Origin of the sequence: Shewanella canadensis, from assembly GCF_003966225.1 — a bacterium.
Lineage (GTDB): Bacteria > Pseudomonadota > Gammaproteobacteria > Enterobacterales > Shewanellaceae > Shewanella > Shewanella canadensis.
This window is the reverse complement of sequence record NZ_RXNU01000005.1, coordinates 115,344-230,686: the sequence shown is the minus strand read 5'-3', so window position 1 is coordinate 230,686 and position 115,343 is coordinate 115,344. Positions and strand designations below refer to the sequence as shown.

The window sequence follows — 115,343 nt, the reverse complement described above, 5'->3', positions numbered from 1 at the left end:
CTGAGTGGTGTGGCTACTTGTGGGTTAAAGATGATAAAACCCAAGTCGTCGAAGAGGATGATCCATATGCCGATTATGTCATTCCAGATGATTTGATGTGGTAAAGGCTAAGACGGCGGTCGTTGGCCTGTAAAGGCTAAGATGACGGCCAGTGGCCTGTAAGGGCTAAGACGATGGTCGTGGACCTGTAAAGGCTGAGACGATGGTCGTTGACCTGTTAAGGCTGAGACGACGGTCGTTGGCCTGTAAAGGCTAAGATGACGGTCGTTGGCCTGTTAAGGCTAAGACGACGGACGTTGACCTGTTAAGGCTGAGATGACGGTCGTTGACCTGTAAGGGCTAAGACGATGGCCGTTGGCCTGTTAAGGCTATGACGATGGCCGTTGGCCTGTTAAGGCTATGACGATGGCCGTTGGCCTGTTAAGGCTATGACGATGGCCGTTGGCCTGTTAAGGCTATGACGATGGCCGTTGGCCTGTTAAGGCTATGACGACGGCCGTTGACCTGTTAAGGCTATGACGACGGCCGTTGACCTGTTAAGACTAAGACGATGGTCGTTGACCTGTTAACTCACGAAGTGAGTGTCGTCTCAGCTCTACTACCGTTTCAGCTTCTCCAGCGTAGCGTCGAACAGTTCGTTTGCGAACGTCGTTCCAGCTTGACTACCGTCTCAGCTTCTCCAGCGTAGCGTCGATTAGTTCGTTTGCGAACGTCGTTCCAGCTTGATTACCGTTTCAGCTTCTCCAGCGTAGCGTCGAACAGTTCGTTTGCGAACGTCGTTCCAGCTTGATTACCGTCTCAGTTTCTCCAGCGTAGCATCGATTTGTTCGCCTGCGAACGTCGTCCCAGTTCGATTACCGTCTCCGCTTCTCCAGCGCAGCATCGAATAGAGCAAAGCCCGTCCATCAGTTCACGCAGTGAACGTCATCTTAGCCTAAATTCTATCTTTTCCTTTGTTTAACACTAAAAATCGCTTTCTTTTCCTACGGTATCTGGTATAAATTAAAACAACTGTTTAAATCCATTGTTTGAGAGTCGATCATGAATCCGTACCAAGCACCGTTAGCCGAAATGAAGTTTATGTTAGATAAGGTCTTTGATGCGCCAAATACATGGGCGTCATTACCAGCCATAGCCGAAAATGTCGATATGGACACCGCGGTTGCGATAATGGATGAAGCAGACAAGATAAGTCGTGAACTGATACATCCTATTAACCGTAGCGGTGATGAGCAAGGTGTAAGGCATGAAGATGATAAGGTGATCACACCTGACGGCTTTAAAGCTGTTTATGACCAATATGCTGAAGGTGGCTGGGTCGGTCTGTGTGGCGATCCCGAACAGGGTGGCATGGGTATGCCGAAGATGTTGGGTGTGCTGGTCGATGAGATGTCTTACAGTGCCTGTAACTCTTTTACCCTTTATGGTTCACTGACCGCGGGTGCAGCCTTGTGTATTAATGCACATGGCAGTGACGAGATTAAAGAGAAATACCTGCCTATGCTGTATAGCGGCGAATGGGCTGGTGCGATGGATATGACCGAACCTCAGGCGGGTTCAGATCTGCGAAATATCCGCACTAAAGCGGTCCCTAACGATGATGGCAGCTATAACATCACGGGTAGTAAAATTTTTATCACCGGCGGTGAACATGATCTGACTGAAAATATCATCCACCTGGTATTGGCAAAACTCCCCGATTCGAATGGCATCTCTCTATTCTTAGTACCAAAAATCAAAGTGGATGATTCAGGCACTCTCGGTGAGTCAAATGGCGTCACAGTCGGTTCAATCGAGCATAAAATGGGGCTGAAAGCCTCTGCAACATGTGTGATGAATTATGATGATGCTCAAGGTTATCTGATTGGTAGGCCAAATCGCGGACTCATCTGCATGTTTACTATGATGAACTATGAGCGTTTAGCCATTGGCATTCAGGGGTTAGGTACGTCACAGGCGGCATATCAGATGGCATCCGATTATGCTAAAGAGCGTGTTCAGGGGGTGGCTGCAGGCGGTTCGCCAACGGGTGCAAGCAGCGATCCAATCTTGGTTCATGGTGATGTTCGTCGTATGCTTCTCAATATCAGAACCTTGACCGATGCGGGTAGAGCCCTGTCTATATTGACGGGTAAGCAGCTTGATATTGCAAAATATGGTGAGGGAGAGGAGAAGGCTAAAGCGGCGCGTTATGTCGGCTTGTTAACACCCGTAGCTAAGGCATTTCTCAGTGACCGTGGCCTCGATGCCGCTATCATGGCGCAACAAGTCTTTGGCGGTCATGGCTATATTCGAGAAACAGGTATCGAACAACTGGTACGTGATACACGAATCGCTCAGATATATGAGGGGACAAACGGTATTCAGGCAATAGATTTCTTAGGCAGAAAGGTGACAGGGGATAATTTAGCGGCATTGACTGAGTTTGTTACCGAGTGTAATGAGAAGCTATCTCAAATGAGCCATGTAGACGAGGCTCATAAGGAGAAAGTGGCAGGATTGTTCAATCAGTTACTGGCTGTTGCAGACAAAGTGAATGACAACAAGACGAAAACACCGGCTCTCATTAACAGTTGTGCCGTCGATTTTCTCGATGCATTTGGCCATATTCTTTACGGTTATTTCTGGTTGCTAATGGCCGACACTGCAGTAGTTCATGAAGATGAAAAGTTTGCGTCGCAAAAGCGTCACTTAAGCGACTTCTATATCAATAAGGTGCTACCTAAGGCTGAATATCATCTTGCACAGGTCAGTGCCGGAGATGCTTGTGTTATGAATATCCCTGAAGAGATGTTCTGATCACTTTTAGCTTATTTTGAGCTTACAAACTAGCTTACTTTAGGTGTAGAGTCTTGCGTCTCGATACCCGGGTTAACAATAAACCGGGCTTTAAAAAAGGGAATACTTTCTAAGTATTCCCTTTTTTATTGGCTGTGTTCAAGACAACAGCCATCAATATACGCTGCTAATTGGCGGTCACAGACTGAGCCGTTGCATTGAGCTGTGTCGGCGCTGCGGTGTGGTCCATTAAGGTCTGCAAGAAAAGGGCACTGAATGGTGCAAGTTGCTGCTCCTTTTCTATTGGGCTCTGTCCATTTTCTAAAATGACAAACAGCGTATCGTCTGTCTTGGGCTTCTTGATAAATCCAGCCAGGTTATCAACGCCCTGCATTGAACCTGTCTTTGCCCAAACATATTTTCGAAGTGGGGCGCTGGTAAATGATGGCTTGTACTTGAGGGTGCCACTGACGCCTGCGACAGGCAGCGATTCCATGAGGCTTTTAAATCTCGGGTCCGTATAGATTAACATCAATACTTGACTGAGCTGTCTGGCGCTGAGTAAGTTATAACGCGATAGTCCCGAACCATCCACGACTCGGGCGTGGGTCAGATCGACACCTTCTTCAGTTAAAATCTGAACCATCGCCTTGCTGCCATTACTAAAGGTTCCTGGACGGTTATATTGCTTGTGTCCTATCTGTTTCAATAAGCTATCCGCGATCAGATTATCAGATTTGACTAACATGGTATTGAGCAGCTCAGGCAGCTCTTTTGACTGATGGCTGGCAATGAGGCTGTGATTTTGTGGCAGGGTGCCTTTCAGTAGTACCTTACCTGTAACCTTAATTTTACTACTCTTCGCAATCTGAGCCACGGTATCTTTTGCAAACAGGGCCGGCTCAGTTATGGCTATGGCGAGTTTTAAGGGACGATTCCCCGAGTGACAGCCTGTTAGGTTAAAGTGATTATTGGGTAGGCGCTGTAGACTCAAATTACAAAATTCAAGGGTACTGCTTTTATCAAAAATGGCACTATTATCGATAATCACCGGAAGATAACTGGGGAATTGAAGTTGGCTGGTATTATTAGCAAGTGTTGGTTTTAGTTGTCCATGTACACAGTTTTTATTGATAATAAAACTGGATACGGGAGCGGCAAAACAGATCCCCAAGTCGTCCCAAACCCAACCGGGTGCTTGTAACTCTTCATTATTTTCGCCGACGAGATAGAGATCCCCCTCTATTTGGAAGAGCCCCTGATCCGTTAGTTGCTTAAACAGTTCTCTTAGCTCAAGACTAGTCAGTGTCGGATCGCCACTAAATTTAATAAAAACATCACCCTTAATCTTACCGTTTCGGATCGGAAAATGAGAAAAAATTTCAGTCTTATAATGAAACTGATCTCCAAGAGCCGCAGTTGCCGCAACCGCGGTGAGTAACTTTTGGGTACTCGCCGGTAACTGTAAAATGTCGGCATTCTCTTCATAGATCGACGTACCTTGTGTCAGGTTTGTCGCGATTATAGAGGTGTGAGAATGAGGTGGTTTAATAAGAGATAGAATATTACTGAAATACTCATCGCTAAAGGCGGGTGATGAGGTAAAAAATGAAACCAACAGGGCAAGGGTTAACTTTTTCATAAAACGTTTAAACTCAGTTTTGGTGAAAGGGGTAGATAAAACTAAAAAAGCGCATTAAGACGAAAGCATGATAAATACATTGGTATAAGCATAACCTAAGGCAGGGATTATGCTTACTCACTGACCATATCTATCAGGCAAAAACTAAGTTCATGATGCCGAGCTTAGTCGGCAGATGAAATTTGATTATTCATCCTCAGGGGCATCCTTCTCCATTAAACGATAGAGTCTCAGAGTGACAAAGGATACCAAGGCAATGAAGATGGGTAATATAAACAGCCCAAGCTGAGCTTTAAAATGAAAAACTGCCCAAGCGAGTACCAGGGCGATAGCTAAGGTTATTAAGATCTTCAGGTTCATGTAACGTGGTCACGGTAATAGTAGATAAACGCTATATTATCAAAACGATTCAATTTATGTTGTCATATCGACTCAATAGCCGATGTAAATCGACTTCATCTCTATTCAGAACATATGTTCAACATGGGATTAATATTATCAGGAATAAGTTGCCCTTTTTTTACAACAAAATAGCCCTAAACTGAAAACAGTTTGTACTCATATTTGAACAGTTTATCGCTATTTTTTGGGGGTGATGGGATTTTGATTCAATTTAGTACAAAAGTTAATGTGTTAACACGCAATTTTGCAGAAAAACCTTGCTCAAAAGCCCTTAAATCGGTAATTTCTATCCCCTTATGAATTTGGTAAGGGATCGATATGCCTCATATTCGTATGCGGGGGTTACCAGAAGCTGCTGTGGCTGAGTTAAGCAGGACGTTACTCCAGCAATTAGCCGATATTTGTAAAGTTAATTCGCAAGGATTCACTTTAGATTGGATTCCAAGCATAGGTTACCGTAATGGCTGTGTTGACCAGAGTTTCACACAAGTTGAGATGCTCTGGTTTCCTAAAGATCCCGAAACTCACCACTTGGTAGAGAAAGTTATCCGTGAAGCCGTTCAGAAGGCTTATCCGGAGTCACAGCATATTGTTGTGATGTTCAGGCAACTAGAACCTGAAACTTACTACCGAGATGGCCAGCATTTTTAAAGGAGATATCCTTGCTCAATAAGCTTGGCGGAATACCTGTCCAACCTGACGCCGTACGTTGGTTGTTGACACCTAAAGGCCTCAAGGCCGAATTATTAGAACGTATTGCCTCTGCAGAGCACTCGATTTACATCTCTGCCCTCTATCTTGAAGATGATGAGGCTGGGCGTGAGATATTAGCCGCTTTAATGTCTGCCAAGCAGCGCTCTCCCTCCATGGATATTAAGGTTTTAGTCGATTTCCATCGAGCCAGGCGTGGTCTTATCGGTCATAAAGGTGACAGTGGCAATTATCAGATGTACCGCAAGGTCATGGCTGAGGCCGAACACCCCATCGAGATCTTGGGAGTCCCCGTTAAGTCTCGTGAATTCATGGGCGTCCTGCACCTTAAAGGCTTTATTGTCGACGATACTGTCATCTACAGCGGTGCCAGTATCAATAATATCTATCTGCATCAACAAGAGAAGTATCGGTTCGACAGGTATCATGTCATCGATTCTCCCGAGCTTGCCCGTTCTATGCGTCAGATGATCCAGACCTATCTTGTCGAAGATATTGCCGTCTGTTCTCTGACTCAAGATAAAGAATGTGAGCTATTGCCAGAGAAAAATGATGTTCGTAGCCTGAAGAATCGCCTGAGTAAGGCGCATTATGAGTTTACGAAGGTTAACCATGGTAACCGGATAACACCGCTTGTAGGGCTGGGTCGTAAGAAGAACAGGTTAAATAAGCTGGTCGTTGATATGGTGGCTCAGTCCAAAGAGTCACTCTTTATCTGTACGCCATACTTTAACCCGCCTTATATTCTCGCCAGAGCGATGGCAAAACATCTTAAGGATGGGAAACGAATCGATATTGTTGTCGGTGATAAGACGGCTAATGATTTCTATATCCCACCTGAAGAGGAGTTCTCCACCATTGGTGCATTGCCATACATGTATGAGCAATCGTTACGGAAATTCGCTAAGAGACAGCAGTGGGCCATAGAATCAGGTCAGTTAAACATACATCTTTGGAAAGATGGTGTTAACAGCTACCACCTTAAAGGCATCAGTGCCGATGATAAGTGCCACCTGATCACCGGCAGCAATTTAAATCCTCGTGCTTGGGCCTTGGATCTTGAAAATGGTTTGCTGTTGCAGGATGAGTCCGGAGCCTGGAAAGAGAAGTTTGAAGTAGAACAAGCGCACATTCTTAAACATACTGAGCGTTTGTATCATTACAGTCAGATAGAGACATTAAATAACTATCCAGCGCCAGTACGTAAGATCATGACGCGTATCAGACGCCTTAAGGCTGACTTCCTGTTAAGAAGAATTCTTTAAAAGTATCAGGGCTTTCATGCCCTGAAATAGGTTGTCGACTTTGTTGTGCCAGTTGGAGCTCCCAACTGGCTTTTCTTTGTCCAATTTTAAATCTGGTCGCCAGAATTACTAGCTCCCTCGATTCCTCTTATTTACAACACCGCCACATCACTCTTATCCAGATCGGTACCAGATCTGGCATAGTTCAGAGCCAGTATCACTAACATCACCATCAAGGCACACAATCCCCCGATGCTAAGTTGTCCGTGCATTGGCACTAATGACATGACTAGTGCTGCCACACCCGCACCAAAATTTTGCAGGCCTCCCAGCAGAGCGCCCGCCACACCGGCATGACGTGGGAAGGGTTCTAATGCCGCCGATGTTAATACCGGGAACAGTATTCCGGCTCCGGTAAAAAACAACACCGAGCCCACGAGTAAGCTCCAGTTAATAACAAGGTTGGACAGGCCAGGGATAAGCATGAAGAGTGCGCCCGAACCCAGTAAGGCAACGCTTCGATAAGTACTCTTATTATTATCTTTTAATTTCGCCGCATAATAGGCGCCGGCAAGATAACCGGGGATCGGAGCAACAAAGTATATGCTGACCCAAAAAGGAGAGAGCGCTAATACCTGACCGTAGAGCACGCCGGCAACGGCCTCAAACGCCGCAATACCTGAAAATGTGGCCACGAGACAAAGCAGATAACTTTTAAACTTTCTATGGGCTAACACGAACCGGTATGAGGCCATGATTGACTCAGGCTTGCGTTTATCCGCTGGAAGCGACTCCTTAAGTCTGAATATAACCAAAAGCAGAACCAGGGCACCGAAGCCTGCCAACAGAGAGTACACAGACTGCCAGCCAAAGTAATGTGTCATCATACTGCCTGCAAAGGGCGCAAGAAGAGGCGAAAATATGACGGCCATCGAGATATAACTGTTTAGTGATACCAGTGGTTCACCAAAATAGTGGTCCCTTGGAATGCTCCTGCATAATGCGCCAGCACTGGCCGTCCCCATACCCTGAAGCAGGGTGGCGGCAATAAGCTCGTTATAACTTGTTGCAACGCTAGCAAGTAAAGCGCCAATGACAAACAGTGCCAAGCCAAAGATTAGCAGTGGTTTTCGACCCAATCGGTCTGATGCAGGTCCATAGATAAACTGGAGCAGGCCATAGGAGAGTAAGTAGCAGGCCATGATCGCTTGCAGCTGTCCCGCAGTCACAGTGAAACTGTCTGCGATTGCCGGCAGGGCGGGTACAAATATCGTCTGTGCCATTTGACCACAGGCAACCATCATCACAATCAGAAAGATAAGTGAGGAAAAACCCGGGTTATTCTGGCTTGGGTTTGACTTCATCAAAGGGCCGCTCATTCTTACTCCAAAACTGCATAAATAGTACTTTAATAAGGATGGCGCATCATACTGAGTATTTTGACAATTACAATCCATTAGGCCTAATAAATTCAGGCATTTATTTTAAAACTTTTGATAAGTTTTTCTAAGGTGTAAGTGCTGTAAACGCAAGCTTACACCTTGTATTGATGGCGTTACAGGTGCGTTGGGCTCAAAAATTGATTAATGGGCACTAATTCGAGTGGTCTCTAATGCGCAGGCCTGATTCCATTATAGCGTTTCATGGGTAATTCCCTGACTTTTTCCCGGCTAAAGCCGCTCCTACATGTAGGAGCGTGCTTTAGCCGCGAACAATACTTGTGAGACATTGAGGTTAAGCGTAATATGCCCAGCCTTAATCCTCCTCTCGTTATGCCAGAGTGTGTTTGTGATTAGCCAGCCGGGTTCATCAGCAATTGTTGAAACAGGTATTCGCGTTGGCTTGCTAAGAGCTTGGGTAATATTTTGCTATCAAATTTTTTAACGGTAATCATCTAGAATATGAGTTTTCACCAGCACGCAGTACATAGACTTTATCAATATCGTAAGGCTATCTCCACCAAACCCTATGGAGCACGGGGGAAAAACTTGGTTCGTTGTGAACAATGTCTACTTGCCGAGGTGTATTGCACCTGTGAATCTCGCACACAGCTTGAATCGAATAATGCTTTCTTATTGATAATGTACGATGATGAAGTGTTAAAACCCAGTAATAGCGGGCGTTTAATTGCCGATCTTATTCCCGATACCCATGCCTATATCTGGTCGCGTACTTATGCTAACAGGAAAATGTTGGCCTTGATCCAGAGCCCTGAATATCAGCCCTTCGTGATTTTCCCTGGTGAATATGCTTATGATAATCAGTCCATAGTCGACAAGGTTACCCCTTCGTCTATCGGCGAGGGTAAGAAGCCCCTGTTTATCATGCTCGATGGTAGTTGGCGTGAAGCGATAAGAATGTTTCGCAAGAGTCCCTATCTTCACAAATTGCCACTGCTGTCTTTTACGCCGGATACGGCTGCTAAGTATGGTTTACGAAAAGGCAGTCGCGATTTTCAATTGGGGACGGCAGAGGTTGCGGCTCTGGCACTGGGGGTATCGGGTGAGCAAGCAAATGCCGAATCACTCAATGCCTGGTTTGAACTCTTTATCGAGTCTTCTATTTTTAGTCGAAGCCGTAAAAGCACCTCAGATTTAAGCCCCTTGGTGGAGCTTACTCAAGCATTTAAAGCTAGCCTCAAATAACGTTCTCTCAACTCAATTTAGTCGCACCTATATATTCACAAGTGCGAGTACAGCCCAAAAGAGCTTATAAGGTCATCACTTCAGGTTGGTCTTATAATCAAACTCTCAGTCATTGAAGAGGCTATTCGCCAGACTGCTTAGAGACATAAAAACCAGGATTTACATCGCCTGGCGGAGGCAAAAAGATTCAGCCCTCATTTCTCATCATTTCATTAACCATCTTCTTTCTTTTTCTTGATGTATGCAACGCTAAGTCATTACAATGTGTGCAATTGTGTTTATCGTAATGGCTTGTGTTGTCACTATTATCATTATAAAGCCAGTCTCAAATCTTTAATCGGCAATAAAGTAACCGATCACCAAAATTAAATCATGGATGGAACTATGCCTCATTTTCCACAGAGCGCTCAGATTAACCCACTCGCGAAATTTATAATCACTAGCTTCAAGCGCCCCTCAATAGGGTTCGCTATCTTACTTGGATCCTTGGCAGGCATTAGCGGATGTGAAGAAGTGGCGCCGACAATCATTCCTAAAGCCGTCGTAGTCGAGCAGGTGTCAACGGCCACAGTCCCTCTGTATGGCAATTACATTGGCGTGACTAAAGCGTCATTGGATGTTGAGGTGAGGGCGCGGGTAAACGGTTTTGTCGAAGATAAGAGTTTCATCGAAGGAAGTGGAGTAAAAGAGGGTTCGGTTCTCTATCGAATCGACGATCGCCCCTATGTTGCCGTGGTTAACCGTTTGAAGGCAAATGTGGAGTCTCAGCAATCGGTATTGGATAAGGCTCAGCGCGATGTTGCGCGTTTAAAGCCACTCTATGAACAAGATGCAGCCAGTCAACTAGATTTCGATAATGCCCTGTCGGTATTATCGCAAGCTAAATCAAGCTTAGCCGCGAGCAAAGCGGAGCTGGAAGAGGCACAACTCGAACTAAGCTATACCATGATACGTTCACCTATTAGTGGCTTAGTCAGCCGCTCCGAGGTCGATATCGGGGCCTTGGTTGGAAGCAGTGGCCAGTCATTGTTAACCCGGGTTAAGCAGGTAGCTCCCATCTACGTGACCTTCAATATGTCGGCACTCGATTATCTGAACGCAAGACGACGTATGACGAGTTATTCAGAGAAAAAGGAGGCCGAGTCAGAGGGGAAGGCAGTCGAAGGATTTGTTACCATCACGCTCCCCGATAACAGTGAGTATCGATATTTGGGTGATGTACGCTTTACCGACCCGTCAGTCAATCCAGAAACGGGCACCTTTCAGGTTCGCGCCGAACTACCTAACCCGGATAAAGAGCTGCTTCCCGGTCAATACACTAATGTGCGCATCAAGCTCAATGAGGTGCATAATGCCATCGTCATTCCTCAAAAAGCCACTCAGGTAGAGCAGGGCGGTGTGTATGTGATGGTTGTTTTACCGGATAACAAGGTAGAAAGACGTTTCATCGTCATCGATCATCAGGGGCTTATGGGGGTCGTGGTACAAAGTGGGTTAAAGGCCGGAGAGTTAGTCATAGTCGAAGGCATGCATAGAGTCAGGCACGGCCAAATTGCCGAGCCGCTAACGGCAGAGCAATATCATAAGAAAGAAGATTCAAAAGAGAAACAGCAGGCGCTGAAGCAACAAGAATTAGAGCAGATACAGGAGCAAGAATAATGGCTCAGTATTTTGTTAATCGCCCTGTTTTTGCCAGCGTGATATCCATCGTTATCGTGCTCCTTGGCGTTATTGCCATGTTCCAGCTGCCGATAGATCAATACCCCTATATGACGCCACCACAGGTTAAGGTCTCGGCATCCTATCCGGGGGCAACCTCCACAACGGCCGCCGAATCGGTTGCAACGCCGCTTGAGCAAGAGTTAAACGGTGTCCCCAACATGATCTATATGAGCTCGAAAAGTACCAACTCGGGCAGCGCTAACGTGACTATCACCTTCGATGTGGGCACCAATCCCGATCTGGCAGCCGTCGATGTTCAAAACTCGACCCAACAGGCGACGGGTAGCTTGCCAATCGATGTACAAACAGAAGGCGTATCGGTATCCAAAGAAGCTTCGGTTGAGTTACTCAAACTTGCACTGACCTCGAGTGACGAGCGTTATGATGAGATCTATCTCAGTAACTACGCCACCATTAATATCCAGTCGGCTCTGAAGCGCATTCCCGGTGTGGGCCGGGTACGTAATACCGGCTCCCGTAGTTACTCGATGCGAGTCTGGCTTAAGCCTGACATGATGGCAGGCTACGGCTTGACGACCAGTGATGTTATCGGTGCCATCAAGGCGCAAAATAAGGAGTCACCAGCTGGCTCTATCGGCTCTCAGCCAAATACTGACTCGCTCAGCATGACATTGCCCATTACCGCCGCGGGGCGTATGAGCAGTGTGCCACAATTTAATGAGATCATAGTGCGGGCGAACACAGATGGTTCATTGATCCGCTTGCGTGACATCGCCAGTATAGAACTGGGCTCCTCCGCCTACACACTGCAGTCTCAATTAAACGGCGCTAACGCCACTATCTTGCAGGTCTACCTGTTGCCGGGGGCCAATGCCTTAGAGGTGACAAAAAAGGTCAAGGAAGAGATGGCCGCCTTAGGTCAAAAATTCCCACAGGGGATGGAGTGGCAGGTCTTCTTCGATGCCTCGATATTTATCCAGAACTCGATAGACGAAGTAGTAAAGACACTCATCGAAGCATTGGTGTTAGTTATCCTAGTTGTCTATCTATTCCTGCAGAACTGGCGGGCAACCTTGATTCCGGCTATTGCCGTACCCGTCTCCTTGATTGGTACCTTAGCCGCTATGCTCGCCTTTGGCTTCACCATCAATACCGTCAGCTTACTCGCCCTGGTGTTAGCCATCGGTATTGTGGTCGATGATGCCATCGTGGTGGTTGAAAATGTCGAGCGTCTGATGCATGAGAATGGCCTTAGTCCAACAGAGGCGACCAAGGTGGCAATGAAGGAGCTATCCGGTGCATTAGTGGCGACCAGTTTGGTGCTGGCGGCCGTATTCGTCCCCGTCTCTTTCCTGTCAGGGATCACGGGCATCATGTACCGTGAGTTCGCGGTCGCGATCACCGTTGCCGTGCTTATCTCAACCGTGGTGGCGTTGACGCTTTCTCCGGCGCTATGTGCCTTGCTGTTAAGGCCGGGCGATCAGGCTACATCAGGTTTCTTTAAATGGCTAAACGACAAACTCGATATCAGTACGAGTAAGTATGTGGCGTTAGTGACGCTAACTAATAAGCATGCTAAACGCAGTTACCTGGCTTTTGCCGTGATGGTGGGTGGTGTGTATATCATTATGTCCGGCCTGCCATCGAGCTTTATGCCCGATGAAGATCAGGGACGTTTCTTTATCGATATGTCTCTGCCCAATGGCGCCACGGTTAACCGCTCACAGGCCGTACTCAAAAAAGCCGAAGCCAAGGTGCTTAATCATCCTGCCGTGGCCTACTCATTTACCTTGGCAGGTGAAAATCGCAGATCGGGCTCTAACCAAGCCAATGGCATGTTTGAGGTGATCTTAAAGCCTTGGTCAGTGCGCGCCGATGACAATGCCACCGTACAGCAGGTGATGAAAGAGATTAAGGTCTCCCTACAGGATATCTTAGAGGCCGAATTTAGTGTCTATCTGCCATCGGCCGTACCTGGTTTAGGTAATGGCTCGGGCGTCGAGATGGAGCTGCAAGATACATCCGGCACCAACTTTAAAGGCTTAATGGAAACGGCTGATGAACTGGTCGAGGCACTTAAACTACAACCCGAGATAACAACCGCCGGGTTATCGCTGCAGAGTGCCATACCTCAGTTGCACCTCAGTGTAGACGAAGCCAAGGCCATGGCTATCGGTGTTAATGTCTCTGATATCTACAGCACAATTAAAACCTTTACCGATTCATCGACCGTCAACGACTTTAACCTGTTTGGCCGCGTGTACCGGGTTAAGGTTCAAGCCGAAGACAGATATCGTCAGTTCCCTGAGCAGATAAAAGATTACTATGTTCGTTCATCCAGTGGCGCCATGGTGCCTATCGGTGTGTTAGCCGAATATGATTACTCTGTGGGTCCAGCCGCCGTGACGCACTATAATCTGTTTACCAGCGCGTCAATCAATGCATCCCCGGCTCAAGGCTACGCGTCGGGTGACGTGATCCGCGCCATCGAGCGTGTCGCCAAGCCTATGCTGCCAAACGAGTTCAGGTATGAGTGGACCGGGATCACGTATCAAGAGGTACAATCTGCAAACCAGACCGGCATAGCTGTAACCCTCGCCATGGTGTTTGTGTTCCTCTTCTTGTGCGCCCTATATGAGAGTTGGACACTTCCCATCGCTGTGTTACTTATCGCGCCTATCGCAATGTTGGGGGCGGCGTTAGGCACATTAGTCAGTGGCATGGAGAGTAACCTATTTTTCCAGGTCGCCTTTATCTCACTAATCGGTATGGCGGCAAAGAATTCGATTTTGATTGTCGAGTTTGCCAATCAGCTGCATAAACAGGGCAAGAGTCGTTTGGAGGCTGCTTTGGAAGCCGCAAATATGCGCTTCCGTCCTATCTTGATGACCTCAATGGCCTTCATCTTAGGGGTACTGCCCTTGGTGTTGTCGGTTGGGCCTGGCGCCGTGAGTCGACAATCGATCTCGATTCCCATCTTGTGTGGCATGATCTTCGCGACCACAATCGGCATAGTGATGGTGCCGCTCTTCTTTGTCACCACTGCGGGATGGCTCAAGTCCAAAACCGAGTCAAACAAGCAGAGCTGTGATAATGAGGCTAGTGCCTCAACGAGCGAACAGGGAGGGGCAGTTTAATGAAAAACTCTATGTTCAAAGGTCCTGCTTTAAAAGGTCAAGAGTTCAAACGTCGTCATAACCGCTTCGCATTCATCGCCCTCGTAGGCTGCACATCGATGCTAGCTGGGTGCGCCATGGGGCCTGATTATCAACAGCCACAGCTGGACCTTCCGAGCCAGTATCATAATGAATTGCTTCAAATCGAGGGCGAGAACATAGGTAAAACCCAGTGGCGGGATTTTTATCTGGACCCACAGCTACAACCATTAATTAGCCATGCTTTGGCGCAGAACCTGGATCTGGAAACTGTACGCTCTCGGCTTATTGCTGCAAGGCAGCGCATTATCGTTACCGGCGCGGCTTTGTATCCTAAAATCGGGATCGATGGCTATGGCGAACGATCACTCGATAGTGGACTGACCAGTACTGATCCTTCCAGTGAAAATGAGTTCAACTTATCTGGCGTCGTATCTTGGGAACTGGATATCTGGGGGGCAAATCGCAGGCGAAGCGAAGCTGAATATGCCAACTTCCTGTCAGCTCAGGAGTCATTGAACTTAGCGACAATTAGCTTAATAAGCGACGTCGCCAGCCGTTATTACGAATGGCTGGATATCGAGCAGAGATATCAGATCTCAGTCAATACTGTGGCCCTGCGTAAAAAGGAGCTGGATTTGGCGCGTCTTCGCAAAGAAAACGGCGTGATCTCCGGCTTAGAGGTAAGGCAAGCAGAGGTTGAATATCAGAGTGCCAAAGTCACCTTACCCGATCTCGACTTCGAAAGAGGGGAGAAGGCGAATCAATTGAGGATCTTACTCGGAGAGTTCGATTATCCACTGCAGCCACAGTCCGAAGAGGAGCTTAGAGCCGAAGGCGCACATTTCCCCACACAATTTAATGTCGGTGTCCCCTCTGAGATGTTATCTCAACGTCCCGATGTAAAGGCGGCCGAACAGGCCTTGATCGCGATGAATGCCAAAGTGGGGGTCGCCAAGACGGCTTTTTTCCCGAAGTTTACCATCAGTGGCAGTTTTGGGCGTGAATCCGATGAACTAAGTAACTTGCTCGATAGTGAGGGCGTGACCTGGTCGTTACTCGGAGGCATTACGGCGCCAATCTTCAATGCCGGGAGTATCTCTGCTCAGTATGAGATAGCCAAAGAGGAGTCCAGACAAGCAATGCTTGCCTATAGAGATACGGTGCTAACCGCTTACTTTGAAGTCAATGATGCCATGAATAGCTTCAGACGTTCTGAGCTTGCCATTCATGCGCAGCAGGAGCTGGTGGCAGCCTCAAGTGAGTATAACCGTCTGGCCGGACTGAGATACCGCAATGGAGTCGCCAGCTCGCTGGATCTTATGGATGCTCAACGTAAACTGTTTAGCGCCCAGCTCGCCTTGAGTCAGATAAAACGGGACAGACTCCTTTCCATGATAACGCTTTACCGCGCTCTGGGTGGTGGGATTCTTTCGCTACAAGATGCACCGCCAGTGATGGGTGCCGATATCGAAGGGGAATAGCTCAGAGCTAAAAAGAAGAGTTGGATAAGTCATGACATCAGGGATGCTGGGTTATAAGTTTTGCCAAATAGCCCAGACTTCCCTATATTGATAATAAGGCCAGTAACGCTATGGTCTGTGCCTAAGCTTTAACCCTTCAGTATATCTGTTGTGCCTTATCGCTTCGTAATCCCAACATGAGGAGTGATAGATGACCAAACGCCCCATCCATAAATTTCTCCTATTGTCCGTATGCTCAATAGCGACATATTTGAGTGTGAGTATGCTTGCAGATGTAGATAACTCAGCCTACCTTCATGCTTTTAAGCAGGAAACTAACCATAAAAGAGTACAACAAATCAGCTTCAATCGTTATCAAGTCGGGCATGTTTGTAAAGAGAGGGGCTGGGAGTTTTGCGAGTCCTGGTCAAGGTACTCCCGTACGCGCCTGGCCTAAATGAATTATTTCTCTGGCTACTATCTGTACTAAATAACTCTATCCAAGTTTTCGCGGCTAAAGCCGCTCCTACAACAAGAAGCCTCGCTCCTTATTCTTCACTCTTGGCCATCAGATAAGCCAGCTCCGCAGCGTTACTGACTTGCATCTTTTGCATCACTTTCTGCCTATGTAACTCTATGGTGCGCTGGGCAATGTTTAATTCGGCGGCAATGACTTTATTCTGCTTTCCTTCAAGCACCTTTAACATCACCTCGTGCTCTCTAGGGGTTAAGCTTGCGACTCTATGATCTATCTCTGTTTGCAGGCGAAGTTCATCAAAAGATTGTAAGCTTATCTCTTTTGCCCGCGCTAACAGTAAGCTAAGTTTATCGCCATCGACAGGCTTCTCCAAAAAGTCTATAGCCCCTTGTTGTATCGCTTGTACAGCCATAGTGATGGTTCCGTGGCCGGTAAGCATGATGACACTCAAAGGGCTGGCGGCAGCTTTGATATGGTGAAGTAACGCAATGCCGTCCATGTCTGGCATCTGAATGTCTAAGATAGCGATGCCAGGTCGAGTAATATCGACCGCACTCAAAAAGGTTGCGGCATTTAAAAAGCCCTGAGTTTTGAGTCCGAGACCATCGAGCATCCAACTCAAAGAATCTAATACATCCTGATCGTCATCAACGAGGTAGATATCACACATCTTGTTGCTCCTTTATGGGCAAAGAAACAGTAATTTTAAGACCTTTAATCAGATTAACGGCATGGATCTGACCGCCGTGTTCTTCAACGATTCGTTTACAAATCACCATACCGAGTCCGAGCCCTTTCTCTTTCGAGGTTTCAAAGGGAAAGAAGAGTCGACTCAGGGCCTCCTCTGATAACCCAATGCCACTATCTTCTATAATAATTACCGCATGCTTGTCTTCTTCAACTAGCTGGATCCCAAGCTGAGGCATATCATCAGATTCCATCGCATCGAGAGCATTTCGGATAAGGTTGACTAATACCTGTTGTATCAGGCTGATATCGGCAATGGTTGTAACTCGCTCCAGTGACAACTTGGGTGAGAGATGCATCCTTTTAAACTCTGGGGCCATCAGGTTCAGGGTCTCTTCAATTAGGTTCTTGAGATCGCATTTTTCATACACACTGGGTTGCTGGCAAAACTGCCTGAAACGTTTGATGGTGCTCTGGGCTCGATCTACTTGTTCAATAGCCTTATTCAATGCGCTATTTAATTCACCTTGTTCGGGTGTCAGGCGATACAGGCAGCCTTGGGTTAAATATCTGATCCCGGCGAGCGGCTGATTAAGCTCGTGGGCGATACCTGAGGCCATCTCTCCGGTTAGCAGTACTCGCTGCGCCTTGTAAAACTGTTTTTGTTGTTCAAATAATTCCTTTTGAGTTCGTTGATGTTGCTCCATCTCTGAAGATAGTGCGCGTGTACGCAGAACAACCAAACGCTTGACTCGCAGATGGTGCAGGTATCCGAGTAGTAAAAGGATCAAAGCCCCGATGACCCAAGGTACTGCACCTTTAAGTAAGAACTCCCAATTGGTGACAAACGGCCACCGGTTGAGTGTACGTAGTAATCTAAATACCTCACGGTCATTTACCGGTGCCGACCAGTATTGGTATCGCCCGGAAATGGCTTCTTTGTCTTTATTCGTAATTTTAAGTAAGGATTTAACGACTTGGGTGGCCAAAACATGATCGGTATGGCCGAGTTTAGAGAAGGCATATGAGGGATACAGAGAACTGGATACGGCACATTCATAGTTTGGCACCTCTTTTTGGAGCACCACTTTCAATGCCGTCTCGGGAACGAGCCCCTTTTTAATCGCCGATTCGAGCACACAAGAGGGCAAGATAGCGACATCGGCCTTTTTATCTAATACCAGGTTGAGCAACTTGTCTTGGGGAAATCCAACGAAGGTGAGTTTTTTGAAGTCTTTAAACGGGTTAATACTGTGAGATGCCAGTTCACCGGCCAGAATTTGAAAGCCACCAAAGGCATTGGGATCTGATGAGACGACTGACATGGTACTGAGTTGTCCAATATCTTCGATGTTGAGTGAAGAACGTGTGATCAAGGCAGAGCCTACAGCATGGTCCGGATCCGAGTGATAATTAGGGACTAGTGAAAGTAGGTTACTCACACCATAGTCTTTCTTAAATGTCACTGTGGTGAGTGCATTACCGATAATGAAGTCGAGCTTGTCATTTGCGACAAACTCTTGCAATTCACCTGGGGTTAATGGCAGAACTGAAAAAGTATGACCCGTATTCTCGGCAACCCGATCGAAGGTCGGTGCCCATCTCTGGTAAACGGTGTCGGGGGATGCGAAAGAGAGAACTCCGATCCTCAATGGCTCATTCCCATCTGCAGAAGCAAAGCAGGAGAGCAGTGAGGTTATCAATAGCAAGATTCGTTTCATAAAAGCGTAGTTCGGTGACCTATTGTCATTTTGTTTTAATTATCATCTATAATCTGAAATTATGATAGCGAGTCGCATAGAGCGAGGGAGCTGACACACAATAATGGCTTTATTGCGGGAAACCACTATATCACTATCATAATATCAGTTGGTATAATCAAGTTGCCATAAATTTTGTTAAGTATTAGTTGTATAAACTCAGTTAAATAATTTGGCCCACCAACTCACGCTCAATAAACTCACTTAAATAAATGACCTGCAAATATGACTTATTGTTTGCAAATTAGTTTTATACTAATTTCTTGGTTTAAATCTGTATTTGTCGAAGTTAGCCGAACTTACCTTATTTCCTTCATCATCTAAATACCAAACTGCTTCCAGATAATCTGAACGGTCTGTAAATTCGAGAGCCTGCTCGAGTGGCATTAAGAATAGTGTCGTAGATATGACATCGGCAAATATTTGTTGTCCGTCGAGAACGACAGACGTCGATATCCCTTTCGGTTTAGGTCGCAATGTCTTGGGATCGATAAGGTGGTGGTATTCCTGGTCTTTAACCCGGTAATAGCGCAAATAGTTACCGCTGGAGACTATGGTGAGATCGATACCATGAACGACTTCGTGGTATTGGCCTTCAAACTCCCTACACTTGGGGAGTTGATAATCATACTTCTTGCACAGAGGATCTTCGATGGCCGTATTAAACTCTCTACCATCGGGATGTAACCCGTAGTGACGTATATTCCCACCAGCATTGATCATAAACGAGCTAATCCCGTCAGATTTCAGCTGCTCATAAACTTTCTCGGCCATCCATCCCTTTGCGATCCCGCCAAGGTTAATGCTCATACCGGTTTTCATGCTGATTGTATTACCCGTGGTGTTTAGGTTGATCTCATCGATATTGATATATTTAGCGGCTTCATTTAATTCGCTAAGGCTTGGCGTGGTGCAGATGTTTTGTTCTTTAATCTCACCTTTACAGGCATTTCTGTGTTTACGCCAGACATCGATAACCGGTGACAGGGCGATGTTGAAATAGCCATCACTCTTCCTATACCATTCGAGCCCGGCTTCTATTAGCTCAGTTAACTTAGGGTCAATTTTGTGGTTATGACTCGGGTCATTATTGATACTTTTGATGTTTTCGACATGGGGATAAGTACTGTAATTTGATGCGAGGTAGTGATATTCCTGAACCACATTGAGCGCGTGACACAGTGCCGGACCTGCCGCTTCAGGCTTGCTGTCATACACATCGATAGTGATGGATGTGCCAAAATACTTAAGTGTATTCAGGGTCGACACTCCATCTGAATGACTAATGATCCCATTTCCCTCACATTGGTAAGGTTTAAATGTGTCCTGGATGGCAGGCTCACTATTTTGTTTTGCGATAGCCGTACTCGACACAGAGATCCCTAAAACAAGCAGAGTAGATAATAGTGATGGCCGGAATAGTCGATTCATAATAGATAGTCGATTCATAATAATTACCCAAATATGTCTTTTTATAAAAATAATGATGAACACTTATTAAATAAGTAGCATGTTAAAAAGTGCTAAAGGTAATTATTATTGCCAATGTGTTAACTGGATCAAATATTCTAAATAAACAACTATATCCTGCGGTTTTCCGCAATAGTTATTATTTTTGTGCTCGCTATTCTGTATGAAAACTTATGCAAATTCTATATCAAGTTATAAACCAAGTTAAAAGGCAGAGACGAGATGATAAAAAACAATACATTTAAAAGAAGTCTGATTTGTACGGCAGTCACCATAGCAAGCTTAGGGTTGGCTGGCTGCGCGACAACCTCTATTGAAGGTAAGTACGTTGACGGAGCTCATGAAGTCAGCGCCAAAGGTAAAAAAAGTAAAATCACGTTAAACGTTAATGTTAAAGACGGCAAAATTACCGATGTGACGACAAAATCACATAAAGAGACCGAGTCGCTGTTTCTTAACGCAGAACGCCTCCTGGCAAAAATCGTCGCTAATAATGGTCATGAAGGGATCGATGCCGTATCCGGTGCGACCTTCTCATCTAACGGGATCTTAAAAGCGATAAATAAACTCCCCAGAGTCGATGGAAGCACACCTGAATACGTGTCTGTCGGCTCGAAAGAGGAGTCTGGTAATGATGACTTTAAACTGAAATGGTCAATTCAACCCCAGCTTGGCATGGTCATCGGCGATTACTACTACCAGGAAGCCAGATTCCGTCAGGGCCATATGGGTAGCATGGCTATCGTTGTCGAGAGTCACGATGCGAAAGATGTGATCTTCGCGGAATTCAATGAGAGTGGCCGCCCAAACTATTACACCCGACTTTTCCAGGATGTCCCTAAGCGTACCTCAGAGTATAACTTCTCAATGGGTAAGAAGAAGGGCACGGCCTGGGTTCAGTCAGCATTAACCATGGAGAAATTGATAGTTGAGCAAGACAAGCTCACCTTCGATTTAAACCCGGATTATGACCCTAAGTTACGTAACAAGTTAAAGCAACCCAACCGCCTGAAGTATTCGGGGATTGACGTGGTAGCAGGGGCATCAAACAGTATCCAGCAGTCAATGGTACCACTAACGGCGAAAATTCATGCTCAGATCAATGGTGAAGGAAGCAAGCTTAAGTTCTATCAAAATGCTGAAAAGCAGTTAGATAAAAATGGTAAGTGGACTGGTATTACAACCGTATTGCGTTTGATCCTAGATACAGAGACAAAACAGATCACTAAGTCTTATTTTGATGAAGTTTTCGCAGACGAGAAGATTCAGATAAAAGACGCGCCTCTTAAGAAGCATTACCGTCAATCTAAATATGCCTCAATCAATTATGTTGAGCCGGCACGAATTGGTTTTAACGTGATGTTTGATGCACTAAACGTCCATCTTCAACAGGGTGGGTCTCTATTCGATATTAATGACCTGCCAGCCACCGGAGACTCCGGAAGCTATGCAGCAACCGGTTTCACCAAACGCTCCTCTTCATGGGAACTGTATCTCAAGCAGGCAGATGTTCTCTATAAACAGATGCGTATCGATGGCGTGATTGTTGAGCACAAACAACCCACTTCTAAGTAATACAAAATAAATCAAAAGAGACGATGATTATGAAAACATTTACACTTTCCTTGTTAGTAACCAGCATGCTGGTATCTCCTCAAATCTTGGCCGAAGACCTATACAAATTTTACGGCCGTATTGATTACTCTGTTACTAATTCTGACAGTGGCTCTGCAACTCATAATGGAAAGAGCGGCACCGTGCTTGAGAACAACTGGAGCCGATTAGGTATCAAAGGAAGCAGTGAAATCCTGGAAAATACCCAACTTTTCTATCAAATAGAAGTGGGCGTTAACGGCGCTTCACAAGATAAAGGAAAGAATCCTTTTTCATCAAGGCCCACCTTTATCGGTATTAAACACGCCTCGGCCGGCCAACTGGCTGCGGGTCGTATCGACCCGGTCTTTAAGATGGCTAAAGGCACTGCCGATGCGATGGACATGTATTCGATGAAACACGATCGACTGTTTGCCGGTGATAAGCGTTGGGGTGATTCGTTAGAATATAAAACGGTAAAATGGAACAAGTTACAACTTGGCGCCAGCTACATCATGGAGGATAACTATTATGGTGAGGATGATCTTCGTCGTGATAACGGCAACTATCAATTAGCGCTCACCTATGGTGATAAACATTTCAGAAGCAGTAACCTCTATTTAGCCGCTGCTTACACCGATGGCGTTGAAGATATCAAAGGTTACCGTGCGGTCGTGCAATACAAATATGGCAACCTTATGCTGGGCTCTATCTATCAAGCATCTGAGCTGGTAAATCCTTATAAGACCAACTGGGAACAGCGTGATGGCTCCGGCTTTATCGTAAGTGCCAAGTATCAAATCGATAAGCTTTTGCTTAAAGCCCAATACGGACAGGACGATTCGGGTACCGGTAGAATCGCAGCAAAAGTCTATGATAAATATGGTGAGTCAGTGACGCAGACCCCTGAAGTTTCGCAGTGGGCAGTCGGGGCTGAGTACCGAGTATCTAAATCAACCCGCCTTCATACCGAAATTGGCCAGTTTGATGTTGAGCAATTCGATGACTTCGATGACACTATCGTCAGTGTCGGTGTCCGCTACGACTTCTAAATACAGCTAAGTAGATAAAATTCAACCCCAAATCTGTGCTCCCTGCAGAACCGGCACAAGGATGTGCCAGTCCTCACATTAGCTGTTTGACGAATCCAGTAAGCCCCAATCCAAATAGCCAATCAGGTAATACATTCGCGGCTAAAGCCGCTCCTACAAATACTAAATCAAGGGTTACTCAAACTTATCAAACGCGATAGCGTTATCGGCGATGCTATGTGATTTTAACAACTCTATAGTCGATTCCATCATGGCCGCAGGGCCACAGAGATAAAACTCAGTTTTATCCAGCGCTTTTTCAAGCTCAGTGGCTAGCTCCTCTCCCAGATGGTCCTGCACGTATCCCGTGGCGCCATTCCAATCTTGCCCGGGTCTGGAGAGTACCGGCAGATAATGAAAGTTTGGGTAGCTGTCTGACAGTTGTTGAAAGTGCTCACTGTAGATAAGGTCTAGCTGACTGCGGGCACCAAAATAAAAATAGAGTTCCCGTGAACTGGTGTTTTTAATTAGCTGCTCTTCGATCAAGGCCTTTAACGGTGCCATCCCCGAACCCGCTCCAACCAATACCATAGGCTTACTGCTCGATGGCCGGGCATAAAACTCCTCGAATGGGCCGACCGCTTCGATTGTTTCCCCCGGGGCCAGGTTACAGATGTAGCTCGACCCGATACCGGGTTTAACCCTCTCGTTGGGAGATGTCTGAATCTTCACTGTAAACACCAGCTCATCGGTTTGACCATCGCCATTGGCGAGCGAGTAGTTGCGACTGCAGGCTAAGTGCTCATATTCCATGTGTATAACGTCTTGCCAATGATGCAGCAACTCTACGGGTAGATACGCCGGAATCGAGCTGCCTTTAGCGGCTGGGATAAAGAAACGCATAAATGCGCCGGCCCTGAACTCCACGCGCTCACCGCTCACAGATTTAAAGCGCAGCTGCTTGATATAAGGAGAGATAAACTCGCTACTGATTAGCTCCAATTCATGAGTCTCGGCCTCTGTCACATCGACTAAGGTTAATTGCTCAAGTTCATCGCTGTTGTGCTGGCAGGCTAAACGATACCCCGCTTGCAACTCCTGCTCGGTCAACTGGCTCCTATCAGCCGAGGTCATTTTTACAGCACTGTCGACCACTATCTTGCACCGCCCACATGTACCGCCTCCGCCACACGTCGAGGGTAGGGCAATATCGTGATTGAGCAAACTGTCGAGCAGGTTTTCATGGCTGGCCATGGCAAGCTGCCCTATGCTTTTTGAATGCTTGTCGAATACCTTCACTTTTTTGGTTTTGGCCAGTTTACGACCCAAGAGTAAGGCTGGCCTGTATTGGCCGTTGAACCCCAGCTCCACCGTCCAGATAAGGCCGGTAAAGGCAAAAAACAGGGTGAAAATAGCGAAAACGATGACCTGAACATTGTTAAAACTGCCCTCGCTGGCGTAATCCATAAAGTGGAGCATAAAGATAAAATCGACAAAGCGTTTATCATCGTTACTGTGGCCTATCAGCCGGCCAGATCCGGCATCGACATAGACACTGGTATTGAGGTCATCGTCGATGTTTACCTGCCACAAGCTGTTTTGCTCCTTGGGGAAATCATCACTCGGTCCAGTGAGTTTAACTGTGGCCGCGACAGTTGCCGTGCCCTTATAGGACTCAAGAGCAATCACTGTGGCTATGGTTTTAGTAATAACAAACGGCTTGCCGGTGACTGCATCGACCAGTGAGTAGCTATTCTTGAAATGACGGTATAACCCTTTCTCATGGATAAGAAGGTAATAGGGATGAGAGAGCAAGGTTATCAGACTCATAGATACGGTAGTATCGTACTCCCGTATCACGGTTTTAGGTTCTATAAGCCGCTGTAGATCAACGGCCGGGCTCTCGACCCTCTGCCTGTTTTGATTCCCCGAGGCTTTATCATGATCCATGACATTGAAATACAGACCTGTGCCCAGCCAGACCAACAGTTGCAGTCCCACAAGAAGAGATAGCCATTTATGAAATGTTTTAATCAGAGACATGGCTGGTCTCCTTGTTTTCAGAGACACTTTCATTTCCGTCATCGTTATCTTGGGCGTTTGCCTTAAAAAACCTGAAATAGGTTAAGACTAAACCTAATATTGCCGCCAACAGTGAAAATAGGATGAACCAGAACAGTAACCAGTTGCTGGCATCTTCATCTTCATAGTCCATCACATGTAAGCTAAACATAGTGTCGAATGTTCGCCAGAACTCGTGGCGCTTGGTGACTAACTTGCCGCTGCGTGCGGAGAGATAAATAGAAGGGCTTCCAAAGTCATCGAAGTTAACCCGCCAGGCCGGTAGGGCCCGCGAGCTCAGCTCGAAGGGAGGGTTATCGGTGATAAGCTCGACATCGGCAATATCCCCGGTGCCACTGTAATAATGCCGCGCGGCGGTAACTGCCAGCTCTTCACCGATTGGAGAGAGTAGATGACCAGTACTGGCATCGAGAAGGTATTGAGTACCATCCTGTCTGAACCGATACACTTCCTGATTGATAAACAGGCCGACTTCAATCTGTTCGGCACTCGGGTAGCGCTTAATTAACTCGAACAAGGAATAAGTGATTTTATCGGGATTTACTTTGGCCTGATGGTTAACAACCAGGGTATCTCCATGAATATAGTCGATATCGAATATGACCATATAGGCACCGGACACAGACCAGATCACAAACTGCACACCCAAGAAGAGCATCAACCATCGGTGATATTTTCGACTTATTTTTAATAAGTTCATTATTGTTGTTTTTCCTATGAAAATTATTAACTGAATATATTTGAATGTAGATCAACGATAACTGGCCTTTGCCCGTTAGTTCTAGATGTTTGAAGTTGGTTGCCAACAGTTATTTTCACAATCAAGTCAGACTTGTATGCTCAAACATGCATTCAAATTTTATTTATGTCCAGAACTGCTCGGTTAAAACAGTGCAACCCTGACGTGTTACGACATCTTTAATGGCAATGGGTGTCTCATGAAATCGGTATGTACGCCGCAAGTTCATGTAGTTTTAACTTGCCGAAGTTTATTGAAAACCGCTACTCTGCGTTTACGCATTAAAGGAATAGAACCATGGAAACCCGTTTAAGCCGATACATTCTTCTTTTGATATTGCTGGTTGCAATCGGCTTACTGGTGCATGAAGAGAAAAACAGTGGTAGCGGTTTAACTCCCAGTCAAAAAGCAGTAGAACTTTTTTTAGCTAATCGTTATAAAGCGGGGCTTTTCTGCCGCGAAAAAGGGTGGGACTTTTGTGAACAATGGGCGGATTACCCAAGGAGTCGATTTAGTCGTGTAAATGCTGCCTTGCCTCATGAGTCACGGGAGGTCAATTTAACCGATCTTCAGCCAAACGAAATAGTACAGGGGCACACTAGTTACAACGATAGCCAGGCACTGCCAATCGATATTGAACTGCACGGCTCGCCGGTGAATAGCTCAGCTGTTTGCAATAAGCCTATACCTAAAGCCGTTAAGCAAGATAAAGGTAAACAGCAGATCTACAGCTGGACAGATGAAAATGGTCAGGTACATTTTACCGATGATGCCAGACAGGGCGACGAACATGATCTTTCGCTGACAACATATCAGGATGCTGAATATTCATTTGAACTGGCGGTAAAGTCCACAGGTAGTAGGCTCCCCTTAGCATTTAAGGACAAGATCACCGCAGCCATTAAAAAGGTCAGTGAGATCTATGAAATGTATCTTCCTCCATCGGGTGTTGCCCCCGTGAGTGTCGACCTTACTCTCGCGACGACCAAAAGCAGTTATCAGAGTCTCCAAAGTCAATATGCATCGAGTCTTGGCCCGAGCCAAGGTTTTTACGTTGCCCAATATAATATGGCAGCAGTTTGGCACAGGAGCGACAAACAAGCCTATCAAACGTCGGTTCACGAATCAGTTCATGTGATCAATGCCGGGCTGTTTGGCCCAACGCCTAGGTGGTTTAACGAAGGTCTTGCGGAATATTTTGAGGGGATCCGGATGTCAGGTTATGCCGCAAAGATCCCACCAAGAGAGTGGAAACGGGTCTTCTCCGGAAAAAGCGTGAGTTTAGACACTCTGTTTAGGGCGAAGCAAGAAACCTGGGCGGGCAGTCAACAGACCCTGCTGTATTCACAATCCCATTCATTGGTCCATTTTTTAATGAGCACACCTAAAGGCAAGATAACCATGAAAGCCTTGCTCGCTAATTTGGTAGAGACTCGCTGTGCACCATCTGATTATGTTTCGGTACTCAACACTTATCCCGGTGGTTTAACACGGCTACAAGCCGATTGGGTAAGCTGGATGAATAGTGAACGTTATCGAACCCAGTCTTTTTAATCGCAATACACACCGACACAATAAACCGTTCATCTAAATGTAGGGCCGGCTTTAGCCTGGAATGGATCTCCATTGAAAAAATCTTCGCGGCTAAAGCCAGCTCCTACAGAGATTGGATGAAATTGGTTTATCTAAATGTAGGACCGGCTTTAGCCGGGAATGGATCTCCATTGAATTGTCTTCGCGGCTAAAGCACGCTCCTACAAAACGTCATCCCGCACGAGTTCTTTGAATTCGGTGAAGGTGCTGCATATAAACTAAGATCTGTTCTGGCTAAAAAGCATTCATAGTGGTTGATATTTCGATGCTTTTATGAGCATATAGACCTTATATAATATATGGTTAAACTATCCACAGAAGTAAGAGTTCCAACATCGAATTCATTTAAAGCCTTTGATCTTAAAAGCATGGTTTAGATACCTGGATTTAAAGACCTTGATTTAGAAACCCTGATTTAGAAACATAAATTTCTAGACTTAGTTTTAAAACAAAATCTCACAAAAATGTTAGACACAGATAATCGCTATTTGGCAGCGACCACTCCATGGACGGCTTGCCTACTTTGATCCCAAGTCATGGTTACAAATCATGATCACAAAGGAAATGGTATGAAATCACAGTCCCATGATATGACCAATCCACCGGATCTGCTGTTAAGTGACGGTACCGGACCCTCAACGCAACGCCAACCAATTTTTCAAGACTATCTGCCTCCCTGTAATCAGGGCTGCCCGGCAGGCGAAAATATTCAGGGCTGGTTATCACTGGCTCATGAACAGAAGTTCGAGCAGGCCTGGCAACTCTTGATCGCCGAAAATCCGATGCCGGCAGTCCATGGTCGAGTCTGTTATCACCCTTGTGAATCTGTGTGTAACCGGGCCAATGTCGATAGCTCTGTCAGCATCCACCAGGTGGAACGATTTCTTGGGGATATGGCTGTCGAGCAGGGGTGGAAACCCAGATTCGAGGCCAGACAAAGTGGCAAGAAGGTACTTATCGTCGGCGCGGGCCCAAGCGGCTTGTCGGCGGCGTACCATCTTGCGCGGCTTGGCCATGACGTCGAAGTCCGGGACGCGGGCCCTATTGCCGGCGGTATGATGCACTTCGGTATTCCAGCCTACCGTCTGCCTCGCACTATTCTGGCGGCCGAGATCAAACGCATCGAAGATATGGGGGTAAAATTTACTCTCGATCATAAAGTCGAAGATCTCAAACAGGAAAAATCGGACGGACAGTTCGATGCGGTATTTGTCGCCGTCGGGGCCCACATCAGCCGAAAAGTCGAGATCCCAGCCCGTGAAGCGGGCCATATCTTAGACGCGGTGAGCTATCTGCGTGACGTAGGCAAAGGTGAGGCGACCAAACTTGGACGCCGTGTGGCTATCTACGGCGGAGGTAACACCGCCATGGACGCGGCGCGAACGGCAAAACGCCTGGGCGCCGAAGAGACGCTGATCATCTATCGCCGTGATATGGAGCAGATGCCGGCCCATCAGTTTGAAGCGGAAGAAGCCCTGGAAGAGGGGGTGAAGATTAACTGGTTGAGGACCATCAAGGAGATCAATCTCGATCAGATCACCGTAGAGAAGATGACACTCGATGAGCATGGCAAACCCGTGCCTACTGGCGAGTTTGAGACGCTTGAAGCGGATGCGCTTATCTTAGCGCTTGGGCAGAATATCGATTCCGAGCTGATGGCCTGTTACCCCGAGATCACCTTTAAACCCGACGGTACGGTTATCGTCGATGAGCAGATGATGACGGCGCGCAATGGCATCTTCGCCGGTGGAGATATGGTGCCCTGTGACCGAACTGTCACCATAGCGACGGGGCATGGTAAGAAAGCGGCCCGCCACATCCATGCATTCCTCTCCGGTACCGTTCACCGCTCCAAGACCAAGCCTCCAGTAGCCGATTTTGAATCCCTCAACCTCTGGTATCTCACAGAAGCGGAGCAAACCCATCAGCCCACGCTCCCGGTTGATAAACGAGATCATTCATTTGCCGAGATCCTCGGCAGTCTCGATACCAAACAAGCCACGTTCGAGGCCAGCCGCTGTTATAGCTGTGGTAACTGTTTCGAATGTGATGGCTGTTATGGCGCCTGTCCCGAGCAGGCCATAATCAAACTCGGGGAAGGGCGCTTCTATCAGATCGACTACTCCCGCTGCACAGGTTGTACAGCCTGTACCTTACAGTGCCCCACCGGTGCCATACATATGGTCACGACGCGCTAACGGTAACGCTAACTCTAACGAAATTGCACAGGAGTCATGATATGGCCAAGCAGGTAACCATAGACGGCGGAGAAGCCACAGCCTACGTCGCTTATCGTACTAATGAAGTTTGCGCTATCTACCCAATCACGCCATCTTCGACCATGGCAGAGTTGGCCGATCAGTGGGCCAGTCAGAATATTGAAAATATCTGGCAACAGGTGCCGCTTGTCGCCGAGATGCAGAGTGAAGGTGGCGCGGCAGGAACCGTCCATGGCGCCCTGCAGACAGGCGCGCTGACCACCACCTTTACCGCCTCTCAGGGGTTGATGTTGATGATCCCTAACATGTTTAAGATTGCCGGTGAGCTAACACCGACCGTGTTTCATGTGGCAGCGAGGGCATTGTCGACCCAGGGCCTGTCGATCTTCGGTGATCATCAGGATGTGATGGCGGTGCGAATGACGGGGTTTGCTCAGCTGGTCTCCTCGTCGGTGCAGGAGTGTCATGATATGGCGTTGGTGGCACAGGCGGTGACACTCAATTGCCGCGTGCCTTTCATCCATTTCTTCGACGGATTTCGTACCTCCCATGAGGTGAGCAAGATTGACCTGCTCGAAGATAAACAGATCAAGGCGATGATCGATGATGAAATGGTCTTTGCCCATCGCTCGCGGGCACTCAATCCAGACAACCCCTTCATGCGTGGTAGTGCACAAAACCCCGACACCTATTTCCAGTCCAGAGAGTCTGCCAGTCGTTATTATAACGATGCCGTTGAGGCGGTAGACGTAGCACTGGAGAAGTTCTATCAAATTTCGGGTCGTCGTTATCAAAGCTTCGAATACTATGGCGACAAAGATGCCGAGCGGGTTATCGTCATAATGGGATCGGGTAGCGAGACGGCGATAACCACGGCAGAGCACTTAAACCAGCAGAGTAAAAAAGTTGGTGTGCTGCGGGTTCGCCTGTACCGGCCTTTTAGCTGCGAGCATCTGCTTAAGGCGTTACCGCAATCGGTAAAAAGTGTCGCCGTGTTAGACAGAACCAAGGAGCCCGGCAGCGATGGTGAGCCTTTGTATAAGGATGTCAGTAATGCCCTCTATCAGGCGGTAAGCAAGGGCGAACGTAAAACCATGCCAGTCATCATTGGCGGCCGCTATGGTTTAGCCAGTAAGGAGTTTACTCCGGCCATGGTGGCCAGGGTCTACCAGGAACTTACAACTAAGGCGCCCAAGAACGATTTCACTATCGGTATCATAGATGATGTCTGCCACACTAGCCTGGAGGTGAATGAAAGCCTGGATATCGAGTCTGACAAACTGGTGCAGGCGATGTTTTTCGGTCTTGGCTCCGACGGCACCGTCAGCGCCAACAAGAATAGCATCAAGATCATCGGTGGCGTCGAAGGATACTACGCCCAGGGGTATTTCGTTTATGACTCCAAGAAAGCCGGCTCACAGACCGTTTCTCATCTGCGTTTCGGCCCCGATCCCATTCGCGCGCCGTACCTTATTCAGTCGGCAAACTTTATCGCCTGCCATCAGTTTAGCTTTATCAAACACGTCGAGATGCTCGAACGGGCGAAGCAGGGCGCTACTTTCCTGTTGAATAGTCACTACGATGCCGAGCAGATCTGGGAGCAGCTTCCCTCATATGTCCAACAGCAACTCATCGATAAGCAGATAAAGTTCTATGTTATCGATGGCGATAAGGTGGCCCGTTCGGTCGGCATGGGTAAGCGTATCAATACCGTGATGCAAACCTGCTTCTTCGCGCTCTCTGGCGTGATGCCGAAAGAGGAGGCGATCGAGCGGATCAAGCAAGCAGCAGAAAAAACCTATGCTAAAAAAGGCGAAGAGGTGGTGAAACGCAACTTTGCGGCCATCGAACAGGCGCTGGCTCATCTGCAGCGTGTTAACTTGCCAGTCAAGGTGAGTAACATCAGCGGTAAAGAGACCGATGGACTATTTGAACGCGCTTCCGGGTTCGTGAAAGAGGTCACCGCCGAGATGTTTCATGGCCGTGGCGATCGTATTCCCGTGAGTATGTTACCCGATGACGGCACCTATCCCACCGGCACCAGCCAGTATGAGAAGCGTAGCATCGCCAGTGAGATCCCCATCTGGGACAGAGAGATCTGCATTCAGTGTGGTAACTGTGCCATAGTCTGCCCCCATGCGGCCATTCGGGCTAAGTTTTATAACAAACGCCGCCTGCAAGGGGCGCCAGCTTCATTCCCGTCGAGTAATGTCACCTCCCGAGGCTTCCCCGATGCCCGTTATACATTGCAGGTTTATGCCGATGACTGTACCGGTTGCGGCCTGTGCGTGAAGGCCTGTCCCGTCAACCATACGGCCGACGAACATCACCACGCAATCAACATGCAGAATAAAGAGAAGCATCTACAGGATGAACGCCAGAATCTGGAGTTTTTTGAGACCATCGCCTACAATCGGCGCACCCGGGTCGATTTTTCCAACGTTCGCGGCGTCCAGTTCCTACAGCCTCTGTTCGAATTTTCAGGTGCCTGTAGTGGCTGTGGAGAAACGCCGTATCTGAAACTACTCAGTCAGCTGTTTGGCGACCGCATGCTTGTGGCCAATGCAACCGGCTGCTCATCGATTTACGGTGGCAACTTGCCGACCACGCCATGGGCCAAGAACAGCGATAACAAGGGCCCAGCCTGGGCGAACTCGCTGTTTGAAGACAATGCCGAGTTTGGCTATGGATACCGACTCACCGCAGATAAGCACCTCGAGTTGGCTCAAGACAGGCTGTTGGCGTTAAAAGACCGACTCGACCCTGAGTTGGTCGATCAAACGGTTAATGCACCACAAGCCCACGAATCTGAAATACACGAGCAGCAGGATCGGGTAAAAGATCTGACAGAGCAATTACAAACATTGGACGATCCCAGAGCCAAAGAACTGCTGTCGGTTATCGACCATCTGGTGCGCCGCAGTATCTGGATCGTCGGCGGTGACGGCTGGGCCTACGATATCGGCTATGGCGGCGTCGATCATGTGCTGGCCAGCGGTCGTGACGTCAACATCCTGGTGATGGACACAGAGGTTTACTCCAATACCGGCGGCCAATCATCCAAGGCAACCCCCATCGGGGCGGTCGCCAAGTTTGCCGCCGGAGGTAAGGCGGTACCTAAGAAAGACTTGGCGCTGCAGGCTATCGCCTACGGTAACGTGTACGTGGCGCGCATCGCTCTCGGTGCCAGCCCGCAACAGACCCTGCAAGCCTTCCGTGAAGCCGAAGCCTATAACGGCCCGTCGCTCATCATCGCCTACAGCCACTGTATCGAACATGGGATCAATATGATCGATGGCATGCAGCAGCAAAGCCTGGCGGTAAAGGCGGGTTACTGGCCCCTGTATCGTTACAATCCGACGCTGCGAAGTGCAGGGCGTAACCCCTTTATGCTCGACTCACTGCGCCCCACCTTAAAACTGGAGGATTATGCCTATAATGAAAACAGGTACCGCAGCCTGCTGAAAACCGACCCGGATGAGGCCGCGCGTCTTATGAGCCTGGCTAAACAGATGGTTAATCAAAAGTGGGCCCTCTATGAGGAGATGGCCACCCGCAACGCGCACAAGTTTACCCCACATACCCGGAGTCGAACTTGATGGCTAACTTAATGCCTAGCTTGATACTGAGTTAGGCAGAAACAGATGACAAATTGGCTTCTTGAAGAGGAGAGTAGAGATTATGAAGGGTAGCATTACCAGTACATTAGCCACTCTTCTCTTTCTCTACTTGGGGATCTGCCTTCTGTTGTTTGTGTTGCAACGTAAACTCCTGTATTTCCCAACGCCGCCGCTGTTGCATTTTTCCCCGCCGATGGAAGCGACAGTGACAAGTTTTGAAAATGAGGGCGAGCGGTTAAGCGGCTGGGTGGTCAATGAGGGCCACCCGAAGGCATTACTTTACTATGGCGGCAACGCCGAGAACATCGAGAACAATATTCCTTTCTTCAGGGAGAACCTGCCGGACTATACCGTTTACTTGATAGCCTATCGGGGCTACGGTGACAGTTCGGGGGAGCCTACCGAAGCACATCTTTACAGCGATGCCCTTCAAATTTTTGACGAGGTCACTGCCGAACATACGACACTGTCCTTACTGGGCCGAAGTCTTGGCTCCGGAGTCGCCACATATGTGGCTGCCCATAGAGAAGTCGATAAGTTAATCCTTGTCACCCCGTTCGACAGTACCGCTAACGTCGCCAAGTCTGTCTACTGGATGTTTCCTGTCTCCCTGCTTATCACCGACAAATATGAATCGGCTAAACGAGCGTCGAATATAGATGCTAAAACTACGATCATCTACGCTGAAAATGACACCGTGATCCCAAGAGCCAGTACCGAGCGACTGATCGATGCGTTCTCAGGGCAACTTGAGGATACAATGCTAATCAGAGACGCCGATCATAACGATATCTCAGAGTATTCCGAATACGTTACCGGACTTAAACGTGCACTGGATTGATACTCTTATCAGAGCTAACTGGTATCAACAACAGCTATTAACTACAGCTCATCCATAGCTATCAACCATAGAAGATAGCTATCGGTCACATACACAGATCGGTTACCAATTCTTTTATCGCCTTTGGTGTGGTATGTTATTGATTAAAATGTATATCTATCCAGGTTAAGCAAAAGGAATCGCGTCAGTGACCAATGAGTTTTACAACGACAATGCTTCGCTATTAGCTCGTCAGTACCTTTCGACCTCTTTTGAAGAGGTACATGCTTCCTGGTTACCTCACCTTAATCAACTGTTCGACCATCACGTTTCAGGTTTATCCATATTAGATGTCGGTGCAGGAATTGGCCGCGATGCTGCGTACCTCGCGCAGCACTGCTCGTCTCAACATACGCCAGCAGAACAAAAGGTAGATGTGGTTGCCGTCGAACCCGCACATATCTTGGCGGACTTAGGGAAGAAGTACACCAAAGGGCAAAATGTCACTTGGATAGTTGATAGTTTGCCTCGTCTGAATCGCCTGACAATCTACCAAAATGGTTTCAACCTTATTCTGCTTAGCGCCGTCTGGATGCACATTCCACCGAATGAGCGCTGCGTCGCACTGCAAACCCTCGAAAATCTGCTTGCGCCCCATGGCAAGTTGGTTATCTCACTGCGTCACGGGCCAAATAATGACACCAGAGTCATGCATCCTGTGAGTGTCGATGAGCTGCAAACTATTGCGAAAAGGGCACATCTAACCGTTGTAGACTCGAGCGATAGAGATACCGATAAACTCGGTCGCACCCAAGTGTTTTGGGAAACAGTGGTGCTGCAACGTGCCAATGATCCTGTGGCTAATCCCATAGCAAATAGCCAAGTAGAAAGCGCCCCCCCAGTAAATGGCAGTCCTGAATGAATTCAGCAGCGTTTTCCCAAGTAGATGCCGCAAAGCAGGTCGAGTTCATCGCTTATCTGCAGCGCCTGCTGGTAGAGGGGGATTTTGTCGCCACCTATAAGTTTGCACTGCTACATGCATTAGCCGACATCTGTATCGAACGACCTCAGTTTGCAAGCAATGAACCTGAAAGCGGTGTCATCACCATAGATGAACTGGTTGAGAAGTTTATCGAGCTCTATTGGCAACATTCACTGCCTTATACTAGCGCGGCCAAAGTTGTAAGTACCAGTGGTATAGGTGGTACTGTCGACACGCCATTTATCCTGCTCCAAAATGCAGGAAAACAATCAGCATTGATTAAGAATCTCGCTGAATATCGCAATCAAGGTGTTAGAACCTTAGCTCAGCTGAAAATGCATCCTGATTGGAATAAGCTTCTCAGTAAGACCCGCAGCACCTTCAAGGAGGGACCGCTGTGGCGTTTGCAGTTATTGGCGGGCAGCGAAGAGTGCTTCTATTACCCACATGATAAAACACAAAAACATGTCGTGCTAAATCCAGGTATCGCTTTTTGTTTCAGGCGCTTTCACGATCTGGCTGTATCACTTGCCCGCAGTCACTGGACGCAGAAGGTGTGTGATTTCCCATTAAACCATGCCGTCATTGGCGGGCAGGGTAACTTGTCGGAATTTCTGTTTGGGAGTGACAGAAACTCCATCATTAAAGCAAGGCCTGTGCTGCACGATATTCAAAAGGGAAAATGCTTCTACTGCAACAAGCCGCTTAAAGAAACTGGCGAGGTGGATCACTTCATCCCTTGGGCTCGTTACCCTAACGATCTCGGCCATAACTTCGTGCTGGCACATAGCAAATGTAATAAGTCCAAAAGCGATCATTTAGCCGCAGAGCAGCACAAAGAACGCTGGTTTGAACAAAACATCATCCAGAATACAAAGACGCTCACCACAGAACTTGCCAATTACTTTGTCTGCGAGAGTGGCCGCTCTGAAGCCATAGCTACCTGGGCCTATCAGTTAGCCGTTCAGAACCAGTCGCCGCTTTGGTTGAAAGGCAAGAGCTTTGAGACGTATGGACAAACAGATAAAGGGCATTTTGTGTGAAGGTTATACCTTCATTGTTATCTATCGCTTCCCCGCGGGGGGATGTGCAGATACTTCTACGAGACGCTGGCTCTTGATTCCATAAGAAGTGTCCCTATACGCTCTGCGATTTCAAATAACCTCCATGTTTAAATGCCAGTTCGGTATCCCTACCTCTCGCTCAGTGAGTTTCACAATGTGAAACTTCGCCATGCAATCTAAGCTCGCAGCAGCATCTACACTTGGTTATTGTTTCTCTTCGATTAGGCTTTATTGCTAGGCTTCGTAACTCATTTCTGCCCTTTTACGATATAGCGGTTTCATTTATCGGTGCAGTAGTAATTCGGGTTCGCCATAGCTGAACTTATGCGAAATGCTTTAAATATAATCCCTGTAGGCTTTGCCAAAAAATCCCTTTTTGGAAGCTCGCAGCCACATCTGCACTCGCTAATTTACAAGAATAATCATTGTTCCACTTGAGCTTTATTACTTGCTTTTTATAACTCGTTTTAGACCCAAAATGATAGAAAGTTAGGAGGGATTTACCTTATTCGCTCTGACCCCTTTATCTTTTTCTGACTGACGAAGCTTTCTTTAGCAACAAACCCTGAAGCAAGCATGTGCCACAGTAGAAACGGTCATGATAATGCAGTAGCTGAATGCTTTTTTCATTGTTGAAGAAAGATAGAGTGAAGCGGAAAAGCGACAGAGGCAGGGACGAGTCACACTCTGAGACATTAGCTACTGCTACCCCCCTAGAACAGTAGTTAATTCATTGAATTCAGCCTATTATTTTTATACTAATTAGGTAAATTAATTTACAATAGTGATGTTTAAACAACAACATTAATGATGGCTATAATGACAAATGATAAACCGTGGTTAAAACAATATCCTGAGGATGTGCCCACAACAATAGATTCAAGTATGTATAACAATATCAATGATTTGTTTAAAGAGTCATTTAGTGCGCATGCTAAAAAAGCAGCATATATTAATATGGGACATAGCTTATCCTACCAAGATCTCGAAAGTAAAAGTAACGCTTTTGCTGCTTATCTACAATCTGAACTAAAAATGAAAAAAGGCGAAAGAATCGCCTTGATGATGCCTAATTTATTGCAATATCCCATAACTATTTTAGGTGCATTAAAAGCAGGACTCATTATTGTAAATGTTAATCCACTTTATACCCCTCGAGAGTTAAAACATCAATTACGAGACTCAGGGTCCAGTGCTATTGTTGCCGTAACAAATTTTGGTAACAACCTTCAGCAAATACTGCATGAGACTAACATCAAGCATGTTATTTTAACCAAAATCGGCGATGAGTTAGCTATTCATAAGCGTACATTGGTTAACTTTCTTATCAAACATGTCAAAAAAATAGTGCCTAAATATCATATTTCCGACGCTATTTCATTGCGTAGAGCGTTAACCGAAGGCAAGAAACTTCCCTTTATTGATCCCCAAATAACAGTAGATGATTTAGCATACCTCCAATATACAGGTGGAACGACGGGTCCTGCGAAAGGGGCAATGCTTACTCATAGTAATATTATTTCTAACGTTCTACAGGTTCATGCTCATTTTAGCCCAAGAACCTTATATGATAAGGAATATGCAGTAACCCCACTTCCGCTTTATCATATTTTTGCCAACTCAGTGAGTATGATGTTTATGCTCTTTCTCGGTGCAACGAATTTACTCATTACCAACCCAAGAGATGTCGATGGTTTCGTAGCAGATTTAAGTAAATATCCATTCACAATGGTTTTTGGTTTAAATACACTTTTTAATGGTCTAAACAATCATGCTGGTTTTCAAGAATTAGATTTTAGTCACGCTCGTTTTACTATTGCTGGTGGAATGCCGACGCAGAAAAATATTGCTGATCGTTGGCAAGAACTCACTGGAATGCCTGTCATAGAAGGTTATGGCTTAACTGAATGCTCCCCAGTGGTCGCAGCAGGTACTCATCAACAACAATCATTTATTTCTTCAATTGGTGTCCCTTTACCCAGCACTGAACTCCGTATCGTTAATGATGAAAATGAACCTTTAGGTCCCAACCAAATTGGTGAAATTCAAATTAGAGGGCCCCAAGTGATGAAAGGCTATTGGCAACAAGAAGCCGAAACCAATACTGTAATGCATGCAGGAGGTTGGTTAAGCTCTGGCGATATAGGAAGAATGGATGACGATGGGATTTTTTATATTGAAGACCGTAAAAAAGATATGATTCTAGTTTCGGGATTTAATGTTTTTCCAACTGAAATTGAAGAAGTTGCAACACTTCACCCGCACATCATCGAAGCTGCGGCCATTGGCATTCCTGATGACGCCACAGGAGAAAAAGTTAAATTATTTATTGTACGCAAAGGTAATGTGACCGTTGATGAAATAAAAAAACATTGTAGAAAATATCTTACCGGTTATAAAAACCCAAGGATAATCGAATTTAGAGATGAATTGCCAAAATCAAATGTTGGGAAGATCTTACGTCGAGAATTGCGAGATTCATAAGCGCTATTACTGACGTCCTATGTCATCAGCTTAAAAAAACGGTTTTATACGTAAAATTCGGAAAAAAGGAGCTGGTGGCTAGTTTGATTTTTGATTAAGGTTATTAGTTGGCTGATATGGGGCAGCGTGTTTATCAACACGTGTATGCAAACTATCAAGGTGCGGGAATGAGTACCTAATTGGCAAAAATAATGATATTTCCAAGCTGTTATTACCAGCGTTAGTACATATCAGACTGCCATACCTTGCCTAATGAAAAGTAACTTTAAGCGTTTTAACTCTAAAGTATTTTTGTCCCAAAGTGGGTTAGTGCTGTTAGTTAGTTAGTTAGTTAGTTAGTTAATTGCTTCTTTATTACTCGACATGTTGGTGGCTACAGATCTAAACACCACAGGGCTTTAGGCGGTATATAGACCCGCTGTCTGTCGAAATAAGCAGATACCCATGTTCATCTTCTATGACCTGACGTATACGTTCGTTAAACTCGGTCAGCAGTCGCAACTCTGATGTGGCACGTTCGCCGTCGAGCACTACTCGATTCAGGTGAGTCAGTTTCAGTGCGCCGCTGAGCAGATCACCTTGCCATTCGATGAAGGCGTGGCCGGAGTAGACTAACAAGCTCGAGGGGGCGATGGATGGGGTATAGACTTTTACCGGCGGCTCCATGCCTTCTTTAAATGTACCATCACCGACACTTATCGGCCCCCAATACTCTTTGCCAAATGAGACCACGGGCCAACCATAATTGCCTCCAGCTTTAATCAGGTTAATCTCATCGCCGCCTCTGGGCCCGTGTTCTATCGACCACAAACGTTGGCTTTTAACATCATATGTCAGACCTTGTGGATTACGATGCCCATAGCTGTAGATCTCGGGCAATGCATTTTCATTACTCTTATTAGTGGCAGAGGCGAAGGGATTATCTCGAGGCACACTGCCATCAAGATTTAGCCGCAAGATACTGCCGGCGTGAGTGGTCAAGTCTTGGCCGTTTGGACGGTGGCCGCGGTCACCGATTGAGAAATACAGGTGGCCCTTGTCATCGAAGGCGATGCGCGATCCAAAATGACGGCCGGTATCTGTTGCCGATTCGGTTACCAATAGATCTTGCCAGTTAACTAACTCTTTGCCTCGAAGCAGGGCTCTTGCAATTGTGGTTCGCCCCTGACCGTCGACAGGCTTTGCGTAGGTAATATAGAGCCATTGTTGTTTGCTGCTAGAACCAGAGTCGGTCTTAGGGCCCAATTGGATATCGAGCAGGCCGCCTTGTCCCTTGGCATATATGGGTGGTAGGCCTTTGATGTTTGTCTGCTTGCCGGTGGTGAGGTCAAGCTGTAACAGTTTACCACCTCGCTCGGTGACCAGGAGTTTATTGGGGCCGATTAAGGCCATGCCCCAGGGGATCCCGAGCCCTTCAGCGACTTGCTCGAGTTGATAGTTCTCACAGGCTTTTGCCTGGCAATCTATTGAGACCAGTGCAGCTAATAAGGTCAAGATTAGCGGTAAACTTTTCATTGTTCAGCCTCGGGAAGCGGTTAAGTGGGTTTAACTCTTTCTTAGTGCTAAAACTCGTTATATAAGAGAGTTATATCTATAACGCAGCTTTGGGTGAAAAACAATTGACTATGGTGATTGTTGATTTTTCATTGAGAAGCACGTGCTTGTTTCGGAGGAGTGAGCTCTACCATTACTTATAAATGTAAACTTACTAATGATGACTCAATCTATAGGTAAACCCGCTTCAACATAGGCTTTTACGCCGCCATCCATAAAGTAATAATTTTCTACACCCACTTTTTCAATTAAGTATTGTAACCAGGGAGTTTGCTTGCCTACTGCATCATAAAACAAGATAGTTTGCTGATTCTTTTTGGCCTTACGTAAAAGCCCGAGCACTTTATCTGATGATGCGACCCGTGTAACCCCCTCGAGAATAACCGGGTCTCTGTGATAATGCTCTCTGATATCGACAACCATCACCGACTTATCAATTTTAGCGACAAACTCAGCCGGTGATAAAAGGTGTAACTGATACTTTTCCTTAGTGATAAGTCTATCTTCCGGCACTGTCTCTTCGCCTAGAATAACAGCCGCATCAGGGAAAGCCTCAATCCAGCCAAATATCCCCAGATCCATGGTAGCAACATCTGTAATGCCATTTTCAATCGCTTTATCACTCGCCTTATAGGATTTGTCGCAGGTTATGCCATTACAGTAAAACACGATTGGCCGTGAGTCTTGCGCCCGTAATTTCTTAACCCTTGTAATAAAACCGGCATTTGAAATAGAAATATTGATCGCACCTTTGATGTGCAGCGTGTCGTATTCATGCTGGGATCGCACGTCGATGACTATGGTACTTTCCAACTGTTTATATAACGCATGATGAGCCATGATAGGAATATTTTGATAAACGGAGCGCAGTGGAAAGTTAGCGTCAGTTTGTGCCGCTTGGGGCTCTGTAGCCAATACTGGTGCGAATATGCAGCTCATCAATACCGAAAGCAATCCAATCCAATACCTTTGTAACTTCATCGTTGTACCCATTTACAAACAAACAGTGCCAGGGTGTTGCTAGCCAGCTCGGACATAAGCATCAATAGTAAGCATAGTTAAAAATGGCGGGAACCTTCTTATTGTTCAACTTCTGGTCGCGGGTGAGCATGAATGGTTATCATAGAAGGAGTGAAGAGTAGGGAGGTTTAGTATCGAGAGCGCTTGTTATGAGCAGAGTCTCGATACTAATTTAAATACTAAAAATAAGAGCTAGTTTTGAGTGGGCTTTCTCCGTGCTCGTTCTCGATACAATTTTTCGGCTCTTTTTCTCACTGATATTTGTTTGAACTAGATATGTTAAGCCTATTGTTTACTGGATGTGCTCATTACCAGTAGAACTGCAAAGAAAACGATTGCGCCTATCACTATGATTGTATTCATTGTTTGTTCCTCTTAAGTAGATGTTGGTAGATGAAGTAAGCCCCTATGGTGACAATGATGAAGGGGATGACAGTTATCGCTACGTTGAACATAAATTTGGTCACCGGAATGATGATAATGGTTGCCACAACCAGTACGGCTAGGGTGACCAAGGCGATAAGAGTGATCTGGTTCATGCAAATTCCTGAATGCTGTTTCATCTGATGTCGTACGAGTTAATAAACAACTGATCCAACATATAAAACAGCGGCTAACGATTGATATTCAATAATATTAGTATCGCAGCCTTACCTTATTCTTCCCTTAATTGAATTTTAAAGTGAAAGAAAAGGAGCGCTTTAAAGTCAAAGACGGCGCTTCGCTGTAAGTCAGAAATGACGCTGCGCTATTAAAGCTGAGACGACACTTCGCTAGAAGAGCTAAGATGGCACTTTGTTGGTTGAGCGGGGATGACACTTCGTTATTGGAGCTAAAACGACGCTACGCTGTAAGGGCTCAGACGATGCTCACAATGTGAGCTTGGTCGAAGGAATACGACGCTGCGCTGTAGGGGCTAAGACGATGCTTCGCTGGAATGACGTTCAAAGGTGGATACCGGAACAAGTCCGGTAGAACAGATTCGCGGCTAAAGCCGGCTCCTACAACACGATATTCTGAGCCGATTAATTTCGTGATTCTGACTTCACTTGAATTTCAGGTTTAGAATCTATGTCCTGCGTTAAGCCACAGATGGATTCCGGCCTTCGCCGGAAGGACTTTAGGTGGATCCCGGAACAAGTCCGGCATGACGGCAGTAGAAGTAGATTCGGGCCGCGCTTGCTGCTTCTGTTTTATGTCATTCTGAATTTATTTCAGAATCTAGCTTTATAGCTAGCCAAGAGGTGGATCCCGGAACAAGCCCGGGATGACAGCATAAAAGAATCGCTTCCTACCGTGGCGGTAAGATGACGGCTTCGCGGCTAAAGCCGGCTCCTACAATAATCATTACTTTGTAAATCCCGGTTAGAGTATTGAAATAGAGTTGGTTAATGATAACCTTTCTCAATTACAAGCTATTACTGAAAATTCAAAATGACAAAAATCTTAAAAACACTCCACAACTGGCTAGGCTTTTTTATCAGTTTAATAATGCTGATTGTATTAACGACCGGTATCTATTTAGGCGGTGCAGATCTGCTTAAACGTATGGACGATAAAGGTCAGGTGTATTCTGCGCTAAGCCATGAAGAAAAAGCTGTGATCGCGGCCGATGCGCTGGCGAACTATCCGGAGGCATCAGGTGTAAAACTACCAACCGAAATGGCGCCTTATGTCGAGGCCTATTCGAGACAAGAGTCCACTTATCTAACTACTGACCTTGAAGAGTTAAGCCATCAGGTAAAAAGTAAAGATTCTCTGCAAAGTTGGATGTTCTGGTTTCATCGTAACTTTCAGCTAAGCGACCCCGGTAAACATGCCAATGCTATCAGCGCCATATTGGCAACGGTCATCATCTTTATCGGACTCTATCTGTGGTGGTTAATAAGACGTGGCTTTAAGTGGAAGCATACACTGCCTAAAAATGGTAAAAACAGTGCCTTGATCAAGAGCCATATTCAGTTGGGGCTGATTTTCTCAATTCCATTGTTGATTATGTCGATCAGTGGTGCCTATATCACCTACGGTGCATGGGGTAGTTCGACGTTAGATGAGAATCGACAAAAGCCAGTACTTGCTCAAGCTGGTGACTGGGAGGCACAGATTGCTGCAGCCCAAAAAATATGGCCGGAGTCTGAACTGGTTTCTGTATCAAAGCCGCGTAAACCGGAAGAGGGGAGTTATATCTATTCACTGAGCTTTAATGGCGATAACGCCTTAGGTTTGATGCAGACTGATACCATAAACATCGATCTTCACACGGGCAAGTTAGATTCAGCGCAGACCTTTAGTGATAAGGGACTTGCCTATCAAGCTAAGTACAGTGCGCGTTTCTTACATGATGGCGCCAGAATGCCAACTTGGTATCTGCTCATGCTTATCATAAGCTCAGTCGTTGGGACGTTAATGGTGAGCTTTGTGTTGGTGACGTTTGTGCGAAAGGAGATCCTTGGTCGAATGAAAGCCAGAGCAGCACTTCGTTTGCAAAACCAAAACGTATAAAAAAGGATATTGAAGGAGTTTGGTTCGCGGCTGGTCGCTACAACAAAGGATCCGCATCTTTGAGGATAAAGCTTGGCGTTTACAGACAAGGGAACGAATGATGCTATATCAAATGTAGGACCGGCTTTAGCCGGGAATGGCTCCTCTGTTCAAAAGATTCGCGGCTGAAGCGCGCTCCTACAGTGGAGTTAAAGCCGGCTCCTACAAAAGATAGCTTCCGGCCTTCGCCGGGTCGATAAATGCTCCTGGCCTTATCGACATTGCTGCCATCCCTGGCAGTCAAATGACGTTTCAAGGTAGGAATTACATTCAAAGGTTAAATGACGGCAAAAAAAATGGAACCCTGTATGGGTTCCATTTTTAGGCGACAGATGCTCAAGCATTGTCGACATTTCTTACTATTATCAACATCAGTTATTCTGATTTTTTATGAGTGTAGGTGTCAGAGTCTATCTTTAGTAAGTCAGTAAAAATGGATCTTGGTTTAAGTCCAGGTTCCATTCTCAGCTAACTCGAATTATCTCAGGATCATCTGCTCACGTTCTGGGCCTACTGATACCATGCTGATTGTGACGCCCATTAGCGCTTCGATACGAAGTACATAGTGTTGCGCGGCTTCAGGTAGGCTTTCAAAAGTACGACAGCCTGTGATGTCTTCGCTCCAACCTTGCATCTGCTCATAGACAGGTGATAGGGCTGCGGTTTGTGGCCAGATTGGGTTTTGAGTATGCTCACCTTCGTAAGATACGCAGATTTTCAGATCTGTCATGCCAGTTAAACAGTCAATCTTAGTCAGTGCGATTTCGGTAGCGGCTTGCAGTTCGACACCATTACGCGTTGCGACAGCATCGAAGTAACCCATATCACGGGGACGGCCGGTGGTTGCGCCGTATTCATTAGATGTTTCACGGAAGTTATCCTGCTCTTCCATTGCGGTAACTAATGTTCCTGTACCGACAGACGAGCTGAATGATTTAGCCACGGCAATGATACGTTCCGGGCGTAGAGCCGGTAAACCACTACCAATGCCGGCATAAGCGGCGGTTACGTTTGAAGACGTTGTCCAAGGGTATTCGCCATAAACCAAGTCACGGCCTGCACCTAATTGGGCTTCAAACAGCAAGCTGGCATTATTGCTTTGCATGACTTTTAGTGGCTCAGTCACGTTGCAGATAAATTCACGCCAAGGCGCCGACACTTCTAATAACCATGCGGTCATCTCTTCAGCGCTTTGGCTAAAGTCACAGCTAGGGTATAGGGCTTTCAGTTGTGGCATCTTCCAATCGAGCATAAATTTAATACGCTCAAGTAGCACTTCAGGTTGCATTAACCAACCGACAAGAATGCCTTTTTTCATGACGCGATCGCCATATGCAGGTGCGATACCTTGTCTTGTTGAACCGTAAGCACCATCGCCTAAACGTTCCTCTTCAAGGGTATCTTCGAGTGCGTGTAGCGGCAGACATAGAGTGGCACGATCTGAAATGTGTAGCTTAACGCTTACGCCAGCGGCTTTAACTTCTGCAATCTCTTCAGTTAACGCTGCAGGGCTGATGACCATGCCTGGGCCAAGTACCGCAGTACAGTCCGGGTTGAATATGCCACTTGGAAGCTGGTGTAATTTAAAGGTACCAAAGTCATTGACGACAGTATGGCCCGCATTATTACCACCTTGAAAACGAATACTTGCAGATGCATCTGCCGCAAGAAAATCAACGATACGGCCTTTACCTTCATCGCCCCAATTAGCACCAACAACAACAATAGACGGCATAACTCACACTCCTGAATAATTAAGCGGCTATGCTAATCGAATAGTTCTGATATGAGAAATTAATTATTATTATCAGATTGATAAGGAATTCATATATCATAGGGGCGAAACTGCTTAAATAACCAGGTAAAGGGTATGCTTGATCTCAATTGGCTTAAAACGTTTGTCACCTTAGCGCAGCACCAACATTTCGGTAAAGCGGCAGCGGCGCTGCATATGACTCAGCCTAATGTCAGTCTACATATCAAACAGTTAGAGAGTACGACGCGGGTTAAGTTAATTGAGCGTAATCCATTTCATCTGACCGAAGCGGGCGTTCGATTACTGAAAACCAGCCAGAAAACCTTGATGGAGCTGCAGGTTTGCCAGGCGGATCTCAACGCGATTAACGATCTTAGCCAAGGGACGCTTACCATTGCAGCCAGTGACATCATCTCTCGCTTATTGTTGATCTCGCCATTTCAGTTGTTCAAAGCTGAATTCCCAGGCATCGATTTTTCACTGTTAAATACCACCTCATCGCAAGCATCAGCATTGGTGAAAAACGCTCAAGCGGATCTGGGCTTTGTGATCGCTCAAAAAGAGAGTCAGCCGCTGCATTTCACCCAGTTACAACAGATACGCTGGTGCGCGTTAGGGGATAATCTGGCGCTATGGCAACAAGCGAAGCTGCAGCCTGAGCTGGAACTAGAGAGTGAACCCACTTTAATCTTATTAGGCCATGATACCCGTACCCGAGACCTACTCGATCTAGCATTGCCATCTCTGAATCTGCCGAAGTACCGAATTATGGAGGTCGGCAGTGTCGACGCTCAAATCGATTGGGCAGAAGCGGGCTTCGGTGTGGCGATAGTGCCCGAGTTTTCAATTTATACTAAACGCAACCTCAAAACTCATCTCAAAACAAAGGTAACGCCGTTACCCGAGTTTCCGACCACCAGCCTGGGGTATATTGTGCGCCAGAACCAAATTTTATCGAAAGCCATCAAGCAGTTATTGAAATGGGTAGATGAGGAGATCATTCGCTCGCAGAAGTAGGTTTGACAAAGCAGAGATGACACTGCGCTGATATAGCTGAGATGATATAAAAAAGGGATCCATATCCTTCGAGGATAAAACCGCTGTTTACAAAGAAAGGAATGAACAGAGCTATATCTAAATGTAGGACCGGCTTTAGCCGGGAATGATCCACCCAAAAACCTTCGCGGCTGAAGCACGCTCCTACAAAGGAACTTACACCTTCGCGGCTAAAGCCAGCTCCTACAAAACGTCATTCTGAATTCATTCTGTGTTAAGAGTAGAATCCAATTTTAAGAGTAAGCCCTGAGATGGATCCCGGAACGAGTCCGGGATGACGGTTTTGATTTGGAATGATGCTTGTCTGTCTCTTTCTGTCATTCTGGCCTGTTTCGAAATCCAGGTTTCAGAATCCAGCTTGTGATTTTATTGATGGGAAAATGGATTCCTGCTTTCACCGGGTCGATACTGCCTCTTTTCGTCATTCTGACCCTGTTTCGAAATCTAGGTTTCAGAATCCAGCTTGTGGTCTTACTGACGGGGAAGTGAACTCGGGCTTCATCATTTTTCCTGTTTAATTCGTATATTATTGGCGCAGATCATGCTCATCTCAGCAATCAGATGTATCCTGACTATACTAGTAGGCACATGGTGACCTATTGTTAAAAAAGTAGTAATTTTGGGGTGTTAGGTATGGTTGAATCAGGAAGTTCTCAACAAGAAAGTAGCGAAAGCATGATTGATATGGATGCCATGGGTGATTTTTATGATGACTTCAAGACGGCCCATGAAATATGTGACTCTGTCTTAATCGATTTAGAGCTGGATCCCACTAACGCCACCCTCCTTAATTCCCTGTTCAGGTCTATTCATACCATCAAAGGCAATCTGGTCTATGTGGGTTTGAAAGATATCACGCCGCTGATCCAGAGCGTGGAAGACCTGCTGGACGCCATAAGAAAAAACCGTATCGAGTACGACAGTCTGTTATGTGATGTGGTGCTACTCACGCTCGATAAGACTGAGAATATGGTTCAGTCAAGAATAAATGATAGGCCATGCGCTTTGTCAGATGATGAGATCGATCGTTTGTGTATCAATATCAGCTGCATAGCCGATGTCGCACCGGAAGCTAGAATTGAATACATTAAAAACTGCCTATTTATTTTAGACCCGGATACTCACTTATATAACACCTATTCGAAAGAAGCGCTCGATGCGCAAGATACTCGCGATGATAGTCCACTGGTTACACCAAAAACGAAGCTAAGTAGCGACGGTTCCCGAGAGCCATTAGTTAATACTGATTATCTGGTCGATAATGAAGTCGTTGCTGATAAAAACATTAAAGATGTGCTTAAAAGCCATGGTATTGAACTTGATGAAGATATTAATTTCTTCGAAAGCTTGAGTACCCCATTAGAAAACCGTTCGTTTTATTGGAAGGGACGTACGGTACGTTTATTACTACTCGCGCTTGCGATGAATGAGAAATCACAGGGAAAAGTGGATCCGACTCAACTCGCCGTTGCCGTATTAATTCACGATATCGGAATGTCGTTCCTGCCGCGCTCTCTTCTTACCAAGAAAGGGGCCTTTACCGAAGGGGAGAGGCAAGCATTACATCGTCATCCCAATTCTGGTTGTCTGTTGCTCAGTGAATCAAACAGATGGGCACAGGCCGCTGAAATGGTTTTACAGCATCATGAACAGGTGGATGGTTCGGGTTATCCGAACCACTTGAAAGGAGATTATATTTGTCATGGCGCTAAAATTCTAGCCATTGCCGATACGTTCGATGCCAGATCTCATGAAAGAGCCCATCGGACGCTACTCAAGCGGCCGTTAGTACGAACCATGAATGAAATTAACAACTTTTCAGGCACACAGTTTGACCCATATTGGGTCGATATTTTTAATCAGGTTGTAGGTACGCCTGATGGCTAGTGTGTCACAGCGATAATGTTCTGTTTTGGTAGAGAGCTATTTATTCGTAATAGGTTATTGGTTACTCGCAATAAGGCATTTGCAATATGTTACTCATTAAATCTGACTGACGATAAGTTACCGGCTATGATTCACTGCTATTTTTTGCCTGCCATATAATGTGACTTCGAGAAAAGTTGCTATCCCTTTGTTTTGAGCTAAGATCTTAGCTGTACATTTAAAACCTCGCTTTAGTTTTAAAAGTATCACGGTCGACAAATTGCGTATAAGATTATTCAAGGAACGAATATGACTAATTCAGCTTTCTCAAGTAACGCGGCTCACTCTATTAGTTCTGCTATTTCTACCGATCCTGACACAATCAAGCCTGACACCTTTCATTTCATGCTTCCACCGAGTCAAAGACCCACCTTCATCCCCTTAAAAGAGGAGTTGCATCCAGCTTTCGGGTGGTTGACCAAGAACAGATCTCGTTCGCGCAGGCGTGATGTGTTTGAGTCCATCGATACTATCGTGATCCATGCTACTGCAGGTTATGCGACGAAACATGCGGTGGATACCTGGAAAGAGAGAAAGGCGAGTGCGCACTGGATAATACCCGATGAGAATGAAACCGAGCATGGTCACTTTATCTGGGCCACGGTGGCTGAGGCGAAAGCGGCCTATCATGTGGGTCATGTCGATTATGAGCCGATACTGGGTGAGGGGCCCAATGTTAATGACCGGAGTTTAGGTGTTGAGCTGGTTAATACTCAGAATGTTCAATATTTTCGAGATCCCTATTCCCAATGGCAGATAGAGATGTTGGCTCGCATCGTTCTATATGCCTGGGCCAAATATCCCAATCTCAGGCATGTCATCTCCCATGCCAAACTGGATCCGTCTCGGCGCTCCGATCCCGGTGAAAACTTTCCCTGGGAGGCGTTTAAACACAAGGTACTGACTCATTCTGTATTAGAAGAGCGCCACCCTCTGGTGCTCGAAGCAAATACCTCCACTGTGACGAGTGAGACCGATAGCTTAAATCTTGCGGTAACGAATAGGGCCGGCCATTGCTGTGAGCCTTAGGTGTACTGGAACGCTTCATACCATGGCGGTCAAATGACGGTTATAGTGTCGTAATCCTCATTTTCTATAATTTAAAATCATTCGCGGCTAAAGCACGCTCCTACAGAGGGTCACATCCTCGTGGGTGAGACACGCCCCTACAAAGAATATACATTTTAGAGGGTAAAGCAGCCGTTTACAAAGAAGGGAATGAACAGAGCTATATCTAAATGTAGGACCGGCTTTAGCCGGGAAAGATCCACCTTTGCAAAAACCTTCGCGGCTAAAGCCAGCTCCTACAAAGAATGTACCTCTTAGAGGATAAAGCTGGCGTTTTCAGAGGTGGGGACGAAAAGCCATATCTAAATGTAGGACCGGCTTTAGCCGGGAATGGTCCATCTTTACAAAAACCTTCGCGGCTAAAGCCAGCTCCTAAAGAATTAAAATCAGGTCATCCGGAAATCAGCAAATCGTCATTCTGAACTCATTCTTTGTAGAGAGTAGAATCCAGCTTTTTCACTGGAAGGAAGATGGACTCCGGCATTTGCCGGAGTGACGTAAGAGGATAGGATATTCTTGCGCATCATGTCATTCTGAATTCATTCTTTGTATAGTGTGGTTTCTAGTTTCTCTTCATTATTATCACTGCCTTATCGCTTGATTATTGCGCTGTCAGTTGCTGCTTTCATGACTCGTGTTCGGGTATCTTGTAAACTAAATTCATATCACATTCATGTACTTCTTAGCCTCGGCGTCATGCATTCTCATTTTAGCTAAGCTTTAGGATCCATCTTGTCTCGACTCAGTACTTCAAACCCGGTTATATCAGCAACACACTCATCTGATTCTTCAGCTGTTGCACTGTCTTCAAATACAGCGGCGTCTAGCAAAACGGCGTCAACTTCATTGTCGTCTAGTAAAGCGACTTCAAGTAGATCGTCGGCAGGAACATCATCAGGCATGACATCGGCCGGAGAGCCTTTATCCCCATTGGCCTCTTTAGTAGGAGTCGGGCTTTCGAGTGAAGAGCAAACAGTTAAGCAGATACCTTATAGTTGGTTTGGCCAATTTTTTAAGCAGTCTGAGTGTGCTGTTAAGTTCGATGCTGGTGGGCTCACCCTCACATCATTGAATCAAAATCGATTCTTTACAATTAATCCGGCCAGTACCAATCCCCACTCCGTTGGAAAAGCCGTTAAAAATACTGTTGAAAATAACGATAACGAGATTGATAACGACAGAGAGACGGCGCTTCAGTTTAACTGGCAGCAGCTGGATAGGCCCTCGGCTTTTCATTGGAGTTTCTTCGGTTATTTGTTGAACTTCAAGGCCGGTAAGCAAACTTACTGTGTGCCATTTTTGTCATACAGAGCCAAATCACAATTTAGTGATGATATGGCCGTTTTCTGGGCTAAGGCTAATCAAGATAGATTATGTAAACTCGTTAGTCGGATAGAACATGCGATATCCAGTGAGTATCCTCGTCAATCGAGAGTCAATCAGATCAATGCACGGGTCGCACGTGAATATGCGCGTTGGTTTCCCTGGAGCCGGGAGCGATCCCTTAACCTTTCGGAAGAACTTCGCGCTGCGTTAACGAAACTGAAACAGTTTAAGGCCTGGACAAGTCAAGATATTGCCAATACCTGCGAGCAGTATATTCAACGGCAGCTACTCCAATATAAGATATTTTTCGATAGCGTCGAATCGAATCCGTTAACCGATAAACAGCGCAGGGCCTGCGTTATCGATGATAATAACAATCTCTTGTTGGCAGGTGCCGGAACGGGAAAGACCAGTGTCATGGTTGGCCGGGCAGGGTATTTGATTAAAAGCGGACAGGCCATCGCCGATGATATTTTACTGCTCGCTTATGGAAAGGTTGCCGCCAAAGAGCTGGATGAACGTATTCAGCTTAAGTTAGGTCCGCTTTTAACCTCAAATAAAGATGACCAAGCGCTTGGAGCTACTGGAGTTCGCGATATCAGGGCAAGCACTTTTCATAGCTTAGGTATGCACATCATTACCGAGGTCGAAGGGGTTAGGCCTAAGTTGTCAGCTTGGGCGAATGACGAGAAAGCGAAAAACAATTGGGTTAACGATACGTTAGCATCACTTGTTAAAGATAAGCGTTACTGCAAGCGGCTATTAACCTTCTTTAGCGACCACTTTCACATAGAGATGAGTTCATTCTATTTTGAGAATGAAAAGGATCAGTCTGACTATCTCAGTGCCAATGAGATCCAAACGTATAATGGTGAGAAGGTAAAGCGATTCCCAGAGCGACAGATCGCCAATTGGCTCTACAGGCAGGGGATTGAGTATCGCTATGATGCCCTCTATCAGCATAAGCAAAGCGATAAGGGAACTCGACCCTACCTAAGTAATTTCTACCTGCCGCAATATGATCTTTATATCGATTACTTTGATATCGATGAAACCGGAGCTGTGCCTCTCTTTATCGATAATGACTCATATCATGATTCGATAGATAGGCGGCGAAAACTTCATCAAGATAATCAAACTCAATATGTTGAGCTGTATTACCATCAGCACAGTCAGGGACAGTTGCTCAAGCATCTTTCTAAGGCGCTGACGAAATGTAAGGTTAAACGCGCACCTGTGGATGATGAGGCGCTATTGGCCAAGTTACGTGAGCTGGGGGTTATTGATAAGCTAGTCAAATTATTCAGTCAGGCTATTTCGCTCTATAAAGGTTCATGCCTGGATGACAGCGCTTTGGCCGAACGTTTATCAATGTCTGCAAATCAGGTTCAAACCGATGCGGCATTTACGCTATTAAAGCCCATGATAAAAGCCTATCGAGCCCATTTAAAATCGAGTGGCGAGATAGATTTTGAAGATATGATTGCTAAAGCTATTCAATATCTCGATCAGGGCCGGTTTGTCTCACCCTGGCGCTATATCATGGTCGATGAATTTCAGGATATCTCAGAGCCGAGAGCCAGGTTGATTAGGGCATTACGAGATTCAACTTATCGAGTCTCAAAAGAGAAGCCCGCAGAAGATCAAAAGTCGGCTGGTAGCTCTAAAGACAAAACTAAAGCTACAAGCCCTGTAAAATCCACTCGTTCAGCTTCACTGTTTTGTGTCGGCGACGACTGGCAAGCTATCTATCGTTTTAGTGGCGCGGATGTCCAGTTAACGACCGAATTTGAACACTATTTTGGCCCCGTCACTAAGACTCATTTAGATCTTACGTTTCGTTTTAACTCACGTATTGGTGATGTGGCGACCCGGTTTGTCACGCAAAACCCAATGCAACTGAAAAAATCGGTCGAATCGTTTACTAAGGGGAATAAATCGTCTGTATCGATTGTTAAGGGGAAGAGTGCAAATAAACAAGCAGACGAAACGAACATAAATGAGAGTAAGAGAGAGAAAAGTGCACTCACCGATACATTAGATTCTATTGCGGGGTTGCTAACTAAGAGCAAGAGGGAAACCGACGTTAAACCTACGGTCTATCTATTGGCCAGATATTGGTTTTTGTTGCCAGACTCGCAGGCGCTATTAAAACTTAATCAGCACTATTCAAGTTTCACCATAGAGTGTCAGTCTTTTCATGCTGCTAAGGGGAAGGAGGCTGATTATGTGATTATAACGGGGCTGACTACCGGTATGCATGGATTTCCATCGCAAAGGTCAACCCCTCCTGTGTTAGAGGCGTTACTTCCTGAGGAGGAAGATTTTAAGTTTGCCGAAGAGCGCCGTCTGTTTTATGTAGCCTTGACTCGTGCTAAACATAAGGTGTACCTGCTGGCCGGCAAGAACAATGTCAGTCCGTTTGTAGATGAGATAGCACAACTATGTAGGACACGGCGTTAGATTAAATGTAGGGCTGGCTTCAGTCACGAACAATGACGTTATGTAGGAGCGTGCTTTAGCCACGAATTGTTACGTTTTGTAGGAGCGTGCTTTAGCCGCGAAGGATGGAATATTGTAGGAGTCGGCTTTAGCCACGAATGCTATAGAATAACGGAACACCTTTGGATTATGAATTAGGCTCTGATATTGATTAAGCGTGTATCTCAATCAGATATGCAATTCCTACCGTCGATTTTGGCCCTGTATAGCGCTTCATCGGCACGTTTCAGTATGCTTTTTACATCGTCTTGTGGTTCATATTCTACGACACCGATACTGATCGTAAATGGGATCTTTTGCTCATCTTGTCCGATAAACACTTGTTCATAAATATGTTCGCATAAGCGTGTAGCAATCAACTTGGCTACATTTAACCTTGTTCCGGGGAGAATGACTGTAAACTCCTCACCACCAAATCGTGCAATTTTGTCTCCTTCCCTTAGCAGTCCGGTAGCGGCATCGGCAAAAAACTTTAAGATCTCATCGCCAACCAAATGACCATAAGTGTCATTGATCTGTTTGAAATGGTCTAAGTCGATCATCAACAAGGAAAAATTAAACCCATAACGCGTAAATCGGTTCGACATGCTGATTAGTTTATGGTCGAGGTAGTTACGGTTTCTCAGCCCTGTCAGATAGTCGGTATTGAGCTTGAATTTCAGTTCATCAAGCAGCTGTGTTCGCTGCGACACATCCCTGATTATCGCGGTAAACTCCGGCTCTCCCTCGACAAATATCTTGGAGATGCTTATCTCGGCGGCAAACTCATTACCACTTTTTTTGAGACCATATATCTGTATTCTCTCTCCCATATCACGTGAAGATATCTCTTCATGATTAAACTCTTCCACATATTCCGAATGATGCTCTCTGTGACGAACAGGCATTAAGCTAGTGATTGGTTTGCCGATAATTTCATCAGCGCTATATTCAAAAATAATCTCTGCCGCCCGATTAAAATAATTTATGGTTTGGTATCTATCCATGGTGATGATGGCATCGAATGCCCCCTTAACCACAGAACTATATCTGGCTCCTCTCTTGTTTATTTCGGACTCGAGGGCGACTTTATCATCCATATTTATTCCCGTAATCATCACTCGCTTAAGATGACCATGGGGGTGGGCCATAGGTTTCAAGAACAAGCGCCACCAGTTCGACTGTTGACCCTTCTCGAAAGCCTGCTCTAACTCAACCGGTTCATCGGTATCAAATACCTCGGGAAGAAACCTGAGCAGAGTATTGGCAACTGAGGTAACCAGAATGCTGTTAAGTGAGCAATAGGGAGTGAAGGGGGGATTTTCTCCGAGCATTTTTTTAAAGCGTTCATTACAGGCAAGAATAATATATTCATGCTCATGTTGTTCAACCACGGCCACACTGGCATGGATAGCATCAACCATCTCTTGTAATTTTTGTGGCGTTTTCAACATGAGTTTAGCTTCAACCTCCAAGATCAATCATTTAAGTCTAGTTGGAAGTTTCATTTTTTTCATGATCTAACGGTCTACACTGACGCTTTTTGAATTTGTCGTTTACTCCCAATTCACCAAGAACAGATACAATTAGCGTGAATCGTTATTCACAAATATGCATTACGGTTAGAAAATTCTCGGGATTATATTTTTGATTTTGCATAGGCACTGAATAAATGGTGCATGAGATGATAAAGCTGATTGTTATTCTGATTCAGGTGGAAACATGAAGTCGATAACTGCTGGTGGCCAGAGAGTTAGCTTTAAAGGGTCGATTAACAAGATAACCTATCGTGATTTTTTGTAGGAGCTGGCTTCAGCCACTAATGACATTATGTAAGAGCCGGCTTTAGCCGCGAATCTAAATAACCTTTGTCATTCCGGCATGCCTTTGGCCGGAATCTAGATTTAGGATAAAACATGCTGAACTGGTACCCCGTTCGTTGACGTGATCGACACGGATATTAAAGCTTGTTTAACCTATTAAATCGATTCTTTGTGCTTACTTTTGTAAGCGCTATTTGAGTGATTATTTTTTGTGAGATAGTCATACTAAGTGCATGTCTTTTACTATGCTTAGATGTGTTAATTGGTTTCAAGTTGATTTAATTGGAGTTGATTAGTTCAAACCACACCGTATGCTGACCAACTGTTTAAAATAATATATTTGTTTACACCCTAGATATATAGCAGCAAGTAGAGTACATCAACCTCAAGTAAGCAATTGATTAATTTTGCATTTCCGTTCTGCGAGAATGGTGGTGACATAGGTTGTTCTCGATTAATAAAAGGATTAGGTTATGCAACTGAATCAGAAGTACTTGTTTTTCTTGTTGTCTCTGCTTTTCATTTCCGGCTGCTCAACAGTACCTGACTACACCCCAGTTCCTGAACACCTTGTAGATAAAGTTGAACCTATGGGGATACCCGAAATTAGAGCTTGGGGCGATGTTAATGACTATGTTATTGGCACTTATGGTGAGACCGTGCTTGCAAGACAGGACGCTGCAGGGCTCTTGTTGAATGAGGATGGTAGTTTTAAAGAAGCCAATATGTTGACTCTATCTGGTGGCGGAGAAAATGGTGCCTTTGGTGCTGGTATTCTCAAGGCTTGGAGTGATTCAGGATCACGACCTGAATTTTTAGCCGTAACAGGTATCAGCACTGGCGCGATCATCTCTGTTTTTGCTTTTTTAGGAACAGACTATGATGACCAATTAACCAGCTTTTATACTTCAACCGATGCTAAAGATTTATATGTTAAAAAAGGCTTTCTCGCTGCGATCACAAGCCTATCTTTATTCGATACCAGCCAATTTGAATCCAAGGTACGTGACACCATTAATCCAGAATTACTCTCACGAACTGCTGAGGCATATGAACAGGGACGCATTTTACTAATAGGTACAACTAATCTCGATGTTCAGCGCATGGCTATTTGGGATATGGGATATATTGCGTCACTGGAAACCCCTGAAGCAGAAAAACTGTTTGAAGATATTGTGTTAGCGTCTGCGTCTATTCCTGGTATGTTTCCTGCGGTGCCTGTGAATGTTGAGTATGAAGGGGAGCAATATCAAGAAATTCATGTTGACGGTGGTGTCGTGCGACAAGTTTTTTTACTTCCAGATGAAATATCTATAACGCCAGAGCTGTTAACTTACCCCGAAAGAGATCGCAATTTATTCGTCATACGTAATGGTGAATTTAAGGCTAGCTATAAACAGACGGAACTCAAACTACTAAGCATCACAGGCAGATCCATCTCCACATTACTCAAATATCAAGGACGTGGTGATGTAATGCGCTTGTACAACAAGGCTCACGAAGCAAATATGAATTTCAATATGGCCTACATTGATGATGATTTTGAGCGTGAAGACCTTAGCAGTGACTCATTTGAAAAAGAATATATGCAAGCGCTGTTCGATTACGGTTATACAAAGTTTCAATTAGGAAACCTGTGGAAAGCTAAACCGCCAGGTATCGACTCTAAAGAACTTAAGTTCCTTAAAATATCAGAAAAACCTTAATGAACGGGCTTACCAGTTATGACTGGTTCCATAAATTTCAAATTCGATATTTCTATGTTCAAATTCCCTGTTCGCGTCACCGATGGGCTTCACTAAACTATTGACCCTAAATAGAAAAACTTTATTACGTAAATGCTTACAATTTTATGCTTCAAGTTAGGTGAAATTGATACGCATTTAAGCTCCATAAAAGAAGCGGTTTACTATGCTTAGATGTGTTAACTAGTTTCAGGTAGGAGTTTTACGATGAGTGATACAAGTTTGTATGAGCGCTTAGGTGGTGAGGGAAAGATTGCGCTTATTGCTGCCGATATTTTCGATACCCACGCCGCTAATCCAACGATTGCCAGCCGATACAAAGACTCAGACAGGGATAGAGTCATCAAGGTTGTCACCGAGTTTCTCTGTTCGGGTACCGGTGGGCCGCAAGATTACACGGGTAAGAATATGCTCGATGCTCACAGGGCGATGAATATTAATGAACGTGAATATCTGGCTGTGATAGATGACATCATGGTGGCGTTGGACAAAAATAATGTTGGAGAGCGAGAGAAGCAAGAGATGTTGATGATTGCTTACTCTATTAAGGAAGAGATCATCGGCGTTTAAGATTGATTTTTTTTGTATACACCTATTTACAGATCTACCTATAAGTATTTAAGCAAAACGCAGCCGTTCTGGCTGCGTTTTTGTGCTCTGTTCACGACTATTCTAACTAGTGTTTCTCTTTGGTGACCGAAACCGTCCATGCATATAAAGGGGCATCGTTATCGATCTGAAATTCTAGTGAAGCTTCTTGTCCATCGGGTAATAGTGTAAAACCCGGAAGAGTCTCAATGTTGAGGAAATCACCCTTTCGATAAATAAGCTGTGCGGTCAGATCGATCTGCCCCAGATTGTCAGAGAGACTTAAACGTAGGTAATTAGCACTTTCAAGCTCAATCGGGAACTCTACAGGGTGATCTGCTCCTAGTGTCACTTGAGTAGGACCTAACGTGATACCGTCGCGTAACAGATCTGTATTGACCACATAGTCATCGGAATGACATGCACTTAATGATGCGATGAAGATAAATGCAAAAAAAGATCGTAGAAACATCGTGCTCTAATAATGAGTAACTTTAATGGCGCCATGTTAACACTATTTGTTATCACATTAGTTACTTTTCACTAACCGTTTATGGGCTTGTATCATCTTTTTGGCCTTTCGTTCAGCTTGTATTCAGCAAAATGCTCATGGCGTTAGGATGCTTTTGGCATAAAGGTTATATACCCAAGCCACTTGGAAATGCAGGATTCAGTGGCGTTTGGGTATAGATCAAAATACTCTGCTTCAGACGGCCATTGTTTTTCTGTATTATCTGCCTCCTGAATTTATTTTAAGGTGAGCTATGCAGCCCCAAGCCGACCCATTTATTGTTCCTGTTTGTCATGATGAGATTGAGATCTTGTATCAGGATGAGGCATTGATTTTAATCAATAAACCCAGCGGCTTATTAAGTTTATCGGGTAAGCATCCGGATAATAAGGATTCGGTTCACTTTCGTTTAGTTCAGGACTTTCCGACCTGTACCATGATCCATCGATTGGACTTTGGCACGTCCGGCATCATGTTAGTCGCGATGAATAAGCAGGTAAACGCCCAACTCTGCAAGCAATTTAGTGAAAGAACCGTATCAAAGCGCTATACGGCACTGTTACATGGACATCTGAAGACGGGTGAGGGAGTGATTGATTTTGCTATCGCGAAAGATAAAGAGAACTTTCCTCTGATGAAAGTCTGTCAGCAGACAGGCAAGCCGGCGGTCTCAAAGTTTAAGGTACTCGAACGTTTCGTTCAGACTCATGAACACGCTTTTTTCCAAGAGCATGAAAAGGCTGGAGATAGGGCGGTTACCCGGGTCGAATTTGAGCCGGTCAGTGGTCGGACTCATCAGTTAAGGCTTCATAGTCAACAGATCCAACACCCCATTTTAGGTTGTGATCTCTATGCCACCGATGAGGCGTTCTTTGCCTCTTCCAGGTTAATGTTACATGCAACCGAACTCGCGTTTGATCATCCAATAACGGGTGAGCGGATGAATATTATCTCTCCGAGTCCGTTTTAGGATTTTTAATCTCACCTTCGCGGCTAGAGCGCGCTAAATGTAGGACCGGCTTTAGCCGGGAATGGTCCATAATTTACAAAAATCTTCGCGGCTAAAGCACGCTCCTACAGAGAGCCTCATCTTCGTAGGTGAGGCACGCATGTACATCTTCGAAGATAAAGCTGACGTTTGCAGAGATGGGGACGAAAATCCATATCTAAATGTAGGACCGGCTTTAGCCGGGAATGGCTCTGCTTTACAAAAAGCTTCGCGGCTGAAGCGCGCTCCTACAGAGAGCCACATCTTTGTAGGTGAGACACGCATGTACATCTTCGAAGATGATGCTGACGTTTGCAGAGGTGGGGACGAAAATCCATATCTAAATGTAGGACCGGCTTTAGCCGGGAATGGCTCTGCTTTACAAAAAGCTTCGCGGCTGAAGCGCGCTCCTACAGAGAGCCACATCTTTGTAGGTGAAGCACGCTGCTACTGATGTAAAAACTCTCCCAGATAACATTTGAGGTAGGCGATACTGGCTCTTTTCGCTTCCTCTTCCATCTTATCGGTTATCTCATCGTGTTTATTAACCGACAACATAAACATCAGATCGGCAATTTCCACGGCGTGGAAAAAAACCTGTGCCTGATCCGGAAAGTCGGGGATAACAAAGTGATCTTCTATGGCGTCGATCAATAGCCTTCCAATGACTTCATCATTTCGTCTATCGGCTAATTTGATATAAGCGGGAGTTTTGCCGCCGATGATCAATTGTTGATACGACCTGTTATTACGGTAGAGCTCGGCCGCACGTCGAATACAGATCCGAATAATGGCTTGCCAATTATCATCTTCATCCAATGTGAACGACTTGAATATGACTTGGCTGATCTCTGTACCAAATACAGACGCAATCTCCACCCACAGGCTATTGATATTGGGAAAGAAGTGATAGCTGGATGCCAGCGGGATCTCGGCAAGTTTAGCAACATTGGCCAGCGAAATATCTTCGATACAGCGCTCTTCGAGCAAGCTTTTTCCGGCAAGGATCAGCTTTTCTCTTCTTAAATTCCCTCGATTCTGAGGAAGGCTCTTACGCTTTTTTCGCGTATTTATTTCTGATGATTTTGTCATGTTTTTATTCTATGTGTTTCAACCATATTTTGTCGATACAAATTATTTAAACACGAATTAATTCGAGTTTTATGTTGACCGATGTCACAAAACTGCTAGTTTAGTGACAACTAAAGGTTAAAAGTCGAAGGTTTTTTAATCTGTAGGTTGTACAAAAAACAAGACGAAACGTGCTAAATACTCACGCCCGCAGTACTGGCTAAGTTGTATAAGCAGCACACACAAATAACAAAAATAGGTAATGCTGATATGTTAATGAAACCAAGTTCTGTAGCCATCGCCATCACGATGGCAATCGCGTCAAGTCAGGTACACGCGAATGAAGATGAGTCGGGCACGACCGAACAGCCTGAGATTAAAAAATCCAAGAGTTCGCTTATAGAAAGAATTGAGGTAACGGCGCAGAAGCGTATCCAATCTGCCGATGACATCGGTATGCCTATCGCGGCATTTAGCTCGCAGCAGATGAAAGATCTGGGCATCAACAACGCCATCGATATCACCAAGTTTACTCCCGGGGTGGTTTATTCTGAAACCTCTGCGGTTGGCGTCCCAATCTACACTATTCGCGGCGTGGGCTTTGATGACTACAGTACCGCAGCAAACTCGACGGTCGGTATTTATGTGGATGAAGTGAGTCTGCCTTACCCCATTATGACCCGGGGACTGCAATTTGATGTGCAACGTGTGGAGATCCTAAAAGGGCCGCAAGGAGATCTGTACGGCAGAAACAGCACGGGGGGCGCGTTTAACTTTATCAGCAACAAACCGACTCAGGATTTTGAACTGGGCGTCAACCTGGAGTACGGCAGTTACCAGAGAGTGAAGACCGACGGTTTTATCAATGGCGGTTTAACCAATAACCTGAGTGCTCGCTTCTCCTTTGCTACCCTCAATGAGGGGGAGGGTTGGCAAACCCATGCAGTAACAGGTGAAGATAATGGCGCGCAGGATCAGCTGGGATACCGATTATTAGTTAACTGGGACATCTCTTCCGATGCCAGTTTACTCTTTAATGTTCACGGCGGCAGAGACAAATCGGAGAATTCCGTTCCTCAGGCATTTGCTTATCGTCCTCTGGTTCCTGGCTTCGGTACCGTCCCCACAGATATCGACAAAATAGATCTCAATGATTCAAGTAGTGCCTCATGGGGAGTATCGGATTTTGAAGGGACGTCACCGATAGAAACCAAGCGTGACAGCAATAGTTTTGGTGCATCGGTCACGCTCGATTGGGCATTGAATGATAATTTGTCACTCACCTCAATCACGGCTTATGAAGAGTTTGATCGAAAAGACGGCAACGATTGGGATGGCAGCGATCTGCGCAGCACAGATGTGTATAACGACAGCGATATTCAGGCCATTAGCCAGGAGTTACGCTTATCATCGGATAATGGTGAAGACTTTTCTTGGATTGTCGGCGCCTATGCCTCCTCAGACTCAGTCAAAGAGAGCTTTTTCTCCGATGTTGTTCAGGCGAGTAACTCTGATTTCACATGGATAGCACCCGACATGTACCTTCAGTATGTCGATACAAGATATGAGATCAATACCAAAACAGCGGCACTATATGGCCATACCGAATGGGATTTTGCAGAGGATTGGACGCTAATTCTCGGTGCACGTTACACGGCTGAGGAGCGTGAGTTACTCGATGCGTGTACCTATGATGTGGAAGGCGCGTTAACGCCAATTTTGGGCACGGGTCCTGGCGATTGCGGTACGGTAAACCCGGAGACCGGAATGACAGAAACATTCAGCGATGAGCTATCTGTAAGTAACCTGTCAGGAAAAGTCGGTATCAATTACAAGCTTAACCAGGATGTATTACTCTATGGCTTAGTCAGTAATGGATTTAAATCAGGTGGTTACCAGGGAGCCCACGCATCATCGACCTCACAATGGGGGCCGTATGATGAGGAGATCCTTAATGCTGCCGAGCTAGGCTTCAAATCGGTCCTGCTCAATAACACCATGAAGGTGAACGCCTCGGTATTTAATTACTGGTATAAGGATAAGCAGGTACAAGATACCCTGGTCGATCCCCTTTTTGGTCCCTTGAGTGTCATCATAAACCTGGAAGAGAGTGAGATCCGCGGCGCCGAAATCGAATGGGTATTGAATCCACTCGATGGGCTGGATCTGCGAGTCTCAGGCACCTGGCTTGATACTGAGGTCATAGAGGGAACCGGTATCAACTTGGAAACCTTAGAACCTATGGATCTTGCAGGACAGAAACTGACCAATTCGCCAGAGCTTCAATGGTCAGCACTTATTTCATATGAAGCTGAAATTGGTGACGATTGGCTACTTAGAAGCCAACTAGATGGGTTTTATAGCGACTCATCCTTCTCTTACCTGACTAACGATCCTGAGCTGAACACCCTTGAGAGTTATACCGTGGCAAATCTACGTTTTGCATTACTTCAATCTGACGGGGCATGGGAAGTATCCGCCTTCGTTCGCAACTTAACCGACGAGTCCTATTACACCTCTTCCTCCTATGCTAACGACATCTATTCTCGTTCGATGGCGCGTCCGCGTACTTTTGGGGTTGGTTTTAGCTACAGCTTTTATTAACCAGCGATCACATCTTTATACCGATTGGTATTAAGGGAGGGCAACCTCCCTCATTTCAAGTGAGAACTCTTATGCTCAGTCATTTAACAAAAAAAAATACGCTGGAAATAGCGCATAAACATCTTATTCCGGCGAGGCTCGATGCTTTTAGCAGTTTTGGGGTAGATCTGGTCATCGGTCGGCGTGAAGGTTATCGGATCTGGGATCTCGATGGCCATGAATTGCTGGACCTGCATCTTAATGGTGGCACATATAATTTAGGGCATAGAAACAAAGAGTTGTGTGAGTTGCTCAAAGAAGGTCTGGATTATCTGGATATTGGTAATCACCATTTCGCCAGCCCGGAGCGGGCAAAATTGGCTAAACGCCTGTCGGAACTGAGTCCGGGTGAGCTTCAATATACCGTGTTTGCCAGCAGTGGTTCCGAGGCCGTCGATATTGCGATTAAATCGGCAAGACAGGCGACCGGGAAACGAAAAATCATCTCACTTTCATCTGGATATCATGGCCGTACTGGCTTATCAGGCGCTGCGGGTAACGATGAGGCGGCTCAGTTTTTTAACAGTGCTTATCCGGATGAATTTATCACAGTACCTTTTAACGACTTAGATGCGATGGCAACGGCTTTGGCATCGAATGATATCGCAGCAGTATTAATTGAAACCATTCCTGCAACGCAAGGATTTTTAAGCCCGATAGACAACTACCATCTTAAGGTTAAACAACTATGCGAGCGTCACGGTGCCTTGTATGTTGCCGATGAGGTACAAACTGGCCTCGGTCGCAGTGGTTGTTTATGGGCCATCGAGAAATATAATGTTGAGCCGGACATCATGGTGATTGGAAAGGGGTTATCGGGGGGGATCTACCCGATTGCCGCCGCCATGTTGAGCGCAAAAGTCGGCCAATGGTTAACCGAAAGTGGTTGGGGACACGTGTCAACGTTTGGCGGCGCCGAACTTGGTTGTCTCGTTGCAAACCGGGTGCTGGAGATCTGTAGTGACAGTTCTGTTATGGCCGTAGTCGATGCCAATCAATCATACCTGCGTGAAAAATTGGAATTACTGAAAGCGCAATACCCCTTGTTAAGTGAAATACACCAATGCGGATTAGTGTTCGGTCTTAAATTTGATCAGGACGATGGTGGGATCGAGATGATGCGTGCCCTTTATAAACACGGTGTCTGGGCCATTTTTGCAGGCTTCGACACCAGTATATTGCAGTTCAAGCCAGGACTCCTGATAGATAGAGCCTTCTGTGATGAGTTAATGACTCGATTTGAAAAAGCCCTACAAGAATTATAAGTCTGTGTGGACATAGATAAAAAGGAAAATAGCAATGACTATAACTATGACAAATCAATTCTATTCATTAGATGAACAGCAACAATGCCAATTTTTTGAAAAACTGCTTAGAGAAGCGATATGCCAATGGCCAGTAGATATCGAATCATTAGAATTAGTCAAACACAGAGAAAATGCGGTATTTAAACTCATGACAACTTCCGGGGAAAAATATGCGGTCAGAGTTCATCGGGCTAATTATCACACCAACGATGAACTGCTTTCCGAAATAAAATGGAACAAGGCACTGGCCGATAGCGGCATAGAGACATCTTCATTTTTAAAAACTAAAGACGGCAGATATTTCCATGTCGAGAAACGAGATTATGTCCCGGAGCCTCGTCAGATAGATATTGTGAAATGGGTCGATGGTGAACCTCTGGGGTCTATCGAAGCTGGCGTCGATCTCTCTATTGAATCTTTAATGGCCTCTTATACCTGTATCGGCGAGATCATGGCAAGGTGTCATAATCAGGCCAGTCAGTGGGAACTTCCAACAGATTTCACCCGTCATGCATGGGATGTCGATGGCTTGTTTGGAAAGTGTCCAACCTGGGGTAAATTCTGGGAACTTGAATGTCTTAACAACCAGGAACGTATCTTACTGAATACAGTGAAAAAAGAGCTATCTAACGAGTTCAATGAATTTGGTCAAACTCCAGATAGATATAGTCTTATCCATGCTGATATGTTGCCTGAAAATCTACTGGAATCCGGAGATAGTTATTCATTAATAGACTTTGATGATGCAGGGTTTGGCTGGCATATGTTTGATATTGCTACTTCACTATTTTTCCATCTGGGAGAGGAGCATTTCGATGATGTACTTCACGCCCTGTTAACCGGTTACCGAAGAGTACGAGATCTACCCGATGAGCATCTCGCTATGTTGCCATCATTCCTGCTAGCCAGAGGGACAACCTATTTAGGCTGGGCTCATACCCGTAAAGAAACGGATATTGCAAAGGAACTCACCCCGATTGTTAAAGCCGGGGTCATAGAGTTGGCGGAGCATTATTTATCTCAGCATAAAGCAGCTTGATTAAACATATTCAATACAAATTATTATTGTTAATAGAGTAACGGGAATTAACTATTCATAATTCCCGGCAGTCATTGTAATTTAATCGTTCGCAAGTAAATGGTTCGAAATAATAGTTCGCAAGTAAATTGGTTGGAAATACATTATGAAACGAATAGCTTCAATTTTAATTAATATCGGCGTTATTGCCTTTTTGTCAGCGTGCGCCGATAAAAACAGTGGCTCTGATGAACAGATTAATAGTCAAATAACCAAAGTTTATGTCAATGGTCGTGTATATACACAAGATAATGCAGCCCCCTGGGCCGAAGGTTTTGTGGTTATCGATGATAAATTTGTTGCCGTTGGTGACGCTGAATCACTAAAATCCTGGATGACACCAGAGTCTGAGACTATCGATCTGGCGGGACAATTTGTTATGCCCGGGTTTGTCGAAGAGCATATCCATCCGGACATGGCGACCGAGAGTTATCTTGGTATCAATATAGTGCCATCTATGGGCTGGGATAAAGTCAGCCATATTATAGAAACGTTTGGTGAACAAAAATCAGATGATAAATGGATCATAGGTGGTGCATTAAATTGGTTAGCCGATAATGGCGAGAAAATGCATCAGATTGATGCCTTATCACATTTCACTACACTCGATAAATTGATTAACGATAAACCTCTGCTCTTGTGGGACGTCGGCGGTCATGCCGTATTAATCAATTCACTGGGTTTAAAAAAGTTGGGGATTGACGAAAATTCAACTGCGCCGGAAGGCGGCATTATTGTCAAAGACAAAGACGGGCAACCTACCGGTGTACTGCGCGAAACTGCCGCAAACATGGCGTACGAAATTGCACTTAAAGATCTTCCAAAAGGCAGTGAGTTGATAAACAGTGGGATAAAACCTATCTTTTCTCAACTCAACCAGTTCGGAATTACCAGCATCACAGATGCCTGGGCACGTGCTTATATGTTAGATGCCTACAAAACATTGGCGGATAGCGGTGAACTTACGCTCAGGATTAAGGCATATATTGCAGATCCAATAGAGTGGCTGAGCCCGGAATGGAAAGAGGCCGCAAGCAATGCGATAGCAAATCACCAAGCCTATAAAGTTGACCACTGGCTGAATGCCGATGGAGTTAAGTTTGTTCTCGATGGTTCAGCCGGCGGTCAAACCATAATTATGGTTGAGCCTTATGAAGGAACCAGCGATCAGCATGGCGGCCCATGGCGAAATGATCCCGTCTACTTTGCTGAGAAATTCAGCGAATATGACAAGAAAGGGCATGTGATGAAAGTGCATGCCGTCGGTTCGCAATCTATTAGAACGGCGCTCGATGCGATTGAAAAGTCACGGGAGAATGGTTCAACACTTAGACATAATATTGCCCATACGGTATTTGTTCACCCGGATGACATTATGCGCTTTAAAGAACATAATGTCGGCGTCGAGTTTTCACCCCATTTTTGGTATCCGGTTTCTGGCTGGGACATTATTCGTGATGAGTTAGGGCAACGAAGATTGGACTGGGCATTTCCCTTTAACACACTAAAAAATGAGGGGGTGGCTATATCGGTTGGATCGGATTGGCCGGTCGCAGAATCTCCCAATCCATTCTTAGAACTTGAGACTATGGTTACCAGGCAAGCACCCGGCGGAGGCGGGGAAATTTTATCCGATCCTAAAGAACGTATATCCCTGAGCGATGCCATCGAAGTGTTTACTATCGGTGGAGCCTTCGCTCAAAACCGTGAGGACATAATTGGGACGATTGAAACCGGTAAACTTGCAGATTTTATTATCTTGAATCAGAACCTATTCGAAATTGAGATAAATCAAGTGCATAAGACTCGCGTGATACAAACCGTGGTCGGCGGAAAGACAGTTTATGAAACTAAAACTGAAACTGAAAAAGGGACCACGCATTCGTTGTGAGAGATGTTTCTACAGAGATGGGAAACATATTTGGTGTTTAAAATGTAGGACCGGCTTTAGCCGGGAATGGATCCCCATTGTAAAAAGCTTCGCGGCTAAAGCACGCTCCTACAAAGATGGGTACGAGATTGGTGTATCTAAATGTAGGACTGGCTTTAGCCGGGAATGGCTCTCCTTTGCAAAAGCTTTGCGGCTAAAGCGCGCTCCTACAGAAGGGCATATACCTTCGTGGTTGGAAACACGCTCCTACAAAATAGCATTAATCTTTAGGTTTCAGATAGTGTCTGAGCGATCTCGGATCTGTGTGCCCGGTTCTTGCCATGATATAGAGGTGATCTTTATCATTTTCATGGAGCTGGGTAACACAGCCACTGCGTAAACTATGTGCTCCATAGAACTCCGGACTTAAACCCGATCTCGCACAATACTTCTTTATCATCTGGTAAATATCATCACCGCGTAGAAAACCGCTGTTTCTATTTAGACGGGGCAATGAGTGCTCTTTGGCATCCATCGAAGTCTGGTTTATTTTTCGATTTGTTATATCACTGACACTGTAGGGTCTTATCTGACTCCCATCTCGTGAGATGGAGCGAAATAGATGCCCCTGCTTAATTTTTGAGACTTCTATCCACTCTTTAACAGCATCGAATGCGGCAAAGGGTTCAGTTTGCGGTAGATCTTTCCACTCCCTTTGTCCCTGCTGATTACTCTTGGAGTAGGGGAGGCGAACCTTGAGCTTGTTTCGCAAAAAACTGAGATGGTTAACTTGAATGTCGGCAAGCTCAGAGCGACGAAAACCTCCCTGAAAACCGAGTTGAATAATGGCCTTATCTCTCGCTCTTGTCATTGGTTGCGGCTGCTGATTGATCACATCTATGAGCATTTCAAGCTCATCATACATTATCGGTTGCTGATCGTAGTCTGCGACTTTTCGATATTTATTTCTACTCAGTCCTCGCATTACCCGGATAACAAGGGGGTGTTCAGTTGGCGAGTGAAATCCGGCTTGAATATGATGATACCGAATCGCCGCCAATCTTGATGTCAGTGTTTGCCTGGAAAGCTGGGCACCACTGCTCTGTTGAATGCTCTCTTTTTGATGACCGATAAATGAAATGACAGAACGGGGGTCGGCCGGAAGTGGACTTAATCCATGCTCCAGGCAATAACGGTTAAATATCGCATAGCTGGATGTATAGACGCGCCGGGTATTTTCTGAGATCTCATACTCGGTTTCACTGGCAGCACTCTTATAGTCATCCAAGATTGAGAGGGGAAGTTGGGTCTCTTCAAAAAACTGTTCATCAGAAGCGTTTCTATTACCATTTGTTCCGGACGGAACAATAGATGTCTGAGGTGTCAAAATCGAATTTAATGTGTGGTGCGCTGACTTTGACATATTATTTAAGACACCTATAAAGATCTAATTGCTAGAAGGTAGAGTTAATAGAAAACAGTGATCGATTTATTACTTAGCCTATGGCTGAGTCTATTTTGACTATTTAATAAACAGTTCATTAAATCTCAGAGATTGGATAAAGATTCTTTCGTCCAAATTAAGGTCTAAATTATAGAGATAAGCGACCACCTCTACCAGTGATAATCGTCATTATCACTGGTAGAGTATCTAAACGTATAAATAACGCGCAGAATGTTTGTTTATACTTCAATTTTGTGAGTGGAGAGAAAATCCTATGATGGCCTGTATAACTGAACTCACCTGGATAACATCTGGTTTATGATCTTGCTTGCCAAGATGCTGGTCGCGAGCATGGTTACTCTTGTCCTATCTCAATGCAGAACAGTGAACTCTCCGTGGCACCGAGACCTAATATCTGTTTAAAAATAGTACGTTGAGAGTAATTCCTAAGCGGTCACAGTTGAAATAAACAGGGGCATTACAGGGTAGAATTCAAAAACGCAAAGAATGGTTGCACCATTTTATTGGGTGTTTTTCCGAATATCCGCATAAGTATTGAAAGGGCTCTTTTATGTGACTTTGTAATATAAAGCTAATAGCGATAGAGGCTCGCCATGTTTAATGTTTGCTTGTTGAAATTCGATCTGAATGATATGAACCAGGACCTGAATTAGACCGCGTAAAATGGTGCAACCATACTATTAAATTGTGATCCTTTAGTGATACTATATCGACATTAAGAATTTAAATTCATACTTAAAACACAGATATGAATAGTTAGCTGAATAATTATTTGGATAACATCCAGGGAACGATCATGAATAATCAACAAGCATGGGTTTATCACGGCGACAAACCTAAGGCGGGTAGAAAACTTCTTTTATTGGAAACTGATGAACTGATGCTGGCCATTCCATTAATATATCGTCTCATTCATCCGGATGAGATCATATTAAGAAAAGATTGGTTCCTGCCTGAGTCGGTCGAAGCCAGTTCTCAAAAAAGCTCTCAAAATAGTTCTCAAAAAAGTGAAAAATATATTTTGCTGGTTCCTCAACTTCAACGCGTCACCCAATTGCGAAAAGATATTGAGCAATTGGTCGAGCCCTTGCAACATCTGAACCTGAGTTTGAATGCTTACTTCAGTGATTTTGGATGGCGCATGGTTCGAAAGGAACTATCGCAGTTAAAGAAAAGACAAAAGAAAGCGCATGTAGAGCTGAGCAAAGATATCATCACAAAATTGAAGCATTACATGGAACGTGGCCAATTTGAGAGCTTCGATCAGGCCATTGATAATTTATTAACGGAAGTAAACTCTAGTCATGAGGTTGAACAGTAATTTTGAAGTTCACTCGGTCATGCTGTTCTTGATTAGGAGATATCAAGTTAGGCGGTGAGTATCCGATGGGAATAAAAACATTTGCGCTAAGGTCAATCCACAATAGTGCTTTTTTTTAGTAATGTAGGTGGAAGCTGGATATTCCAACGCTCTAATTCATGTTGACTGAACATGAACGTGCCGCGTTTTGGTGTTGATATCGCGGGTAGGGCTCCTTTAACAAAAAAGTGATTCACTTTATCTGCAGCTGCAAGACCTTGCTCTGTACCGTTGATAATTAAGCCGCCAATCGCTTTTCCTTCCCCAATGGAATATGACCAAAATGCAAATACGGGGAGCGGGCTTTTTCTACTCGTCCAGTGACTGACTTTGTCCAGACTGACATTTTCGCAGAACCTATTTGTTAAGGCTGCATAGTTAGCGATGATTATTGCATCATAACCATTCTCTTTTGTTTTCGCGACCGTAGCTTTCCAGTCATGAAAGCTTTCTTCGAGAGTAATGTCGACCCCGATATTAGCGATAGTTTGTTTGAATTTGTCATCGAAGGAGGTTTCCAATATTGCATAGGAGGTTGGATTCCTATCCATCAATACTTTGACCTTTTTTATATTGGGCATTAGTTGGCGTAACATAAAAACCGAACGTTTGAGTAATGGCCGCTCTAGTGAACCCGAAACATTCTTATCGAGTGTAATGTAATGACGAGGGTTAGCGTTGATGCCGAGAAATACGAGAGGAATCTGAGCCTCAACGACTCTGGGGCCCAACAGTTTTAATGCGTTATCGTCTGCAAGTACGACTATTTGGGGTTTTTGCTCTTGAATAAATTGCCAAGTTTGATCCGCGATTGCTTCATATTCGGTAGCCGGTTTACGTTTCGTGTCCATCTCGTATTCGGTAATGCTATGCTCTTGGATACCGGAAAGAAAGCCATCTCGATACTCTTGAACCCAAGGGTATCCTTGATGATAACTATGAATGAAGGCGATATCGGCCGAGATTGCATCTTCTGCAAGAACGCAAAACAATAGGCCAAGTAGTGATGGTTTAAATGCTAATTTCATATGTTAACAATTTGTTTTCAGGTCACCTACATGTATATCATTTCTTTTAATCTTGTGCTGATTTTATTTCTATAAATGCGCTTTATGTCAGCCAAATTTCGGTAACCATAGCTTACGCTATGAGCGTTTATATTTTTACGATTGAGTATTTAATAAGAAGATCGGATAGAGGGGGGAGGCAAGCATAAACTTTTTGACCAAATGTGATTTCGGTTGGTCTGCGTGTGAATGAATAATTATAGAATTATTAAATAGCAGGCATACAAAAGAGAGTCCTGATTTCGTAATATCGCGTCACCTGACGCTTTTGGTCACTGACCATTTTACGTTTATCCGTTAACTCTCTTCTATTATTAGTTTAGTCCAGATTAGATTAAATGGGTAACAAATGATGCTAATATTTAAACCTACCTTATCCCCTCAACGCCTTTAACCATCGGCTTTTGCTTCAAACATAGGCGTTAAAACCAGAAGCCAAAAACAGGCGTGAAAGAATAGATGTCAACCTTGCTATTTGCAATCTACTTTTTGACCGCAGAGGACACAAGACTCTCAAGGGCTATTTTAGTCATTTCCTGACTGAAACTATTGTTTTTAGCGTGACCTGGCGACCAACCTAGTATAAAGCGTTGAAAATCAGCCCAAGCAACAAAAAATAGAGGGCGCCATTCTCGCTCGACCATATCGTAATCGATACTGGAATGGTTCAACTTCAATGCAACACTCAATTCTGAAAAATAATGTTCAATGAGTTCTTCAAATTCCTGATGGCATTGCTCTTGTGTTAAACAGCTTCCAATAAAGTAGATGAGATCTTTCATTCCACATCCAGCCCCAACATATTGAAAGTCTACGGCTGCAACCCGGTCTCCGTTTTGACTAAAACAGAAGTTGGCGACTTTTGCATCCCCATGAACCAGTGTCTTAAATCGACAACTATTTAATTTCTGGTCAATCTCTATTGCGGCTCTCTTCAGTGGTGAGTCTGGCATCACTTCATATTCGTCAGCGCGGGTGCCCAGATGCCAATAGCTCCCTATCGGCCATAGACCTGAGGGCCAACTTTTATCAGGTGAATCTTGCAAGAATTGGGCATGAAAATAGGCTAACCATGTGATGCACACTTTGCTCTGCTCAGTGGTTAAAGACTGCTTTCTCACCATAAATCCCGACTCATCGAGATCGCTGAGTAAAATTAAGCACTGCTCAGACAACTGCTCAGTTTTTGTGTCTGCTTTGCTGGTGTGATGGCAATTTTCATCTAAGATACCAAAACACTCGGGTACGAAAGCGGGAGCGTTACACTGGAAAGCCCAGTCGCGATACCAATTTGCTTCGACTCGATAGGAGAGCAATTTTCTGTTGTGCGAATGCTGCGTATCCCACCCTTTGGGGTGGGAAGACTCTGTTGGAGGGGAGACTGATTTTACTATGATAGTCGATGGGCATTTTTCGCCATCAAGCTTATAGCGTACAATCTCGCCATAGCCACTCCAGAGTGACTGCACCAATTCAACTCTCTGCACCGCATTACAATCTATTCGCTCGCCAATATATTCTTCTGTATTCAATGCTATTTTTTCAAAGCTCTACATTCGATAATGATATACCAGTTTCATTAAATATATTATCAATTCAGAGCCACTCAGACTTTTTAATGCAAGGCGCATTGATGAAAGAATGGTTACTCCCTTGTAAGTCAATGCAACGCAGAAGTTGGAAGTCTGAGAGTCTCCCAACGGGCGGCTGATGTTTGAAGCAAAGGCAAAGCCCTGCATGCTACGTTCGATGCTTTTGATATACGACTGCATGGTCTTTTTTGTTCCATACAAAAGAAGACATTTCCTCCCTCCGTGGAGGTCTGATGCAGGAGGTACGAGTCCATGGATGGGCGATGGTAGAATAATGCAGGAGCAATTATCGAGAGAACGCAGGAGCCTGTTGCCGAGAATAACTATTAGCTTCAATCATCCGCTAGCCACATGGATGTGGCGTATGTCTATTTTGCAGGAGCAAATATATACCTTGCCTTCAGCACTTTGAATTCCCGCTGAATGAACAGATATTTATTGAAATTGGTATTCTATCAATTGAAGGTGTTATGGATAGACTATGGTAATATGAATTCTCGTTGACTCATGGAGCAAGCTTATTCGTTTGCAGTGTCAAAGGCTTCTAACTGATTGAGCGTTCAACGATAAAACAGAAAATATAGTATCTTACGAACACTTTTAGAATGGATTTTTACAAAAGGAGTTATAATTATCTATACCTCTATTTCGATACTCACTTTATGACGACATCACGCGCGTTACCTCAAGAGAAGAAACTGACGGTCTTAAGCAGGATCGAACCTGGCTGTCTCGGGCCGGATGGTGTCGATCACATTGAATCTTTTTGCCGGTTTGCTAATCAGGAATTAAAAAAGGTAGATTCAAATTTCGTAAAATGGTTACCTTTACCCCGTTACGATAAGTCACTTCCTGAGATGCAATATTCCGTCAACAGTAAACAGTTGAGCCGTGATAAAGCCGCAAAATATCTCTCTCACTTTAATAGTGAACTCGATGATTTTGAAGAGCATTTTCATGACAAAGTATCATTATTGATCAATGAATTTCTCTCTGAACATAAAACATAGTCTTACTACCAAGGCACGTAGGAACTCCCCCTCATAAGGACTCTAAGAATGGCAAAACATCTTTTAATCACAGGTGCTAATCGTGGCATTGGTTTAACTATGGTTCAACATTATCTTGCCGATGGCTGGCTTGTGACAGCCTGTTGCAGAGAGCCTGAACAAGCGAAAGAGCTACAGTCGCTATTGGAAGCAAATGAAGGCCTCTCAATTTTCCAACTCGATGTCACCGATTATGAAGGGGTAGATGAACTAGCCGAAAACCTCGACGGAGAACCCATCGATCTGCTTATTAACAATGCCGGCTATTATGGTCCTAAGGGCAGCGGTTTTGGCGGTACAGACGTTGAAGAGTGGCGACAGGTCATGGAGATTAATACCATTGCACCGTTAAAAATTGCCGAAGCTTTTTGTGCAAATTTAGCACTTGCCGAACACGGGATCTATGCAGCCATTTCATCGAAGATGGGCAGTATGGGTGATAACTCGAGTGGCGGTTCATACATTTATCGGTCATCCAAGGCTGCACTAAATTCGGTAGTAAAAAGTTTGTCTATCGATCTGCAACCCGATGAGACTCGCGTGGTTGCGATACACCCGGGCTGGGTTCAAACCGATATGGGAGGACCCAACGCATTAATCACGACAGATGTATCTGTTACAGGTATTAAGCACCTCCTGGATAACCTGTCGACAGAACAGAGCGGTGGTTTCTATGACTTTAATGGTAAGGAAATAGCCTGGTAATAAGGCACGAATACCAAACGGTATAACATTAGATACCAGGTGAAGATACATTCACCTGGTATCGGGTTAAAGTGTCTATGCCGGAAAGGCGGGAGAGATACACTTTTTCACCTCGAATCTGTAACCATAGGCCTGTTCCTTATCGCGGCTAATCTCCAGTATTTCGTAATCATTTAACTCAACCACATTTGTACCGGGTTTTAACTGACAACGTGAACGACTATCGGCCTCTAAATGGTAAGCAAATTGAGCGATAAAAGTTCGGACCTTTTTTTCATAATCGTCCCTGACATGGGCATATATCTCCTCCTGCAGCTTTTGCTCTTCTTCACTTAATGAAAGACCTATAGTGATCTCCTCTTCACCAGCATTATCTGCTTTTGCATTTTCCAACTCTTTGGAAATATCTTGTTTTTGCTTATCAGTTAACTCACTAAATACGACACCTGCAGGATCGGAGAGATCATCTTTCAGTTCACTGTCTAAGTTCGCAATCAAGACCAGGTGATATAGCACGATTGAAGCCAAAATAAGTCGAACAAACATAGTCGTAAATCTAAAGTGGTTATGATTAATTAGTTTCAACCCTTTAACACCAAATGGCCTGAGTAGGAGCAAGCTAATTAAGTAAAAGGGGACTGCTATCTGTAAGAGTAAAATGGCGAGGGCGGTCATCGCGATAACCCAAGCGGGAAGATAGAGTAAAATTGCAAAATTGTGAGTATAAGAAAAATGCTGCGTCGATACACCAACCACCTCATTGACCACTGAAGCGGCTCCGGCAATCGCAAAGTTAGCTATGATGGCATAAAACAGTAACAGGACAGTTTTGCCTGATAATGTGTGCCACACTTTATCGAATAAAGGCCAAAACTCCAGTGTCAGTGCTACAACCGTCACGATTGCGACTACACCGAAGTTTTCTGAAGTAAACAGGAGCAGAATTGCGATTAAATAGAGCTTTTGTGCTGCGGTTAAACGACCTAACAGGCCCGTAGTCGTTGATAGCACTTTACTTAATAAACCATAAAGAATGATGATGATTTTACTCGGTTTCTTAACTGAGTTTTTGACTGAGTTCTTGAAACTACCACCAAGTGTTTTCTGTTCAATCTTCTCCATCTTTAAGTCATTCCTTCGTTATTGTTTTTTTGGTCACTTAATTTTAAAGATTAACATCTTAGTAACCTTAACAGCAATTAGAGCAGAGTGATTTAAGGGGAGGGATCTGTCGAGATAGGGCGCTATCGCCTCATTACCGGGAAGATAATGAGGCGGAATACTTATTATATTTGAGGGTAATTAGGTCTGATATCGGTGGGAATTGATTCCATTTTAACGTTCAATTTAGCCACTTCTGCAGACATAACAGCATATTTTTCCAGGAATGACTTAGATTTTTGGTAATCCCCCAGCGCTTGGATCATACAGACATCATGGACAAGATCTGATATTGATTGAGCCATAGCGTCTAAGTTGACGGTGTAACGTTCAGTGACAAGGTCGAAACTGAAGGCTTGCTTCTCTTTGAAATAATTATATTGAAAAGCTGCTCCAGCACCATGAGCCTCATGGACTCCGAAACGCATCGAGCGGAATAAACCGGCAAAATAGGTGACTAACATACTATCGCGTTCAGCCTTTGGAAGCTCACCTTTATCCATTAAAAACAGCATATTGTAAGCACCCATCACATCAGCTTTACCCTCTTCTATCTTAGAGTAGGTCTCCTGAAGCTGCTCGGCAACTGTGGTTTTTTTACCATCTTTAATGATGGAGCCGGGACCTAAGCCATGGGACAATTCATGGAAAAGTGTTTCGTTGAAGAAATATTTCTCCATCAGCAAGGCTTGCTGTTCCTCGGCAATTATCAGCTCCGATATGGGTTGCATAACGGCATTGTACTTAGCATTGAGTACGTTTTTTAACATGACTTTTTTACTGCCTTTGATCTCTCGAACGTATTCATCGTTCGGTAGATTAAAGGCGGTCGTTTGAACTGCAGGTTTATTGTCCCCACCGCCAGCAACCTGGTCGACCACAGAGATGGGTGACTCAGACCCACGCTGCAGGTTTTTATGCTGATCGGGTATCGGCAGATTCAGCTCCATCTCTTTAAGATACTTTTTATAGACGTCGAGCTTGGCACTGTCTTCTGGATTTCTGACGGTAATGAATGCCTCAAAAAAGGTCTTATAGCCAAATAATTTGTCGGTATAGGTTTCATATGGGCCAATGGCAACTTCAAGACTGCCGTCGAGGTCCATCCACGCCATCTCGGAGTCACGGTATTCGTCGTTAAGAAAAGCATCGGCACGTTTAGTCAGGAAGGTTTTTAGACTTTGATCTAATGTTAGAGCTGCGGCTTCGCGCATCAAGGCCGCCGATGCTTTCATCTCTTTTGCGTAAAATTGGCTATAGGGTATAGCAATGAGTTTATCCCCTTGACGCCGTATGACGGTATAACCACTCTTAAACTTAGCCTCATCTTCCGGATGGAGCTTAATCCATTCATTAAACTCCTCTTTACTCATGTCGGTTGGATAGACACCGGCGCCATCGGGTCTCTTGATGTCACCAAAGAAGTTTTTATCGCCCTCTAAGGTGTCCCAAGGTCCATAATGAAGGTCATACAGAGAAAGTATCAACTCTTTATCTGCAAGAGATGAATCCAGAATTTGAGCCCGTATCGAGGCATTGTCATCATAAGTCTGACGCAGATACACCTCGTCGAGAATGTCGGCAACTTGTATCAACTTTATTAATACTTGTTTGTCTATCTCGCTGAGCGCCGATAAGTCGGCTTTCATATCAATAGTCACGAACCTGTCTAACATCTCCTGATACACGCTATTTGCAACAGCTTGAGAGTCTTGAGAGGTGGCATGATTGCCAGTTTGAGCTTGGTTGAGACTATTGTCATCTGTTTGAGAGCAGCCAGCTAAGGCGGCTATCAAGGCTAATGATATTAAACTTGGTTTCATGTAATGCTTCCCCATCTTTTCGTTTTTTTCATGGATAACTTACAGGTAATGCCATGAATGATAAAGCTTCTAAGGGATATACTTCGCTTCAATACTGGCTACAAAAATCGTCTTGTTAGTTTCTGGCCTGTCGTAAACTCATCTTTTGCCGCTATATACAAGTCGTGCGATTTTGTTTAATTTAAAACAAAAAAAGAGAACTTCAGATGATACAAAGCTTAAGTCCGCAGCATTTCAGTGATGTCATCCAGCTTGGCAATCTGGTTCATGGCGCAGGATACTTAGATAGTCACTCCATCGAATTACTTTATAAGAAAGGAATAAAGTCCGGTATCAATGCCAATTTTGTTGCGTATCAAGATGGGGAACTCATAGGGTTTAGATTGACCTATGCTACGGGGAATTGGCAGCCCGACCATTGGTGCACGCCAGATGCCTGGGGGATTGAACCTGATGAGGTGTGTTATTTTAAATGCAACACAGTAGCAGAAGGCTCACGAGGAAAGGGGATAGGTGGACAACTGCTTAATGCCTCTATAGCGGCCGCTAAACTACAGGGTGCTAAGGCTGGAGTTAGCCATTTATGGAAACAGAGCCCAAATAATTCAGCCATTCGTTATTTTAGTAAAGCGGGCGGCGTATTGATTAAAGAACACCCGGATAGGTGGAATGACACTTTGGAACATCCGGATTATGTCTGCGTGTTATGTGGTGCCGATTGTCATTGCACGGCCAGTGAAATGCTTCTTGTTTTTAAATAAACTAGCTTTTAAGTAATTGAATTTTCTTTTAAGTGATTCTACTAACTGTGCACTTTTCAGTATCCATTAACGCCGACTGAGATAACGATGACCACCAATACAACCTATGATCCTCTGATTGACACGTCTCCGGCCAATCTTTGTTGGCCCGACTCCTATTGGGGCACAACCGTCGATGTCCCGAAGATTAACCCCAGGTTATCGGGCCGCCACCAGACTGATGTTGTCATCATCGGAGCAGGGTATACCGGTCTTATAACGGCTTATTACCTTGCAACGCGATTTAATATTGATTGCTGTGTCTTAGAAGCTAACACGGTAGGTTTTGGTGCCAGCGGTCGCAATGCGGGTTTTGTATTGAAAGGTTCCGGTCGGCTGGGATATGCACAGATGGCAAAGCGGTGGGATCTTGACACGGCAAAGGGGATCTACCATGAATTTAGCCAGGCGGTAGGGAGAGTCAGTGAGCTCATCGATACTCATCAGATAGATTGCGATCCTCAGGAGAAGGGTTATCTCAAAATTGCGCACAATAGTCATGCCCTTAAGTCACTTCAAAGTGCTTCGAGTTTTATTACCGAGCACTTAGGAGGCGAGGCCGAGTTTATTTCGCAAAGCAGATTAACCAGTGAATTTATGGCACACCATCAAGCCTATGGCGCAATGAGGTTAAATGATGGCTTCGGACTTAACCCGCTTAAACTGGTGCTTGGCTATAAGCGGATGGTGGAGAAGCAAAAGGTCAACATATTTGAAAACACCTGTGTTAAACAGTGGATTGAGGAAAAGGGTAAGCATAGGTTAATCACGGAGCATGGTGAAATACTGGCCAACAAAGTCATTAGCGCGGGTAATGCATACACTCCAAAGGTTTTTAGCCCTAAGCTTGACGAAAAATTCCTGCCTATATTAAGTAATATTATTGTCACCGAGCCACTCAGTCATGAAGAACTACAGCGTGCAGGTCTTCACACCCGACAGGTGACAATGGACACTCGCATACTCAAATATTATTACCGTCTACTCCCTGATAATCGATTGTTATTGGGAGGACGAGGGGCTATCTATGGCAAAGATGCCACTCATCCAATATACGTCCAGCGATTACGTTATGCTTTGGGTCAGTGTTTTCAATCACTAGCAAATAAATCTATATCTCATAACTGGACTGGTTGGATAGCTGCGGCAATGGACGATATGCCCCATGTTTATGCGCGGGGAGGGACCGGGTACAGTTTAGGTTATTGTGGTGCAGGAGTCTCTTTCAGTGCACAAGCAGGCTTCAGGTTGGCTCAGTATATTGCGGGTGAGGAGATACCATCTCTCCCCCTATATACTAACCCCTTACCCCATTTTCCAATGCCAAGGTTACGTCGACTGGGTCAATGGGGCTATTATCACTACGGTTGGTTGAAAGACCGCTATTTATAATTTCTTGATAAAGAACTAGTGCCCTGTAGTGACCTTGGCTCTGTCGGTCATCTTTTTCATGATATCGTAACTTGAATTATCAAAGGGGGGGACGACCCAAATTTTTTTCACTATGTTATTCACATCTCCCAGCATGGGATTGGCAGCAACTTTCTTCGAGGCTGGGATCATCGACAGTTCACTGGATATTCGGGTTTGAACCTCTTTCCCAATGAAATAATTTGCGAAGATTTCAGCGGCTTCCAATTTTTTACCTTCCACACCTTTTACGAAATTGATGGTATCTAACCAAGCCATATGACCCTCTTTGAAGTCAATCAATTGCCAATTATCTCCCTTAACATGTTGAGAATGTACCTCCGGTCCCCAGCTACTGACTATTAACAGTTCATCGTTGAAACCAGATGAGTTTAACCAGAAGCTTTTCGCAGCCAGGTAAAGCTTTGCTATTTTGTACTGCAACTCTCCGTCTGGCGATGACATCTTAAGTACAGTCTGTCGATCGTGTGATTTTAGGGATTCATAAAGATAAAATGGTGAATGCCCCATGCTCATCAATGCCAACCCAAGGTTGTACCACTCCTGGGCGATATTTAACGAGAAGGTGTTTTTCCACTCATCCAGCCACAAATCGGATACCGATGTCGGGATATCTGCCTGCTTAACTTTGTCTGTATTAATATAAAAACCGTAAATGCCACCACCCCATGGAATATACAAGGGCTCTCCGTTGGCATTAATGCCAATGTCCAGTCGAGTGAGTTTCGCGTGCAGATCCGGGAAATGAGTAAGCCTGGGAGACTGTATATTGATGGCTTGCAACAATTTTGACGTTTGCTCTTTCTGCATCTTAATAAAATAGAGGGTCAGAAATGTTATATCGCATTTTCTTGCTCGAATGAGATCGAACATCTGATCGGCACTCTGCGCAAAAGGCGTGACCAGCTCAACTTCATAGTTATAGCCTTGCTCAGTGAGTATTAAATTAACTTCACGGACATCTTCAGCTGTAACATACCCTTCCCAGGTCAGCACCCTTAGTGGTTGCTTAACTTCGGCTTCCTCTGTTTGATTGGCTGAGTAGCACGACATGGAAAACAGCAACGCCACAGTAAAGATGGGCCACAAAGCGCTAAGTTTGAACCTCATAGTTTTTCCTTATGAATAATGCCTCTTAAACCATTCGTCACAGTCCGCTGTCACATCTTTATACCGATTGGTATTATTGCAAATGGGATCAATATTAAAAGTAAGGCCACATTAAGTTTAGTACAGCTTTTAACAGTGCAAGATTTCGATTGAAATAGTGCTAAATATACCCACCCTTGCTATCCTTAACGACTGGTCTATGGGGGTACAGATGAAATCAAAATTAGATAAGATGCTTTCCAGTCATGACAAGCTGGTTCACTCTGAAGGTGTGAAGATAGTTTCTCATACGCAGAGGGATGTAGAGGAGTGGGTACAACATACCGTCATGATTGAAGGGTGCGATGCTCCATTTAAATTCAGAAGGCCAAAGAAATTCAGATGTCTGAAGGGCAACAGAGTCAATATGACCTATTATGCCGAAACAGAAAAAGTTGCGGGTTTCGAAATTGAAATCATGAAAGTCGTACGTATTAAACGCTTTTAATATCTGAAAATAAAACTTCTTACCATTCAGCCGAAATTCAGGCTACGAGGGATAAACTGATTGTCTACACTCTAGTAGTGACAAGATTTGTCCTTCAGGACACCATATAATCAGGTAAGGGTATTATGAAAAAGTTTCTATTGTTTATTGGCTTGCTATCATTTCAAGCCTCAGTTTTCGCCAACATAGTTGTAGATAAAACCGGTGTAGACGAGAAAGATTATGTGTTCGACCTACATGAGTGTACTGAACTCTCCCAACAGGCTCAACAAAAGACTACCCAGGGAGGAGCCGTTTCCGGTGTCGCGAAGGGGGCTGCAGTTGGTGCCGCTGCGGGTGCCATATCGGGAGGCTCAGGGACTGATGGAGCAAAGACTGGGGCGGCGATTGGCCTCGTTGGTGGTGTAGTCGGAAAAAACCGTTCCAAAAGGAAAAATGCAGCCAGTTACGAACAGGAAAAGGAAACGATAGTCAAAAACTGCATGACTAGTCGTGGTTATGTCGTACTAAATTAAAGTTAAATAAGCTGACTGGTAATAACACAGAATTATTCACTTCTAATCAGGTGTAACAAAGCAAGGCGAAACGAAGAAGAGTAGGGCTAATCACTCCACTCTTCTCGAAATTTGAGCCAATTAACCATCCTGACTTCCCATCTGGGATTGAATATAGTTATGGATACCAATCTTATCTATTAAGCCTAACTGTTGTTCCAGCCAGTAAATATGATCCATCTCGGTATCTTCCAATAAGTCTTCTAAAATCTCACGACTGACATAGTCTTTCTCTTCTTCACAGATGGTGATAATTTTGGTTAGACTGGCAGCAACGACCCCTTCAGCTTCAAGATCATTTTCGTGCATCTGTTGCACATTACTGCCTACGTTAATAGGTTTACGGGATGCGGTGTCCGGTGTTCCTTCCAGAAAGAGGATCCGCTCTGCTAATCGTTTAGCGTGACCAAGTTCCTCCTCGTACTCATGGGACAGTCTTTCGTGTAGTTTATTAATGCCCCAATCTTCGTACATCTTGGAATGAGCAAGATATTGGTCCATCGAGGTTAACTCTAGAGTCAATTGTTGATTAAGGTGGTCTATAACCTTCTGATTGCCTTGCATGTTAATCCTCCATCATAGACTGTAGATAATTCTGTACACCGGTTGTATTGATCAAGTATTGCTGCGATTCAATCCAATCCAGATGATCTTCTTCATCTTCTAAAATTTTATCCAGTAATTCACGACTAACATAGTCCTGCTCTTGCTCACATAGGTAAATGGCACTGCGTAATTCTGCAATTTGTTCTTCTTGTAAAACCTTGTCACACTCGATCATCTCTTCGGTGTGCTCACCGATACGTAACTTATTCAATTGTTGTAGATTAGGAAGAGCCTCGAGAAATAGGATCCTTTCAATCAAGGAGTCGGCTTGTTTCATATCCAATATCGATTTTTTATACTCCTTTTCGTCGAGTTCCTCGAGTCCCCAGTTTTTATACATTCGAGCATGCAAAAAATATTGATTTATCGAAGTGAGCTCAAGCAGCAGTATTTGGTTAAGCACACTGGTTATCTTCGTCTTGCCTTTCATCTAACACGCCCCTTTTATTGATCTATATCAATTAATGCTAGACAATTTAGCTGCTGATGTTAGAACTTAATCTTATGCTTGGACTATAGACTGTACTAATTAAAATAAGCAAATCAGAGGGATAATCATTCTCATTCGTCACTAAGGGGCTGAGCGAAGCTATTTAGGGCGCTTTACTCGTATCTTTATCAATTTATGAAGCTACCTCACTGTCATATCATTAACTTTTGTTGATGCGCTAATAAATTAAGCGGAATAATTAACCATAATTACAATTGATTAGAGGCACCTTTCAGTATTAAGTCTAAACTTTCAATACAGGCCATTGATGACATAGTATTTCAGTTTATTCCGCTAGAATAATATCGTTTCTAAAGGAGGGAGATAACAAACAAATGACCATCGACATATGCCGTTTTCTAATTATTTTCATCCTTATGACTCTTCATCAAGCCAATGCCAATGAGTTCAATCGAACACCAGAGGCCAGGTCAATGGAAAGCAATACCCTGATTGTTGCAAACTCTAAAGCATGGAAGCCTTTTTCCTATATTGATGACTCCGGAGACCCGCAAGGATTACTTGTAGATATTTGGAAAGAGTACGCAAGGGTTAATGATGTCGATATCATATTTATGCTGACGGATTGGAATGAATCGGTTCAACTCGTTCGCAGTGGTAGGGCTGATGTACATGCTGGTTTACTGTGGTCAGACACCAGAGAATTATTTTTTGACTACCTTGACGGAGTCGTTGAAATTGATACACAACTGTTTTTCTCGGCAGACTACCTTGGAACAGATGTCGACCATTTCCTTCAATCAGGAGAACTTGGTGTTGTGGCGGGTGGATACGAAGAAAGCTATATAAGAGAGAACTACCCAAATGTTAAGTTAATCTCATATTCCAATAATGAAGTCATGTTGAGCGGTGCTTTTTCTGGCGAGATCAATGCGTTTGTAGCCGATTTCCAAGTGGCAAACTTCTATCTGTATACTTCATCTCAACCAAGCTCATTCTCACCCGTTAAGCATCTCTACAGTGCCCAAATTAGACCAGCAGTAAAGGAGGGGGCACATAAGCTCAGAATTCAATTAGAGACAGGTATGAACAATATCTCTAAGGTCGATCTGCAGCGAATTCAACGTAAATGGCTACACGTTGAAACGGTTTACCCAAAATATCTATTTCAATTCGTCTTTTCGTTATTGTTAGGTTTTTCTTTGCTCTATATCCTTCAACTACGTAAGACCGTTTCATCCCGAACGGCTGAGCTAAGGCAACTTAATCTCGAGTTGCAACACCTGGCTTCAGTAGACTCACTCACAGGTATCTACAATAGACGTTATTTCATAAAAAGCTTGAAAGAAGCGTGCCTGACAATGAACGAAGAGACCAGCCTCACTCTGCTCCTATTCGATATCGATAAGTTTAAAGCAATTAACGACAATTTTGGTCATGTGGTTGGCGACTATATCATTAAGGAAATTGCCAAAGTTGTGGCCGAGGAAATTCCAAGCGATGCCGTCTTTGCCAGAATTGGAGGTGAAGAGTTTTGTATTTATCTTCACAACCTGACGGTTAAACAAGCCAATGCTTTATCAAAAAAGGTTCAAGCTTGTGTATCTGCAGCTCAATTTGAAAAAGATCAGGTTTGTCATCATGTCAGTGTGAGTTTAGGTAGTGTGTATTGCACGACTGCAATGGTGGACCACCAATACCTAATAAACCAAGCCGATCATTTGATGTATATTGCCAAGTCTTTAGGAAGGGATGGTTATCAATTTAAGACATTATAAACCTGAGGAGCTGGCGTATTGCGGCTAATGTTTAAAGCTGAGCGAGGAAAGGTCTGGGTTTAAGTGTAATGATGGGATGAACAGATACAAAAAAGCCAACCTGAGTGGTTGGCTTTTAAACTCTATGAAAACGAAATTATTTCGCAGTCATCAAGGCTACAGCATTATCTAGCATGCGGTTACTGAAACCCCACTCGTTATCATACCAAGACATCACTTTAACTAAGCGACCTTTAACACGAGTCTGAGTTGCATCAAAGTTTGATGAGAACGGGTTGTGGTTAAAATCGATAGAAACCAATGGCTCTTTATTAACCGCTAACACTTCGCTCATTGGCGCAGCTGAAGCAGCTTTTTCGATTATCGCGTTAACTTCTTCGACTGTAGTATCGCGAGATGCAATAAATGACAGATCGACAAGTGAAACGTTTACCGTAGGTACACGTACCGCCAGACCATCAAACTTACCAGCAAGTTCTGGTACCACAAGACCAACTGCTGCAGCTGCACCAGTTTGAGTTGGGATCATTGACATTGCTGCTGCACGAGCGCGACGTAAGTCGGTGTGATAAACGTCTGAAAGACGTTGATCATTCGTATAAGCGTGGATAGTGGTCATCAGACCTGATTCAATACCAATTGCATCGTTTAACGGTTTAGCGACAGGTGCCAAACAGTTAGTCGTACAAGAAGCATTAGACACAACTGTCATATCAGCTGTGATTTCATTGTTGTTTACACCGTAAACGACAGTTGCATCAACATTCTTACCAGGAGCAGAGATAAGAACCTTCTTAGCACCTGCATCTAAGTGAGGCTGAACAGCTTCTTTAGATGTGAACATACCAGTACATTCGAAAACGACATCAACTTTCAAATCAGCCCAAGGCAGTTTTGATGGGTCACGTTGAGAAAAGGTAAGAATTTTATCTTGATTAACATAGATAGCTTCATCATCATGCTCAACTTTTGCGTTGAAACGACCATGAACAGAGTCATACTTAGTTAAGTGAGCATTGATAGAGGCATCACCAAGATCGTTGATAGCAACAATCTCGATCGGGTAATCTTTTTCACTTTCATAAAGTGCACGTAAAACATTTCGTCCAATACGGCCATAGCCGTTAATAGCAACGCGGATAGACATCTCATATCCCTCAGGTAAGTGTAAAAATAATTTCTAGTAGTAAAATTACCAAACTGACAGCCACCGTCAAGTAATATCCCCGATTTAGGCTGTTTATCATTAACATTTTCGGTATTTCTTTTACAATGGTCATGCTTTTTACAAATAATGACACTTTCCATGTAAAAATATTCGTTATGGCAAACATCTTGCCGAGCTTAAAAATGGCTTTCACAGAGAGAGGTTACCCCCCACATCTAGACTAGTTTTTAATCAACACAATAACTTTAAAAGAAGATTTCAAAACAGATACAGTATTGAAAATATAGACTAGGTTAATATCAATTCAAATAAAGCCTGAATAAACTCTTATTTATTTCCAGAATTCATGTTCTAAGCCAGCCAAACTGCCAATAAAATGGTTTGGTTTGGCTAATCGATACTAACGGTCAAAGTGCAGACTTGTCTCGCATGAACATTAACCTGAATGAACTTGTCTTAAAATCCCCTGAATTTAATTCGTCGACTAAGTCTTCAGCTTGATCATCGAGTACGGATTTAATTGCTTCATCATTTTTGATTAAGCTAAGCATTTTTTGTTCAGACACCTTATTTTCAGTCATTAAGACATTGGCTCTGGAAAGGAGGTAGGTAAGTTCGAGATCATTGGTTTTTTGGAAAGTATTAGCTAAGCCAAGTAACCAATCGGGATTGAAATTATCTTCATTGCTCAGGTCAAAAACATGCAGATAAACTTCTTGGGCCTTCTTAGCATCAAACTTTTGATAGTATGAAGCTATTCTTGCCAGCAATTGGATATCATTCACCTGTTGTTTTTTTTCGGCGTTTAGTACTACGGCTTGGGCTTTCTCATCATTGAATCGCGTCCAGTGATAATAGGCAAGGTAGAGATCTGTACTGTCTTTAGTCGTTTCCTGTAATTGAGCCAAACTCTGTGCACTCAGCCCGTATGCTCTCACTCTGTCATTAGTCCGCTCGGGATGCAGGATGTGCTGTACACCGGCGGCCAGCTCAATACATTTACTGTAGTTTTCTAAGTTAATCAGATGGCGATAAAGCTGCTGTCCTGTTGGTGATGGGGTGTGCTTTAACGTATATCTTTTCTTAATAAGGTCTGCTTTTTCATATCGACACCAACTATCTTTGTGCAAATCGCTACAAAGTTCAGGATTATTTTTACAGATCGTGCCTGTATTCACATCATTTTCGCAGCCAAAAAGGGCTGAAATTGCGATAAAGCTAATAAATGATGTAAATATTACGAGATTTCTTCTCAAAATAGGCTCCAGAGCAACTTTTTTGCTAATAAAATTACAACCTTACAAAGAATATCTTGCTGGCCTGCATGGCTACTTTTCATTACAATAGCGCCGACCAAAAGGGATTTTTTCCCTACCAATAATTAGAGTATTGGTCTTTTCTTTTTGTTACTCAATCATTTCTGCAAAAAAAAGCAGAATAGTGAGATAAAGGATCTGTTAATGAGCGCTGATAAACACCTACAAAGCTGGCAAGAACGTTTCGAAATGGCAGAGGCTATGCAGCCTTTGCTTGGTAAATTATATCGTAATCAAGGTGTCGAAGTCGTTCTATACGGTAAGCCACTACTCAATGCATCGACGATAGAGATCATCAAGTCACACCGTTTGGTGCGTCGTCATGTCGGACATAAGCTTAGATTGCGTGAAAGCTTTCCATTTGTAGAAGCACTAAGTAAATTAGCGGTAAAACAATGTAAAGTTGATATTGGCAAACTTGCAATAAAATATTGGCGCGAGAATGACACCGTTGATGGTATTGAAGCCTATATGAGTCGTGAGCTAGCTGATGCGATCGATCATGAAGATACCGAAAAAGCTAGAGATGTCGTGCTTTATGGTTTTGGACGTATTGGCCGCCTGTTAGCCAGGCTGCTAATTGAAAGAACCGGTGTAAGCAATAAGCTCAGATTACGTGCAATTGTTCTACGTGGCGGTCGAAAAGGGGATCTTGAAAAGCGCGCAAGTTTATTAAGAAGAGACTCGGTTCATGGCCCATTCAACGGCTCTGTAGAAGTTGACGAAGAAAATAACGCCATTATCGCCAACGGCACATACATTCAGGTCATCTACGCAAACTCTCCGGATGAAATTGATTACACCAAATTTGGTATCAATGATGCGCTGATCGTCGATAATACCGGGATCTGGAAAGATGAAGATGGTTTAGGTCTTCACCTTAAATCAGAAGGTGCCTCAAAGGTTCTATTAACGGCACCGGCTAAAGGCAACATCAAAAACGTCGTTTATGGTGTTAACGAATCAGATATCCTCGCTGAAGACACCATTGTCTCTGCGGCAAGTTGTACGACTAATGCCATAACACCTGTACTGAAAGCCGTTAATGATAAGTATGGCGTTGTAAATGGTCACGTTGAGACGATTCACTCTTACACCAATGATCAGAACTTGATTGATAATTATCATACAGCTGACCGTCGCGGACGTAGTGCTCCGTTAAACATGGTGATCACTGAAACCGGAGCCGCGAAAGCAGTAGCTAAAGCATTACCTGTTTTAGCCGGTAAGTTGACCGGTAACGCAATTCGCGTTCCTACACCTAATGTCTCTATGGCTATTATTAGCCTGAACCTTAATGGTGAAACGAATAAAGAAGAGATGAATGACTACCTGCGCAGCATGGCACTCAATTCAGAGCTTCAAAATCAAATTGATTTCACCGAATCTACTGAGATCGTTTCTTGTGACCTGGTTGGCTCACGATATGCGGGCGTCGTAGACTCTCATGCAACCATTGCCGAAGGTAACAGAGCCATCCTTTATGTTTGGTACGATAATGAATTTGGTTATAGCTGCCAGGTTGTAGGTGTTATGCAGAAGATGCTTGGACTAAACTATCAATCTCTGCCTCATGGCTAGCCTTAGCTTAGAACAGTAAACCTAGTGAAGAAGCCTCAATGATTTGAGGCTTTTTGTTTTTTGGGTACTTTTTGCTTTATGGTTGTGGAAAGTCGAATACTGAGTCAAAAAATACACAAGGCTTCATGGCAAGGCTAATTTTACAACACTCAGATCAAAAACAGCTTTTTATCCGCTTTTCATTATTGACTCTACCGACCAAATCGGTAGAATGCCATTCCGCAGTCAGGGGAAAGCAGCAATGCAAAGTCCTGATAGCAAGATAATTTGAAATGCGACATTAGCTCAGTTGGTAGAGCGATACCTTGCCAAGGTATAGGTCATCGGTTCGAACCCGATATGTCGCTCCAAATTAATCGCCTTTAAAAGGCGATATTAGCTCAGTTGATAGTTTAAAGAGTTGACACCTTACTTTAACAAGGTATAGCTTCTCGTTTAAACCAAGAGCCGGTTCGAACCTCTCTTTATTAGAGAAGGTCGCTCCAATCTTAAATTAAGATAAAAATATGGCGCGATGGCAGAATGGCTATGCTGCGGATTGCAAATCCGCCTATCTCGGTTCGACTCCGGGTCGCGCCTCCATATTAGATTGTGATGAGTGTTAGGTTAATCCGACACAGTAACGACTACCGAAGTTACGTATCATCAAAGTCAACGAGTTTGCCCGAGTGGTGGAATCGGTAGACACAAGGGATTTAAAATCCCTCGCTGAATAAGCGTGCCGGTTCAAGTCCGGCCTCGGGTACCATCATTCAAGCCCTGACTCACGTCAGGGCTTTTTTGTATCTGCAGAATGATAAAGGTGACGATATGGATTTAATATCCCTCGCGCCGTTGATATACACGTACCTGTACAAGAGCGGCCTCGGGTACCATCATCTCTTTGAGATGAGCAATAGGCCCTGACTTACTGTCAGGGCTTTTTTGTATGTTCAAAATAATTTAAAATTCCTCTCACAATTTATTAACCAAATCCCAGTTCTCAAGTTGGGTTTCAATTAAGGTATTAGTAGAATTTGAATGGCGTAGTCAGTACTTAAGGATGTGTCTTGAACTTGATTGATAAAAAGAATGCCCTCAATAAGGTCAAATATCTTCTCAAAGATATCGAAGGTGAACTGCATTTTCGCTCCCCCCATTCTTCTAAAATAATGAAAATCCGAGATATGCTGGAGTGGCTAGAAGGTGGTAAGCCAGTGGGATGCTTTAAGCCATTCTATGGTGAGGAAAAGGACAAAACCAATATACAGGATGTTTAATTTATCCATTAAAACGTAATACCCTTGAGCTAGATAAGGAGAATAACAATCCAATGTTTTTTTGAAACTAAATACGTGTTTTTGGGAGATAGCAGATGAATAAGTGGTTTCTTGTCATTTTTACTGTGCTACTTGCCGGTCTGGCTCCATCAGTGGCTTCTTCTGAGAGACAAGTTTTACGCCATATTGAAGCCCTGAGTCGGGATAACTACTATGTTGATATTGACGATCCCACAGTGCCTTTTCAGGCTCGGGATATCGTCGGCGGCGAGCACGAAAATGAGTATCATATTCTTGGGTTTCAGGGCGATACATTCATTATTGTTGTCCAATCGATAGAGGGCGAGGCGGGTTACTCACTGCGTGGCGATGGATACGATCGTCAAAGAGAGGAGCTTGGTGACATTGTGACAGTGAAGGATCGTCACACTTGGATTAGCATTGGGGTATCCGCGCACCCTTATGCTGAATATATTTTAACGGTAAAGAAAAATGAGTAGTGAATTATCAGAAGAAAAGACAATTCAAGATCAGATAGAGGCCCTGCTCGACTTATTGCCAACTCTCACCACTGAACTTCGCTTTGCTGGCTGTGGTGACAACGCGCCGATATCAAATCGTATTAAGCAGGCATGCAGTGAACTTAAACGAATACAAGAGGCATAGGATAATATGTTTGACATCTTCGCGAGCGATATCATCAACCCTGTATCGGTATTGAAGCAATATGAGTTTCTTGAGCCGGTCTATCATTCAGATGGAATGGGGCATGTTCAAGAGCAACTATTGGTAAGTGACCAGCCATGTTCATTAGAGGGATTACTAGAGAGAATAGAAGAAGATAATGATTGGGACAGCTGTTTGGCGATGTTTGAAGAACAGCCAAAGGTTTGGTTATTAAGTTTTAGCGAGAAACTTGGAAATATTGCTTACTATCATACTAAGTGCAACATGCAAATTTTCAGCTTACTGACTGAAAGAAGTGACATTATCGCTTTTCTGCAAGACGCAGACAGATGGTTCTGGGATATTTCCAATAGGCAAATGATACCTGTACTGATCAAAAAGATTGAAAGCATGCTAACCCATCATTATTCTGACGATTTAGAAAAAGAATTTGATACCAGTATATTGACTACTGTGAAATTAAATTTAGAGAGATTGTATAAACTTGATAATGGTTGATTTGCATCGTCTTGCGCCCGAGTTAGACAATCGTCATTACTGTGTTTAATTGAATGTCTAAAACACTGTACTGCCATCAGACTTCACTCTTTAATGTACATTAGCTAGATTAAAGCCAGGGTAGGAGCTCATAGCAAGAACTGTTCGATATCCAAACGGTATGTAGAGAAAACAAACTGCTGCGAATGGTTTTCAACCACTTGAATAAAAAAGATAAAACTTACTGTTGACTCATCAGGTAAATCCGTTAAAGTAGCCACACTTTCTTACAGCAGCAATGTTTAACAAGCTGTTTAAGAGAGCGGATTAATTTGAAATGCGACATTAGCTCAGTTGGTAGAGCGATACCTTGCCAAGGTATAGGTCATCGGTTCGAACCCGATATGTCGCTCCAAATTAATTATTTGGAAATGCGACATTAGCTCAGTTGACTCTTTATTTAAATCAACTGCGCGATACCTAGTTATAGGATATCGGTGATTTGTTTCGAACCCACTCCTTTCAATAGAGAGTTCGCTCCAAATTATCAAACAAATATGGCGCGATGGCAGAATGGCTATGCTGCGGATTGCAAATCCGCCTATCTCGGTTCGACTCCGGGTCGCGCCTCCATATTAGATTGTGATGAGTTTGGCTTATTAATAAGAGCCATACAGTGTTAACTACCGATAATACGCATCATCAGAATCAACGAGTTTGCCCGAGTGGTGGAATCGGTAGACACAAGGGATTTAAAATCCCTCGCTGAATAAGCGTGCCGGTTCAAGTCCGGCCTCGGGTACCATCATTCAAGCCCTGACTTACGTCAGGGCTTTTTTGTATCTGAGATTCAACGATACAGTTCAGAAAGCAAAATTCCTCGCGCCGTTGATATACACGTGCCGGTTCACTATCTATTACAAGAAGAGCCTCGGTTACCATCATATCTTTGAGATGAGCAATAGGCCCTGACATAGGTCTGAGCTTATTTGTATTCATTGAGTTCTCTGCCCACCTTTTATCCCATTATAGGCCAGCAATATCTTACTGACTTGACTCACCCGTCGCTGAAAACTCTTTCGGGATGCTCGCTCATCAAGGGTGTGATCGCCATCGCCATAGGGGCCAAAACCATCTAAGGTGGGAACACCGGCAGCCGCGATCACGTTAGCATCACTGACACCACCACGCTGTTCGGTAGCAAGATGCTCACCGACAATCTTTTCTAATTTACTTATAAGAGAACTTTGCTCGCTATTGGGTTGCATAACGTCTCGTTGGATCCCGCCAGATAGCTTGCTGGTCACGCCTACGACATAACTTGTGTTCACGATTCGTTCAATTGCAGCCAATAAACGATCTCTTTCCTTGTGTTGAGTGTAACGGATCTCAACCACAATTTTCGAGTGAGGAGAGATAGTATTAGCTCCTACCCCTCCGGAAATCTCTCCGGCATTGACTGTGCTGCCGTGCTCTACCGAGGTTAAATGGGTTAAGTCTATAATCATGTGTGCTGCGACCAGGTTTGCATTAGCCCCCGAAAGGTAATGATTGCCGGCATGTGCGGCTTTGCCCTGTATATGAATGGTGAACGTTCCGACCCCTTTACGCCCAACAACCACTTCATCATGCACGCCCGCGGCTTCAAACACTAAACAGGCTGCGTATTGCTTGGCTAATGCCGATGAGATTGCTTTACTGTCATCACTGCCCGTTTCCTCATCGCTCACCAATAGCAAATCTATATCGGCGATTTTGCCAAAGGTACTTTTAACGCGCCTTAAGGCGGTAATGGCAACATGATTGCCACCTTTCATATCACAGACCCCCGGACCATAAATCCACTCTTTATCTAGGTGAAAATCGGTAAAGACACCGGGAAGGTGAACCGTATCGAGGTGACCGAGTAAGAGCAGTTTATCTCCTCCCGTTGAAGCTGAGGTGAACAGAAGGTGGTCTCCTACCTCTTCTCTGATGTAACGTTTTGTTTTAAAACCGAGTTCATCAAAAATTCGCTGATAAAAATTTCCGACCCGCGCCAACGGAGTTACAAACAAGCATAGAAAATGGCATGGTTAAGTTGAGTTGGACTAATCCACAGAGTGATGATTTTGTCGGCTCATTTGTCGTTCGCAATCGCTTTCATCCGCCTAAGTCGCCACTCGATGGTGTCAAACTTTATGCAGGCAGAGATGAATATACCTTTGACAACTTTGGTAATGCTAATATAGCTAAGTACTACTCCGTATTTAGTTACGATAATGTACCTAACTATTCACCGTCAGCGGGACTACATTATCTGGTACATGAAACCATTCCTATCGATGAAAACTTCGATGACTTCGACAGCTTACTCAACGAATATGGTATCAATGATGGTGACAAGGATTGATGCTAAAGCTGATATATAGTCCTGCCCACTCTTATGTGGGCTTCAGCTTTGAGTGTGTCGTATAGGGGAGCCGAGGCGAGCAACGCAAGCGGGTAGAAGTCAGATTGTACATTCCACAAAATTATGGCACTAATTATCAATTATTCTTTAAATAATGAGTGGGATTTTATTAAATAGCTCAGTGTATAACGGTTTTTTATACTATTACAAAACTTCACTATCGGTTACTCACCGACAATGGTATAAATAGACCCAAAACCTCCCTACATTCAAATATTTTAGGAAAGCCGTCATGATATTTCCCCAGGTTGAACTTGCTCCTGCCGATCCAATTTTAGGCCTAACAGATGCATTTAAAGCTGATACCAGAACAGAAAAAGTAAACCTTGGGGTGGGAATTTATAAAGACGAGTCAGGTTCAACACCTATATTGAAGTCGGTAAAGCTTGCCGAAGAGAAGATCCTCGCAACAGAAAACAGCAAAAGTTATCTGGGCATAGAAGGCGTCCAGGCCTATAACCGTGTCGTTCAAGAGTTACTGTTTGGTGCCGAACATCGTGTTGTAAAAAATAAGCGTGCCCTAACGGCTCAGGCACCTGGCGGAACCGGCTCTTTACGAGTCGCTGCAGAGTTTCTGGTACGTAATACCGAGTCTAAAACGATTTGGGTGAGTAACCCAACTTGGGCAAATCATCAAAATATTTTTAAATCGGCTTCATTGGCCATTGAGCAATACCGTTACTACAATGCCCAGACACATGGTAAAGACTTCGATGCCATGCTTGCCGACTTGTCACAAGCGAAAGCCGGAGATCTTGTCCTACTGCATGGCTGCTGTCATAACCCAACAGGCATAGATCTTAACGAAAGTGAATGGCAGCGCATTGCCGAGCTGTGCCTTAAGCAGGAGTTGGTCCCACTATTTGATTTCGCCTATCAGGGTTTTGGCGTTGGCATCACCGAAGATGCGCAAGGCTTAAGAATTGTGGCCGATACTGTGCCTGAACTATTGATAGCAAATTCATTTTCTAAGAACTTCGGTCTTTACAATGAACGAATTGGTGCTGTTACCTTAGTCGCCGACACTGAAACTACTGTGGCTAAGGCATTCAGTCAGGTTAAGAGTACCATTCGCGGTAACTACTCTAATCCGCCAGCACACGGCGCATTGATTGTAAGCACTATTCTCGCCGATGCAGAGCTAAAAACATTATGGGAGTCAGAGCTGAAAGAGATGCGTGAACGTATTGCAAAAATGCGTACACTCTTTGTCGAATCACTGAAAGCTGAAGGTGTCACTCAAGACTTCAGTTTCATCTCAAGACAAAATGGCATGTTCAGCTTCTCTGGATTAACAAAAGAGCAGGTCACGCAGCTTAAAGAGGAGCATGCTGTTTATATCGTAGGATCCGGACGGATAAGTGTCGCCGGCATGACCAGAGACAATATGCCCGTGATCTGTAAAGCCATCGCCAAGGTTCTTGCTTAGTTGCTTGCCTAGCTTCATCATCTGTCTCAGACACTAAATGACAAAAAAGGACAGCTAACGCTGTCCTTTTTGCTCCTGTAAAGAGACTATTGAACGCTTTCTTTACTTAGGGGAAGCTGCCAACATACTTGAAATTGCATCCACTAGAGCCATTCTGTCATGAAGACCTGGGTGATGCTTGCTGACCAGCGGACGGTAAGATATCTTCCCATCCTGATAACTTCGCTCTGAGTGACAAAGCACCTTATCAATCACCTTCACTCCCAACACCTGATGACACCAATCGATTCTTTGCTCTAATGAGAAATCTGCAGAAGGAGAGGGTTCATGAGTTAAATTATCGATTAGAATCACTTCGGCATTTGAATTGGACAGCGCCGATGCAAATTTTGGCAGTAACAAAGGTGGCATAATACTGGTCAAGAAGCTGCCAGGCCCGAGTATAACCAGATCGGCTTTAGAAACCGCCTCACATGCCTCGCATGTCGCAGTAACCATGGGTTCCAATGATAATGCCATTGGATGTTTATCCATGTTATCAACATTGGTCTCACCAAAGATTTTATTTCCGCAGGCTTCTATTGCAACCAGATGAGTGGGCTCTTCAGACATCGGGATCACTCGGGTTTCAATCTTGAGTAATTGCCGAATAAGGTTGACCGCTTCCAGAGGCCTGACACAGAGCTGGTCAAGAGCGAGGAGAATAAGGTTCCCCAAGTTGTGGCCGGACAGGTCACTTTCCCCATCGAAACGATATTCAAATAATAGGGTACCGATAGAAGGGTGGTTGGCGAGTTGAGAAAGACAATTTCTCAGGTCTCCCCATGCGATACAGTCTTGTTCTTGTCTGAGCCGGCCAGTAGAGCCACCATTATCTGTGGTTGCAACGACACCGGTTAGTCTAGGCCCCAGAAAAGATAGTGAAGACAGCACTCGTCCCAGACCGTGTCCTCCGCCGATAGCTACGACATGCTCATATTGATTTAACGTGCTTTTATGCATCCGGGTTGTTCCTTCCTGAATACCCAATAGATAGATACCCAAGCCACTTGGAAATCACGCGAGGCCTCTGAAACGAGCATTTCCAGGTCGTTTGGGTATAGACGATAGCATTATATCTTAAAACACTGTTTTGATGTGTAGTTTAGTTCAATATGGCATATAATCCTTTTCAGTTTTCTACTGCAGAGAGAAAAAATGAAAACAGGAAGAGTTGGGAAATTAACCGTTGCTGTTGGCTTCGTCTTAATTTCGATCATTGTATTAAAGTTAATCTTCGTAGATATTGTTGACGACAAAGGGGAAGAAGTCGGCGCATTAGTCGAAAATAAACAAGCTCTTAGTCTTATCCCTGATTTTTCTGCCATTTCAAATGTTGCGCAAAAGAAGCAAGCTTTTTTCGATTACTTAAGGCCTTCTATTCGACTTCAAAATGGCATCATCAGTGATGAGCGTACTTTCTTACAAAGGTCCAAACAACATCTGGATGATGGGTTATTACTCACAGATGCTGAGCTTTATCGCATCGAAGAGATAGCGAATAAGTATCAATATTCGTCGAGAAGCATCAACACAAGCACACTGGACAAATTGCTGATTAGAACCGACACCATCCCGGAGTCTATGGTTCTTATCCAGGCCGCCAATGAAACGGGCTGGGGAAGCTCTCGCTTTGCGAAAGAGGGCCTTAACTTCTTTGGACAGTGGTGTTTTAAAAAGGGGTGTGGACTCGTTCCTCAGTCAAGAACCGCTGGCATGTCACATGAAGTTGCAGTATTTGATTCAGTTGAAGCTTCTGTCGCCTCTTACATGAGAAATCTAAACTCCAATGCCGCATATTCATTATTACGCTCCATTAGGGCTGATCTGAGGGCTCAAAATAAACAACCTCAGGCAAGTGAATTAGTTTGGGGCTTGGTAAACTATTCAGAACGTCAGGAAGCTTATATCGATGAGCTCCTGGAAATGTTACGTCAAAATAAACAGTACTTGGTGGAGAATCATGAAGAAAGGCCTTCTGTTTAGTTGTTTAATACTCGCTTGCTCCTCAGTTCAATCCGCGCCAATCTCTTTGGAGTATCAAGGTTTTTACCAGAGGCTTAAGCAAGTTAACAAGGGACATTATCCCTTAGTTGAAATTGCATTTTCAGTGCCTATGGCAGGACCCTGCATAGTCAAGAGTGGAACCTTGACGACCGAGAAAGAGTCTTTCCCACTAACGATTACCGAGAGGCAAAGGATCTTTTTGCCCTATGATGACAAGCTAAAATCTGATCGTGCCCGAATCAATCTTGACATAGATGGCGATAGCAGCAAGTGCAGTATCGCTATGCAGGTGAGGGCGAAACAAACCAAAGTCGAATACTTACAAACCGAAGTAGTCCAAATTCAAACCGAGATGGACGAACTGCTCAACGATATGCAAGGGTTCCCCATGCGTTACTTTGGCTCAGACATCGCTGGATTAAACTTTGAATTTGAACCGGGCAGTAAGACACGCGTGACAATTGATGGGATTGAGCAGATAGTCACTGACCTACTGAGACTTCCACGTGAAAAAATTGCCACCCTGTCAAAGATAGAATTCGAGACAAAGCCTTTGGTTATCAGTCCCTGGACCAACGGTTAACGCATAAACGTAAAAGCCCGGCATCAGCCGGGCTTTTTTGTATCTGAATTTTATATAACTAGGTTAAAAGGCGGAGCCTAAGGCGTATAAGTACTGACGATGTCGATTTTATTTTCACTGCGGCTCTTGGCTGCATCCAGATCGATATGACCATTGTTAGCGACATCGACAAAATCGAATGCCGGAAGATCTGATTCGGCAACATCCCCTCTAAGTGGCGCATCAGCATCTCTTTGCAGAGAGATAAAGTCAAACTGCTCGCGGTCTACGCCCTGTGAAGGAGAGGTGTTCTGCATCGCCGTGAAGATAGACTCAATTCGTCCCGGGTGGTGCTCATCCCAGAGATTAAGCATATCTTTGACTTCAGCACGCTTCAGGTTTTCTTGCGAACCACAAAGGTTACAGGGAATGATCGGGAAAGCCTTGAGTTCGGCGTACTCAGCAATATCTTTTTCGCGGGAATAAGCCAGAGGACGGATAACCATGTTAGCACCATCATCGGACAACAATTTTGGTGGCATGGCCTTCTGTTTCCCGGCAAAAAACATATTTAAAAACAGGGTTTCAATGATGTCATCTCTGTGATGCCCTAATGCGATTTTAGTCGCACCGATTTTTTGTGCGAAGCCATATAAGGTACCGCGACGTAATCGAGAGCATAACGAACAGGTTTTTTGCCCTTCAGGGATCTTCTCTCTGACGACAGAGTAGGTGTCTTTTTCGATAATATGGTACGGCACATTCAGAGTATCCAGGTAAGCTGGCAGCACCTCTTCAGGAAACCCCGGTTGTTTCTGGTCCAGATTGACAGCAACAATCTCAAACTTGATGGGTGCGCGTTGTTGAAGGTTGAGCAAGATATCAAGCATCGCATAGCTGTCTTTTCCGCCGGAAAGGCAGCACATGACCCGATCACCTTCCTCAATCATATTATAATCGCCAATCGCTTTACCCACTTCACTACGTAACTTACGCTGAAGTTTGTTCATTCGAGAGGTGTGGTGTTTGGAAAGATCTTCAGACATAAAAAACGCGCCTAGTAACACTTGAATTCTGGGCGCGTAGTATATATTAAAACTTAATCTTAAAAAAGAACCGTAAGGTTAACTCTCTTCTAATGGTGAATGGTAACCATCGGGTTTAATAGCCAACAGATCACAGTTAATGCTATCGATAACATGTTCAGCCGTATTACCGATGAGCGCTGCCGAGAAGCCGGTGCGACCTACGGTGCCTAATATCACGAGTTCTGCGTCCAGCTGCAGGGCAAGATCCGGGATCACATCCTCAGGTAAACCTTCTTTAACATGGCAAAAATCAGTTGATATTCCAAAGGTATTCGCAAGTGAGCATACTCTCTGTTCATGCTGCATACGAATAGTTTCGCTATAGGTATGTGCATCGAAATCAGGAAGCTCTATGGCCAGATTAACCGGCGTGCCCGGATAACCATTAACGAGATGTACCTGAGCATCAAACTTCTGCGCTAAGCCCTGCGCATGCTCTATTATCTTGCCGTTTAATGACTGGTGATCGTCATCTTCGGAGCCGACATTAACGGCACAGAGAATTTTTCCGGCGACAGGCCAGTCATGCTCTTTAACCAACAAGACAGGAACGGGGGCCTTACGCATAAGGTGCCAATCAGTTGGAGTAAAGATAACAGACTTAAGCTTGTCATGTTCATGAGTACCCTTAATGATGAGATCATACTCACCTGCAATGGCATGCAGGATAATGCTCTCGAAGGGGCGGTTATGCCAAATGACCTCAGTTTCAATCACGGTGTCGGCTTTAGAATAGGCTTCGACTAAGTCCTTTATCCATGCTTTGCGCTGGGCAATAACACCTTGTCTCATCGCTTCACGTTCATGACCCGAGAGTATTGAAGTCATCTCATAAGAGAAGTCAAAAATTGATAGAAATACAGTTATAGTGGCCTGATTTTTTGAAGCGAGTTCAACGGCTCGAGCAAGCGCGGGTTGCTTATCGCTAGTCGGATCGACAACAACTAAGAGCTTTTTATAGTCCTTCATAATCATTCCTCTTTCTCATACGTTAACTTAATAATGAGCTACAGAGGGCAAAATACATTGTTTCAGATCAATATTGCCCAATTTTCCTTACCAGATTGGAACTGATTCTCATAGATAAGTATTTTGATTAAAAGTTTAAATAATCTATTTGAGTCATGTATTTAACTATACATTAATTTACACGAAGTAGAACAGAATAGAGGAGAATTTAAGCAAATAGTTAACAGGCGGCGTGGACTAATCTCGCCCAGATTTTGATGGATGTAGCCGTTAATTTAGAAAAGGTAGGAAACTTATAGAGACATAGCTAATTTTCATGAAAAAAAGCTATGTCTCCTGATACTGATACTTGTACTTTATCTTGCTATAGAAGTATTACCAGCAAGGGTATTGAGCGCTTCAAAGTTAACGATAGTAATGTACTTACCCTTAACTTCGATCAAATTGGCTTTTTGGAAGCGGCCAAGCAGGCGGCTAATCGTTTCAACCGTAAGCCCCAGATAGTTACCTATGTCACCGCGAGTCATGGTTAGTCTGAACTCTTTTGGAGAAAAACCACGATTGCCAAAACGGGTAGCCAGATTACTGATAAATGCGGCAAGCCTCTCTTCAGCATTCTTTTTACTGAGCAGAAGAATCATCTCCTGATCGCTTTGGATCTCATTACTCATTAAACGCATGATCTGTTGTCTCAACTTTGGCATTGTGCCACTAAGATCATCTAGAGTCGTATAAGGAATTTCACAAACCATTGAGGTCTCAAGGGCTTGGGCAAAACTTTGGTGTTCTTGAGCGTGGATACCATCGAAACCAATCACATCACCAGCTAAATGGAAACCCGTGATCTGCTCGTCACCTTGCTCTGTAATAGTAAAACTTTTTATGGTACCTGAGCGAATGGCATAAAGAGATTTTAAAGGGTCACCAGACTTGAATATCTGCTCACCTTTTTGGATAGGCTTTTTTCTTTCGATAATCTCATCGAGACGATCGAGTTCATTGGTATTGAGTGTAAAAGGAATACACAAGGTTCCCATACTGCAATCATGACAATGAATGGCGCATCCGGGAACGGTCGAACGACGACTTTTATTGTTGTCTGTCATAGTGTCTCTCAAATTTCTCTATTACGCATATGGTAAACTAATTTAATAAGCTGAGCTAGCTCAGCTGAGCAATTGCAATGTACAAAGTTTGTAAACCAAATATGACCAAGATCGAGCCGCTGATCAATCTTACCATTCTATTTTGAACCCAACGGCCGAATACATTGGCCGCCACCCCTGCACTGAGTAGGGCTGGAAGGGTGCCAAGTCCGAAGGAAGCCATTATCATGGCGCCCTGAGATGCAGAGTTTGCCGCCACGGCCCAAGTTAATGTACTGTAAACTAACCCACAAGGAAGCCATCCCCATAACATACCGCCGATGAATGCCTGTGGTAGTGTTTTAACGGGAACCATTCGGCTTGCAATGGGAGATAAAAACCGCCATACAAATTTACCTGCACGTTCGATCTGTACGATACCAGACCAGATTTGCGCAATGTATAGACCCGTCGCAATCATCATCAGACCGGCTATCAGCCTTAAAGTGATGAGATACAAGTCCATATCAAACAGCATGCCTAACGCGCTTGCTGAACCTCCTACAAGTGCACCGGCGAAGGCATAACTTAATATCCGGCCCAAATTATAGGTAAACAGAAAACGCAGTTGTTGTACCAACTGATTTTGTTTAGCGGAGCGGGGAAGTTGAGATGAAAAAGCACCAATTAAACCACCACACATTCCTATGCAGTGGCCAGCGCCCATCAGCCCTACTAAGAAGGCGCCGGTTACGCTGTAATCAATCAAGAGGGCGTTGACTCATTATCGTTAGCTTTTGGCGTCGGTTTTTCATCTTCGTCAAATAGGATGGATACACTCTGCCTGTCAAGATCATCAAACTGTTCAGATTTTACAGCCCAAAAAAAGATCCCAATCGCGATAAGCACAAATAACATGGCTATCGGGATCAACACATAGATGATACTCATAAACGAACCCTTAATAATCTCAGACTATTACCGACCACGATAAGTGAACTTGCAGACATACCTAAGGCAGCAATATAAGGTGCAACATGGCCTGTAACGGCCAACGGGATTATAAACAGGTTATAACCCAGAGCCCAGTACAAATTCTGCTTAATGATCTTATCAGTTAACCTTGCAACCGTTACCGCATCGTTAAAACGTGACAGATGATCGCCAAGTAAGATGAGATCGGCACTATTCTTAGTGATTGCAGAGCCACTTCCCATAGCAACAGATAAGTTGGCTCCCGCAAGAACGGGGGCATCATTGATCCCATCGCCAAACATGGCAATAGAGGCATTTTTTTGAAGCTTTTGAATCAGACTCAGCTTGTCTTGGGGCTTTAATCCTTTATAAACATCGGTAATGCCAATTCTGCCAGCAACCTCATCGACATGTATCGAACCGTCACCACTGGCCACAGACACTTTACAGCCTTGCTCTGTAAGCATCTGTACCGTTTGCTTGGCGTCGGTTCTGATCTCGTCGACTAACTTGAACCTTGCGAGGAGTTCATCCCCCTGAGCCAGATACACGGCTTGTGAATGATCACCTTGAACTGCGATAAACTCGGCACTACCGATCCGGTAATCGATGTTATTAATCTGACCACTTAGGCCCAAACCGACAAAACTTTGTATCCGGCTCACTGTGAGTTGTGCATTCTTGTATGGCTCGAAAGCCTTGGCTATCGGGTGTAGAGAGCTCGCTTCAAGCGCTGCTGCGACTTCGAGCACTTGTACCTTATCGAGTTGACCATAAAGTTCGATATCTATGATCGTGAGTGTGCCACAGGTGAGGGTACCCGTTTTATCGAATACGACATGGTTTATTTTCGTGAGTTTTTCAAATACGCCAGGTTTGCGGGCAATGATACCGATTCGGGTAAAGATCCCCGTAGCACACGTCACAGCGGTCGGCGTAGCAAGCGCCAAAGCACAAGGGCAGGTGGCAACTAACACGGCCAAGGTGACCCAGAAAGCATCTTCAGGCCAATATATTTTCCAGACAATGTAGGTCAATAATGCGATAGATAGAATTGCCCAGGTAAAATAATTTGAGATAGTGTCGACGTACAGGGCGACTTTAGGTTTGTTATTTGAAGCCGACTCCTGCAGACGAATGATCTCTGCCACGAGTTGATCTTGACCAATTGCGGTGATCTTAAGTTTAATCGGCTGCTCAACATTAATGGTGCCCGCATAAACCTCACTGGTGTCAGATTTCTGTACCGGGGTCTGTTCACCTGTGAGCATGGCCTCATTGAAGCTGGAGCGGCCTTCGATAATGGTGCCGTCGGCGGCGACAACCTCCCCGGGTTTAACCAGTATAATGTCTCCCACCTTCAATCCTTTCGCGGGAACCTCTTCACAGATGTCATTTGATATCAGATGAGCCGTAAGCGGCACCAGTTTATGTAAATTACTGGAGCTTACAGAGGCTTTTTGCCGGGCATTTTGCTCGAAGTAACGACCGAGTAGCAAGAAAAAGGTAAACATACTGACCGACTCAAAATACACCTCGCCGGTAGCATTAACCGTGGCAATACAGCTGGCGATATAAGCGCCTAAGATGGCTATCGATACCGAGACATCCATATTGAGCCGTCCACTGAACATGGAACGGATGGCGCTAAAATAGAAGGGTTGAGCCGAATAGAACACCACCGGGGCGGCAAATATCATACTCACCCAACGAAAGTAGTCACGAAACTCAACTTCGAGTTCGGTAAAATAGCCGGCATAGAGGGCGAGGGCGAACATCATCACCTGCATGGTGGCAAAGCCAGCTAAACCCAGCCTCAATAGAAATTTTCGACTGTTCTGTTTACTCTGGATCTCTTGTTCATCGACCTGATAAGGGGCCGCCTGATAACCGATAAGGCTAATTTGACTGAGTATTTCACTGAGTTTTATCTGCGTTGGCAACCAAGTGACTAAGGCGCGTTCCGTCGTCGTATTCACCTGGATACTACTGATACCTGGAACATACTTGAGTTTGTGTTCAATAAGCCAGGCACACGCAGCACAAGTAATGCCATCGATAGAGAGCGATACCCTTGAGATATCGCTTTCACTGTGGACAAAATCTTGCTGGACCTCTGGCAGATCGAATGCTGAATAGGCGGTTAATTCTTCGGGGACCAGTGCCGTCTGTTTACTTCCGGGCTCGGTTCTGTATTTATAATAATTACTGAGCCCAGCCTCTATAATTGCGGCAGAAACGGCCTGACAGCCAGGGCAGCACATCAAACGGTCACTATTATTAATATGGGTCGTGAACTGAGAGCCTGTTAATACGGGCTCACCGCAATGATAACATTCAGGGTACTTCATAGATGATGTCGTTTAACCTGTTTTAACCGCTTTAGTCAAAAAGGAAGTCAAAACAGGTCATACACAACAGAAACGGATAACGCAGTTTCTTAGATGATTGCTCTAGCCTGTTTTGAACTAGCTTTAACGCTTTTATTATCGACTTAGTTCAACCAGTATTGAGAGTCATCTTTGATCTCAAGTCGTTTTTGAATTCGCCAAGTACGGTCAAACCCTTCCAGTCTCACTTCCCACGCACCCGCAATCGGGGTAGCAAGTTCGATACGGTAGGCTTTATCGCCGTCAGCCGTAACAATTTGCCCGAAATCACGCTTTTCTATGGTGGGGTGAAAAAATTCAACACTCAGTGCTGCAAGGTAAGACTCACCGCCATGCTGAGTGATAGTGACTTCATTGTCATCAACCAGTAATTCAAATTGCATTCCAAGCTGTTTAGCCTGTTTGATTTTCTTAAGATCCATATTAATGGCTTTACCATCTTTATAGTAATCTTCAGAAACCAGAGAATCTTTATTATCTATCGCAAGATAGAGTAAGTTGAAGCTAGCCAAAACCGCACAAAGGGGCAAAATAATTAAAAACCAAGGCCAGAACTGCTTATACCAGGCTTGTTGTTTGTTCATCTGTCATACCTATTATAATAATTGCGATTATTTTACCGCTAAAAATGTGATTTAGCACCCTAAAAAAAAGGCCTCGATAAGATCGAGGCCTCTATGTTGCTTAGATGTAACTACTTGTTTGACAAGCTATAAACATAAGCTGTGATAACGTGAACTTTCTCTTCACCTAACACATCTTTCCAAGCTGGCATGACACCACTACGGCCATTCTTAATTGACTGTTCGATAGAACCACGGCTACCGCCATACAACCAGATGTTGTTGGTAAGATTAGGCGCACCCATCATCTTATTACCCGTCGCATCCATACCATGACAAGCGAAACAGCCCTTCATGAATGAGCCTTGACCTTGAGCGGCTAGGGCTTCATCGTGATCTCGACCGGCAAGCTTAGTAACATACTCAGCCAAACCTTTGATTTCACTGTCTTCGATTGGAAGACCACCTTTAGGTGGCATCATCCCATGACGACCATTCATGATAGAGGTTTTAATAGTGGCTAACTCACCACCATATAACCAATCACCGTCAGTCAGGTTAGGGAAGCCTTTACTACCACGGGCATCACTACCATGACACTGCGAACAGTTGTGTAAGAACAGACGACCACCCACTTTAAGGGCCTCTTCGTTCTTAACCAACTCATCGAGAGGCGTTTCGGCATAAGCCTTGAAGATAGGGCCAAATTTCTCATCGGCACGCTTAACTTCCTGGTCATACTGAACCCAACGACCTTCTTTAACCGCAAGCTCAACTGCTGCTTTAGAATCGGCTGCAATGCCATTCTCGGTTCCGATGCTTTGGTTAGCGCTCGACCAACCTAAGAAACCTTTGAAGTTTCCAAGACCCGGATAAAGCGCTAAGTAAATAACACCAAAAACGATAGTGACGTAGAACAGATAACTCCACCACTTAGGTAGCGGGTTGTTAAGCTCTTCGATGCCGTCAAAGCTATGTCCCATCGACTTGCCTTCTTCAACACCAGTGTTGTTTTTAGAGACAATTCTTAAAAGGACAAAACATCCAACGATTACCACGATAGTGAGTACGGTAATCCATATACTCCAGAAGCTACTCATCACTTATGTTCTCCTGAACCCTTGTTTAGTTCATCATCTGAAAAAACAAGGTTAGCCGCTTCGTCAAATTGATCCTTACGACGAGAGCTGTAAGCCCATGCAAATATACCGACAAAGGTTAACATCACGACAATGGTAATAATGCCTTGTATTGTTCCGTAATCCATATAGTTGCCTCCTAGTTATTTCAGTGCATGTCCAAGGGACTGCAGATAGGCGATAAGTGCTTGCATCTCAGTTTTACCTTCGACAGCTTTTTGTGCACCCGCAATCTCTTCATCGGTATAAAGGTCTTGGCCTTTATTTCCACCTTTATGAAGGTTACGAAGGATATCCATCTTCTGGCCAGTTAACTTGCCGTCAAGCTTGTTCTCTGCCAACCAAGGGAAGCCTGGCATATTTGATTGAGGTACCACGGCGCGTGGGTCAATCAAGTGAACTTCATGCCATTTATCGCTGTATCTACCGCCTACACGTGCCAAATCAGGACCGGTACGCTTAGAACCCCACTGGAATGGATGATCCCATACAGACTCACCAGCGACAGAGTAGTGACCATAACGCTCAGTCTCTGCACGCAGTGGGCGGATCATCTGGCTGTGACAGTTATAACAACCTTCACGGACATAGATGTCACGACCTTCAGTCTGGAGCGCTGTGTAAGGAATTAATCCATCAACAGGCTCGGTAGTGTCTTTTTGAAACAACAGGGGAGTGATCTGCACTAAACCACCAATACTGATGGCGATAACAGTGAGAATACCCATCAAACCGATGTTTTTCTCGACTAACTCATGATTAAATTTCATCGTTTCTACCCCTTATGCTTCTGCTAATGCAGGCAAAGATTCTTTAGGCGCTTTTACTGTCTTAAACACGTTATATGCCATCAGAAGCATACCGGTTACGAAGAAACAGCCACCAAGGAATCGAACAAAGTAGAATGGGTATGAAGCTTCAATACTTTCAACGAAGCTATAAGTCAGAGTTCCGTCAGAGTTAACTGCACGCCACATCAGACCTTGCATCACACCAGAGATCCACATAGATACGATATATAGAACGGTACCGATAGTCGCTAACCAGAAATGAACATTAACCAGGTTAGAGCTATACATACGACCGTGTCCGTAAAGCACTGGGATTAGGTGATAAAGCGAACCAATAGAAACCATCGCAACCCAACCTAGCGCACCAGAGTGAACGTGACCAACGGTCCAGTCAGTATAGTGAGATAGGGCATTTACGGTCTTGATTGCCATCATTGGGCCTTCGAAGGTAGACATACCGTAGAAAGACAATGAAACAACAAGGAAACGTAATACAGGATCGGTTCTTAGTTTATGCCAAGCACCTGATAGCGTCATGATACCGTTAATCATACCACCCCAAGAAGGAGCGAATAAGATAAGTGACATCACCATACCCAACGACTGAGTCCAATCCGGTAGCGCAGTATAGTGTAGGTGGTGAGGACCAGCCCAGATATACAGAGCAATCAGTGCCCAGAAGTGAACGATAGACAGACGGTATGAGTAAACCGGACGACCCGCTTGTTTAGGTACAAAGTAATACATCATACCTAAGAAGCCGGCGGTAAGCAGGAAGCCTACGGCATTGTGACCGTACCACCACTGAACCATTGCATCGACCGCACCGGCATATAGAGAGTAAGACTTCCATAAGCTGACGGGTACAGCCATAGAGTTAACTATGTGCAATACAGCGACAGTGATAATAAAGGCACCGAAGAACCAGTTCGCCACATAAATATGGGAAGTCGTTCGTTTAACAATAGTACCGAAGAAAACTATCGCATACGTGACCCACACAAGGGTGATCGCGATGTCGATAGGCCATTCAAGTTCAGCATATTCTTTACCACTGGTGATACCCAGAGGCAGAGTAACTACTGCTGAAAGAATGATGGCTTGCCAACCCCAGAATGTAAATGCAGCCAATTTGGGTGCAAAAAGTCGGGTTTGACATGTGCGTTGAACGATATAGTAGGATGTTGCGAAAAGTGCTGAAGTACCAAACGCGAAAATCACGGCATTAGTATGCAGAGGTCTAAGACGACTGTATGTAAGCCATGGAGTATCGAAGTTTAGTTGTGGCCAGATCAACTGAGCCGCGATCAATACACCCACTGACATACCAATAATTCCCCACATAACTGTTGTGAGGGCAAACTGGCGGACAACGGTGTAATTGTAATCAGCGCCTTGTGGCTGGGAATGGTTCATCATATTGCTTCCACTGCTTATTACTTATACTTATTATTTGAGTAAAAATGATTCTTTACCCGTTAAATAGACACAAAGCCGCGTTCCCTACGGAACATTTGGGGATGTGTCAACGTGTAGCCCTGCAATATTTGTCATATTTGCAAGGTAAAGCAATGATACTTGAGCTATGTCAAAAAAGATAGGAATTGTGGAGGGGTAAAAGTTGATCTAGATCAACCTACGCAATAGAATGTAAACACTTTTCATCTAAAGGTTAAAATTTGTGCTACGGGTAAAATTTACTAAGCTGTTTTCGCTTTATCTTCTTCTAATATGGGCATTATTTTGTTCATCTTGCTCTCAGGAATCCCCCGAAGATGTATCAAAAACAACCAAAGACAGCTCGCTTTGTGACTTTAGTGTAGGTAAATGTACTCAGTCTGTTGCAGGCATTACATTTGACCTATTAGTCAGCCCCTACAATACCCCCAGTGAAAAGCCGTTAACTCTAGAGCTTATCGGCTCTGAACCCGTAAATGACCTCACTATGAGGGTTGAGGGAAGAGATATGTTTATGGGGGTTATTCCGGTTAATTTAACTAAAGTTGATGAAAAGCTATATAACGGTCAACTGATATACGGTTCTTGTAGCAGTAATTACATGGTGTGGAGAGCCTTTGTTACTTTCACTAAGGAAGGTACTCAGCATGCCGTCATGTTTGACTTTCTTGCCGATAATGAAGATAACGAGCTTTAGCTCTTTTTATCAATCCAGGGTATTTGCCAAAAGAATAAAAGGCACTGGTATTTAATGGGAATGAAACGCCTATTAAATACCGATTCTGTCTAGCCCTGTAGATTTTCGTCACTCAGTTCCTCTTTAACTTTGGTAAACACTTCAATATTATCGATAAAGTGTCGTAACAATTCCGGGTCAAAATGTGAACCAGAACCTTCTTCCATTGTCTTTAGCACTTCATCTAAAGGCCATTCAGGTTTATAACACCTTGCGTGGGATAGGGCGTCAAACACATCGGCAATGGCAACGATTCGGGCAAAGACATGGATCTCATCAGCCCTCAAGCCCGTTGGATAACCCGAACCATCGTACTTTTCATGATGCTGAAGTGCGATGATACTTGCCGCCTTCAAAATTGGACGCTCAGAGTTAGCCAGAATTTGATGACCAACAGCAGGATGCTGCTTCATCACATTCCACTCCTCTTCGTTCAACTTACCCGGTTTTAAGAGCACTGCGTCAGGCGTGGCAATTTTTCCGATATCATGCATAGGGGAGGCGTGCTTGATCAAATCTGCCTCATGCTCTTTAAGTCCCGCAATAAGCGCCAGCTTATAACAGTATTCGGCCATGCGCTTAACATGGTTAGCCGCCTCTTTTGAACGACTCTCTACTACATCGCCTAAACGTAAAATCAGTTCGGATTGAGTATCTTCCAACTCTTTATTTAATAGTAAGTTTTCAAATGCGACGCCGACATTGATGGCGAAGATATCTATCAACTTCTTATCCAGATCATCAATCTTACTAATTCCGTCCATGTAGAGCAGGTTAATCCAGCCACTCTTGGCGGGAAAATACCCTATAAAACAATCCTCTTCATACAAACAACGCTTCTGTTTCAGGGCTGATTGCAATAACTTTCTGATGTTATCGGGTAGCGGTTTTTCATGATGACTCGAGAACTGTCCTGTACCCGCAAGAATGTGTAACTCATCGGTATTAACCTGTTCACTCATGGCATCGATGGCATTGCAGGTCAGCAATAAGGTTTCGCTGTCGAGGTTTAACAGATTAGCGACCTGAGTCAGTAGGCCATCTGCGAAATTAAATAACGTCCGTAATTCGAACAGACCCGATGTGGCCTGGACGACTCTTTCCAATCCTTTTCTGTGCTTAATTTGGTTTTCCCTGGCCTCCTGAATCAACATGATATCCCGGTAGGAGCGAAGAGCGGAGTAGACACTGGTAACTAACTTTCTGGAGTCGAGTTCGGCCTTTGCCTTATAGTCATTGATGTCATAATTGACGATGACATCCTCTTCGGGCGCTTGACCCGGTTGACCCGTTCTGAGTATCAACCTGATGGAGCTATTTTTAAGATCCTCTCTGATCCATTTCACCAACTCAAGCCCTGCGTGGTCACTTTCCATAACCACATCGACAAAGGCCATTGCCACATTAGTCTCTTTACTCAGTATCTGTTTTGCTTCTTCACCGCTATAGGCATTAATGAACTCAAGTGAACGCTTATCGAGTTTAAATCTGGATAGGGCTAATTTGGTTACTGTGTGGACATCGGGTTCATCATCGACAACAAGGATCTTCCACGCCGGACCAGAGCTCTCTTCCGGCGTCTTTTTTTTACCTGAAAAAAGGGGGCTTTTCTTTGCTATATCGATCAGCATTAGACAACCTCAAAAAGTGAAAAAATGTATCCCTATCCATTGAGTGTAGAACAATGTTCAGGATGCTGGAAAATAGTCAGACAAAAAACAGCTAAACACCTTTACCTATTAATTATCGTATAGTTTTACCTAAATCGCTATTGATAACCATTCTCATTTGAGGGTATCATTTACTCTGTACTACTTTATATAGGGACCAACAATGAAAAACTCGAACGTCAATATGTCTATCTCTTCGAAGAAGTTAACAGAGCTTATCCAATCAGGCGCCTTGTGTGCCGCTGACTTCCGTTGTCTTGACCTGGAATCTAAACAAACCGTTTGGCAGATGTGCCTATGGTGCTGCAGTAAACGTATCCATTGTTCTCATGACTGCATTAAAAACTGCTCTAAGTCATGCGCCGATTCATTAAATTTGCACACAACTACAAGTATTGAACAAGTTGGCCAAATAACAAGTAAAGAGATGAAGTTTATCGGCATCATTTGAACGACTTAGTCATACCGTTAGTGACATAAATTATAATCATTACGTCAATTTTGCATTTAAGTTCAACAGCTCAATTCCGAGACAGACATAGATTACAAACTCTATTTAATACTGCTAAAATCATAAAGTTACCTTAAACGACGAAAATTTCCGGATCTCGGTCATCCCTCCACATATAAAGAGCAATTACCATGCAGATGCCTCCCGTTTTTCCACTTTTTGAATCAGCAAGCAATATTGAGGAGGGCAACAGCATTGTCAATCAGTACATTACCCAGATCAGCATAGATACCGTTCCCGATGCGGGACTCGTTTATGAACATGCTGCAGAGTTACTCTATGAGCAGAAGCATAATGAGAATAGTTATAAGGCTTACAGAAGCGAACTCACCACTTTCTTTCACTGGTGCTTCGATGTCGCCGGACAAACCCCAGCTTCATTAACTCGCAGGGAGGTAGCACGATATATCGACTATTGTCAGCATCCACCCGAAACCTTAATCGGCTACTTTAATGTCGCTCAATTCAAACTCGATAAAGCATCCGGGGAGAGAGTGCCTAATCATGCCTGGCGTCCGTTTGTGGGTAAGAAAGCACTGGGTAAAGAGCAGCCTTATAGCTTGAGCGAGAACGCGTTAAAGACAAAAATTGCCATTCTCTCCTCCTTCTACAGCTATTTAATGAGCGAGGACTACTGCGATCGCAACCCGGCGCAAGCCTGGATGAACCACAGTAGGTTCTCCTCGAAGAAGAAATATCGGGTCAAAATGGAGGAGGGCAGCATGCTATCATTCACCGAATTACAATGGTCTTACGTTATCGCGTCAGTTGAACAGTTGGCTAAGGAGGAACCGGAACTGCACCAACGTAGCCTGTTTCTTATTAAGCTTATCTATTTTTGTTATCTGCGTATTTCCGAAGTGGGGGCCAGAGCAGGCTACTCACCGGTCATGGGACAATTTAAGCAAGATAAACAAACTGGGATCTGGAGTTTCTTTATTCCCTTAAGTAAAGGGGGGAAACGACGTAGCGTCGCTATTTCGAAGGCTCTACTCGAAGGATTAGTAGAGTACAGAAGGCATCTTAAACTGTCTGATTATCCAACCCAAGGGGATAATCATCCGCTTTTTATTCGACATAGAGCGGCGGGGCGAGGCAGGGATGTTGGCGCTATTAATGCTAACTTAGGGATCCGTCAACTAAGAGAAGAGATCGAAAAGATCATCGAACATGCGGCGAAAAGTGCCGAAAATGACGGATTTTACGAAGATGCAAAGCAGATGAGGGGATTAACCGCCCATAATATTCGTCATACGGGGATCACCCATGACATCAATATTAACGGCAGACCGTTATCTCATGTACAGGCCGATGCGGGACACGAGAGTATTGATACCACATCACAATATCTGCATACCTCACAAATAGAGCGTCATCAGAGCGCACAAAATAAAGTACTGGATCATCTGCAGGGAATCGAATAGTTCCGGTCAAGCAGGTAAACATTTGCGAGTAAGAAGCCGATCATCGAAATCCAAATTTACCTAACTATGAGTAATGAGTTAATGCCGATAAGTGTCATTATCGGCAATTGAGATAAAATCGGAATCTCATGCACATATCCAGCTACCAGGCTCAGTCCTGTTATAAATTGACTCAAATTCCTAATGAACAAGGCTCGATACGGCACTCTATTAACGACAGTATCTTTAAGTCCAATACAAATGTCGTAGCCATTGCTCTCATAACCTGATCTCATCGAGACCATATAGAACGATGAAGATTATCGGGTCGATGACAATTTCATTCTTTGAATTCCTAGCCTTGGTATGAATTGAGCCTTAGATTAGTAGCCATAGATTAAAAATCTTAGATTTGAAGCGTCAGTTTTAAAGACTTAGCGATATCCACACCAGATCTAAGCAGCTTAGTTCCAGTCAATCCACATCGACGGCACCAATAGCTACAGCACTCAAAAGCCTGACACACAATCCCGAAACAGCAATGTCTGACATAGTTAATTCTCACATAATTGGGCCTAACCATATCAGCGCCGGACTGAGCTGATATGGTTAGGCTATCTGGTAAGAATCTTTTAATCAGGAAATCATACAGGTCTGAGTAACCACGGCTGAAATGGCATTAAGCACACAAATTCAACGCGTTGCTACGTGCATACTTTTAATTTACCTGGGTAGTACATCGTCAGATTTCACGTAGCGCACGTCTATAATTCTTTGCACACCAAGTTCCTGGATAAAAGCCCACGGACAATAGTTCATACGTAGAAGTTCGTGAGCAAATGTTCGCTGATAAAATGCTAGTTGATAAATAGCCAATAGAGTCCTTCACCACAAACAAGCAGCGCATACGATTCGCGATTAGTGCCAGATTTAATCCATCCATGGATATAGCCGAATTCAGCGCTGCTTATAAACAAGAAACCTGACAGTGCTATTTTATTGGAGGAAGCATCAAAGAGATCGGGACCAGTGCCCGGCAAGGAACTCAATTGCCAAGAACGCGATGAATAGTTTTAGTGAATAGTAAAGAGTCAAAGGCATAGGATAGTCATGAGAGTTCGGAATTTACATAACAGGTAGCAACGTCTTTAAAATCTAGTGATACTCGGTTTTCAATGAATCAAACACCAAAGAGGCAGAGTTTCAACTTAAGATTTGAACATATAAGCTGGGTTACCCCCGTTAATATACTCGCACACATAAGTGCGTACAATGTATATTATGTTAAATATGGTATGTGCAACACCATCTATCGGATCACTGTTACATCATGTTGCTCCTCAATACTCAGCAACTAAGAAATCTTTATCAGATAAAGATTTCTTAGTCAGCATCACATTCCTTGTGCTTTACCGTAAAAATATTGCTACTGAACAATCAAGAATGTTTTGCTTGTCTGGTTCTGGTCCCAGACATACCCGCTTGCCGTCACACCATTAATGAATACGACATATTCTCCAACAGCTGTGCCGCCCACTCCTTTTTTATTTGGCGCATCAGTACTCCATGAGGCTTGTGCTATACCGTTTTCATCACTCACAACACTGGCAAGTTCTCTCGATTCAGCACCGTCAATCATGAACGTAACCGTCGCACCCGATATAGGCAAATCACTTTCATCCGTAACTGTAACTTGTAACACTACATCTTCACCCTGATTGAATTCATTGGTAACTACAAACGTTATAGTCTGGTGCTTTCCTTTTCCTTCCTTAACCCACTTACCAGTTTGTATAGGCTCAGCGACTCCAGCTAAACTCTCCTGACCCGGCTGGACCGGAATTGCGCAGAGGATATTACTAAAATCTGACTCGCAGACATTGTTATATGAGGTAACCTTATAGCAGTATTGTTGACCGTTAGTCAGGTCCGTGTCGGTATAGCTGGTGCATTCCAATATTGAATCCGGCGTGCATGACAGCTCTTCGATCAACTGGGCCTTACCAGCTTGATCGTAGTAGAGTTTGTAGCCGCTGATTTCTGATTCACTGGTTACCTCCTGCCAATTCAATTCAACCTGTTTTTCAGCTGGATTGGCGGTAAGGAAGTTTGGGGTTGTCGCATTGCATTCACCCGGTGGTGTACCCCAAATTGTTGATGCCATAACATAAGGTTCAGCCATAGAGGTATTTTGCCAGGCATCTAGTATGTTGAGACCCTCCTCGCCTAAAAATTCATTGCCACCCGTGTTGGGATCTGTACCGTTATTAGCAAGATAGAGAAACTGTATGTATTCCCAGCTGGTTGGCTGGTACATCAGGTTAACTTTGGCAGATTGGGCACCGGTTGGTACATTCAGGGGAACCTCATCAAAATAATCATAAATCCCCCCTGGATTACCACCATACTGTTCTACAGGCATAGGCAACGTATTTCGTATCCGTGCCAGCTCATAACTCATTCCAAAGGGTGGAATACGATTGTCCTTAACTACTGTATTGTTCAGTACGAAATGGAAGGTATCGTGGTGTTCAGGATTATCAGTACAAGGTGCTAATGAGTTACCATTGGCGTCAATTTGCGCAAGATTCCCCAATTCACAGTTAATATTGCCTGACATACGATCATAGCTAAGAGGAAGGTTGGCTGGATAACCTAAATTGATCAGCTGCATGGCCCACTCTTTCGTCATACCCATGTGCGCCTCGTAGATCTTGGTGTTAGTTGCTTCGAGATCGAGCAAACTTCTAACAGTTAAAGTTTGTCCTTTTAAATTAATACTAAGATCACCATACTCTCCATCTTCACGGATCAGGCTTCCTGTTCCATCATACCATTTGATGTTAAGCCACATCCGGCGACCTTCCGGATAGCCTGAGATCAGCTTATGACCTGTGTGGTTGACGACTTTCACGCTGCCGGGATCTCCCATAATAGTCACAGTCGCCGCCAACTCTAGCTGTTCTTTGGCACGTAGAACACCATCCAGCATGGCGTCGGTATTGTCTTGAGACATGTCACCACCAAGCCTGAGTTTACCTTTGCCATCAAGGTACGCTATGACCTCGGGCATCCAGTAATTGCCTCCAGTCAGGTCATGAAGTGGCAGATCAGTCCTCAACGGCACTCCTCGCTTATTGGCGCCCTTGCCGGTAACCGGGCGCATGTGACAGGACTGGCAGCTAAAGTATCGTGGGGCGGCCGGATTTTGGTAATTACCGTCAGTGGTTCCATTCAGCGTGGCGGCTTTATAAATGGCCTCAAGTGCCCCACCCTGCAAGTCATCCGGTAGAGTTGGATAATCAGCAACCAACGTTTCGGAGATCTGACCCGCTTTGTATTCGCTGAAGGTTCGCTCGACAATGCCATATTTATAGGGCGGGTTATTGAAAGCAGCCTTACCATCCACAGCTCCCCCAAGTATGCCATTTGCGATGATGGGGTCTGCAGTA

The 115,343-nt window shown here is 44.6% G+C and carries 90 protein-coding genes and 6 tRNA genes (2 of these 96 cut by a window edge); 55 read left to right on the top strand and 41 right to left on the bottom strand.

Translation table 11 applies throughout. The annotated features are described in order from the left end of the window. A protein-coding gene (locus EKG38_RS11600) for a DUF2058 domain-containing protein (protein ID WP_126520411.1) crosses the window boundary here: on the top strand, nt 1-104 show its 3' end. 439 nt of this gene lie to the left of the window's left edge; only the last 104 of its 543 coding nucleotides appear in the window; its start codon lies beyond the left edge, outside the window; it ends in the stop codon at nt 102-104. Nucleotides 105-1,041: 937 nt separating this feature from the next. Continuing rightward, nucleotides 1,042-2,799: an acyl-CoA dehydrogenase family protein gene (locus tag EKG38_RS11595; RefSeq protein ID WP_126520410.1), complete on the top strand. Its 1,758-nt coding sequence runs from the start codon at nt 1,042-1,044 to the stop codon at nt 2,797-2,799. Between the two features lie 166 nt (nt 2,800-2,965). Here the strand turns inward: EKG38_RS11595 and dacB are convergent, their stop codons facing one another. Both dacB and EKG38_RS11585 read right to left on the bottom strand, forming a co-directional pair. Continuing rightward, on the bottom strand, nt 2,966-4,420 hold the full coding sequence (gene dacB / locus EKG38_RS11590; protein ID WP_126520409.1) for a D-alanyl-D-alanine carboxypeptidase/D-alanyl-D-alanine endopeptidase: 1,455 nt from the start codon (nt 4,418-4,420) through the stop codon (nt 2,966-2,968). A gap of 186 nt (nt 4,421-4,606) precedes the next feature. Then, nucleotides 4,607-4,780: a hypothetical protein gene (locus EKG38_RS11585; RefSeq protein WP_012142634.1), complete on the bottom strand. Its 174-nt coding sequence runs from the start codon at nt 4,778-4,780 to the stop codon at nt 4,607-4,609. A 360-nt stretch (nt 4,781-5,140) separates the two neighbouring features. Between EKG38_RS11585 and EKG38_RS11580 the strand changes: the two genes are divergently transcribed. Together EKG38_RS11580 and pssA are read left to right on the top strand one after the other, a co-directional pair. Beyond that, complete coding sequence (locus EKG38_RS11580; RefSeq protein ID WP_126520408.1) at nt 5,141-5,473, top strand: DUF1904 domain-containing protein; 333 nt, start codon at nt 5,141-5,143, stop codon at nt 5,471-5,473. An 11-nt stretch (nt 5,474-5,484) separates the two neighbouring features. Further along, nucleotides 5,485-6,798, top strand: a complete 1,314-nt coding sequence (gene pssA, locus EKG38_RS11575; protein WP_126520407.1) for a CDP-diacylglycerol--serine O-phosphatidyltransferase — start codon at nt 5,485-5,487, stop codon at nt 6,796-6,798. Between the two features lie 131 nt (nt 6,799-6,929). Here the strand turns inward: pssA and emrD are convergent, their stop codons facing one another. Beyond that, nucleotides 6,930-8,156, bottom strand: coding sequence for a multidrug efflux MFS transporter EmrD (gene emrD, locus EKG38_RS11570; RefSeq protein WP_126520406.1), 1,227 nt, complete (start codon nt 8,154-8,156; stop codon nt 6,930-6,932). Nucleotides 8,157-8,678: 522 nt separating this feature from the next. Here emrD and EKG38_RS11565 point away from each other — a divergent pair. The 4 genes from EKG38_RS11565 (at nt 8,679) to EKG38_RS11550 (ending at nt 15,744) form a co-directional block, all read left to right on the top strand. Beyond that, complete coding sequence (locus EKG38_RS11565) at nt 8,679-9,422, top strand: tRNA-uridine aminocarboxypropyltransferase (RefSeq protein WP_126520405.1); 744 nt, start codon at nt 8,679-8,681, stop codon at nt 9,420-9,422. A gap of 384 nt (nt 9,423-9,806) precedes the next feature. Next, a complete protein-coding gene (locus tag EKG38_RS11560; RefSeq protein WP_246033153.1) occupies nt 9,807-11,081 on the top strand; it encodes an efflux RND transporter periplasmic adaptor subunit in 1,275 nt (424 codons plus the stop codon). Then, nucleotides 11,081-14,242, top strand: coding sequence for an efflux RND transporter permease subunit (locus tag EKG38_RS11555; RefSeq protein WP_126520404.1), 3,162 nt, complete (start codon nt 11,081-11,083; stop codon nt 14,240-14,242). Before EKG38_RS11560 ends, EKG38_RS11555 begins: the two co-directional genes overlap by 1 nt. A gap of 98 nt (nt 14,243-14,340) precedes the next feature. After that, entirely contained in the window at nt 14,341-15,744 is a 1,404-nt protein-coding gene (locus EKG38_RS11550; protein WP_439332655.1) for an efflux transporter outer membrane subunit, read from the top strand. A 527-nt stretch (nt 15,745-16,271) separates the two neighbouring features. Here EKG38_RS11550 and EKG38_RS11545 read toward each other — a convergent pair. The 3 genes from EKG38_RS11545 to EKG38_RS11535 all read right to left on the bottom strand — a co-directional run bounded on the left by EKG38_RS11545 (nt 16,272) and on the right by EKG38_RS11535 (nt 20,097). Beyond that, the gene (locus tag EKG38_RS11545; protein WP_126520402.1) at nt 16,272-16,871 is read right to left on the bottom strand and encodes a response regulator transcription factor; all 600 of its coding nucleotides are present in this window, start codon (nt 16,869-16,871) and stop codon (nt 16,272-16,274) included. Beyond that, the gene (locus EKG38_RS11540) at nt 16,864-18,609 is read right to left on the bottom strand and encodes a sensor histidine kinase (protein ID WP_246033152.1); all 1,746 of its coding nucleotides are present in this window, start codon (nt 18,607-18,609) and stop codon (nt 16,864-16,866) included. Before EKG38_RS11540 ends, EKG38_RS11545 begins: the two co-directional genes overlap by 8 nt. 294 nt (nt 18,610-18,903) lie before the next feature. Continuing rightward, nucleotides 18,904-20,097 (bottom strand): FAD:protein FMN transferase, encoded by a 1,194-nt coding sequence (locus EKG38_RS11535; RefSeq protein ID WP_246033151.1) that lies wholly within the window; start codon nt 20,095-20,097, stop codon nt 18,904-18,906. 243 nt (nt 20,098-20,340) lie between these two features. Between EKG38_RS11535 and EKG38_RS11530 the strand changes: the two genes are divergently transcribed. Both EKG38_RS11530 and EKG38_RS11525 read left to right on the top strand, forming a co-directional pair. Next, entirely contained in the window at nt 20,341-21,693 is a 1,353-nt protein-coding gene (locus tag EKG38_RS11530; RefSeq protein WP_126520401.1) for an FMN-binding protein, read from the top strand. A gap of 29 nt (nt 21,694-21,722) precedes the next feature. Further along, nucleotides 21,723-22,763, top strand: coding sequence for a porin (locus EKG38_RS11525; protein WP_126520400.1), 1,041 nt, complete (start codon nt 21,723-21,725; stop codon nt 22,761-22,763). 174 nt (nt 22,764-22,937) lie between these two features. On the opposite strand, the gene EKG38_RS11520 is transcribed toward EKG38_RS11525, so the two are convergent. Beyond that, nucleotides 22,938-24,785: a 2Fe-2S iron-sulfur cluster-binding protein gene (locus EKG38_RS11520; RefSeq protein ID WP_126520399.1), complete on the bottom strand. Its 1,848-nt coding sequence runs from the start codon at nt 24,783-24,785 to the stop codon at nt 22,938-22,940. After that, nucleotides 24,772-25,524 (bottom strand): PepSY domain-containing protein, encoded by a 753-nt coding sequence (locus EKG38_RS11515; protein ID WP_126520398.1) that lies wholly within the window; start codon nt 25,522-25,524, stop codon nt 24,772-24,774. Before EKG38_RS11515 ends, EKG38_RS11520 begins: the two co-directional genes overlap by 14 nt. A gap of 336 nt (nt 25,525-25,860) precedes the next feature. On the opposite strand from EKG38_RS11515, the gene EKG38_RS11510 reads away from it, so the two are divergent. From EKG38_RS11510 to EKG38_RS11480, 7 genes are all read left to right on the top strand, one after another. Beyond that, nucleotides 25,861-27,117, top strand: a complete 1,257-nt coding sequence (locus tag EKG38_RS11510) for a DUF4124 domain-containing protein (protein WP_126520397.1) — start codon at nt 25,861-25,863, stop codon at nt 27,115-27,117. Nucleotides 27,118-27,692: 575 nt separating this feature from the next. Beyond that, nucleotides 27,693-29,354: an NAD(P)-binding protein gene (locus EKG38_RS11505; protein ID WP_126520396.1), complete on the top strand. Its 1,662-nt coding sequence runs from the start codon at nt 27,693-27,695 to the stop codon at nt 29,352-29,354. A gap of 41 nt (nt 29,355-29,395) precedes the next feature. Then, nucleotides 29,396-32,974, top strand: a complete 3,579-nt coding sequence (gene nifJ, locus EKG38_RS11500) for a pyruvate:ferredoxin (flavodoxin) oxidoreductase (protein ID WP_126520395.1) — start codon at nt 29,396-29,398, stop codon at nt 32,972-32,974. Nucleotides 32,975-33,056: 82 nt separating this feature from the next. Next, nucleotides 33,057-33,836: an alpha/beta hydrolase gene (locus tag EKG38_RS11495; protein ID WP_185826842.1), complete on the top strand. Its 780-nt coding sequence runs from the start codon at nt 33,057-33,059 to the stop codon at nt 33,834-33,836. Between the two features lie 187 nt (nt 33,837-34,023). After that, nucleotides 34,024-34,737: a class I SAM-dependent methyltransferase gene (locus tag EKG38_RS11490; RefSeq protein WP_185826841.1), complete on the top strand. Its 714-nt coding sequence runs from the start codon at nt 34,024-34,026 to the stop codon at nt 34,735-34,737. Continuing rightward, nucleotides 34,734-35,840 carry an HNH endonuclease gene (locus EKG38_RS11485; RefSeq protein WP_126520393.1) on the top strand — a complete coding sequence of 369 codons (1,107 nt, stop codon included), beginning with the start codon at nt 34,734-34,736 and terminating at the stop codon, nt 35,838-35,840. Before EKG38_RS11490 ends, EKG38_RS11485 begins: the two co-directional genes overlap by 4 nt. 828 nt (nt 35,841-36,668) lie before the next feature. Then, nucleotides 36,669-38,345 carry an AMP-binding protein gene (locus EKG38_RS11480; RefSeq protein ID WP_126520392.1) on the top strand — a complete coding sequence of 559 codons (1,677 nt, stop codon included), beginning with the start codon at nt 36,669-36,671 and terminating at the stop codon, nt 38,343-38,345. Between the two features lie 381 nt (nt 38,346-38,726). On the opposite strand, the gene EKG38_RS11475 is transcribed toward EKG38_RS11480, so the two are convergent. From EKG38_RS11475 to EKG38_RS11465, 3 genes are all read right to left on the bottom strand, one after another. Beyond that, the gene (locus EKG38_RS11475) at nt 38,727-39,860 is read right to left on the bottom strand and encodes a PQQ-dependent sugar dehydrogenase (RefSeq protein WP_126520391.1); all 1,134 of its coding nucleotides are present in this window, start codon (nt 39,858-39,860) and stop codon (nt 38,727-38,729) included. Between the two features lie 204 nt (nt 39,861-40,064). Next, entirely contained in the window at nt 40,065-40,880 is an 816-nt protein-coding gene (locus EKG38_RS11470) for a rhodanese-like domain-containing protein (protein WP_126520390.1), read from the bottom strand. 398 nt (nt 40,881-41,278) lie between these two features. Then, nucleotides 41,279-41,458, bottom strand: coding sequence for a hypothetical protein (locus EKG38_RS11465; protein ID WP_126520389.1), 180 nt, complete (start codon nt 41,456-41,458; stop codon nt 41,279-41,281). A gap of 895 nt (nt 41,459-42,353) precedes the next feature. Between EKG38_RS11465 and EKG38_RS11460 the strand changes: the two genes are divergently transcribed. Further along, complete coding sequence (locus EKG38_RS11460) at nt 42,354-43,421, top strand: PepSY-associated TM helix domain-containing protein (RefSeq protein ID WP_126520388.1); 1,068 nt, start codon at nt 42,354-42,356, stop codon at nt 43,419-43,421. 517 nt (nt 43,422-43,938) lie between these two features. Here the strand turns inward: EKG38_RS11460 and EKG38_RS11455 are convergent. Continuing rightward, on the bottom strand, nt 43,939-45,195 hold the full coding sequence (locus tag EKG38_RS11455) for an adenylosuccinate synthase (RefSeq protein ID WP_126520387.1): 1,257 nt from the start codon (nt 45,193-45,195) through the stop codon (nt 43,939-43,941). 135 nt (nt 45,196-45,330) lie between these two features. Here EKG38_RS11455 and EKG38_RS11450 point away from each other — a divergent pair, with 135 nt between their 5' ends. From EKG38_RS11450 to EKG38_RS11440, 3 genes are all read left to right on the top strand, one after another. Next, nucleotides 45,331-46,233 carry a LysR family transcriptional regulator gene (locus EKG38_RS11450; protein ID WP_126520386.1) on the top strand — a complete coding sequence of 301 codons (903 nt, stop codon included), beginning with the start codon at nt 45,331-45,333 and terminating at the stop codon, nt 46,231-46,233. 672 nt (nt 46,234-46,905) lie between these two features. Then, nucleotides 46,906-48,159 carry an HD domain-containing phosphohydrolase gene (locus EKG38_RS11445; protein WP_126520385.1) on the top strand — a complete coding sequence of 418 codons (1,254 nt, stop codon included), beginning with the start codon at nt 46,906-46,908 and terminating at the stop codon, nt 48,157-48,159. Nucleotides 48,160-48,447: 288 nt separating this feature from the next. After that, nucleotides 48,448-49,227 (top strand): N-acetylmuramoyl-L-alanine amidase, encoded by a 780-nt coding sequence (locus EKG38_RS11440; RefSeq protein ID WP_126520384.1) that lies wholly within the window; start codon nt 48,448-48,450, stop codon nt 49,225-49,227. 752 nt (nt 49,228-49,979) lie between these two features. On the opposite strand, the gene EKG38_RS25220 is transcribed toward EKG38_RS11440, so the two are convergent. Continuing rightward, nucleotides 49,980-50,168: a hypothetical protein gene (locus tag EKG38_RS25220; protein ID WP_246033149.1), complete on the bottom strand. Its 189-nt coding sequence runs from the start codon at nt 50,166-50,168 to the stop codon at nt 49,980-49,982. Between EKG38_RS25220 and EKG38_RS11435 the strand changes: the two genes are divergently transcribed. Beyond that, nucleotides 50,167-53,055, top strand: a complete 2,889-nt coding sequence (locus tag EKG38_RS11435) for a UvrD-helicase domain-containing protein (protein WP_246033148.1) — start codon at nt 50,167-50,169, stop codon at nt 53,053-53,055. The genes EKG38_RS25220 and EKG38_RS11435 overlap by 2 nt on opposite strands. 203 nt (nt 53,056-53,258) lie before the next feature. Here EKG38_RS11435 and EKG38_RS11430 read toward each other — a convergent pair whose 3' ends face one another. Continuing rightward, nucleotides 53,259-54,527, bottom strand: coding sequence for a GGDEF domain-containing protein (locus tag EKG38_RS11430; RefSeq protein ID WP_126520382.1), 1,269 nt, complete (start codon nt 54,525-54,527; stop codon nt 53,259-53,261). An 842-nt stretch (nt 54,528-55,369) separates the two neighbouring features. Between EKG38_RS11430 and EKG38_RS11425 the strand changes: the two genes are divergently transcribed. Together EKG38_RS11425 and EKG38_RS11420 are read left to right on the top strand one after the other, a co-directional pair. Beyond that, nucleotides 55,370-56,602, top strand: a complete 1,233-nt coding sequence (locus tag EKG38_RS11425) for a patatin-like phospholipase family protein (protein WP_126520381.1) — start codon at nt 55,370-55,372, stop codon at nt 56,600-56,602. A 246-nt stretch (nt 56,603-56,848) separates the two neighbouring features. Continuing rightward, a complete protein-coding gene (locus EKG38_RS11420; protein ID WP_126520380.1) occupies nt 56,849-57,211 on the top strand; it encodes a group I truncated hemoglobin in 363 nt (120 codons plus the stop codon). 106 nt (nt 57,212-57,317) lie between these two features. Here EKG38_RS11420 and EKG38_RS11415 read toward each other — a convergent pair whose 3' ends face one another. Then, entirely contained in the window at nt 57,318-57,701 is a 384-nt protein-coding gene (locus EKG38_RS11415; RefSeq protein WP_126520379.1) for a hypothetical protein, read from the bottom strand. A 292-nt stretch (nt 57,702-57,993) separates the two neighbouring features. On the opposite strand from EKG38_RS11415, the gene EKG38_RS11410 reads away from it, so the two are divergent. Continuing rightward, on the top strand, nt 57,994-58,710 hold the full coding sequence (locus EKG38_RS11410) for an RluA family pseudouridine synthase (protein ID WP_126520378.1): 717 nt from the start codon (nt 57,994-57,996) through the stop codon (nt 58,708-58,710). Nucleotides 58,711-59,175: 465 nt separating this feature from the next. Here EKG38_RS11410 and EKG38_RS11405 read toward each other — a convergent pair whose 3' ends face one another. After that, entirely contained in the window at nt 59,176-59,820 is a 645-nt protein-coding gene (locus tag EKG38_RS11405; protein WP_126520377.1) for a TetR/AcrR family transcriptional regulator, read from the bottom strand. A gap of 249 nt (nt 59,821-60,069) precedes the next feature. Between EKG38_RS11405 and EKG38_RS11400 the strand changes: the two genes are divergently transcribed. The 4 genes from EKG38_RS11400 to EKG38_RS11385 all read left to right on the top strand — a co-directional run bounded on the left by EKG38_RS11400 (nt 60,070) and on the right by EKG38_RS11385 (nt 66,718). Next, nucleotides 60,070-62,403, top strand: a complete 2,334-nt coding sequence (locus EKG38_RS11400) for a TonB-dependent receptor (protein ID WP_126520376.1) — start codon at nt 60,070-60,072, stop codon at nt 62,401-62,403. Nucleotides 62,404-62,474: 71 nt separating this feature from the next. Further along, complete coding sequence (locus tag EKG38_RS11395) at nt 62,475-63,707, top strand: class-III pyridoxal-phosphate-dependent aminotransferase (RefSeq protein WP_126520375.1); 1,233 nt, start codon at nt 62,475-62,477, stop codon at nt 63,705-63,707. A gap of 34 nt (nt 63,708-63,741) precedes the next feature. Next, nucleotides 63,742-64,788 (top strand): phosphotransferase enzyme family protein, encoded by a 1,047-nt coding sequence (locus EKG38_RS11390; RefSeq protein WP_126520374.1) that lies wholly within the window; start codon nt 63,742-63,744, stop codon nt 64,786-64,788. 145 nt (nt 64,789-64,933) lie between these two features. Next, the gene (locus EKG38_RS11385; RefSeq protein ID WP_126520373.1) at nt 64,934-66,718 is read left to right on the top strand and encodes an amidohydrolase; all 1,785 of its coding nucleotides are present in this window, start codon (nt 64,934-64,936) and stop codon (nt 66,716-66,718) included. A 259-nt stretch (nt 66,719-66,977) separates the two neighbouring features. Here the strand turns inward: EKG38_RS11385 and EKG38_RS11380 are convergent, their stop codons facing one another. Beyond that, nucleotides 66,978-68,120, bottom strand: a complete 1,143-nt coding sequence (locus EKG38_RS11380) for a tyrosine-type recombinase/integrase (RefSeq protein WP_246033147.1) — start codon at nt 68,118-68,120, stop codon at nt 66,978-66,980. A gap of 838 nt (nt 68,121-68,958) precedes the next feature. On the opposite strand from EKG38_RS11380, the gene EKG38_RS11375 reads away from it, so the two are divergent. Continuing rightward, complete coding sequence (locus EKG38_RS11375) at nt 68,959-69,483, top strand: hypothetical protein (protein WP_126520372.1); 525 nt, start codon at nt 68,959-68,961, stop codon at nt 69,481-69,483. A gap of 92 nt (nt 69,484-69,575) precedes the next feature. Here the strand turns inward: EKG38_RS11375 and EKG38_RS11370 are convergent, their stop codons facing one another. Together EKG38_RS11370 and EKG38_RS11365 are read right to left on the bottom strand one after the other, a co-directional pair. Next, nucleotides 69,576-70,550 carry an ABC transporter substrate-binding protein gene (locus tag EKG38_RS11370; protein ID WP_126520371.1) on the bottom strand — a complete coding sequence of 325 codons (975 nt, stop codon included), beginning with the start codon at nt 70,548-70,550 and terminating at the stop codon, nt 69,576-69,578. Between the two features lie 521 nt (nt 70,551-71,071). Continuing rightward, a complete protein-coding gene (locus EKG38_RS11365) occupies nt 71,072-72,121 on the bottom strand; it encodes an oxidoreductase family protein (protein WP_126520370.1) in 1,050 nt (349 codons plus the stop codon). A gap of 722 nt (nt 72,122-72,843) precedes the next feature. Between EKG38_RS11365 and EKG38_RS11360 the strand changes: the two genes are divergently transcribed. Both EKG38_RS11360 and EKG38_RS11355 read left to right on the top strand, forming a co-directional pair. Next, nucleotides 72,844-73,191, top strand: coding sequence for a hypothetical protein (locus tag EKG38_RS11360; RefSeq protein ID WP_126520562.1), 348 nt, complete (start codon nt 72,844-72,846; stop codon nt 73,189-73,191). A 48-nt stretch (nt 73,192-73,239) separates the two neighbouring features. Then, nucleotides 73,240-73,935: an SDR family oxidoreductase gene (locus EKG38_RS11355; protein ID WP_126520369.1), complete on the top strand. Its 696-nt coding sequence runs from the start codon at nt 73,240-73,242 to the stop codon at nt 73,933-73,935. 75 nt (nt 73,936-74,010) lie between these two features. Here EKG38_RS11355 and EKG38_RS11350 read toward each other — a convergent pair whose 3' ends face one another. Continuing rightward, nucleotides 74,011-75,057, bottom strand: a complete 1,047-nt coding sequence (locus tag EKG38_RS11350) for a hypothetical protein (RefSeq protein WP_126520368.1) — start codon at nt 75,055-75,057, stop codon at nt 74,011-74,013. A 164-nt stretch (nt 75,058-75,221) separates the two neighbouring features. Continuing rightward, nucleotides 75,222-76,919: a DUF8614 domain-containing protein gene (locus tag EKG38_RS11345; RefSeq protein ID WP_126520367.1), complete on the bottom strand. Its 1,698-nt coding sequence runs from the start codon at nt 76,917-76,919 to the stop codon at nt 75,222-75,224. A gap of 206 nt (nt 76,920-77,125) precedes the next feature. Here EKG38_RS11345 and EKG38_RS11340 point away from each other — a divergent pair, with 206 nt between their 5' ends. Together EKG38_RS11340 and EKG38_RS11335 are read left to right on the top strand one after the other, a co-directional pair. Then, complete coding sequence (locus tag EKG38_RS11340; RefSeq protein WP_126520366.1) at nt 77,126-77,680, top strand: GNAT family N-acetyltransferase; 555 nt, start codon at nt 77,126-77,128, stop codon at nt 77,678-77,680. A gap of 87 nt (nt 77,681-77,767) precedes the next feature. Next, entirely contained in the window at nt 77,768-79,111 is a 1,344-nt protein-coding gene (locus EKG38_RS11335; protein ID WP_126520365.1) for an NAD(P)/FAD-dependent oxidoreductase, read from the top strand. A 15-nt stretch (nt 79,112-79,126) separates the two neighbouring features. Here EKG38_RS11335 and EKG38_RS11330 read toward each other — a convergent pair whose 3' ends face one another. Continuing rightward, a complete protein-coding gene (locus EKG38_RS11330) occupies nt 79,127-80,260 on the bottom strand; it encodes an ABC transporter substrate-binding protein (RefSeq protein WP_126520364.1) in 1,134 nt (377 codons plus the stop codon). Nucleotides 80,261-80,471: 211 nt separating this feature from the next. On the opposite strand from EKG38_RS11330, the gene EKG38_RS11325 reads away from it, so the two are divergent. Together EKG38_RS11325 and EKG38_RS11320 are read left to right on the top strand one after the other, a co-directional pair. Beyond that, nucleotides 80,472-80,747 carry a hypothetical protein gene (locus tag EKG38_RS11325; RefSeq protein ID WP_126520363.1) on the top strand — a complete coding sequence of 92 codons (276 nt, stop codon included), beginning with the start codon at nt 80,472-80,474 and terminating at the stop codon, nt 80,745-80,747. Between the two features lie 125 nt (nt 80,748-80,872). Next, on the top strand, nt 80,873-81,262 hold the full coding sequence (locus EKG38_RS11320; protein ID WP_126520362.1) for a YMGG-like glycine zipper-containing protein: 390 nt from the start codon (nt 80,873-80,875) through the stop codon (nt 81,260-81,262). Between the two features lie 120 nt (nt 81,263-81,382). On the opposite strand, the gene bfr (EKG38_RS11315) is transcribed toward EKG38_RS11320, so the two are convergent. Then, nucleotides 81,383-81,865, bottom strand: coding sequence for a bacterioferritin (gene bfr, locus EKG38_RS11315; RefSeq protein ID WP_126520361.1), 483 nt, complete (start codon nt 81,863-81,865; stop codon nt 81,383-81,385). A gap of 1 nt (nt 81,866) precedes the next feature. Further along, nucleotides 81,867-82,337, bottom strand: coding sequence for a bacterioferritin (gene bfr / locus EKG38_RS11310; protein WP_126520360.1), 471 nt, complete (start codon nt 82,335-82,337; stop codon nt 81,867-81,869). 494 nt (nt 82,338-82,831) lie between these two features. Here bfr (EKG38_RS11310) and EKG38_RS11305 point away from each other — a divergent pair, with 494 nt between their 5' ends. Continuing rightward, a complete protein-coding gene (locus tag EKG38_RS11305; protein ID WP_185826840.1) occupies nt 82,832-84,136 on the top strand; it encodes a transporter substrate-binding domain-containing diguanylate cyclase in 1,305 nt (434 codons plus the stop codon). Between the two features lie 136 nt (nt 84,137-84,272). Here EKG38_RS11305 and gap read toward each other — a convergent pair whose 3' ends face one another. Both gap and EKG38_RS11295 read right to left on the bottom strand, forming a co-directional pair. Next, complete coding sequence (gap, locus tag EKG38_RS11300) at nt 84,273-85,283, bottom strand: type I glyceraldehyde-3-phosphate dehydrogenase (RefSeq protein WP_126520358.1); 1,011 nt, start codon at nt 85,281-85,283, stop codon at nt 84,273-84,275. A gap of 428 nt (nt 85,284-85,711) precedes the next feature. Further along, a complete protein-coding gene (locus tag EKG38_RS11295) occupies nt 85,712-86,560 on the bottom strand; it encodes a DUF2989 domain-containing protein (RefSeq protein ID WP_246033146.1) in 849 nt (282 codons plus the stop codon). Nucleotides 86,561-86,764: 204 nt separating this feature from the next. On the opposite strand from EKG38_RS11295, the gene EKG38_RS11290 reads away from it, so the two are divergent. From EKG38_RS11290 to EKG38_RS11245, 11 genes are all read left to right on the top strand, one after another. Next, nucleotides 86,765-88,201: a glyceraldehyde-3-phosphate dehydrogenase gene (locus EKG38_RS11290; RefSeq protein WP_126520357.1), complete on the top strand. Its 1,437-nt coding sequence runs from the start codon at nt 86,765-86,767 to the stop codon at nt 88,199-88,201. Nucleotides 88,202-88,475: 274 nt separating this feature from the next. Then, a tRNA-Gly gene (locus tag EKG38_RS11285) sits at nt 88,476-88,551 on the top strand. 158 nt (nt 88,552-88,709) lie between these two features. Then, nucleotides 88,710-88,783, top strand: a tRNA-Cys gene (locus tag EKG38_RS11280). Between the two features lie 80 nt (nt 88,784-88,863). After that, nucleotides 88,864-88,949, top strand: a tRNA-Leu gene (locus tag EKG38_RS11275). Between the two features lie 301 nt (nt 88,950-89,250). After that, nucleotides 89,251-89,460 carry a hypothetical protein gene (locus tag EKG38_RS11270; protein ID WP_126520356.1) on the top strand — a complete coding sequence of 70 codons (210 nt, stop codon included), beginning with the start codon at nt 89,251-89,253 and terminating at the stop codon, nt 89,458-89,460. Between the two features lie 95 nt (nt 89,461-89,555). Then, nucleotides 89,556-89,960 carry a hypothetical protein gene (locus tag EKG38_RS11265; protein WP_126520355.1) on the top strand — a complete coding sequence of 135 codons (405 nt, stop codon included), beginning with the start codon at nt 89,556-89,558 and terminating at the stop codon, nt 89,958-89,960. Beyond that, a complete protein-coding gene (locus tag EKG38_RS24930; RefSeq protein WP_185826839.1) occupies nt 89,953-90,126 on the top strand; it encodes a hypothetical protein in 174 nt (57 codons plus the stop codon). Before EKG38_RS11265 ends, EKG38_RS24930 begins: the two co-directional genes overlap by 8 nt. A 6-nt stretch (nt 90,127-90,132) precedes the next feature. Then, on the top strand, nt 90,133-90,645 hold the full coding sequence (locus EKG38_RS11260) for a hypothetical protein (RefSeq protein WP_126520354.1): 513 nt from the start codon (nt 90,133-90,135) through the stop codon (nt 90,643-90,645). A 318-nt stretch (nt 90,646-90,963) separates the two neighbouring features. Next, nucleotides 90,964-91,039: transfer RNA gene (locus EKG38_RS11255), tRNA-Gly, on the top strand. 144 nt (nt 91,040-91,183) lie between these two features. After that, nucleotides 91,184-91,257 (top strand) — tRNA-Cys (locus EKG38_RS11250). A gap of 86 nt (nt 91,258-91,343) precedes the next feature. Beyond that, nucleotides 91,344-91,429: transfer RNA gene (locus EKG38_RS11245), tRNA-Leu, on the top strand. 190 nt (nt 91,430-91,619) lie between these two features. Here EKG38_RS11245 and EKG38_RS11240 read toward each other — a convergent pair. Further along, nucleotides 91,620-92,666 (bottom strand): M20 family metallopeptidase, encoded by a 1,047-nt coding sequence (locus tag EKG38_RS11240; RefSeq protein WP_246033145.1) that lies wholly within the window; start codon nt 92,664-92,666, stop codon nt 91,620-91,622. A 29-nt stretch (nt 92,667-92,695) separates the two neighbouring features. Between EKG38_RS11240 and EKG38_RS25215 the strand changes: the two genes are divergently transcribed. Further along, complete coding sequence (locus EKG38_RS25215; RefSeq protein WP_246033144.1) at nt 92,696-93,016, top strand: hypothetical protein; 321 nt, start codon at nt 92,696-92,698, stop codon at nt 93,014-93,016. Nucleotides 93,017-93,308: 292 nt separating this feature from the next. Then, the gene (locus tag EKG38_RS11230; RefSeq protein ID WP_126520352.1) at nt 93,309-94,505 is read left to right on the top strand and encodes an amino acid aminotransferase; all 1,197 of its coding nucleotides are present in this window, start codon (nt 93,309-93,311) and stop codon (nt 94,503-94,505) included. Nucleotides 94,506-94,607: 102 nt separating this feature from the next. Here the strand turns inward: EKG38_RS11230 and yvcK are convergent, their stop codons facing one another. Continuing rightward, nucleotides 94,608-95,507 (bottom strand): uridine diphosphate-N-acetylglucosamine-binding protein YvcK, encoded by a 900-nt coding sequence (yvcK, locus tag EKG38_RS11225; protein WP_126520351.1) that lies wholly within the window; start codon nt 95,505-95,507, stop codon nt 94,608-94,610. A 195-nt stretch (nt 95,508-95,702) separates the two neighbouring features. Between yvcK and EKG38_RS11220 the strand changes: the two genes are divergently transcribed. Both EKG38_RS11220 and EKG38_RS11215 read left to right on the top strand, forming a co-directional pair. Next, the gene (locus EKG38_RS11220; RefSeq protein ID WP_126520350.1) at nt 95,703-96,530 is read left to right on the top strand and encodes a glucosaminidase domain-containing protein; all 828 of its coding nucleotides are present in this window, start codon (nt 95,703-95,705) and stop codon (nt 96,528-96,530) included. Beyond that, on the top strand, nt 96,508-97,134 hold the full coding sequence (locus EKG38_RS11215) for a DUF2987 domain-containing protein (protein ID WP_126520349.1): 627 nt from the start codon (nt 96,508-96,510) through the stop codon (nt 97,132-97,134). Before EKG38_RS11220 ends, EKG38_RS11215 begins: the two co-directional genes overlap by 23 nt. Before the next feature lie 77 nt (nt 97,135-97,211). On the opposite strand, the gene ttcA is transcribed toward EKG38_RS11215, so the two are convergent. From ttcA to ccoN, 11 genes are all read right to left on the bottom strand, one after another. Continuing rightward, a complete protein-coding gene (gene ttcA / locus EKG38_RS11210) occupies nt 97,212-98,159 on the bottom strand; it encodes a tRNA 2-thiocytidine(32) synthetase TtcA (RefSeq protein WP_126520348.1) in 948 nt (315 codons plus the stop codon). A 78-nt stretch (nt 98,160-98,237) separates the two neighbouring features. After that, complete coding sequence (gene uspE, locus EKG38_RS11205) at nt 98,238-99,170, bottom strand: universal stress protein UspE (protein ID WP_126520347.1); 933 nt, start codon at nt 99,168-99,170, stop codon at nt 98,238-98,240. 356 nt (nt 99,171-99,526) lie between these two features. Beyond that, the gene (gene etrA, locus EKG38_RS11200; protein WP_126520346.1) at nt 99,527-100,276 is read right to left on the bottom strand and encodes an electron transport transcriptional regulator EtrA; all 750 of its coding nucleotides are present in this window, start codon (nt 100,274-100,276) and stop codon (nt 99,527-99,529) included. A gap of 55 nt (nt 100,277-100,331) precedes the next feature. Next, complete coding sequence (locus tag EKG38_RS11195) at nt 100,332-101,024, bottom strand: sulfite exporter TauE/SafE family protein (protein WP_126520345.1); 693 nt, start codon at nt 101,022-101,024, stop codon at nt 100,332-100,334. Continuing rightward, on the bottom strand, nt 101,021-101,206 hold the full coding sequence (gene ccoS / locus EKG38_RS11190; RefSeq protein WP_012142561.1) for a cbb3-type cytochrome oxidase assembly protein CcoS: 186 nt from the start codon (nt 101,204-101,206) through the stop codon (nt 101,021-101,023). Before ccoS ends, EKG38_RS11195 begins: the two co-directional genes overlap by 4 nt. Next, entirely contained in the window at nt 101,203-103,581 is a 2,379-nt protein-coding gene (locus EKG38_RS11185; protein WP_126520344.1) for a heavy metal translocating P-type ATPase, read from the bottom strand. The genes ccoS and EKG38_RS11185 overlap by 4 nt, the downstream gene beginning before the upstream one ends. 143 nt (nt 103,582-103,724) lie before the next feature. Further along, nucleotides 103,725-104,204 carry a FixH family protein gene (locus EKG38_RS11180; RefSeq protein WP_126520343.1) on the bottom strand — a complete coding sequence of 160 codons (480 nt, stop codon included), beginning with the start codon at nt 104,202-104,204 and terminating at the stop codon, nt 103,725-103,727. Nucleotides 104,205-104,314: 110 nt separating this feature from the next. Beyond that, nucleotides 104,315-105,283, bottom strand: a complete 969-nt coding sequence (ccoP, locus tag EKG38_RS11175) for a cytochrome-c oxidase, cbb3-type subunit III (RefSeq protein ID WP_126520342.1) — start codon at nt 105,281-105,283, stop codon at nt 104,315-104,317. Then, nucleotides 105,283-105,450: a cbb3-type cytochrome oxidase subunit 3 gene (locus tag EKG38_RS11170; protein WP_012142557.1), complete on the bottom strand. Its 168-nt coding sequence runs from the start codon at nt 105,448-105,450 to the stop codon at nt 105,283-105,285. Before EKG38_RS11170 ends, ccoP begins: the two co-directional genes overlap by 1 nt. A 15-nt stretch (nt 105,451-105,465) precedes the next feature. Further along, nucleotides 105,466-106,092: a cytochrome-c oxidase, cbb3-type subunit II gene (ccoO, locus tag EKG38_RS11165; RefSeq protein ID WP_012142556.1), complete on the bottom strand. Its 627-nt coding sequence runs from the start codon at nt 106,090-106,092 to the stop codon at nt 105,466-105,468. 12 nt (nt 106,093-106,104) lie between these two features. Beyond that, nucleotides 106,105-107,532: a cytochrome-c oxidase, cbb3-type subunit I gene (gene ccoN / locus EKG38_RS11160; RefSeq protein ID WP_126520341.1), complete on the bottom strand. Its 1,428-nt coding sequence runs from the start codon at nt 107,530-107,532 to the stop codon at nt 106,105-106,107. Between the two features lie 262 nt (nt 107,533-107,794). On the opposite strand from ccoN, the gene EKG38_RS11155 reads away from it, so the two are divergent. After that, on the top strand, nt 107,795-108,268 hold the full coding sequence (locus EKG38_RS11155) for a hypothetical protein (protein ID WP_246033143.1): 474 nt from the start codon (nt 107,795-107,797) through the stop codon (nt 108,266-108,268). Nucleotides 108,269-108,357: 89 nt separating this feature from the next. On the opposite strand, the gene EKG38_RS11150 is transcribed toward EKG38_RS11155, so the two are convergent. Beyond that, complete coding sequence (locus EKG38_RS11150) at nt 108,358-109,938, bottom strand: DUF3369 domain-containing protein (RefSeq protein WP_126520340.1); 1,581 nt, start codon at nt 109,936-109,938, stop codon at nt 108,358-108,360. A 202-nt stretch (nt 109,939-110,140) separates the two neighbouring features. On the opposite strand from EKG38_RS11150, the gene EKG38_RS11145 reads away from it, so the two are divergent. Together EKG38_RS11145 and EKG38_RS11140 are read left to right on the top strand one after the other, a co-directional pair. Further along, on the top strand, nt 110,141-110,428 hold the full coding sequence (locus EKG38_RS11145) for a hypothetical protein (RefSeq protein ID WP_126520339.1): 288 nt from the start codon (nt 110,141-110,143) through the stop codon (nt 110,426-110,428). 191 nt (nt 110,429-110,619) lie between these two features. Continuing rightward, nucleotides 110,620-111,912 (top strand): tyrosine-type recombinase/integrase, encoded by a 1,293-nt coding sequence (locus tag EKG38_RS11140; protein ID WP_126520338.1) that lies wholly within the window; start codon nt 110,620-110,622, stop codon nt 111,910-111,912. Nucleotides 111,913-113,317: 1,405 nt separating this feature from the next. Here EKG38_RS11140 and EKG38_RS11135 read toward each other — a convergent pair. Then, nucleotides 113,318-115,343: the 3' portion of a fibronectin type III domain-containing protein gene (locus EKG38_RS11135; protein ID WP_126520337.1), read on the bottom strand. It continues 674 nt past the right edge of the window; 2,026 of the gene's 2,700 nt are visible here — the last part of the coding sequence; its start codon lies beyond the right edge, outside the window; the stop codon is at nt 113,318-113,320.

What these genes read in the sequence shown, in the direction of transcription:
- EKG38_RS11230 (WP_126520352.1), top strand. Translation starts at nt 93,309, where the DNA reads ATGATATTTCCCCAGGTTGAACTTGCTCCTGCCGATCCAATTTTAGGC.
- EKG38_RS11140 (WP_126520338.1), top strand. Translation starts at nt 110,620, where the DNA reads ATGCAGATGCCTCCCGTTTTTCCACTTTTTGAATCAGCAAGCAATATT.
- EKG38_RS11320 (WP_126520362.1), top strand. Translation starts at nt 80,873, where the DNA reads ATGAAAAAGTTTCTATTGTTTATTGGCTTGCTATCATTTCAAGCCTCA.
- ccoS (WP_012142561.1), bottom strand. Translation starts at nt 101,206, where the DNA reads ATGAGTATCATCTATGTGTTGATCCCGATAGCCATGTTATTTGTGCTT.
- EKG38_RS11530 (WP_126520401.1), top strand. Translation starts at nt 20,341, where the DNA reads ATGATAAAAAACAATACATTTAAAAGAAGTCTGATTTGTACGGCAGTC.
- EKG38_RS25215 (WP_246033144.1), top strand. Translation starts at nt 92,696, where the DNA reads ATGGTTAAGTTGAGTTGGACTAATCCACAGAGTGATGATTTTGTCGGC.
- EKG38_RS11455 (WP_126520387.1), bottom strand. Translation starts at nt 45,195, where the DNA reads ATGCCGTCTATTGTTGTTGTTGGTGCTAATTGGGGCGATGAAGGTAAA.
- EKG38_RS11460 (WP_126520388.1), top strand. Translation starts at nt 42,354, where the DNA reads ATGACAAAAATCTTAAAAACACTCCACAACTGGCTAGGCTTTTTTATC.
- EKG38_RS11305 (WP_185826840.1), top strand. Translation starts at nt 82,832, where the DNA reads ATGGAAAGCAATACCCTGATTGTTGCAAACTCTAAAGCATGGAAGCCT.
- EKG38_RS11345 (WP_126520367.1), bottom strand. Translation starts at nt 76,919, where the DNA reads ATGAAACCAAGTTTAATATCATTAGCCTTGATAGCCGCCTTAGCTGGC.
- EKG38_RS11220 (WP_126520350.1), top strand. Translation starts at nt 95,703, where the DNA reads ATGAAAACAGGAAGAGTTGGGAAATTAACCGTTGCTGTTGGCTTCGTC.
- EKG38_RS11595 (WP_126520410.1), top strand. Translation starts at nt 1,042, where the DNA reads ATGAATCCGTACCAAGCACCGTTAGCCGAAATGAAGTTTATGTTAGAT.
- EKG38_RS11410 (WP_126520378.1), top strand. Translation starts at nt 57,994, where the DNA reads ATGCAGCCCCAAGCCGACCCATTTATTGTTCCTGTTTGTCATGATGAG.
- emrD (WP_126520406.1), bottom strand. Translation starts at nt 8,156, where the DNA reads ATGAGCGGCCCTTTGATGAAGTCAAACCCAAGCCAGAATAACCCGGGT.
- EKG38_RS11170 (WP_012142557.1), bottom strand. Translation starts at nt 105,450, where the DNA reads ATGGATTACGGAACAATACAAGGCATTATTACCATTGTCGTGATGTTA.
- EKG38_RS11510 (WP_126520397.1), top strand. Translation starts at nt 25,861, where the DNA reads ATGGAAACCCGTTTAAGCCGATACATTCTTCTTTTGATATTGCTGGTT.
- yvcK (WP_126520351.1), bottom strand. Translation starts at nt 95,507, where the DNA reads ATGCATAAAAGCACGTTAAATCAATATGAGCATGTCGTAGCTATCGGC.
- EKG38_RS11550 (WP_439332655.1), top strand. Translation starts at nt 14,341, where the DNA reads ATGCTAGCTGGGTGCGCCATGGGGCCTGATTATCAACAGCCACAGCTG.
- EKG38_RS11425 (WP_126520381.1), top strand. Translation starts at nt 55,370, where the DNA reads ATGCAACTGAATCAGAAGTACTTGTTTTTCTTGTTGTCTCTGCTTTTC.
- EKG38_RS11495 (WP_185826842.1), top strand. Translation starts at nt 33,057, where the DNA reads ATGAAGGGTAGCATTACCAGTACATTAGCCACTCTTCTCTTTCTCTAC.
- EKG38_RS11350 (WP_126520368.1), bottom strand. Translation starts at nt 75,057, where the DNA reads ATGGAGAAGATTGAACAGAAAACACTTGGTGGTAGTTTCAAGAACTCA.
- EKG38_RS11400 (WP_126520376.1), top strand. Translation starts at nt 60,070, where the DNA reads ATGTTAATGAAACCAAGTTCTGTAGCCATCGCCATCACGATGGCAATC.
- EKG38_RS11405 (WP_126520377.1), bottom strand. Translation starts at nt 59,820, where the DNA reads ATGACAAAATCATCAGAAATAAATACGCGAAAAAAGCGTAAGAGCCTT.
- EKG38_RS11465 (WP_126520389.1), bottom strand. Translation starts at nt 41,458, where the DNA reads ATGAACCAGATCACTCTTATCGCCTTGGTCACCCTAGCCGTACTGGTT.
- EKG38_RS11180 (WP_126520343.1), bottom strand. Translation starts at nt 104,204, where the DNA reads ATGAACAAACAACAAGCCTGGTATAAGCAGTTCTGGCCTTGGTTTTTA.
- EKG38_RS11560 (WP_246033153.1), top strand. Translation starts at nt 9,807, where the DNA reads ATGCCTCATTTTCCACAGAGCGCTCAGATTAACCCACTCGCGAAATTT.
- EKG38_RS24930 (WP_185826839.1), top strand. Translation starts at nt 89,953, where the DNA reads ATGAGTAGTGAATTATCAGAAGAAAAGACAATTCAAGATCAGATAGAG.
- EKG38_RS11145 (WP_126520339.1), top strand. Translation starts at nt 110,141, where the DNA reads ATGAAAAACTCGAACGTCAATATGTCTATCTCTTCGAAGAAGTTAACA.
- EKG38_RS11470 (WP_126520390.1), bottom strand. Translation starts at nt 40,880, where the DNA reads ATGAAGTTACAAAGGTATTGGATTGGATTGCTTTCGGTATTGATGAGC.
- dacB (WP_126520409.1), bottom strand. Translation starts at nt 4,420, where the DNA reads ATGAAAAAGTTAACCCTTGCCCTGTTGGTTTCATTTTTTACCTCATCA.
- EKG38_RS11515 (WP_126520398.1), bottom strand. Translation starts at nt 25,524, where the DNA reads ATGAACTTATTAAAAATAAGTCGAAAATATCACCGATGGTTGATGCTC.
- uspE (WP_126520347.1), bottom strand. Translation starts at nt 99,170, where the DNA reads ATGAAGGACTATAAAAAGCTCTTAGTTGTTGTCGATCCGACTAGCGAT.
- EKG38_RS11330 (WP_126520364.1), bottom strand. Translation starts at nt 80,260, where the DNA reads ATGAGGTTCAAACTTAGCGCTTTGTGGCCCATCTTTACTGTGGCGTTG.
- EKG38_RS11325 (WP_126520363.1), top strand. Translation starts at nt 80,472, where the DNA reads ATGAAATCAAAATTAGATAAGATGCTTTCCAGTCATGACAAGCTGGTT.
- EKG38_RS11360 (WP_126520562.1), top strand. Translation starts at nt 72,844, where the DNA reads ATGACGACATCACGCGCGTTACCTCAAGAGAAGAAACTGACGGTCTTA.
- EKG38_RS11290 (WP_126520357.1), top strand. Translation starts at nt 86,765, where the DNA reads ATGAGCGCTGATAAACACCTACAAAGCTGGCAAGAACGTTTCGAAATG.
- EKG38_RS11420 (WP_126520380.1), top strand. Translation starts at nt 56,849, where the DNA reads ATGAGTGATACAAGTTTGTATGAGCGCTTAGGTGGTGAGGGAAAGATT.
- EKG38_RS11525 (WP_126520400.1), top strand. Translation starts at nt 21,723, where the DNA reads ATGAAAACATTTACACTTTCCTTGTTAGTAACCAGCATGCTGGTATCT.
- EKG38_RS11430 (WP_126520382.1), bottom strand. Translation starts at nt 54,527, where the DNA reads ATGTTGAAAACGCCACAAAAATTACAAGAGATGGTTGATGCTATCCAT.
- EKG38_RS11335 (WP_126520365.1), top strand. Translation starts at nt 77,768, where the DNA reads ATGACCACCAATACAACCTATGATCCTCTGATTGACACGTCTCCGGCC.
- EKG38_RS11565 (WP_126520405.1), top strand. Translation starts at nt 8,679, where the DNA reads ATGAGTTTTCACCAGCACGCAGTACATAGACTTTATCAATATCGTAAG.
- EKG38_RS11555 (WP_126520404.1), top strand. Translation starts at nt 11,081, where the DNA reads ATGGCTCAGTATTTTGTTAATCGCCCTGTTTTTGCCAGCGTGATATCC.
- EKG38_RS11370 (WP_126520371.1), bottom strand. Translation starts at nt 70,550, where the DNA reads ATGAAATTAGCATTTAAACCATCACTACTTGGCCTATTGTTTTGCGTT.
- EKG38_RS11475 (WP_126520391.1), bottom strand. Translation starts at nt 39,860, where the DNA reads ATGAAAAGTTTACCGCTAATCTTGACCTTATTAGCTGCACTGGTCTCA.
- EKG38_RS11435 (WP_246033148.1), top strand. Translation starts at nt 50,167, where the DNA reads ATGACATCGGCCGGAGAGCCTTTATCCCCATTGGCCTCTTTAGTAGGA.
- EKG38_RS11580 (WP_126520408.1), top strand. Translation starts at nt 5,141, where the DNA reads ATGCCTCATATTCGTATGCGGGGGTTACCAGAAGCTGCTGTGGCTGAG.
- gap (WP_126520358.1), bottom strand. Translation starts at nt 85,283, where the DNA reads ATGTCTATCCGCGTTGCTATTAACGGCTATGGCCGTATTGGACGAAAT.
- ccoP (WP_126520342.1), bottom strand. Translation starts at nt 105,283, where the DNA reads ATGAGTAGCTTCTGGAGTATATGGATTACCGTACTCACTATCGTGGTA.
- EKG38_RS11540 (WP_246033152.1), bottom strand. Translation starts at nt 18,609, where the DNA reads ATGAAACGAATCTTGCTATTGATAACCTCACTGCTCTCCTGCTTTGCT.
- bfr (WP_126520360.1), bottom strand. Translation starts at nt 82,337, where the DNA reads ATGAAAGGCAAGACGAAGATAACCAGTGTGCTTAACCAAATACTGCTG.
- ccoO (WP_012142556.1), bottom strand. Translation starts at nt 106,092, where the DNA reads ATGAAATTTAATCATGAGTTAGTCGAGAAAAACATCGGTTTGATGGGT.
- EKG38_RS11385 (WP_126520373.1), top strand. Translation starts at nt 64,934, where the DNA reads ATGAAACGAATAGCTTCAATTTTAATTAATATCGGCGTTATTGCCTTT.
- EKG38_RS11450 (WP_126520386.1), top strand. Translation starts at nt 45,331, where the DNA reads ATGCTTGATCTCAATTGGCTTAAAACGTTTGTCACCTTAGCGCAGCAC.
- EKG38_RS11260 (WP_126520354.1), top strand. Translation starts at nt 90,133, where the DNA reads ATGTTTGACATCTTCGCGAGCGATATCATCAACCCTGTATCGGTATTG.
- EKG38_RS11485 (WP_126520393.1), top strand. Translation starts at nt 34,734, where the DNA reads ATGAATTCAGCAGCGTTTTCCCAAGTAGATGCCGCAAAGCAGGTCGAG.
- EKG38_RS11445 (WP_126520385.1), top strand. Translation starts at nt 46,906, where the DNA reads ATGGTTGAATCAGGAAGTTCTCAACAAGAAAGTAGCGAAAGCATGATT.
- EKG38_RS11150 (WP_126520340.1), bottom strand. Translation starts at nt 109,938, where the DNA reads ATGCTGATCGATATAGCAAAGAAAAGCCCCCTTTTTTCAGGTAAAAAA.
- bfr (WP_126520361.1), bottom strand. Translation starts at nt 81,865, where the DNA reads ATGCAAGGCAATCAGAAGGTTATAGACCACCTTAATCAACAATTGACT.
- EKG38_RS11545 (WP_126520402.1), bottom strand. Translation starts at nt 16,871, where the DNA reads ATGTGTGATATCTACCTCGTTGATGACGATCAGGATGTATTAGATTCT.
- EKG38_RS11585 (WP_012142634.1), bottom strand. Translation starts at nt 4,780, where the DNA reads ATGAACCTGAAGATCTTAATAACCTTAGCTATCGCCCTGGTACTCGCT.
- EKG38_RS11265 (WP_126520355.1), top strand. Translation starts at nt 89,556, where the DNA reads ATGAATAAGTGGTTTCTTGTCATTTTTACTGTGCTACTTGCCGGTCTG.
- EKG38_RS11395 (WP_126520375.1), top strand. Translation starts at nt 62,475, where the DNA reads ATGCTCAGTCATTTAACAAAAAAAAATACGCTGGAAATAGCGCATAAA.
- EKG38_RS11215 (WP_126520349.1), top strand. Translation starts at nt 96,508, where the DNA reads ATGAAGAAAGGCCTTCTGTTTAGTTGTTTAATACTCGCTTGCTCCTCA.
- etrA (WP_126520346.1), bottom strand. Translation starts at nt 100,276, where the DNA reads ATGACAGACAACAATAAAAGTCGTCGTTCGACCGTTCCCGGATGCGCC.
- EKG38_RS11390 (WP_126520374.1), top strand. Translation starts at nt 63,742, where the DNA reads ATGACTATAACTATGACAAATCAATTCTATTCATTAGATGAACAGCAA.
- EKG38_RS25220 (WP_246033149.1), bottom strand. Translation starts at nt 50,168, where the DNA reads ATGCCTGATGATGTTCCTGCCGACGATCTACTTGAAGTCGCTTTACTA.
- EKG38_RS11520 (WP_126520399.1), bottom strand. Translation starts at nt 24,785, where the DNA reads ATGTCTCTGATTAAAACATTTCATAAATGGCTATCTCTTCTTGTGGGA.
- ttcA (WP_126520348.1), bottom strand. Translation starts at nt 98,159, where the DNA reads ATGTCTGAAGATCTTTCCAAACACCACACCTCTCGAATGAACAAACTT.
- EKG38_RS11185 (WP_126520344.1), bottom strand. Translation starts at nt 103,581, where the DNA reads ATGAAGTACCCTGAATGTTATCATTGCGGTGAGCCCGTATTAACAGGC.
- EKG38_RS11440 (WP_126520384.1), top strand. Translation starts at nt 48,448, where the DNA reads ATGACTAATTCAGCTTTCTCAAGTAACGCGGCTCACTCTATTAGTTCT.
- ccoN (WP_126520341.1), bottom strand. Translation starts at nt 107,532, where the DNA reads ATGATGAACCATTCCCAGCCACAAGGCGCTGATTACAATTACACCGTT.
- EKG38_RS11535 (WP_246033151.1), bottom strand. Translation starts at nt 20,097, where the DNA reads ATGAATCGACTATCTATTATGAATCGACTATTCCGGCCATCACTATTA.
- EKG38_RS11355 (WP_126520369.1), top strand. Translation starts at nt 73,240, where the DNA reads ATGGCAAAACATCTTTTAATCACAGGTGCTAATCGTGGCATTGGTTTA.
- EKG38_RS11480 (WP_126520392.1), top strand. Translation starts at nt 36,669, where the DNA reads ATGATGGCTATAATGACAAATGATAAACCGTGGTTAAAACAATATCCT.
- EKG38_RS11380 (WP_246033147.1), bottom strand. Translation starts at nt 68,120, where the DNA reads ATGTCAAAGTCAGCGCACCACACATTAAATTCGATTTTGACACCTCAG.
- EKG38_RS11415 (WP_126520379.1), bottom strand. Translation starts at nt 57,701, where the DNA reads ATGTTTCTACGATCTTTTTTTGCATTTATCTTCATCGCATCATTAAGT.
- EKG38_RS11505 (WP_126520396.1), top strand. Translation starts at nt 27,693, where the DNA reads ATGGTTACAAATCATGATCACAAAGGAAATGGTATGAAATCACAGTCC.
- EKG38_RS11340 (WP_126520366.1), top strand. Translation starts at nt 77,126, where the DNA reads ATGATACAAAGCTTAAGTCCGCAGCATTTCAGTGATGTCATCCAGCTT.
- nifJ (WP_126520395.1), top strand. Translation starts at nt 29,396, where the DNA reads ATGGCCAAGCAGGTAACCATAGACGGCGGAGAAGCCACAGCCTACGTC.
- EKG38_RS11375 (WP_126520372.1), top strand. Translation starts at nt 68,959, where the DNA reads ATGAATAATCAACAAGCATGGGTTTATCACGGCGACAAACCTAAGGCG.